The sequence below is a fragment of the Thalassobacillus devorans MSP14 genome, assembly GCF_000496835.1.
GTDB lineage: Bacteria > Bacillota > Bacilli > Bacillales > Halobacillaceae > Thalassobacillus > Thalassobacillus devorans_B.
Genome location: NZ_KI543236.1, coordinates 1,105,932 through 1,221,274, shown reverse-complemented (window position 1 = coordinate 1,221,274; position 115,343 = coordinate 1,105,932). Strand labels below are relative to the sequence as shown.

The following is a 115,343-nucleotide window of genomic DNA, read 5'->3' as shown; positions in this document are numbered from 1 at the left end:
CCATTTCCTTCCTGGTTTTTTCGGACAAAAATGGCGAAGGTGCTTCTTCGACCACTTTTTGATGCCTCCGCTGAATGGAACATTCTCTTTCGAATAAATGGACGGCATTTCCATGTTCATCAGCAAGTACCTGGATCTCGATATGTCGCGGGCGCAGGATTTGCTTCTCTAAAAACATCGTCCCATCACCAAAGAAGGTTTCCGCACGCTTGGAATTACCTTCGAACGCTTTTTCTAACTCCGCATCATTATTGACAGCCTGCATGCCGATGCCACCGCCGCCAGCAGCTGCCTTCAGCATGATCGGATAACCGAATTCATTGGCATATGCCTTTGCTTCTTCCACATCTGAGACCGCCTGGTCGGTACCTGGAACGATTGGAACGCCTGCTTCTTTCATCGCTTGCCTGGCAGCAACTTTATCTCCCATCTTTGCCATTACTTCTTCAGAGGGGCCGATGAACGTAAGTCCGGCTTTCCGGCATCTTCTTGCGAATTCTGCGTTTTCGCTTAACAATCCATATCCTGGATGAATAGCTTCAGATCCTGACTTTTCGGCTGCCTCCAGTATATTGTCGATATTCAAGTAAGATTCATTTACACGTGGTTTGCCTATCAGGTAACTTTCATCTACCTGTTTTACAAAAGGAGCATACTGATCCGCTTCTGAATAGACAGCGACCGTTGCTATATTCATTTTTTTACATGTTCGGATGATTCGGGCAGCTATTTCTCCACGATTAGCAATCAATATTTTTTGGAACATGGACACTCCTCCTTTGATTACGATTTCGATTGTAATTTTTCCAACGCTGTTTCACGAAGTTTGAACTTTTGGATTTTTCCACTGGCGGTCATTGGATATTCATCCGTAAATTCGATATAACGCGGGATTTTATGCTTGGAAATTTTCCCTTCGCAAAATTCACGGATTTCTTTTTCTGAGATGGTTTTACCTTCTTTCGGGATAATCCAGGCCATGATTTCTTCCCCATATTTACTATCTGGTATACCGACCACCTGAACATCAAGGACTTCCGGGTATTGGTATAGGAATTCTTCGATTTCCCGAGGGTAGACATTTTCCCCGCCGCGAATGATCATATCTTTGATACGGCCTGTGATCTCTACATAACCATCTTCATCCATGACCCCAATATCGCCGGTGTGCAGCCACCCTTCTGTATCGATCGCCATTTGAGTTGCTTCATCGTTCTTATAATAGCCTTCCATAACCAGGTATCCACGCGTGCAAAGCTCTCCGGGAACGCCTGGTTCTACTTCCTTGTTGGTACTTGGATCGACAATTTTCACTTCCACATTCGGATGGGCTTTCCCCACTGTGCTGACACGGCGTTCAATCGTATCATCGGTACGTGTCTGAGTGATAACCGGAGAGGATTCTGTCTGTCCATAAGCAATCGTGATTTCTTCTGCTCCCATTTTATTGATGACATCCTTCATCACTTCCATCGGACAGGAGGAACCCGCCATGATACCTGTTCTGAGAGAGGCAGTATTAATACTTTCAAATTTAGGGTGGTTCAGCTCTGCAATGAACATCGTCGGCACTCCATGAAGAGCCGTACACTGTTCACTTTCTACTGCGTTGAGCACCTTTTCAGGATCGAACTGCTCTAAAATTACCATTGTCGCTCCCTGGGTTACACAGGCAATCGTACTCATGACGCAGCCGAAACAGTGGAAAAACGGAACCGGGATACAGAGGCGGTCATCTTTCGTCATTTTCATCGCTTCCGCTACTTGTTTACCGTTATTGACAATGTTGTAATGCGTCAGCATGACACCTTTCGGAAACCCGGTCGTACCAGAAGTGTACTGCATATTAATGACTTCATCATAAGATAACATTGCTTTCCGTTGTTTCAACGCCTCGTCTTCCGTTTCCTTGCCCATATCCATCAGATCCTGCCACTTGTAGCAGCCTTTGTATTCCTTATCACTCAATACGATGACCCGCTTCAGGTTTGGCAGTTTTTCACAATGGATATCCCCTTTTTCTGAGATTTCCAGTTCCGGACATACCTCTTTTAAAATATCGATGTAAGATGCTCCCCGGAAAGTCTCTGCCAAAATCAAAGTCGTGGAATCAGATTGTTTCAGCAGATATTCAAGCTCCTGAGCACGGTAATTCGTATTGACAGTAACCAAAACGGCTCCCATTTTCCCTGTTGCGAATTGGGAAATCAGCCATTCCGGTTTGTTATCTGCCCATATGGCAACATGCTCCCCTTTTTCAATTCCCATCGCCATGAAACCTTTGGCAGCTTCATCCGTTATTTCATCAAGTTCTTTATAGGTTTTTCGAAGGTTCAACTCGGGATAGACGAAAGCTTCATGGTCTGGAAGTGTTTTTGCCTGTTCTTCTAAAATGTCACCAACAGTCTGTTTTAATAAAGTCATACAGTTCCTCCTCGCAATAATTTAGCATCCCAGCTGCCGGGCGATGACCAAACGCTGGATTTCTGACGTTCCTTCTCCGATTTCCAGAAGTTTAGCATCACGAAGGTACCGTTCCACTTCGTATTCACGCATATAGCCGTAACCCCCGTGAATTTGAATTGCCTGGTTGGCAGACCGGAAAGCGGTTTCAGATGCGAACAGTTTCGCATAAGCGGATTCCTTGGTAAACGGCTTGCCCTGGTCTTTCAGCCATGCAGCTTTCAAGGTGATATTCCTTGCCAGTTCCACTTCCATTGCCATATCAGCTAATTTGAATTGAATCGCCTGGAAGTTTGAAATCGACTGGCCGAACTGCTTTCGTTCTTTGGCATAAGCAAGTGCCCGGTCGAGTGAAGCCTGTGCTATTCCGACAGCAAGCGCAGCAATTGATATCCGCCCACCGTCAAGAGTATATAAGAATTGACCAAATCCTTTTTTCGGGTCTCCTAATATATTCTCTTTTGGTACCCGCACATCCTCTAAAATGATTTCAGAAGTATTGGATCCCCGAACCCCCATTTTGTCATAGTTACTATTGATTGTAAGACCAGGAGTGTCGGTCGGGACGATAAATGCAGAGATGATATTTTTACCATCGTCACGTTTTCCAGAGACGGCTGTGACGGTAATGGAGCGGGCATAACCAGCGTTTGTGATCCAGCTCTTTTCTCCATTGATCACATATTCATCACCTTCCAGCACTGCTTTTGTCTGTGTTCCTCCTGCATCCGAACCTGCATTCGGTTCTGTAAGTCCGAATGATGCCAGACCTTCCCCTTTTGCAAGCGGTACAAGATATTCCTGTTTTTGCTCCTCTGTTCCAAAATAATAAATCGGGCTCGAACCGAGTGACACAGCTGCTGCATAGCTAAGTCCGGTTCCACCACAGACCCGGCCGATTTCTTCAACTGCTAGAGCGTATGTGATGGTATCCCCGCCAGCTCCCCCATATTCTTCCGGGAACGGAATACCCAGGAGGCCGAGCTTCCCCATTTCCTTAAATATATCTTCTGGAAACTTTGCATTCACATCGATGTCAATAGCTCTCGGCTGAATAACATCCTGGGCAAAATCCCTTACCATCTTACGGGTCATGTCCTGTTCTTTCGTCAATTCAAAATTCATAGTGCTCCCCCTTTAATGATCCTTTTTTTAGAGACCGACTGGTTGGTCTGTTTTGCTCAAAATATAATGTAAGCGTTTACTTTTCATTAGTAAAAAAAGGACGTTCAAGCATCTGAGACTGGAGGCTTTCTTCATGAACCGAATTGGTTGCCAGCACGGCATGCAGGATAATATCGACATAGACATCGGCGATTTCATCGATCGAATATTTGCCGTCCCGGCTATACCATTTGTAAATCCAGTTGACCATTCCGAGAATTGCCATGCCTGTGATTTCCATGGGCAGTTCTTTTCTGAAGTCACCGGTTTCCTGACCTTCTTCGATCACATGAAAAACCATTTGCTTGAATGCATCACGCTTACGTTTGATTTGTTCTTCATATTCAGGTTTCAGATAATTGCTTTCCTGGTAAAATACTGAGATGTGTGGTTTGTACAAGTCAAAAACTTTAACAAATGCTTTGATGATCGATTGGATTTTCTTGATGGGAGATCTGTGGATTTCATTGGCTGCTTTTGCTTCCTTCAAAACATATGTAATGAAAGTATCGTGAATCACGAATAATAGCTCATCCTTTGATTGGAAGTGATGATAAAATCCACCTTTTGAAGTATTTGAGGCTGCTACGATCTGGTTGACTGTCACTCCATGAAACCCTTTTTGCTCAAATAGTTCAAGCGAGGTTTTAAGGATTGTCTCTCTTAACTCGGCCATACACCATCCCCTTTCCCACTAGACATTTGTCACAATTTTATCACATTTTTCAAAAATCACAAAGACTTTTTGAATATTTACATAGAAAGCCATCCAGGCAGCTCCCTGGATGGCTTGAAGGATCCATTCATCGAGTTAAAACAGTTTCGCTGGCCTTAAAGCTTGTTAGGAACTCTCATTTTCAGTATCGAATGGTTTTTCATATTCATTTTTGACCCAGGAATCAATCACATTCCCGCTTTGGTCGGTGTCCACGATGTAAGAGCCATTGCTATAACGGTCATTAGCTTTATATTGCATGGGATTGACCGTCAATACTTCTCCGTTCTCACTTTTCACTTGCAGTTCCTGACCAGATGCCATCAAGTGCATATTAATGATGCGGTGGGGATTCTTTTTCAGTTCCCTTAGCATGATTACCCCCCGTTTGGCACGGGAGCTCTGTTCAAATTCCTTGAGACGCATCCGTTTCAGTGCTCCCCGGTGAGTCACTATGACAATCGATGGGTCAGATAAATCATCGAAGACCTGGCCGGAGACGACTTGCTCACCTTCTTTTAAGGTGATGGCCTTTACCCCTGCAGCCCGCTGTCCGACTGCTTTCACTTCGCTTTCATGGTACCACAGAGCGTAACCTTTATCAGAAGCAATGAAAATATCTGAATGCCCATTGGTGATATGGACGTTCGTTACTTCATCATCACCTTTCAGGTTGATAGCTACCAGCGGCTTTGAATAACGCTGAGCTTCGTAAAGCGACAGGTCACTCTTCTTTATCATGCCATTTTTCGTAAAGAATAACAGGCAACTTTCTTCTTTGAAGTCCCTAACAGGGTAGGCAGCTACAATTTTTTCATCTTTGTTTATCGGAACCAGATTGGCAATATGCTGCCCAAGATCCTTCCACCGGATATCAGGGATTTCATGGACAGGAAGATATAAGTAGTTGCCCTTATTGGTAAATAACAGCAGCTTGTCAGTCGTATTGATTTCGATCAACCGGAGGAGGTGGTCACCATCCTTGATCGCCAAATCCTCTCCATTGGATGCAGCGTAAGAACGAAGGCTTGTCCGCTTCACGTATCCATCCCTCGTTACTGACAAGATGATATCTTCACTGGCTACCATGACTTCCAGATTGATTTTCAATTCCTCAATTTCTGCCTGAATCTCAGTACGTCGATCATCGTTATATTGTTTTTTCAATTTTTTCAGATCAGCTTTGATTACCTTCAGCAATTTCTTTTCATCAGCAAGAATCTCTTCTAAGTAGGCAATCCGGTCCCTCAGTTCACCGGCTTCTTTTTCTAAAGCTGTGATATCCGTATTCGTCAGCCGGTACAGTTGTAAATTGACAATCGCTTCTGCCTGTTCATCCGTAAAATCATACGCCTGAATCAAACGCTTTTTGGCATCTTGTTTATCTTTTGAAGCACGAATGGTCGCGATTACTTCATCCAATATCGAAATGGCTTTGATCAGGCCTTCTACAATATGGGCGCGTGCTTTTGCTTTCTTTAGGTCATACCTGGATTGTCTGGTCACCACTTCTTTTTGATGAGCAATATAGGAATCCAGAATCTGATGTAAACTCAATAATTGGGGGGTCTTATCCTTGATGGCTACCATATTGAAGTGGTACGTGATCTGTAAATCGGTGTTTTTATAGAAATAATTCAAAACACCTTCACTATTAGCCTCTTTTTTCAGCTCTATGACAATACGAAGCCCCGTCCGATCAGTTTCATCACGGACTTCAGCGATTCCTTCGACTTTACGATCGATACGAAGTTCATCCATCCGTTTGACAAGGGTTGCTTTATTGACTTCAAAAGGAATTTCATCAATTACGATTTGCTGCCTGTTCCCTTTGATATCCTCAATTTTCGCTCTCCCCCGTAAAATGACCTTCCCTTTACCTGTCTCGTAAGCCTTTCGAATGCCGTCTTCTCCCTGTATGATACCTCCCGTTGGAAAGTCAGGTCCCTTCAGTTTTGTCATCAGTTCACTTGTTGTAACCTGCGACTTTTCAATTTTCATGATGACAGCATCAATCACCTCACCAATGTTGTGAGGAGGGATATCGGTAGCGTATCCGGCTGAGATCCCAGTGGAACCGTTAACCAGCAGGTTTGGGAACTTAGCAGGTAAGACGACAGGTTCCTCAATCGTATCATCAAAGTTCGGAATAAAATCGACTGTTTCTTTTTCAATATCCCGAAGCAGTTCGGATGAGATGCTCGATAAACGCGCTTCTGTATAACGCATCGCTGCAGGAGGATCTCCGTCGACACTCCCGTTATTTCCGTGCATTTCAACTAAGTTCTTCCGTACCTTCCAATCCTGGCTGAGCCGCACCATCGCATCATAGACAGAGGTATCACCATGGGGGTGGTAGTTACCAATTACCGTACCGACTGTCTTCGCTGACTTACGAAAAGCTTTGTCATGCGTGTTCTTCTCCTGATGCATCGCATACAGAATCCTCCTCTGAACTGGCTTTAAGCCATCACGGGCATCCGGAAGCGCTCGTTCCTGTATGATGTATTTACTATACCTTCCGAAACGGTCGCCGATGACCTCTTCTAAAGGTAAATCTAAGTAATTCTCCACTTCCGCCAAAAGAATATCCTCCTCTAGTTCTGAATTTTATCGTTTTCAAGAATGTTCACTTCATCTTCCATACCGAAAGCGACGTGAGCTTCTATCCATTTCCTTCTCGGTTCGACTTTATCTCCCATCAACGTCGTCACACGTCTTTCCGCACGGGCAAGGTCATCGATGGTGACCCTGATCAGGGTTCTCGTTTGCGGGTCCATGGTTGTCTCCCAGAGCTGGTCTGCGTTCATTTCTCCAAGACCTTTATACCGCTGGATGATGTAGCCATTTTTAAATTTCTTGACTGCCGCTTCCATACCTTCTTCATCCCATGCGTATTCTATTTGTTCTTTTTTACCTTTTCCTTTAGATATTTTATAAAGCGGCGGTAAAGCAATGAATACTTTTCCTGCTTCTACGAGCGGTCGCATATACCGGTAAAAGAAAGTCAGCAGTAATACCTGGATATGGGCGCCATCGGTATCCGCATCGGTCATGATGACGATTTTATCATAATTGCAATCTTCTAAATCGAAATCTCCACCGACTCCCGCTCCGATTGTATGGATGATTGTTGAAATTTCTTCGTTTTTAAATATATCGGCAATTTTCGCTTTTTCTGTATTGATGACTTTACCCCGAAGTGGGAGGATCGCCTGAAATTTACGGTCCCGGCCCTGCTTGGCTGACCCGCCCGCTGAGTCCCCCTCTACCAGATAAAGTTCATTTTTCTTCGGGTTACGTGACTGAGCTGGTGTCAATTTCCCGCTTAACATCGTTTCTTTCCGTTTCTTTTTCTTTCCCGAACGCGCATCTTCCCGTGCTTTGCGTGCTGCTTCCCGCGCTTCTTTGGCACGAATCGCTTTTTTGATCAATAGACTTGCGATATCCGGGTTTTCCTCCAGGAAATACGATAGTTTGCTGGAAACGATGGCATCCACGGCTGACCTTGCTTCTGAAGTCCCTAACTTACTTTTCGTCTGCCCTTCGAATTGCAGAAGTTCTTCAGGGATGCGGGCAGAGACAATAGCAGTGAACCCTTCGCGAATATCATTGCCTTCTAAATTTTTATCTTTTTCTTTCAAAAGGTTTGTCTTACGGGCATGGTCATTGAAAATACGTGTAATGGCGGTTTTTGCTCCAGATTCATGGGTGCCGCCATCCTTGGTACGTACATTGTTGACAAAGGAAAGCATGCTTTCAGCGAAACCGTCATTGAACTGAAAGGCAAAATCAATTTCTATCCCGTTTTGTTCTCCTTCGAAAGCGACCACAGGGTGGAGTGTATCCTTTTCTTCGTTCAGGTAGCTGACAAAAGCTTTCAATCCTTCGTCATATTGATAACTTTCCTCCACGTCTTTCCGCTGGTCGACCAGCCTGATTTCTACCCCTTTTAATAAAAAGGCAGCTTCACGCAATCGTTCTGACAACGTTTCAAAGTTGTAGGTAGTCGTTGAGAAAACGGAAGGATCGGGTTTGAAAGTGATGATCGTTCCGCTTTTCCTTGTTTTCTTTTTCTTATCCAGTGAAGTAACCGGAACTCCGCCGTTTTCAAAACGCTGTACATATGTCTGCCCGTCACGGTGGATGGTCACTTCCAGCCATTCTGATAAAGCATTTACTACGGAAGCCCCGACACCGTGAAGTCCTCCGCTTGTCTTATATCCTCCCTGGCCGAACTTCCCCCCTGCGTGGAGGACAGTCAGTATTACTTCCGGAGTTGGCTTCCCCATTTTATGCATGCCCGTCGGCATACCTCTTCCTTCATCTTCAACTGAGACACTGCCATCTTTATGTAAGGTGACAGTAATCCGGTCACCAAATCCGGCAAGGGCTTCATCCACCGCATTATCTACAATTTCATAAACTAAGTGATGGAGGCCGCGATGGTCCGTACTGCCGATGTACATGCCCGGCCGCTTCCTCACCGCTTCCAACCCCTCTAACACCTGTATTGAATCATCTGAGTATTGCTGCGATTGTTTAACCAATATGACGACGTCTCCCTTCTTACTTGTCTATCTGTTATAATAATAGAACAAACGTTCGTAAGTGTAAACGGATATACTATCTGCTTGTTCTATTTTAGCCTTTTTGACGAAAGACGCAAGTAACGTTTTCCTTTGACAGTAAAAAATCCCTGTATAGACAGGGATTTTGAACGGTTTCAAGCTGTATTCTACATCAGTACAGCATGAGCGACTTTCAGACACATATCCATCATGACGGTAAAATCATGGTCTTTCAAGTAATGATAGGCTTCATCATCCATGACTCCCTGCTGTGCCCAAAAGATTTTCGCATCAGTCTGGACCGCTTCCTTTGCCAAAGCAGGCAAATGTTCGGAACGTCGGAAGACATTGACCATCTCAAATGGTTCTTCCACATCCAGCAGGGAAGCGTAGGCTTTTTCCCCTAATACGCTATCAACCATGGGATTGACAGGAATGATGCGATAGCCTGCATCCTGCATCTCTTTAGCAATCTGATAAGATGTACGAAACTCTTTATCGGAGAGACCTACAACTGCAATCGTTCTGGTATCCGTAAGGGCCTGCCTGATTGTTTCATTATCCGGGTGCTGGTAAGCCATGATGCTTTCCTCCTTTACAAGATTCCTTCCTTCTCTAAAAACTCGCGGGCTACTTCTTCAGGAGCCATATCTTTTTCTTCCACTTTATAATTCATTTCCCTCATTTGATCACCGGTAATCTTTCCACCCAGCTGGTTCAATATTTCTTTTAGTTCCGGATATTTATCGATCGTTTCCTGTCTTAATAACGGAGCTCCCTGATATGGAGGGAACAGGTTTTTATCATCTTCCAGTACCCGCAAGTTCATACCTGCGATATAGCTTGCGGTTGAATAGGCGTCGATGACATCCACCTCTCCTTTTTTCAATGCTCCCTGTCTTAATCCCGGGTCCATCGTTTTTACTTGTCCGAATTCCAGATTATAGAGTTTCTTAATACCCTGATAACCATCTTCCCGGTCTTTAAATTCCAGTGTGAATCCTGCGGTGATTTGCTCTGCAATCGGCTTTAAGTCACTGATGGCCTTTAAGTTATATTGTTTTGCAAATTCCTCCGTAGTTGCAAGGGCATAGGTGTTATTGAATTGCATCGGTTGGAGATACGCCATATTATATTCCTGCGCCAGCCCTTTGGCAGCTTTCTGATAGACGTCTTTTGAATCATTGCTCTCAGCCTGTTGTTCTAACAGGCTGACTAACGCTGTACCTGTATATTCAGGATAGATATCAATGCTTCCTTCCTGTAGTGCAGAAAAGACGACATCGGTTTTTCCTAAGTTCGGCACAAGTTCGACTTTCAGGTCGGTTTCTTCTTCGATCATCAATTTATACATATTGATCAGTATCGTAGGTTCTGCTCCCAGTTTTGCACCGATTTTGATATCCGGTTTGGCACCTCCCCCGAAGGCAAGTGGTCCGACAGCGATTAAAGCAGCAATCACTAATAGACTGACCAAAGAACGGAAACCTGATTTAGCTGATGTCCGTTCGAACAGGCGTAAAATCAAATCCAATAGGATAGCCAATAGAGCGGCAGGTATTGCACCTAACAAGATTAAGTTTAAATCTCCTCCACGGTCTAAGCCAAGCAGGATGATTTCTCCTAATCCCCCAGCCCCGATCAGTGCCGCAATCGTAGTAGTACCAACGATCAGTACCATTGAAGTACGAATACCGGCCATAATGACCGGCATAGCCAGAGGAAGTTCGACTCGTGATAAGCGGCGGAAAGAACTCATACCCATTCCAGTAGCAGCTTCTTTCAAAGCTGGGTCAACTTCTTTGATCCCGGTATACGTGTTTCGCAAAATAGGTAATAAACCATATGCTGTTAAAGCGATAATGGCAGGTGTCTGGCCTATTCCGAAAAAAGGGATTAAGAATGCCAGTACCGCAAGGCTTGGAATGGTTTGCAATATGGCAGTCAAGCCGATAATCGGTTCAGCAATCTTTTGGTTTCTTGTTAAAATCAGGCCTAAAGGCAAAGAAATTAACGTTGCTATTACCAGTGCGATAATAGATATCTGTAAATGCTCCCAGATGGTTGGCCATAAAACATCCTGACGCTGCTGAAAAACATTGATGAACCCGTTCATGATCGCACCACCCCGTTTTCTGTAGAAACTTTCTCTTTCAGGTGCAGCACGATGTCACGATAAGATAATGTGCCGATTAATTGTTGTCCTTTGACAACAGGTAAAAGCTCTTCTTCGTTCTCTTCAAAAATATCCGCAGCTTTTTTTAACGGCATGTCGTTCATGAGTATAGGCAGCTCGATTTTCTCGGCAAACTTGACAGCCCCGGCGTACTTGCCGGCATCATCTTGTATGATATATGTTTTATTTGACTCGAATTTCCGATTTTCAAAGTCTTTCTGTGAAATCACCCGGCTGCCCGTTTGGTCTGCAATGACATCGACGGCCGTCTGCCATGGAGATTTCCGATTTCCGATGAATTCTTTAACGAATTCATTTTTCGGATGAAGAACCAAATTCTGTGGTGTATCGAGCTGTACGATTTCCCCTTCTTTCATCAGGCATACTCGATCCCCAAGAGCTAAAGCTTCATCCATATCGTGGGTGACAAATACAATCGTTTTTTGTATTTTTTGCTGCAGCTCACGGATGTCCTGCTGTAATTTCTCTCTGCTGATCGGATCGAGTGCACTGAACGGCTCATCCATCAAAATGATATCAGGGTCAGCGGCAAGGGCGCGGATCACACCTACACGTTGCTGTTCTCCCCCTGATAGTTCATCCGGTTTGCGTTTGCGATAGGTGGCCGGATCCAGACCCACCATTTCCATCAGCTCATCAATTCGTGAAGAAATATCTCCCTTTTTCCACTTTTTCATTTCTGGAACGATAGCTATATTCTCTTCGATCGTCATATGCGGAAATAAAGCGATCTGCTGTAACACATAGCCGATATTCCAGCGAAGCTCATGTATGTTGAACTCCTTGATGTCTTTATTATGTATGAAGATAGCACCCTCTGTCGGGCTGATCAATCGGTTGACCATCTTCATCGTAGTCGTTTTACCGCACCCACTTGGCCCGACTACAGTTAACAATTCCCCTTCGCCTACGGAGAATGTCAAACCTTTCAATGCAGTCGTGCCATCGGGATAGGTTTTGGTCACTTCCTTAAACTCAATCATCCTTTTACCCCCATTTGACACATGTTGACATAGTTATACCCATTTATCCGCAGGAGAAAACATCCCTATTTAACCGAAGTCGATTTCAATCCTGATTTGGACCTTTAAGATTGTCGTCAATCACCTTTCCCACTTGATCCACTAAAATCAGTACATCCAGGTGAGTTTAATGAAAGAAAAGGAATTGATAGCTTCTTCCGGTGACGGCTAGCTGCTGCCTGTTCTATTTTTAATGATCCATATACAGCTGGTAATCGACCTTCCCGGATTCTATTTGTTTGTCTGCAGGCATAAGATATAATAAAAGAACCCTTATTATAAGCAGTATAATTGCACTTATGCAGATGAACTTTTCTTATAATTTAATAGCTGTATGTGTAACCCGCTTCTGGCATTCTATTGAATAAAGCTAGAAAGGAAAGCATTATTTTTTGAAAAGATAGTTCTTATGTAGCATCCGGCATGCTAAAATAAAAGTGTATCAGGCAAACAAAGGAGTTTTATAATGGAATACATCATTTTTTCTATCATCGCTTATCTTTTAGGTTCAATTCCTTCTGGTTTGCTAGTAGGAAAACTCGGCTATGGTATTGACATTCGTGAGCATGGAAGTGGCAATCTCGGCGGAACGAATACCTTCCGCGTCCTGGGGAAAAAAGCCGGATTGTTCGTCACTATTGCTGACATTCTCAAAGGGACGCTGGCAACTGTGCTTGCTGTTATTTTCACTCCGGATATCAACCCATTGATTATCGGTATAGCAGCCGTTATCGGGCACATGTACCCTGTATTTGCCGGATTTCGTGGCGGGAAAGCAGTCGCAACTTCGGGAGGAGTCATTCTCGGTGTCAATCCGCTCGTATTCGGTATCATGATCGCAACCTTTTTCGTGATGCTTTACTTAACGAAATATGTGTCATTATCCTCCATGATAACAGGTGTCGTGTCTATGGCAGTCAGCTTTTTCTTAGGGGACATGGGATTATTCATTGTCATTACCCTCCTTACCCTGTTTGTGATATACAGACATCGTGCAAACATCAAGCGCATCTTAAATAAAACTGAACCTAAAATAACCTGGATGTAAAAGAGAAGCAGCTTGCCTGAAAAAGGCTGAAGCTGCTTCTTTTATTATACTTAGTATCCGTATTCCCAATCTATTTCTTCTTCTTTAAATCCGACCAACGAAATCGCATTATGCCGGTCCTCTTTTTGAAAGTCTTCTGCAGGATAAGCATCTGAATTTAAGGTAGACTCAAAATTGCTTCGATCGACATCTTCTAAAACAATATATTTATTTTCATGGTCTAATAATACAGCTGTCCCTGTCACATCAACCACTCCTTTAATGTTTGTCTTAATTATAATATTAAGTTATACAGAAATATATATCTTTGTGAATCAATTCACAGATATGTCAGATTTTCATCAGTAATTATAGAAAAGTATTATAGATAGAATTAAATATGATATGATCGTAAACGTATTATTCCAACTAAACTGATCAACTCAATCACCTTATATCCCACATAGTTCTAAGCAAGTAGTTGTATAATAATTTTCACATCATGTATACTTTGAATTAAAGGAAACACCGCTATGGCCTGAAAGGAGTCAACGTTATGTCTCAAATTAATATCCGGAATAAAAAACTTCTACCTACGAAAAAGGAACGCCATAAATTATTTGGTTCCAGCGACCCTGGACCTAGAACGAAACCTGTTGAAAAAGAACAGATGGCTGATTTGCAGAATTCAAAACAGGACTTCCTGTTTAATATTGATACGGTCGGAATTTCTAATGTAAAACATCCTATACGTATCCCTAGTCAATTGACGCCGGAAATACAAACCACGATAGGGACGTTTACCTTTGGATCTTCCATTTCTCAGGATAGCAAAGGAACAAATATGAGCCGGTTTACTCAACAACTGGATGAATATCACCAGGAAGGTTTTGCCATCGATCTGACGACCCTGAAAAAATTCACTAAAGAATTGGCTGACCGTTTGAAGCAGAAGGATGCGAAAGTGGAAGTCACTTTTCCGTGGTTCTTTGAACGAAGGGGTCCTGCTTCTGACCTGGCAGGGATGAATCACGCCGATGCTTTTATGAAAGTAAGCTATCATCAGGAAACCGGCCATGATATTGAAGTAGGATTAACAGCAACCATTACTACCCTTTGCCCTTGTTCCAAAGAAATCAGTGAATATAGCGCCCATAATCAACGTGGAAATGTATCCATGGCAGTAAAGCTGAAAGAAGACTTCAACGAACAGGAAATCGATTGGAAAGCAGCTTTATTAGAAGCGGCAGAGAGTAATGCCAGTGCAAGAATACACCCCGTGCTGAAGCGGCCTGATGAAAAGATGGTAACAGAGCAGGCCTACGAAAATCCTCGCTTTGTAGAGGATATCGTCCGCCTTGTCGCCGCGGACCTGTATGAATATGACTTTGTAGAGAACTTTAAAGTTTCGTGCCGGAATGAAGAATCGATTCACCTTCATGATGCCATCGCGAGCCTTTCTTATGATAAAAATGATGAAGGCAATTAGGGCGGGAGGAAAATGAAATATATTTTCATTGGTGTGATCCGTTTCTACCAAAAAGTAATCAGTCCCATCAAGCCTCCGACGTGCCGTTTCTACCCTACCTGTTCACAATATGGTTTGGAAGCTTTTCAACGGTTCGGTTTCTTCAAAGGACTGTATTTGACAGTGGTCAGGATTGCCAAATGTCAGCCATTTCATCCCGGAGGATTCGACCCTGTACCAGATAAACAGGAAAAATAAGGAAGCGTATTCCGTCTTTCCTTATTTTTGTACAATGTCTCACCAGAGTCGGAGAAAATTTACAGGATAGGGGTTGAATTTATGAATATTGAAGTAACAGAAGAAGCAGCAAAATGGTATCAAGATGAACTCGATATTGAAAAAGATGCAGCACTACGCTTTTTAGTGCGTTACGGTGGTTCAGGTGGTCTGCAGCCAGGGTTCTCTTTAGCTATTCAACTGGAGGAACCTGCTGAACCGCATACCTCCACAGAAGTTAATGGAATTACCTTCTTTGTCGAAGAGTCAGACGCATGGTATTTTGATGATAAATCATTGAAGGTAGATTACAATTCTACCTGGGAAGAACCTGAATTCCATTATGTCTGAATGCAAGATTATTTTCAGCCTTGTTGCCAGTCTCCCATTAAAAAAGCATTAAATTGCCCTGCAATTTAATGCTTTTTTTCATGTATTCTTCCGTTATTTAATTAATACTTGAAACAGGAAGGAATCTACTGTCTCCTAAATAGACTTGCCTGCTCTCCGTTGGTCCAATACACGAAGAGTGCAGGAACGAATTTATAATACCCGTTTACTCGATGTTGAATCGTTTTAATTGTGCCCAAATACCTTCTGCTTTAAGAATTCTTGCCTGGACATCACCAAACAAATCATAATGAGGGAATCGTTCGTCCTGATGTATCCATTGTGGTTTCAATCCATATTGGAAGCCCCATTGTTCAAGCTTCCCAAGGTCACTGCAACCTACTTTGGTCACCGTGTCACAGCCTGGAAAACGATCATCCAGCCAAAAGTGAGTGAGAAAAGCAATTTCTCCTTTGCTCACCTTTTCCTTCCATTGCCTTACTTCATTTCGATTCACACCGAATGCCATATTCAGCGCTCCAATGCATCCATGTAGGCTTCATGCCATTCCGGGAATGAACGGCGAATCGATACAGGCCGAAAGCTTCCTTCTTTAACTATAACGTGTTTTGTTGTACCAGCTACAGCAAGGTCCTGCTGCTCGTTGAAAATTTTGTAACCGTACGTAATACGCAGACCATCGTACTCCTCCAGCCAGGTTTCAACATAAGCAGATTCCCCATACCTTATCGGTTTTTTAAATTGTATATTGGCATCCACAACGGGGGAAACAACGCCTTGTTTTTCTATCTGATGATATTTGAAACCCAGTGCTTCAATAAAATCTGTTCGTCCAAGTTCGAACCAAACCAGATAATTAGCATGATAAACGACCCCCATCTGGTCTGTTTCCTGGTATCTTACACGGATCGGTGTTTCTGTCTTCTTCATATCAAAATTCCCCCTTAACTGTGTTCCACGCCTGCTCAAAGTCGTTTTTAACTAAAAGATCCATGGAAGATTTGTTATTGTCTTCAATCCGCAGTGCCTGGAACTGAATTGCTTCGTTGATCAGATTATTAACAAACCGGCCATTGCCTTTCACTTCTTCTTCTTGAAAACGTGTAAACAGGAACGCTTCCGCTTCCCTGTCTAAATGATACTGGTAGGAAGATGACTGATACTTGGTCATCGCTAACAGTTCTTCCGGATTATAATCCGGGAAGTGGAAATATTTCTTAAATCTTGTAGTAAGTCCTGGATTACTGTTCACTAATTGTCTCATTTCATTTTGATACCCTGCTAAGATGACCACTAAATTTTCATGATGGCGTGTCATTTCATCAACAAGTGTTTCGATTGCTTCTTTTCCAAAGTCATCCCGGCCGCCGTTATATAGAGAGTAAGCTTCATCAATGAACAGGACACCACCCAGTGCTTCGCGAATCTTCTTCTTAGTCTTCATAGCAGTCTGCCCTACATAACCGGCAACAAGGTCACTTCGTGAGATAACTATCATATGACCGCGTTTTAACAAACCACATTGTTTTAATATATTCGCGTAAATAGCAGCGACTGTCGTCTTCCCCGTTCCAGGATTTCCTGTAAAAACAGAATGCAATTGAATAGGTACGTGAGGCAGGTCTTGATCTTTTCTCTCTTGCTGGATCTTCACAAAAGCAGAGAGCTTTTTCACTTCATCTTTTATGTTCCCTAAACCAATCAATTCCTCCAGCTGTTGGAGAGGTTCTTCTCTATCCGTTTTTTCGTCATCTTCAAGCTGTACATCTTCTTTGGTAAGGCGCATATGGTCAATCCATTCGTGATGGTCTTCCTCTGATAAGTAGGCACTCTTATTAAAAATAATTTTCAATACAAGATTTTTGACGGTTCGAGCATTTCCAAAAGAATCATCGACCCGGTGTCGATCGATAAGAGTTTCTAGTTGTTTTAAACCACTCACGGTAAAAAAGTAGTCGTTTTCAATCGCGCTGATTTCCGCTATTTCGAGAAGTTCGCACATCTGGTAGTCAGGAAGCTCGATATGGTTTTGTTCTGGAAAACGGCTCCTGAGACCAGGATTTGACCATAAAAACTGTCTCATTTCTTCCGGGTAACCTGCCAGGATCACAGCGAACTTTCCACCATATTCTTTACTGGTCATCGCAGACACCAACGTATCAATGACAGCCTGGCCATAATCGTTGCCTGTCTGCCCTTCTCTGCTTAAGCTGTATGCCTCATCGATGAATAAAACACCGCCGATTGCTTGCTTTACATAATTCATGGTGTTTTCTTCACTTTGGCCGATATAGGCCCCTACGAGGTGAGAACGATTGACTTCTACTACTTCTTTGGTATCCAGAATACCTAGTTCATAATAAATATTTGCCAATAATCTGGCCAGGGTGGTTTTTCCCGTTCCCGGGTTGCCTGTCATAATCATATGAAGACCAGGCTCGTCCACCATGCTGAAGCCCAGGTTTTTCCTTTGTTGCTGATATTTCAAATAATGATAATACCGGTGAATATAACTCTTTACATCTTTTAATCCAATCATACTATCCAATTCAACTAACGCATTCTGTTGTTCATCACCTGTCAGAAATACCGGTAGACGCTTGTAAAGCTCATCTCGATAATCATTGATGATCCTGGTTTTTTCATTGATCGCACTTACCGGCAGGCGAATCCTTCTATTCTCGATCGTTTCAATCGCTTCTTCAAGAATCGTTTTCAATTCTGTGAGATGATGATAGCTTTCCTGATATAGTTTTAAACGACCACTGGCCGCATCGACAATGTCTTTCTCCACCAGCTCAGAATCCCAGGCCTCTAAAAGCTGGCTGACTTGTTCATGGATATTATTCGCTTTTTTCGTTTTTGCAGTCTGGTGGTCGGTTTCATGCAACGTCCACTCTTCGAAACGAACTCTGCTAAGTTGATGGTAAACCTTAATCACTTTCTTTGCTTCGCTCAATTGGGTTAATAACGGATGGTGATGTTTCATCGCTTTTGCCTGATCGATGAAATAGTCAGCCAGCCGATCCTCGTGCGGACGTCGTCTGATCCGATGATACGCTAAGACCACGTAAAGGAGGGCTTTAAAATCTTTTTCACTTCCTCCTTCATCATCCATCAGTTTTAAAGCTGCCGTTTCTGATATTGGAGGTTGTTCATCTATTGTGTTCCAGTGCTGCAAATTGGATTTAATCAATGCTGTATCCATAACACCCCTCCTTTTGATTCATTGGTTTATTTTATCATAACTGGACGACTATGTAGACGATCGTGCACTTAACACAAAACGCCCTTTCCGGATGGAAAGGACGTTACTATTTTACTGCTTACTATTACGTGCTTCATCTTTGATTTCGCTGCGCATTGCATTGATGGACTCTTCCCGGCGTTTGTTCTTTGCTTCGATTGCCTGTTTTTCTTGTTCATTTGCCATCGGATAAGCATCATGAGAATCTTCGATATTTTCAATGGTATCCTGCACCATATGCTGTAATTTTTCTAAATTATCACTACGGTCATCTGGATTCGGATGACGATGTTGATGAGACATAAGAATTCCTCCTATTTCTTTCCTTTTGTCTGGATAACTTTAGGTTCTTTATCTGTTTTAACTTCCATTTTCTTACCATTATTAACTTCAGACTCCCGCGGCTGTGTGCCTAAGTGGCTTGGTGTGAAAGCTTGAGCGTGTTTTTTCGGATTGCTCATCACTAGAACCTCCTTCTATCTGTCACGAATAATATTTGCATTCGATCATGCTTTTATGCTGAAAAATAAAAAAAGCAAATCCGATCCTTTTGGATGATTTGCTTTTTTCTTCCTTAGGAAGAACGTAATTTTTGGTTATGTCGTTCATCAATCTTTGTTTCAATTTTCGTAATCAGTTCGTGATCAGATAAAATTTGTTTCCGGTTTTCTTTGACGAGGTCCTGAAAATTAGGTTTACGCCTTTTAGCCATGGGAATCTCTCCTTTTATTAGCAAGGATTCCCTATTGTGAAAATAATATACCTTATTCTAATTTTTCTTTCATCTTTACCATGAAGTCATAGCTCATTGGACCAACCTGCCGTGGTTGCTGGACGACGCCATCCGTTCCTATGAAATAAGTAGTCGGAATGGTTATCGCCTGATAGTCCGAACTGACCTTGTTCTCTTTATCAAGTGGAACCTGGAAAGTATAGCCTTCTTGTTCCAGGTATTTTCTTACATCCTCTGTGCTCGTCTCTGTTGTAGTGGCATTCACCGCAACGATTTCGACTTCATCTCCAAATTTTTCATGAAATTTTTGCATTTCAGGCATTTCTTTTTTACAAGGAGGACACCAAGTGGCCCAAAAATTAAGAAAAACTTTTTTTCCTTGTAAATCAGACAAACGGAGTGTGTCGCCTTCTACGGTTTCCAATTTAAAGTCCGGAGCATGCTCACCCTCTTGTATACCTTTTGGAGTGTTGGGAGGCATTATTCCAGTGCCTTCCTGACTTGTATCTCCTGATACATTATATTCATTTGGCCCGCTTGTTTCTTCATTTGCGTTATCCGTAAAACTGTAGATGGCATAACCGACCAAACCTAATACCAGGATACTTATTCCCAAGCGCTTAACCATGGTGTTCACTTCCTTTATGAATATAACCTTGCTTCCATAATGATGATAAGATTGCAGGCTGCAAAAGTAAAGAAGATTGTTTACGCTTTAAATAATTGTCACTTTCGTTTTCGTAATGGCCCGTTAACTCTCATTGTTACACTTAAGCTCCCTTTTATGGAAGACTCAGTTTCGAGATAGTGGGTCCGTTACCATGAAAGGATGGGATGGTACGGGAAACAACTCGCTTTCCTGCGGGGGACCTGGCAAGCTTCCTCGGGCTAAAGCCCTGCGGGATCTCGCCTAGCCCCTTCTCCCGCGGGAGTCTCGCCGTTTCCCTTCCCATCCAGACAGATTCGTAACAAACGGACCCTAAAAAAAGAGAAAGAATGCATACTAAATCCTTCATGTTGTCGCATTTTTAAAGAATATAGAGGTCCCAAAATCTTCTTTATTATTATTGCTGATTTTCCATAAGGGTGATTTCGAGAGTTTCCTATGGCAAAGGGCGTAGGGAAACGGTGAGACTCCTGTGGGAGCTGAGTGATAGATGAGGCCCCGCAAGGCGGAGCCTGAGGAGACTCAGCACACGCCCACGGAAAGCGAATCGTTTCCCGAAGCCCCTCAACTCCAACAATATCTCGAAATCAAGTCTTCGACTTTTCGTTGAAAAATAAATAATGTTTAACAGAGAGTTGCAATAAAAATCCGCATAGCCAATGGGCTATGCGGATTTTTAATTACTTCAACTTATTGCGGAGTACCATTTGCAGGATACCACCATGGCGGTAGTAATCGATTTCCACTTCACTATCAAAGCGTGCGACAACCTGGAATTCTTTTTTGTTGCCTTCTTCGTCAACTGCAGTCACATCTAGAAGATCATGAGGCTTGACGTTTTCTCCAACTTCGACGTTGAATGTCTCACGGCCGGTTAAACCTAGAGAATCAATTGTGTCGCCATCCTGGAATTGTAATGGCAGTACACCCATCATCACAAGGTTGGAACGATGGATCCGTTCAAAGCTTTCTGCAATGACTGTTTTGATGCCAAGAAGGTCAGTACCTTTGGCAGCCCAGTCACGAGAGCTTCCCATACCATAGTCTTTACCAGCAATGACAAGTAACCCTGTATCATCCTGCTGATATTTCATAGCAGCAGTATAGATCGGCATAACTTCTTCTGTTGGCCAGTAAGTAGTATAGCCGCCTTCTGTACCTGGAGCCAGTTCGTTTCGGATACGGATGTTGGCAAACGTACCACGCATCATGACTTCATGGTTACCACGACGGGAACCATATGAGTTGAAGTTACGTGGTGAAACGCCTTTTTCCTGTAAGTATTCACCGGCAGGCATATCTTTCGGGATCGCACCAGCTGGTGAAATATGGTCAGTCGTTACAGAATCACCGAATTTACCGATAGCTCTGAGATTATTCAATGGCTTAACTGTATCCGGTTCTGCAGACAGTCCTTCGAAGAATGGAGGGTTCTGGATGTAAGTAGACTCACTGTCCCAATCGTACAATGGCTCATCGGTTGTATCGATTTCATTCCATTTTTCGTTGGAGTTAAATACATTTTCGTATTCTTTGCGGAAGATTTCTGGAGTTACAGCACGTGCAACTTCTTTTTTGACTTCTTCCTGGGATGGCCAGATGTCCTGGAAGAATACATCGTTGCCATCCTTATCTTTTCCGATCGGTTCGTTTTTCAGATCGATATCCACAGTACCAGCTAACGCATAAGCGACGACCAATGGTGGTGAAGCAAGATAGTTCGCTTTTACAAGCGGGTGGATACGTCCTTCGAAGTTACGGTTACCGGATAGTACGGAAGAGACAGTCAAGTCGCTGCTTGCAATCGCTTCTTCGATTTCCGGCTTCAATGGACCGGAGTTACCGATACATGTAGTACAACCGTAACCGACCAGGTTGAAACCTAGCTGGTTCAAGTATTCCATCAGGTTTGAATCTTCCAGGTAGCGTGTAACCACTTTAGAACCTGGTGCAAGGGAAGTTTTGACATACTCAGGAACTTCCAAGCCTTTTTCGACCGCTTTTTTAGCTACCAATCCTGCTCCCAGCATGACGTGCGGATTGGAGGTATTGGTACAGGAAGTGATCGCTGCGATAGCCAGCGCACCTGTCTTCATTGTGGTAGTCTTTCCGTTATCCAGGTCGAAAGTAACTTCTTTTTCGATCTCGTCTTTATCTAAGCCGAAGCCTTGAGGGCCAGTCGGAGCTGTCAACGCCTGGTTAAAGGATTCCTTCATTTTAGAAAGTGGAATCAAGTCCTGCGGACGCTTAGGACCAGACAAGTTCGGTTCCAGCTCGGAAAGATCGATTTCAACAAGCTCTGTAAATTCCGGATCTGGAAGTTCTGGAGAATACCATAGATCATTCTCTTTGCAGTATTTTTCTACAAGTTCGATCTGCTCTTCACTGCGTCCTGTCAGGCGCAGGTAATCAAGGGATTCCCCATCTACCGGGAAGAAACCGCAAGTTGCACCATATTCAGGAGCCATGTTAGAAATGGTTGCACGGTCTGCAAGCGGCATTTCCTGAAGACCAGGGCCGAAGAATTCAACAAACTTACCGACAACTTTCTTTTCACGTAACACTTGGGTTACTTTCAAAGCTAAGTCAGTAGCAGTCGTTCCATTCGGGAAGCTTCCTTTCAGCTTGACACCTACAACTTCAGGTGCAGGGAAGTAAGAAGGCTGACCAAGCATTCCTGCTTCCGCTTCGATACCGCCGACACCCCAGCCAAGGATACCTAGACCATTGATCATGGTTGTATGGGAGTCAGTACCGACAAGTGTATCAGGATAAGTATCAGTTTCGCCGTCTTCATTCTCAACAGCGTGTACAACATTAGCCAGGTATTCGAGGTTTACCTGGTGGACGATACCAGTCGCTGGTGGAACCGCACGGTAGTTATCAAAGGCTTTTTGAGCCCAATGAAGGAACTCATAGCGCTCTGCATTCCGTTCAAATTCCAGCTCCATATTTACTTGTAATGCTTTTTCTGTACCATAAGCATCCACCTGGACAGAGTGGTCGATTACAAGGTCGACAGGAACTTCAGGATTGATTTTTTCCGGGCTTCCTCCCATATCAACCATTGCTTTTCGTAATGAAGCAAGGTCAACCACAGCAGGTACCCCTGTAAAGTCCTGCAGGATTACACGAGACGGTTTGAAAGGTACGTCTTCCCCTTTTGCATCTTTCGTACCCCATTTTGCAAGGCTTTCCACATGCTCATCTTTGATGACACGGCCATCATGTTGACGAAGCAATGATTCCAGCAAGATACGGATGGAGAAAGGCAACCGTGAAACTTTGCCTAATCCAGCATCTTCTAATGCTTTCAGTTGGTAGTAGTTGTAGGACTTACCATTGAGTTCAAATTGTTTTTTTGCATTGTAAGCATTATTGTTTGCCAATTTTCCTCTTACCCCCTCAGATGGAATTGAATAGTGCTCAATCAATGGATTACACTATTCGATAAATTCGATTTGTTACTTTTTTCAGAAAAAGTTCACAAATATGCATCTATCATTGTAAATGAAAACGATTTAGAAGTAAATTAAATTGGTCAATTTTTGTCACACTATAGATATGGGAAGGAGGTGGCGACGGTGACAACTAGAAAAGCGAACCATGTACGACCAGGAATGAATGACGCAAAAGCACAAGGTGGCGGTGCAGGATATCAAGAAGAAACCCCGCGTGAACCATTGACCGCGGAAGAAAGAATGTTCAATAAAAAGAAAAAGAAAAACCAGTAAATATTCTTAGACTTAAAAAACAGACGCCGTAAGCGTCTGTTTTTTAAAGCAGTTGATTTCTTATTTTGTCCAGCTGTTCTTTATAGGACTTCAATTGCGTTTCCTGATGCTCACTTGCAACTGTCAATGCTTTTTCAACTTGCTGGTAGGCCTGGTTCACTTCTTCTTTTAAATGAGCCAGCTCTGTGCCGTAATCTGCTTCATGAATGGTCATCATCACATCGTCAGCAGTACGTTCTGCTTCATGGACTTTATTGGATGCATGTTGAAATGCTTCTTGTTTGTTTTGGTAATAACTCACAAAGACACCTCTTTTTTTGAACTTTATTAAAGGAAAACAGCATTATGGAAAACCAAGGCAATAAAAATCAGGGGATAAACCAGGTTGTATTGAATAGCTTGCACCAGCCAAAAGTTTTCCATACATATCCCTATACAAAATTTCAAATCCTAAGTAAGAAAGGAGCGATAACTTTGACACACTCAAGAAAAGACAAACAACCAAACCAACCCTTAAAAGGTTCAAAAAAAGTGAAAAACCGCAACCATTCCCGTCAAAAAAAGCACGCTTCTCATGACATGTAATTGTCCAGCTCTTGCATAGCTTGTTTTAATATCTCGATTTCCGTTTCTCCCACGGTACGGAAATCGAGAAAATAAGCATGATCAACGAAGCGTCCAATAATCGCAGGATGGTACATACGTAAAAACTTTTCAATCTCATGAGCAGCCATTTCAGGCGATGTAACACGGATACCGCAGCTTGGAAGTTCGACTTTCGGCATGGTCCCCCCTCCAACTTTGGAAGGATGTACCTGAGTTTCAACATTCAGTTTTTGTAAAGATCCCAAATCTCTTACAAAGACTTCGGTAATTGTATTTATTTCCTCTGCTGTTTTTATAATATCCCGATAAACGGAATTTCCTTCTGAAAGATCCTCCCGGTCGTATTCCAGCAACGTACTTTCCAGGGCTGCCAGTGTCATTTTATCTACCCGAAGCACTCGTGCCAGCTGATGTTTTTTCAATACGTCGATATATTTCTTTTTTCCCGCTATGATACCAGCCTGCGGTCCTCCTAATAATTTGTCCCCACTGAATGATACGATATCTGCTCCTGTGGCCAGCACATCGCTTACTACTGGTTCTTTGCCAATATGTCTGGACTGATAATCCACAATCGAGCCGCTGCCTAAATCTTCATAAAAAATCAAATGATTTTCTTTTGCTAACGGTACGAGGCTTGAGCTCGGTTGTGATTCCGTAAACCCTTCCATATAAAAGTTACTCGTGTGCACTTTCATGATCATGGCAGCATGTTCATCGATAGCTTCCTCATAATCAAAAAGATGTGTTTTATTGGTAGTTCCGACTTCAGTCAGGACTGCATCACTTTCCTCCATCACTTTCGACACACGAAAGCTTCCGCCTATTTCTACCAGTTCTCCCCGTGATACGATAACTTTCTTTCCTTTAGCCAATGCTCTTAACACAAGGTAGACTGCCCCGGCATTATTATTGACTACCATCGCTGCTTCTGCTCCGGTTATATGTTTTAAACGTTCTTCCAATATCGTATGGCGTGACCCTCGCTTCCCTTTTTCAACATCGTACTCTAAATTGGAATAATTTCCAGCCACTTCTGATACACGGGCAATCGCTTTTTCACTTAATCTCGCTCTGCCGAGATTGGTATGGAGCACAGTCCCTGTAGCATTGATTACTTTATGTAACATAGGCCGTTCCCATAGCTCTGCAGCCTGTTTTACTTTCCTGGTGATGATATCTGTAAATTTGTCCGCTTGTATCTGCTCACCATTTAGTATGTCTTGTCGGACAGAGGCAGCGGCTTGTTGTATCCATTGCGTCCATAATTTTTCCGTCACTTTGTGTTTTTTCCGAATAGCAACTATGGCAGCCTGTTTTTGCAGTTCATGTACGGGAGGTATTTGCCGCAGCAATTCATTCATTTTGTATCCTCCTCTCCCTTATTCAGTTATCAGTATATCCATTTTTAAGCTATAATTAAAATGACCGCTCTTCAATTGTGCAGAGCGGTTCCGAAATGCGCCTGGATTTTCTCTTCTTATCACCGTATATTATACTAGGATTAAGGAGGTGGAATGATGAGTAAAGAAGAAATCATCCGATTGACCACATTATCGACGAAAGCTGGCTGAGGATGCAAAATCGGTCCTGAAGACCTGTCGCACGTGCTGCGACAAATCAACACACCTCAAGCAAATGCAAATGTCTTAGTAGGTTCCGGCACGAATGATGATGCAGGTGTATATAAACTGACAGAAGAGATAGCCATGATTCAATCTGTCGATTATTTTACACCGATCGTTGATGATGCGTACGATTTTGGCCAAATAGCTGCCGCTAATGCTTTGAGTGATATATATGCGATGGGCGGTACAGTCAAAACCGGTCTTAACATCGTCGGTTATCCCATTAAAAAATTAGGTCCGGAAATATTAGCCCGGATTCTGCAGGGAGCCCAGGATAAAATGGCTGAAGCTGGTGGTGACATCATTGGAGGACACTCGATTGATGACCAGGAACCAAAATTCGGCATGGCTGTTACAGGTATTGCCCATCCGGAAAAAATCTTTCAAAATTCTACCGCCAAAGCTGGTGACGTCCTTGTCCTTACCAAGCCCATTGGCGTCGGCATCCACACCACTGCTATAAAGAGGGATCTGCTCGATTCCCACGAAAAGCAGCTTGTAACTGATACGATGGCCGCTTTAAACAAAAAGGCTTCCGAACTTCTGGCTGACTATCAGGTAAATGCAGTGACCGATGTTACCGGCTTCGGCCTTTTAGGTCACGCGTCTGAAATGGCCGAGGGCAGTGGAGTTAGTTTCGATATTTCTTACAGCCAGGTTCCACAACTTGCAAGGACAGTGGAACTGGCGGAAAATGGAGTAGTCCCTGGTGGCTCAAAGGCCAATCACTCCTGGCTTTCAGGGCGTATCAATTACCACGAAGAGCTGACAAAAGCGCAACAGCTCATTTTATGTGATGCTATCACTTCTGGTGGATTATTGATTTCTATGCCGAAAGATGAAGCTCAAGCCTATGTTGATTCATTTAACCGAATAGCTGATACAACCGCTGCTATAATCGGTGACGTAAAAGAACAAGAAACAATAATGATCAGGGTCCATCCATAATAAAGAGGCTGAGCTAAGGGAAAAACTTTTCCTAGTCAGCCTCTTGTTCATGTACGGAATTAAAATACACTTCAGGTTGCTTCAACCATTTTCTGACACTTTCCGCCCTGATGGTCATTCCATAATCATCACTTTTCTCCAATAAAGGAACAAGGTATTTACGCGATACCTGGAAAGACTCTTTGGCTTCTTTTAAAGAAAATTCATCTCCTGTCATCTCGTAAAGCCGCTGGAAATGATCGCGAATCGGGTTTATATGAACAATAAGGTTATCATTTATTTCCCAGGCTGCATTCTGTTGCAAAAAGAACATACGTAATTCTTTCATCCATTCTGCCGGTATACCATGTTCAGCTCCATAATCGCTCCATTCTTTCACTTGAAGTCCATCGGTGATCCAATCACTTTTTAATAAATTCATCCGCTTCGACCATTTTTCCGGTATATATGGTGAAAATTCAGGAAGCGCCACAAATGGTCCTGTTGCTTTTAATTCACCGCTCTCTATCCAGGCATCTAACAACGGACTGCCTACAGATTTTTTTACAGGAAGCTGCGTTACTACCTCAGGTTTATTTTTACCTGCCCTGAGCGGGTACAGCTGATGATACTCTTTCAGACGCTCCATAACGTCCTTAAGCATTCGCTCACTTTCCGAAACGAGTATAAAACCTTTATTAACATTCCTGATCCGTTTCGCGTCTATTTCTGAAGCTAAGAGGTTCTCTAATTGTGCTGTATCCATGGAAGTCTCTTTTAGTAACTGCTGGATATTCATCCATTTGTACGTCTGTAACAGGTTTTCCAATAATTCTGATGGGGTAGTCCTGCTTTTCTCTTTCAGCATTTCGATCGTCTCATGACTGAATTTATGCTTGCCTGCATTTGGGTCGATCACTACGCCCCCTCCGATTGTTTCTACTGGTGTCGGCCTGCGAAGAATGAATCTGTCTCCTCTTTTCGCAACAATCGGTTCATCTAATCGGAGCTGGCAAAATATTTCTTCTGTGTCCTCCGTCACCTCGTTCCGATCGAAAAACACTAATCTTCCAGCAGCTTCCGCAGTACCAATATACACGTTTATTGGGGTTCGCTGTTTGATTGTATAACGGAGTTCATCAACCAATTTCATACGTACATCCAGAGTCCGGGTAACCAGGAAAGCATCATTTTTCACCATAACATCTCCACGCTTAACGTCCTCTTTCCCAATACCGCTAATATTAACGGCCGCACGTTGCCCTGCAAATGCCTGCTCCACTGGTACATGGTGAACTTGGATCTGCCTGATCCTGGCTTTCTTATGTTCGGGAAGTATAGTGATTGGATCGTCAGCCATCAGACTTCCTTCATAAATCGTCCCCCTGACCACCGTTCCCTGTCCCTTGATAGTAAAAGACTGATCGATCGGCATACGGAAGGAACCTGCTGTGTCCCTATACGGCTGGACAGCAACTTTCTTTTCAATCAACTGTTCCAGCTCGGAAATTCCCTTTCCGGAAAGGCTATCGATAAATAGCAACTCCGAATGCTGATAACTTTTCCCATTTATATACGAGCGAATGTCCTCTGCTACTAATTCTTTCATTTGCTTATCAATTAAATCAGCTTTTGTGACAACCAATATTGCCTCTTCCACGCCGAGGAAGGATAAAATATCCATATGCTCCCTGGTCTGCGGCATTATGCCCTCATCCCCGGCTACTACGATGATAACCAAATCAATACCAGCAACCCCTGCTATCATCTGTCTGATGAATTTTTCGTGTCCTGGCACATCTATGATCGATACATTCAGAGCAAGGTTCTGCAATTTCAAAGGGGCAAAACCTGGTTCGATTGAAATATTGCGGCTCTTCTCTTCTTTCAGACGATCGGTATCCACTTCTGTCAAAGCCTTCGTCAACGCTGTTTTCCCGTGATCGATATGTCCGGCCATACCAATCGTATAATAACGCTTCAACATAATATCCCTCTTTTCTTTCACCTGGGTTGCAATCCATAAGAAAAAACACGCTTGCATGGCAAACGTGTCATTCAGCCGGTAATACAAGCCGGAAAGTTGTTCCGATATCAGCATTCGGGTGGATTTCCATGTACCCGTTATGTTTATCCAGGATTTGATTGCTGATCATCAGCCCTAAGCCGGTGCCATTTTTTTTCGTTGTAAAAAATGGCTCGGCTATTTTTTCTCCCAGGTCTTCTGGAATCCCCGGGCCCTCGTCAATGATATCAATATACGCCCGGTTCTCACTACGGCTGACTTTAATCTCCAGAAGTCCGCCTTCCTGCATGGCCTCAATGGCATTTTTAATAATATTGATGAAGACTTGTTTGATTTGTGATCGATCACAAAATATGAAAATTCCTGCTGGTATATCCGTGCTTATCGTTATACTTTGCATTTTGGCCTGTGTATTCATTAAAGTGATTACGTCTTCCAGCATTTCTTTCAGCGATTCACTAGTCCGTTCATCAGTCATTGGTTTTGAAACAAACAGCAATTCAGAAGTGACAGACTCCATTTTTTCGATTTCTTCTAACATGATTTTATAATATTCCTCTTCCTTACTTATCCCTGCCTGCAGCAACTGAAGGAACCCTTTTAATGAAGTCAACGGGTTTCTGATTTCATGGGCTACACTGGCAGCCAACTGTCCGGCCACTGTCATCTTCTCTGATTGCATCATCTGTTCTTCCATCATATTATGGTCCGTTATATGCTGGGCAATGGTCAGTATATAAGAGTTGCCGTCCTCTGGATTGAATCTTCTGGCTATCATTGTTTGCATCAGTAAATATCGGCCCTTTTTATCTTTCACTAATAAATTCGTGTGATGAGTCTGGTCCGGCTTTTGTCCAAGCAGATCCCGTACCTTATGATGATCTTTGATATGAAGATAGTCCCCCGCTTTGGAATGCAGGACTTCATCTACTTCAAACCCTAACCACCGTGTCACCGATTTAGAAATATATTTGATATTACCTTCTAAATCAAAAATCGTCACGAGATCATTTGCATTATGTTCAATCCACGACTGAAAACAATCGGGTAGAGAGGAATAATTAACATATGTATAAGGAGTAAATTCTCCCTGCTGGTCAGATGATCCAAGGTCATGGTTACCCATTCTACCCGCCCCTTCCTTTCTATCTAAATATATAGTATCCTACTTTGAAAAGCTACATCAAGTTGTAGAATGTAATTTAAATGAGAAAAACATACGGAAATGAAAAGCTTGTCATTTGAGCACGCAGCTTTTATAATGTCTTATGTTACCTAAATGGGGCTGGTTGCTATGCTGGTGCAGGCCACAGTCTTCAAAACTGCTTGTGAGGCGCGTGTCGTCTCAGGTGGGTTCGATTCCCACACAGTCCCGCCAAGTATTCCAATTTAATCATACTATAATCTGACAAACAGGTAAAACTTTAGACCTAATTTGTCATGGTTATTCGCGCTAAAAACCTGATTGTTATGAATATATGATGAAATAGGTGGTATTATGTCAGGAGGATTTGCAGCATTCATAATTGGCTGGGTCATCATCATGATTGTCCTGCTGAGTATCGGCGGCTTCTTTATGTTCCGGAAGTTTTTAAAACGGCTTCCAAAAGAAGATGGAAAATCCGATATGGATTGGGAAGAGTATTACTTAGAAAAAACCAAACATATGTGGAGAGAGACTGATAAGCAATTATTAGAAGAACTGGTTTCTCCAGTACCAGAACTATTCCGGGATATCGCACGTCAAAAGATTGCAAGTAAAATCGGGGAAGTAGCCCTGAAAAAAAACCGAAAGAAAATAACACAGGATGTTATAATCGAAGGTTATATTATTGCAACACCGAAGCGGGACCACAAGTTTCTGATCAAAACACTGGAACAAAAGAATATAGATCTGACCCCTTATCAATATTTGTTCCATGAACAAACATAAAGCCTGCCCGGACTACTTAAGTTCTGGACAGGCTTTCTTTGCAGGTTATTTTATTTTCGGACAATGATTTTTCCAGTTGCAAGTAACGGTACAGCATGGCAACCCGCCAGGTGACAATCATCCCGAAGGCTAACAAGAAAAACATACCGCTTGTTTCACCAAAGGATACATGTTGTCCGATTACTAATTTCAATACTATTCTTAGAGCAAGTAAACCGAATAAAATGAACATAAAGGCTTTGGAAGGTTTCAGATAGATCTCCCCTTCTCTTATTTCGAAGTTGGAAGTTTTTATTAAAAACACAGAAAACAAAGCCCCGACACTTACAGCTTCCAAAACCTGTATCCACTCGACACGAAACATAGGAAGAACAAACATGAATGCTCCTGTACTCATAAAGAGCGGTGGTAATATAATCTTTTTAGCACTGGCAGGACGACGGGAAGCCCTCATCCTGACAAAAATCATAGCTGTGGCCATGAACGCTGCTACAAGTGTACTCGCTATCAACCAAAACATATTCAATCCACTCATTTCCATGCATTCGTTTTACAAAAAATACAGCTTTCCCGTATCCGTCATTTAGCCTGGTTTCATTCTGCAGAGGCTATCAGGAAAGTTCCTCGTCTCCATAATCCTGGGCGATTGTTAAAATGATCGTCATTGTAACGCCTATGACTGTCAAATATACCCCCAAGTCAAAAAGCAGTGCTGTTGCAAGTTCTGTCTTTCCGAGAATCGGCAGCTGAAAATAAGCGAATGTCTGGCTTAAAAAAGGCTGGCCGAAAAGGAAAGAGCCTATTCCGGTAGCTATCGCGATCAAAAGTCCTATAGGGATAACGACTCGAAAATTGATCGGAATAATTTTAGATACAGCTTTCATTCCGTATGCCATATACATCAATACAATTGCTGTGGAGGTCATCAATCCGCCTATAAAACCGCCGCCTGGTTTGTTATGTCCGGCAAAAAACAAGTAGATAGAAAATGCGAGCAAAATGAAGGCGATCAAAGTTGTGGCTGTCCTAAGAATTAAATCATTTGTTTTTATCATCATGCAGTAACTCCTTTATGACGTAGATAGTCCTAATTTTAATATAGAATCCTGGCAAAATCCATAGTTTGGTACCAGAGCAACCAGGAACTAGCATACCATACTCTGTGATTTAGCCATCATGCGCTTGTTTATTTTATATGATTTATGCTTAGAATCCTAAGAAATACGAAACTTAAAAATTGAACATTTTGTGAAATTATTCTATAGTTAAAGTAACCACAGGAAGAATTGAAAATAAAAGTTGGGGGTGCGTTATGGTTCGGACAGCTGTTTCCCTGGTGATGAGCTTTGTTTTCTTGATTATTCAAACGTTGGTTATTATGGAAATCAAAGGTTACGAGATGATTTATTTTGACAATTATTCCTTGCTTGCTTCTGTCTTGGCTGTAAACTTCTTTTTAAGTTTCTCCATATTGACTAATATCAAATATTGGCTCAACGGCCGCTACGAAAAGTCCAGCTCTCCTATCGAATAGCAGCCAGGAACAAAAGTGCAAGCGCCTTGCTCATCCCAAAAGCTTAAGACCTCGAGGTGGAGCAGTCGCTGGAGCTGGATGTGACCCACCACTTAAAGTTATCTACTTAAAGAAAACATAAAATTTCCTGGACAGTAAAAAAACCTTCTTTCTCCAGCAGAAAGAAGGTTTTTGATGTTATTTGGTTTGTTGATTATTCATGGAACGCATCATTTGATTGATTTTCTTCTGTGATGGTTTCTGCCCCATTTGCATCATCAACGTACGTAACATTTGTTCATTGATAGGAGGGTTTTTCTTCAAATAGTTCATCATATACTTTCTCGCAATGAAAAACCCAAGGGCTACACCACCGATAAGCGCCAGGATGGCAATGATGATTACCCATACAATACCCAAGCTCATTCTCCGTCTTCCTCCTTCATGTTGTCTCTTATACAGTATAGTAAAATGGACACAAGAATACAATAGCATGTCTCCTGTAAGAAACGTGTGCTATTTTACTTACCTGTCTTTTTTACATACGTACCTATAATAGCATTTCTTTCCTTTGAGGGGAAATCCACCCATATTGCTTAAAATGATATTCTGCAATGAAAAAGCAGCGGTCAATCATACGGAGTTTTTGAAATAGGATCTGTTCCGCTTCCATGAAACTATTACACTGTATAAGACACATTTCTTTTGTTATCTCTATTATACCACGGGTTTCAACCCATTTCGTTACCTTTTCACCTTCTACCAGTTTCCTCTGATTATATTTCGGACTCTTTTTCAATAAACACACCAGGGAGTTTTCGGGAAACGGCTTAGTGATAAAGCTGAATTGCAATTTATATAAATCTTTATGAGATTGATTATGGTATTCCTGAAAAAAACGGAATAATAATTCGGTTTTATAATAATATTCTTTGGAAATTTCCTCTTTGACAGCATAGACATAGTAAAGATGCATCCAGCAATCCCTCCTGTTTGAGGGATATTATATCGGTTGTACACCGATAAATCTGTCAAAAGCTGAAAAAGATTCCATCGAGTTTTGTCGAATGAATAAAAAGGCTGTCTCTAACCGGAGAGACAGCCTTTTGAGCATGTCGACTGCACGCTTATTATTTTATCACTTGAACAGTTTTTCAGTTTCTTTGACTACATTTTCTACGGTAAAACCGTATTCTTTCATAACGGTTTCCCCTGGAGCAGAAGCTCCGAAAGTATCAATACCAAGCACAGAGCCTTCCAGTCCTACATAACGCTCCCAACCGAAAGGAGAAGCCATTTCGATGGCCAGTCGCTTGGTCACCGCTTTAGGAAGCACACTCTCTTTGTATTCATCCGACTGTACGTTGAAACGGTCGAAAGATGGCATGCTGACGACACTCACATCATAGCCTTTTTCCTTCAATTCTTGTTGAGCAGCTACAGCAAGCTGAACTTCAGATCCAGTAGCTAATAACAATGCATCTGGTGTTTCTTTGGCGGATGGACTCAGTACATAAGCACCTTTTTTTACACCTTCATACGCGTTCTCTTCTGTACCTGGTAAAGTAGGCAGACCCTGGCGCGTAAGTACAAGTGCATTTGGAGTTGTATTGGACTCTAAAGCGACACGCCAAGCAGCACTGGATTCATTACCATCGGCTGGACGGATGACAGAAAGGTTCGGCATTGCACGAAGCGAAGCCAGTTGTTCAATTGGTTCATGCGTTGGACCATCTTCACCGACAGCAATCGAATCGTGGGTAAAGACATAGTTTACAGGTAAATTCATCAACGCGGAAAGACGAATAGCCGGACGCATGTAATCGCTGAATACAAAGAATGTACCAGCATATACTTTTAAACCGCCATGTAAAGCCATACCATTCAATGCTGTTGCCATAGCAAATTCACGCACTCCGAACCAGATATTTCTGCCGGCATAGTTGTTCTTGGAAAAATCATCTTCACCTTTTACAGCTGTCTTGTTAGAACCGGCCAAATCGGCACTACCACCAAAGAAATACGGGATGGTTTCCGATAATGCGTTGATTGCTTCTCCTGAAGAAGCACGTGTAGCTAACTTATCTTCTTCTGTATAAGCAGGAAGAAATTTTTCCCATCCTTCCGGTAGCTCACCATTCATCGCCTTCTCAAGTTCGGCAGCTAATTCAGGGTTTGCCTTTTTATATTCATCAAGCAAAGCTTTCCATTCGGACTCTTTTTGTTCCCCGTTCTCTTGGATTTTTTCTTTGAAGTCCTCATATACTTCGTCAGGTACGTGGAATGCCTCTTCATGTTCCCACTTATAATGTTGTTTTGCTGCATTAGCTTCCTCTTCTCCTAATGGTGCACCATGGGAATCAGCTTTACCTGACTTGTTTGGAGAGCCGTAACCGATAACCGTTTTTACTTCAATCATGGTCGGCTGATCGGTGTTAGCCTTGGCTTCTTTAAGTGCTTCACTGATAGCTTTTGTATCATTGCCATCTTCTACACGGATCACTTGCCAGCCATATGCCTTATAACGATCCTCTACACTTTCAGAAAAAGCACGGTTCAAGTCTCCATCAAGAGAAATATCATTGGAATCATATAAAACGATTAGTTTTCCAAGTCCAAGATGACCTGCCAGTGATGCAGATTCCTGGGAAACACCTTCCATCAAGTCTCCATCACTACAGATACAATACGTATAGTGGTCGACTACTTTATGGTCTTCTGTATTATACTTGGCCGCTAGATGAGCTTCAGCCATTGCCATACCAGTTGACATGGAAATGCCTTGCCCTAAAGGACCAGTTGTTGCTTCTACACCATCTGTATGGCCGAACTCTGGATGACCTGGTGTCTTGGATCCCCATTGACGGAAATTCTTCAAGTCCTCAATAGTAACGTTATAACCAGACAGATGAAGCAAGCTGTATATCAACATAGAACCATGACCTGCTGATAAAACAAAACGGTCACGATTGAACCAATTCGAATTCTTAGGGTTGTGGTTCATATACTCTGTCCATAGCGTATAAGCCATTGGAGCTGCACCCATCGGCATACCTGGGTGGCCGGAATTAGCTTTTTCTACGGCATCGATTGTCAATGTCCGTATCGTGTTGATAGATCTCTGTTCGATTGTGTTTGACATGGAATAATCCCCTTTCTCGCTCTCTATTATGTACCATCTATAATCCTATAATGAAAAAAGGATATAGACAAGCATTGTCACCCGATTTTAAGATTTTACTTTTGAAGTTTTCCCTGGAATTGGAAAATTAAACAAAAAAATAGCCGTACATCCAGGTACGGCTTTATGAATAGAATCAATGTTTCTTTTCGTTACGCTGCATCCGCTTTACTTTTTCCGGTGTTACATCGTTACCTTCCGGGTCTACGACCTTCATACTCTTCAGCTGGTTCTTGAAGGACTTACGTACGTTACCCAGATATTCTTTACGAAGTTTTTGCTGTTCATCTTTTTCCGATGCTGTCAATGATTCTTTTTTCGATTTATTGGCTAATTCGTTAATACGATCAAGTTTTTCTTTTGATAACATATTGACACACTCCTTTTATGAGCCCTGAACTAAAAAGACAAGTGGCCTACGACCCTTGTCTTCATTATATATTAACTTTTATCTGCTGTTTTTTCAAGCGAGGTGTATTCACGGTAACGCCTATGGACAGTCGCTTTGGAAACATCATACCCCAGCCCGCGTAACGTAGCGGCGATCTCTTCAAATGTCAGTTTATTATTACGCAGCCGCACAACTTCCTCAATCGGAAACTCAATCCTTTCCCGACCTCTGGCCAAATGCTGATTGGTAAGGTTGTCTCCCGGATTATAACCTCTTTCCATCGCTTTATTCATTCCGCGCTTTATTTTAAGGTTGTGGATTTTCCGCTGGTACTCCTCCACTATCCCGACAATTTGCAGCACCATCGAATCTGACTCTGACAACTGCAATTCACCCCGGTGTGACAAAGACAATACTTGTACGTCCATTTTTTGAAGCTGATGAAATAGGGCAATCTTCGTGTTCCCCCTTCCCAGCCTTGTCTCATCCTGGATCAGTAACCCTTCTGCCTTTCCTTCAGAAAAACGATCGAGCATTTGAAAAACGCCTTCACGCTCAATTTCATACCCGCTCGCTTGTTCTTTAATAATATCGATTATTTCCATGTCTTCCCGTTCTGCCATGGCAAGTAATTCCGACTCCTGCCTCGCCAAGGAAGTAACTTGAGCTTCTTTTTCTGTACTTACTCTGCAATATATTATTACCTTCATGACTGCGACCCTTTCTGCTTGTTAATACGAACAATAAACTACATAGACCATGTCAGCTGCTTATTGACATCGCAGCATATAAAAACACCAGACTCAAAATAAAAAGAATAATGTATGTCATGTCCAATTTAGATAGTTTATCAAACATTTTAACCCCTCCATACAGAACTTTTGTTCGCCTTTGTTAATTTTTATTATATACGAACATTCGTTCTTGTCAAGCGGATATTCGAACGAATGTTTGTATTGTCGAAATCATCATGGTACAATGTGGTTAATAAAAACATATGTACGAGGTGTGCTTATATGAGTAAATTATCGAAACGGCAACAGGAAATATTACAATTTATTAAAGAAGAAGTGCTCGCCAAGGGTTATCCGCCATCCGTCCGTGAGATTGGCCAGGCTGTGGGATTAGCCTCCAGTTCTACTGTCCACGGACACCTTGCAAGGTTGGAAAAAAAGGGGTTCATCCGTCGTGACCCTACAAAACCGAGAGCCATCGAGGTATTAGAGTTAGAGGAAGAACAAAACATTCCAAGGAGCGAAGCGTCTTATGCTCCAGTTATTGGTAAGGTAACTGCTGGTACGCCGATAACCGCTATTGAAAATATAGAAGAATATGTACCCTTACCTCAAAACTTAGCAGGGGAAGAAAACACGTTTGTACTAGTGGTCGAAGGTGAAAGTATGATAGAAGCAGGTATACTGGATGGGGATATGGTTATTGTTAAACAGACACCAACCGCTCAAAATGGAGAAATTGTCGTTGCCATGACAGAAGATGAAGAAGCGACAGTCAAACGATTTTTTAAAGAAAAAAGCCACATACGGCTGCAGCCGGAAAATGCTACCATGGATCCGATCATCCTGCACGATGTTTCGATTCTGGGTAAGGTGGTAGGTTTATATAGAGCTATTCATTGATCCTATCTTTATAGAAATAAGAAGAGCCCAATACTCCCTCCCCGGAATATCGGGCTCTTCTTATTCCCCTTCCTCAAACAGTTTACCAGGCATAACACCAATAAGCTGCTCATCATAGATAACCAAATGATCTACTTTTATTAACTCACCTTCAAAAGTATGAATGATAACTTCCTTTAAATATATAAAGTTGGAAGGTTCACAGCAACATGCCGGCTCACCAGACCAAGGTTTTAAATTGCTGTGGTCATTTTCTTCTAAATCACCCGGTCTGCCCTGGACAAATCCAAAGTTTGTAATATAGGTACGAACACTTTCTCCTCTTCTGCCTTTCATGATCGATTCTAATATTCCTGCAGTTGATATAGAATGGCGAGTAAAACGCATGCATGTCATCTCCTTTCGAAGACAATTTTGACAGGAGAGTCTATTAGTCCTGCATGACAATGACTTCTTTACATTCTTTAACAATGAATTTACAACCATTTAATCCTTCCCTTGTTAAAAACTTAAAATCATATATTAATAAGTATGCAGGCACAATTAACTGAAAAATCTATAAATTCTGAATTATAGGTTGATTTTACCTCAAAACCTTATTATAATAACATTCATATATTTATATAAGTTCTTTGAATCAGAATTTTTAAAGGAGGTATGGGATGAGAAAAGAAGAATTTCAGATGGTGGACATTACGGAAAGTATCAATGGAAAGTTAGAACAAGGGAATATGAATCTCTATCTCTACAAAGAAAAAATTGGGCGGATTCTCATGTCTGGTCAGGAGAATCGCTACGAAATGTCAGAGGGGTTTAAGTATCATAAGGGAAAAATTTATCGCATGCACAAAATAAGTGATATCAAACAATATGTTAGTGATTGCGACCTCGGCTGGTGTTGAATTAAGTTTTATTTCAATCTATAAATAGGAAAAAGGGGCTGTCCCAAAAGCCCCTTTAAAATGAAAAAACCACGAAGAAATTGACTTTTCTTCGTGGTTTTTTTCGTTGTGAGCTTATTTCCCCGGTGAAACAGGCGGTTCCTCTCCGCCTGTTTCAGGAAGTTGTGGGCGATGGCGACCAGCCCAAACTCTATATTCACTTTATCGATGCCCCGGAGAGAAAACTTCCGGAACGACCGATTGCCTTTGATATGACCGAACACACTTTCCACCTCCACTTTTCGTTGGGCGTAAATGCGTGACCAAAGGCTTTCCATTGCTTCCTTCTTTAGTTGTTCATATGCCGGGTTATAGTAAACACGCCGGTTCCCTTTTGCTTTCGTGCATTTTTCTTTTATAGGGCACCCGGTACACGCTTCACATTCATAGACCTTAAATTTTCGCGTATATCCGTACCGGTCGGTACGGTGAGAATGGAATTGAAAAGGAACCTTTCGTCCATTCGGACAAATGTAATAATCTCCATCTGCCTTGTACTCCCAGTTCATAACCTGGCTTGGGTCTTTCTTGAACGAACGAGACTGCTCTTTTCGCATCGTGTTATAGGGAATGAGTGTATCAAACCCTTCCTTCTTTGCGTATTTGTAATTGGTTTCTCCACCATAACCTCCATCAGCGACAATTGTATTGGGGAACGGGAGATCTGCAGTCTGCAGCTTTTGAATATGCGGTTCAAAACAACGTGTGTCCGTAGGACGCTGATGGATTGAGTAGCCAATAATGAATTGGTTTTCTGTTCCTGCCTGCACATTATAACCAGGTTTCAGTTGCCCATTCTTCATATGATCTTCTTTCATTCGCATAAAGGTGGCATCCGTGTCTGTCTTGGAATAACTATTCCGGTCGCCAAAGGTGGCCAACTGGGTTTCATACTTTTTCAAACGAGGAAGGTAGTCCTGACTCAACGTTTTATAGATACGTCGTTTGGCACGGAATACTTCCTTTTTTTCTTTCTTCTTTTCCTTATCATTTTCTTCTTCGACGGCTTTTTCCGCCTGTTCTACCTGAGCCTCTACCTGCTCGACAACTTTTTCGAGTTGCTCCGAAGTTACTCGCTTGGCAAGAGACCCCTCATCAGTAAGTATTTTTTCATCCATCTCAATGGCATTTTCAATATCCGCGAACGTTTGATCCAATTTTTCCTGTAGTTTTTCTTCGTAACGTTGGACGGATTTTTTCCACACAAATGTGTATTTATTGGCATTCGCCTCGATTTTGGTTCCATCAAGGAAGTAGTTGTCCATGGATATGTATTCTTGGTCAATCAGAAGTTTAATCAACTCCGTGAATAAAGGTTCAATGATGGCTTTCATTCGTTCTGAGCGGAACCGATTGATGGTTCGAAAATCCGGCGTCTGTTGGCCGGCCAGCCACATCATCGGGAGATGTTCCCGAAGTGCTTTGGCGATTTCGCGGCAGGAGTAAATTTTCTGCGTGTAGGCGTATAAGATAACTTTGGTCATCATTTTGGGGTGATAGGAGCTCCGACCGCCCCCTTGATATTGGGAGAAAAAGATATCATCGTTGACCTGTTCTACCATGGCATGAATGACACGGACCACATGGTCCTCAGGAATTAAATCACTGAAGTCCATTGGTAGAACCAACTGGCCCATGTTATAATCAATGAAAGTAGCTGAAGAGTTACTCATAAAAAAATCGCCTCACTTTTCGTTTTTTTGTTTGTTTGGTCGCTTACATTATAACGAATGAGGCGATTTTTTTGTATGTAAAAAAGAAGATTTTTGTATTGTTGATTGCCAGTTTGGGCAGGGAAACGATGAGACTCCTGCGGGAGAAGCAAGGCTGACGAGGCCCCGCAGGGCGAAGCCCGAGGAGACTTGTCGTCTGCCCGCGGAAAGGGAATCGTTTCCCAGCCCTACTGTTACGGTATCAACAATAAAAAAAGGGCTGCCCCAATTAGTCTATTACCGACTTTTGGGACAGCCCCTCTTTCATGATTAATATACGGATAGATACTGTTCGCGTTCCCAAGGGTGGACTTGTGTACGGAACATATCCCATTCGATTTCTTTCGCTTCGATAAAGTGCTCAAAACAGTGTTCGCCAAGAGCGTTTACTAAGATTTCATCCTGCTTAAGCAGCTCTAACGCATCATATAGAGTAGCTGGCAGATCTTGTACGCCGTTCTTTTCGCGTTCTGTTTTGTTCATGACATAGATGTTGCGATCGACCGGTTTTGGTGCTTCCATCTTGTTTTCCACACCGTCTAACCCGGCTGCCAACAGTACAGCCATTGCCAGGTAAGGGTTGGCTGCAGGATCGACACTGCGTACTTCGATACGGGTACTTAGGCCGCGGGATGTTGGTACACGAACCAACGGACTGCGGTTTTGTCCGGACCAGGCAACATAACAAGGTGCTTCATACCCAGGTACGAGACGCTTGTATGAGTTTACGGTCGGGTTCGTAATAGCTGTAAAGTTTGTTGCGTGCTTGATGATACCCGCTGTGAACTGGTAAGCCACCTCTGATAGTTCAAGCTCGCCTTCTGTATCGTAAAATGCATTTTGCTTTCCTTTGAACAAGGACATATTGGCGTGCATTCCGGAACCGTTGACACCGAATAATGGTTTAGGCATAAACGTAGCATGCAGGCCGTGCTTACGGGCAATTGTTTTTACAACCAATTTAAACGTTTGGATATCATCACAGTGCTTGACTGCATCTGAATATTTAAAGTCGATTTCGTGCTGTCCTGGTGCTACTTCATGGTGTGATGCTTCAATTTCGAAGCCCATTTCTTCAAGTTCCAGAACGATATCACGACGGCAATTTTCACCTAAGTCAGTTGGGGCAAGGTCAAAATAGCCACCTTTGTCATTCAACTCCATGGATGGTTCACCGCGTTCATCAAGTTTGAATAAGAAGAATTCCGGCTCAGTACCAATATTGAAAGCGGAAAAACCGAGTTCTTCCATCTTTTGCAGGTTCTTTTTCAAAATGTAGCGTGGATCTCCTTCAAAAGGTGTCATATCCGGATTGTAGATATCACAGATAAAACGCGCCACTTTACCTTTTTCGGAAGTCCAAGGGAAGACAACAAATGTCTCAAGGTCAGGAATTAAGTACATATCAGATTCTTCAATTCGTACAAACCCTTCGATTGAGGAGCCATCAAACATCATTTCATTATCCAATGCTTTATCAAGTTGACTCAAAGGAATTTCGACGTTTTTAATTGTTCCAAGCATGTCTGTGAATTGTAGTCGAATGAATTTTACGTTTTCTTCTTCAATTTTTTTGTAAATTTCTTTCCTGGTTAATCCCATTTATAATTTTCCTCCTATTTTTTAATGGAAGAATCGTGATAATTCTCCCTGTCTTAACGATGATTTACCGTGCCTTCCAGCTGTCAGTAATTCTTGCTGGAGCATACGGCGAAGCTCTTTCTCGGAAAGGTCATTATGGATTTCTTCGACTTGCTCTTGATTCATCGGTTCATTTTCAGGTGCTTCCTGCATCGACAGAACCTGTTTGATTCCTGCCAGATTGATGCCTTTTTCAATCAATGCTTTTATTTCAAGCAGACGATCAACATCATTGAAGGAAAATAATCTGCGGTTTCCTTCTGATCTCGCTGGATGGACCAGATCGTGTTCTTCATAATATCGGATCTGCCTGGCTGACAGGTCTGTCAAGGATTTGACTATACTAATCGGGAATAACGGCATCGAACGTCTAATTTCATCACTCATCGATCGCTACCTCCCTTTAATGTGATATCTTAATTATACCAATGAAACAACATGTGTCAAGGGATGTTAAGAAATCTTACATAAAAAATTAAAAAAACTGAGATAACTTCTCCATCTCTGTTTTTACCCTATTTCGATATGATGGAAACCCGCTTCGATAATTTCGTTAAGAGCAAGTTTTACGGCTATCTTTACATGTTCGTATGTAAGGCCGCCTTGTACAAATGCCATATATGGTGGTCGAATAGGTCCATCTGCTGTCAATTCCAGGCTGGCCCCCTGGATGAAAGTACCTGCTGCCATGATGACATCACTTTCGTATCCCGGCATAGCACTTGGGTGTGGAGTGACGTGTGAATTGACTGGTGAGTACCGTTGGATAGCCTGGCAAAACGCTATCATCTGCTCTGCTGTATCGAAAGAAACGGCCTGAATTAAGTCTGAGCGCACTGCATCAAACGCAGGCGTGGTCGTAAATCCTGCATTTTCTAACAAATTGGCAGTGAATACTGCACCTTTTAAGGCTTCACCAACCATGTGAGGTGCCAAAAATATCCCCTGGTACATTTCCTGGAGGCTGTTCAAACTGGCACCGGCTTCCTTACCGAGACCTGGCGCCGTCAGACGATAGCTGCATAATTCAATCAAATCTTTTCGACCGGCTATGTATCCCCCGGTACGGACGATCCCCCCGCCAGGATTTTTAATTAATGATCCTGCAATCAAATCCGCGCCAACATGGGGAGGTTCTTCTGTTTCTACGAACTCTCCGTAGCAATTATCTACAAAAATGATTGCTTCCGGCTGAATAGTTCGGACTTCCCGAATCATTTCGGCGATGTCAGCGATTGAAAAAGACGGTCTGTCCGCGTACCCTTTCGAGCGCTGGATGGCAACCACCTTTGTCTTTTTATGAATCGATGACTTTACCTGTTCCATATCCACTTCGCCATTCTCACTAAGCGGAATGGCTCGGTAGGTTATGTCGTAGTCTTTCAATGAACCTACATCATTTCCGTCAGAACCGCCGACTACCTGCTCAAGTGTGTCGTAGGGCTTTCCGGTGATATATAATAATTCATCCCCGGGTCTCAACACTCCTAACAGAGCCGTTGTAATCGCATGGGTGCCTGAAATGATCTGCGGCCGCACTAATGCATCTTCCCCACCGAATATTTCAGCATAAAGTTCCTCCAGAGTATCTCGTCCATAATCGTCGTAGCCATACCCAGTCGTTGGGTTGAAATGGCTGTCAGATATTCTCAAATGGCGGAACGCCTCCAATACCCTATGTTGATTCGTCTCCACAATGGCTTGTATAGCGTTGTGTAATGGGCCGATTTCCTGTTCTGATTTGGCTGCAAGTTGTTCGATATTCATAGTAGTTGTACTTCCTTTTTATAATAGTTGATGTTTCATTGGATGATCCGGGTGAATGGCACCTGCCAACACATACCCTTCTCTTTCCTCATCAAAATGAAACGAGGAAACGATGCTTTCTTCCTTCAAACGCTGCAGTTGTTTCCCTTCCCCTGCCGGAATGAAAGTATGGTAGTTATCCCATTCTTTTTTTAATGTTTCTTCCATTTTATCCAGGATCCGTTTGATATCAATAGGATCATGAACGCTGACCGTAATCGACGGGAAAGCATTCGGGATGAAATCACCAGATAACAGATCTATTTTATTATACACCGTAAGCATTGGTAAATGGTCTGCTTTTAATTCACCTAACAGCTTCAAGACCGTTTTTTCATGCTGCTCATGATCCGGGTGTGAAGCGTCAACCATATGAAGGATGAAATCGGCTTCGGTAACCTCTTCTAAAGTCGACCGGAAAGCGGCAATCAAGGTTGTCGGCAAGTCCTGGATGAAACCTACAGTGTCCGTCAACAGCACTTGCAATCCAGAAGGCAGCTGCAGCTGACGGGTCAACGGATCCAGCGTAGCGAATAACAGGTTTTCCTCAAAGGACTCACTCTCTGTCGCACGGTTAAAAAAAGTGGATTTACCGGCATTCGTATAACCGACGATCGCGACCTGGAATGCTTTGTTTTCCTTCCGCCTTTTCCGGTACTGTTCCCGCTGTTTCACGACTGCAGACAGGCGCTTCTTGATATCGTCTATCCGGCGTCTGATATGGCGGCGATCACTCTCGAGTTTTGTTTCACCGGGTCCTCTTGTCCCAATTCCGCCACCCAGCCGGGACAATTCAGTCCCCTTACCCGCAAGCCGCGGCAGCAGGTATTGAAGCTGTGCCAATTCCACCTGAAGCTTACCTTCTTTTGTTTTAGCGCGCTGAGCGAAAATATCTAAGATCAGCTGACTGCGGTCAATTACGCGCACTTCCAGTCTATCGGTAATATTTTTCAGCTGACCTGGCGATAACTCTTCATTGAAGATAACCAGATCTATTTCATTATCAGCAGCGTAAGCTTTGATTTCCTGGAGTTTTCCTTCCCCCAGGTACGTGGCAGGATGAACGCGGTCCCGTTTTTGGATGAATGTGTTTTTCACCACACCATCAGCTGTCTCGGTGAGCGATTGCAATTCTTCTAACGAGGAATGGAACCGTTTATCATCCTGACCGGTTTCAGCTCGTGCTACCAGTACTACCTGTTCTTTTTCTGCCATTATTTCTACCTCTTTCCATGGTCGGTATCTCCTACCATCATATCAAAAGATCATTAGCTTGGATAATGATTATCATCCCCAACCTTCTTCAAATATAATATCTTTTGCTTCCAGGGTCATCAATGCTTCTTTATTATGCGAAGAGGAATGGATCATCCGGATCGCATGCTTGCGGATGGCATCCTCGATGATGTTCCTGACATAACGGCCGTTAGAAAAATTATAAGGAGCCCGCTGCAATAACTGTTGAAAATGATGCTTCAATTTCCATTGAGCTTCATTGGAAAGTTTATAATCCTTCATGGTGACCATGTCAACGGCTATCTCCAATAGTTCGCCGGGTGAATAATCCGGAAATTCCAAAGTGATTGGAAATCGGGATTTCAAGCCAGGGTTTAAGGAAAGGAACCGAGCCATCTCCTTAGGGTATCCTGCCAGGATAAGAATAAATTCATTATGATGATCTTCCATACACTTCACGATTGTATCAACCGCTTCTTTTCCGAAGTCTTTTTCTCCACCCCTGGCAAGCGAATAAGCTTCATCGATAAATAAAACGCCGCCCAATGATTTCTTGATCAAGTCTTTCGTCTTCTGAGCTGTGTGTCCGATATATTCACCTACCAAATCACTACGATCGGCCTCAATAAAATGACCTTTCGATAATAGATTCATATCATAAAAAATACTCGCCAATGCACGGGCTACTGTTGTTTTACCAGTACCCGGATTGCCTTTGAACATCATATGGAGCACCTGGCTTTCTGTAGTCAAGCCCGCCTGCTTCCTTTTTTCTTTAATCAAAACCTGGGCATAGATTTCTTTTACTTTTTCCCGCAAGCGAGACATACCGATAAACGAATCCAAATTATCATCAATGATCCGGAAGGGATCCGCTTTCGTTTTAGCAGCCGGCTCTACTGTTGCATTATCAGCGATCTGCTCTTTACGATCTCGCAATATGATATTGATTTGACCTTGCTGATTAGTTATCGATTGGGAACTCATAGGATCACCCCTTATTCTTTAACACTATACGTAAAATCCTATCTATGTGTGACAAACGCCCAGGAAGAAGGTCATATTTTCCCATTAAAAAACGGACGTCAGAAACGTCCGTTTTACTTCCTTTTATTCTTTATCTAAAGCTACGTTTTTAGCGGGTGCAAATGTTGAAATCGCATGCTTGAATATAAGCTGCTGTTTTCCATCTGTCTCCAATAGAACTGTAAAATTATCAAATGCTTTGACACTCCCCCTCAATTGAAAGCCGTTGAGTAGAAAGACGGTTACGTGAACGCGGTCTTTTCTTAGCTGATTTAAAAAGGTGTCTTGAATATTAACGGATTGAGCCATGAATCTTCCTCCTCTTTTCTATCTATAATACATGTAATTCTATGTCTGTTCGATCATTCCTGCTAAATCACTTAAAATTATTTGAAACTTTTCTCCATAATTCTGCACAGACACCGGATACCAGTGTACATCCATCTTATTCCGAAAGTAGGTGTATTGACGTTTGGCGTAGCGCCTCGAGTTCCGTTTCAGCAATTCGACTGCACGTTCTATATCGTATTCCCCCTTGAAAAAAGGGATGAATTCCTTATAGCCGATCGCCTTCATTGATTGTGATCCTTCCAATCCACTTTCGTAAAAGGATCGCACTTCTTCCAGCAAGCCTTCTTCCATCATCATATCCACACGCTGGTTGATTCTTTCATATAACTGTTCACGATCCATTTCGAGACCGACAAGTATCGGCCGGTAGGGGGATTCTTCTGATTGATTTTGTTGATATTCAGACATGGTCATCCCTGTGCTTTCATATATTTCCAAGGCTCTTATCAATCTTCTTTCGTTATTCGGATGGATTTTTTCTGACTGTTCCGGATCAATTTCAGCCAACCGCTGATGCAGTGCTTTTTTCCCTTTTTCCTGAAGTTCAGCTTCCAAACGTTCTGTGATTTCGACACTACGCTTCTTTTCGGAAAAGTTGAAATCATATAGTACGGACTGAATATAAAGCCCGGTTCCCCCGACGATGACCGGCAACTTACCTCGGGAGGATATTTCCTTTATAGCAGCAGCCACTCTTTCCTGGAATTCAGCAACCGAAAAGGACTCATCCGGATTTTTAATATCAATCATATGATGCGGGATGCCATCCATTTCTTCTTGTGATACTTTCGCTGTTCCAATATCCATCCCGCGATAGATTTGCATGGAATCGCCGCTGATTACTTCTCCATTGAAACGCTTCGCTATTTCGACACCTAATTTAGTTTTACCTACCGCTGTCGGTCCAACAACAGACACAACCGTGGTTTTCATTAGTTATCCACCTTTCGTTCACACTGGTACTATACAAACATTATACATAAAAAGCCAGAGTAGCAGAATCCTTGATTTATCAGCCATTCAGTTATCCACTAACGAATTTGGTTAATCATTAACTAACGTATCCCGTTAGGTGTGTGTAATCGTTTTCTTTGTCCACAGCTAACGGAAAGCGTTATTTCAATGGTAACGTTTTCCGTTATAAGTTACAAACAGGTACCTTATCGCCTGCTATCATGATAAAATATAGCGATAGGAGGGATGATTTATGGTTACAGCCGAACGTATTCGTTTTCTTCGTATCCACCACAATTGGACACAAAAAAAACTTTCCGAAAAAGTCGGAGAGTCGTCACAAGTCATCTCGAACTGGGAACGCGGTTATACTACGCCAAGTCTGCAAAACATTCTCGCTTTGGCTGATGCTCTGGATTGTACCACCGATTATCTATTGGGGAGAAGTGATCAGCCTTTTGACATCTTAAAGAAAATCAATGATGTGCTGGCGGATAAAGGGTTTGATGAAACTGACCTTTTCTATGTCTATGTATGGGAGGAATTGACACAGGAAGAAATAAAACAGGTTTTGAACTTTTTCCAGTTCATCCGACAATCAAAATAATCTACAGATAACTTAAATCATCTTATGTCAACAATACCTCCCCCCTCCCCTACTGCTGATGTGCCAGCTTATATTTGAAAAGTACCGATTTAATCAACTGATAAACGATTTGGTGCTGCGCTAACAATTGCGCGCTTATCAGGCGCTCGTAACGAGTCAGCTCCTCCTCTACTGCTTCCAGATCTTCCTCTTTCATTACACCATCAAAACGGACTGTTTCATCCTGTTCAAGCAGCAGTCCAGCCCCGATAAAGGTATGCTTATTATCTATAAAATGATTATATTGAGCGTTTTCGTTTTTAAAATAGTCACTGATGTAGACGACTAATAGTTGAAAAGCAACATCGTTTATAGCATGCAATGTCGGAGTGTCATCCGCTTCGCGTCTTACGATATGGTAAGATTGTTTAATTAAATTCTCCAGCCCAATTCTCCATTCATCCAAATCTTTCACTTCATTTCTTATCGCATCATACGTCTCTTCGTTCCCCTGATAATAGGCATTAGCGGCCTCGAACAATCTGGTTATGTCTGCTCGTCTATTACTTTCATCATATAAATCCTCTGTCTGCCAGGATTGGGCTCTTTCACTTTCTATTTTGAGTTTTAATACCATTTTAATCCCCCTAACCTTTTTTGTTCTCTTAAACGTTGTTGTTAATTTCCACTTATTCCACTAAAGGGCCGAATTGTGGAATACTTTATTTCAAGATAATTTGGGTCCGTCGCGGAGTAAGGAGAAGGGAGGCTGGGAAACGGTTCGCTTTCCTGTGGGGGAACTGGCAAGCCGCCTCAGACTTCGTCTTCCGGGGTCTTGCCCAGATCCTTCTCCCACGGGAGTCTCACCGTTTCCCCGCCACCCTATCCTATTTTAGATAAACGACCCGCTACATAAAGATGAAGGTTTCTTCATGGTCCACTAAAAACCCTTTTAAATCAGCTTTTATTATAGTTGAAGATGGACTAAATACTGATATTTCCGTTACTCTCATTAATGTACGGAGGGTCGGGAAATTGCGAGACTCCTATGGGATGAACATGATCGGTGAGATCCCGCAAGGCGAAGCCTGAGGAAGCTCACCACATGGCCATGGAAAGCGAGTGATTTCCCGGACCTCCAAATTGCTCACCACCATAACGGAAACAGTTTCTCTCGAAACTGAGTCATCAAGTAAAGGGAGCTTTAAGAGAGTTTATTTTTTTAGACACCTTGCTAGTTTAGCATAAGACATGGGTAAACCTTAATGGTATGCCTGCAATAAAAAACTGAAGAACCAGGAGTTCTTCAGTTTGACGTAGTTACATGACTCGCTTGAACATCTTTTCCATTTCATATTCTGAAAAATGGACGATAATGGGCCGCCCATGAGGGCAGGTGAAAGGATCGGTCGATTTTCTCAAATCTTCAAGCAGTCGGAACATATCCTGCTGATTCAAATAATGGTTGGCTTTAATCGATCGCTTGCAGGACATAAGAGTGGCTGCTTCCTCACGAAGCTTTTTGAGATCGATGCGTTCATCCGACATGACCTGCTCGACCATCTCCTCGATGACTTCCACCTCGAACCCTTTTGGGAACCAATTAGGATGCGACCGGATGATAAAACTGTTTTCTCCGAAAGGCTCAAAGAAGATACCTACTTTTTTCAATTCCTCCGCATGCTCCTCAATCCGAAGTGCTTCTTGCTTTGAAAAATCAAAAGTGATCGGTACAAGAAGCTCTTGTACTTCATTTTCGACGATACCTAATTTTTCGGTGAAGAATTCATACTTGATCCGTTCCTGAGCGGCATGCTGGTCAACGATATAAAGACCTTTTTCATTTTGTGCCAATATATACGTGCCGTGCAGCTGACCAATCGGGTACATCGCCGGTACCCTTTCCGAATCGCTTCCATTATCATCTTCTGTAATCACTGGTGACTCTGAAGTCTGCCCAAGATTTTGCATCTCTTTTATGACTTCATTTTGCGTCTCTATAAATACCGCCTGGTCTTTGGTTTGAGCTGGGTTGCTTTCTTCTGGACCGGCAGCAGACTGAAGTAAATGATCGATGGAATTTTCCCTTTGCTGGTGTGCTTCCTGCTCGCGCTCTTCATAAAAGTGAAACGTTGTCTGGGTAGAATGATCTTTTTTTATTGGACGATTTTGCGCCGGTGCTTCTGGTATCAACGTTTCTTTTCGAAAAGCGGATTGAATAGTGGTTCTAATTAATTCGAAAAGTTCCTGTTCTTTACTGAAACGCACTTCAAGCTTTGCTGGATGAACATTGACATCGACGAGAATAGGGTCCATCTCAATAGTCAGAACCACCAACGGATTCCTGCCGATCGGTAGCAGGGTATGGTAGCCTTGCATAACTGCTTTGTTCAACGTCATGTTCCGGATATACCGTCCGTTAATAATGGTAGAAATATAATTACGTGAAGCGCGTGTCACTTCGGGTTTAGCAATGTAGCCGGATATGTGAAAATCTTTAGATGATGATTCGACTGGTATCATCTTTCTGGCTGTCGCCATTCCATAGATTTGGGCGATAACTTGAAGCAAATCCCCACGTCCCGAAGTTTGGAAAAGCTGCTTGCCGTTATGAAAGCAGACGAATTTTACATCGGGGTGGGCCAGCGCCATCCGGTTCAAGACATCGGTGATATGTCCGAGTTCGGTATGGATGGTCTTCATATACTTCAATCTGGCAGGCGTATTGAAGAAAATATCGTTGACGATGATTTCTGTACCTTGGCGGGCATCGCTTTTGGTTTTATTGATCAATTTTCCGCCTTCCAGTTCTAGTCTGGTACCGGCAACTTCTCCTGTAGACGTCTGAATCGATAATCGGCTGACTGCTGCAATACTCGCTAATGCTTCACCGCGGAAACCAAGGGTTTTGACATGGAAAAGGTCATTTTCATCACGGATTTTACTGGTGGCATGCCGAAAAAAAGCGTGTTCGCAATCTTCTTCTGACATTCCGTCCCCATCATCTATCACTTTTATTTGCTCGAGCCCTGCTTCTGTCAATTCTACCTTGATGGATTTACTGTTGGCATCGATGCTGTTTTCGACCAGTTCTTTAATTACGGATGCAGGACGCTCAACAACTTCACCTGCGGCAATCTTATTGGCGAGATGGTCGGGCATGAGTTTGATATTCCCCATGATTCTCCCCCTTCCTTATCGTTTCACTTGCTTTTGAAGTTCATAAAGGTGATTCATCGCTTCCATTGGTGTCATTTCCATTAAATTCATTTTAGTGAGTTGATCAACCAGTCGGCTTTCTTCTGGTTTCGTTTTTTGATGGTTAATCTCACGTACTTCTTCTTTGAAAAAGGTCAGCTGTTCTTCGTCTGCTTGTGGAACAGGGGCTTCTTTTTTTGGTCCAGTTTCAAATTCTTTCAGCAAATCTGACGCTCTTGCTATCAGGGAATCTGGTAATTCGGCAAGCTTGGCTACATGGATTCCGTAGCTTTCATCAGCAGCTCCGTTTTGTATTTGGTGGAGAAAAACAACATTTCCTTGATATTCTTCCGCCCGGACATGGATATTTTTCAAGCGACCCAGACTTTCATCCAATTCCGTCAACTCATGGTAATGGGTAGAAAATAGCGTTTTTGCTTTAATTTCCTCGTGAATATACTCAACAATTGCCTGGGCAAGTGCCATTCCATCGTACGTGCTTGTACCCCGGCCGATTTCATCTAAAAGAATCAAGCTGTTTTCCGTAGCATTAGCAAGGGCATGCCTCGCTTCAAGCATTTCTACCATGAAGGTACTCTGACCGGAAACAAGATCGTCAGCTGCCCCAATTCTAGTAAAGATCTGATCAAAGATTGGAAGATTCGCCTGTTCACATGGTACAAAACAGCCCACTTGGGCCATGATAGCCGTTAAGGCAAGCTGTCTCATATACGTACTCTTACCAGACATATTCGGTCCTGTAATCAACAGAACATCAGCTTCGTCATCCATGTAGACATCATTCGGAACAAAGGAAGCGTCTTTCATTACTTTTTCCACGACCGGATGTCTTCCTTGTTTGATATCAATCAGGCGTTTCTCATTGAAATCAGGTTGTACATAATTATTTTTTTCCGACACGGAAGCAAACCCCTGCAACACATCAATTTTGCTGATCTGTCCGGCGAGCAGCTGCAATTCTTCGATATAATGCTTCACTTTTTCCCGGATGGTTAGAAATAATTCATACTCCAACTCTACGCTTTTTTCCTGTGCTTCTAAAATGAGTGTTTCTTTTTCTTTCAATTCAGGGGTAATATACCTTTCTGCGTTCGTCAGTGTCTGCTTCCGTTCATATTTCCCTTCCGGCAGTAAATGAAGATTGGCTTTCGTCACTTCGATATAATAACCGAACACACGATTGTAGCCCACCTTCAATGACTTTATTTTCGTCTCTTCCCGCTCTTTCCGTTCCAGTTCAGCAATCCATTGTTTTCCGTTTTTAGCTGCATCACGGTAATCATCAAGCTGGTTATTGAAACCATCCTTAATGATTCCTCCTTCCTTAATGGTAAGAGGCGGATCCTCATGGATGCTTTCTTCCAACAACTCTGATAAGGAATGAAGCGGATCAATGGATTGATATAATTTTTTTATACCTGGATGAGAAAATTTTTCAAGGGTTTCCTTAATCACTGGAATTTTCCCTAGTGATTGTTTCAATTGCAGCAAGTCTCTAGCGTTCACGTTGCCAAAAGCAATTCTACCTGAAAGCCGTTCAAGGTCATAGACAGCTTTCAATTGCTCTCTCAATTCTTCCCGTTCAAAAAATTGTTCAAGGAAGCCGGAGACCTGTTCATGCCGATCTTCCATTTCTTTACGGTTCAACAGTGGACGTTCCAGCCATTTTTTCAATAACCGCGCGCCCATGGAAGTGACTGTATCATCTACTACCCATAGCAAACTCCCTTTCTTACCCTGCTTGCGTAATGTTTCCATCAGTTCGAGATTGCGTTTCGAATACATATCCAGTGTCATATACTGTTTCAGTTCTATTTTCTGCACCGGCTGAAGGTGATCCAGTGATCGTTTCTGTGTATGCTGGATATAATTAAGTAATCTGCCGAAACCGATTTTATATTTCTCTTGTTGGAGACCGGAAAGGACAGGGGCAAACCCAGCGTCTGTTTCCGCTTCATCCTGATACGAAATCGTGTAAGCCAGCCGCTCTTTCAAATCATTTTGATGAGATTCCAAAAGATCGGATGCAATGACAACTTCTTTGACGGGGCGGTTATACAGTTCACTTAATACAGCATCCCAGCCGTCCGTAATCAAAGCAATACTGTTTTCTCCGGTAGTCAGGTCATTATAGGCTACAGTATAGCTGCCATCCTCAAAAGAAGTCACGCTTGCCAGGTAATTATTTTCCTTTTCATCCAGCATATTACCTTCCATTACGGTACCAGGTGTAATCAATTGCACAACTTCCCGTTTGACTACGCCTTTTGCCGATTTCGGATCCTCTACTTGTTCGCATATAGCTACTTTATAGCCTTTTTCTATCAATGTTTTTATGTAATTCGCAGCAGAGTGGTAAGGAACGCCGCACATCGGGATTCTTTCATCTCCTCCATCCCTGCTTGTCAATGTGATTTCCAATTCTCTTGATGCTTCTAAAGCATCATCAAAAAACATTTCATAAAAATCGCCGAGCCTGAAAAATAAAAAAGCATCCTTATGCTGTGCTTTGATCGTCAGGTATTGCTCCATCATTGGTGTGTATTGCTTCATTTCATATCCCCCAAAACGTACTTTAGTCACTTTTATTATTATAGCATAGATGGAAACACTCCTTGAACGGTTGTGTTTTCATGACGAAGCATGGTTGTTTTCAAATCCTGTAAACATAAAAAGAAAATCCCCGCTATGGTTAGCAAGGATTATCAATCAGGCCTTATTCTTCTTCTTTTCTTCCGAGAAAATCCGGGTCAATTTCTGAAAAATCATCATCAGATAAGTCACCAAAATCAAAATCATCATCGTGTTTACAGCCCTTCGGATTAACACGGACGCAAAGCTTTGTTTCCCCAATCACATCCACGAAGAATTCCCGCTCTACCTCAACCGAAATTTTCTGCCCATTGCTAGTGATGTTGGCTTCCAGGCAGTTCGGTTGTTGTGTCGCTTTTGCAAAGACTTCTAAATCGTCGTCGATGCAATTTTCATCTTTGATGTACAGCGGCACATGGTCGCAATAGTTGATTCTTTCTGTTACGACGTCCGTTTTCGTATTGTCATTGTACGAAAACCAGACGTTCGCATCAAAATGGCCATGTACTTCCACATGATCTCCTTTTTTCTTGGCGTGATAGACATGGTTGATCACCCAGCAGCCCAAGATACTTGATGGACGGTGGGGGGGTGAAATCAAGTGTGTTGATTGGGTGAATTTCTTCCCTTTACCACAAACAGCCTTCGTGAAGATCTCACGGTATTCTTGGTCAAAGAATGACATCTCACCTAAAACCTCCCTTTATCATACACAACATCCTATGCTTGAATTGGGCGAAATGTGCACATGCCTTTCCCATCAAGAAGGATTTGTATAAGGTTTTAGTTCATTCTATGCAAGAGCCCAGATAATTGTACGAAAAAAATACCATTGAACGAGAATTCTCGTTCAATGGTATTAAAAAACTTAGTGGTTACAGGCGGAATTATCGACCTTTGAGCCCGTTTCCCCTTTCAAAACATCGCCCCCGGTAGAGCGGATCACTTCATTGGTCACTTCGCGGGCTATTGTGCTGGAAACCATTTGCAAGATGTCATTAATAATGGTTTGGGAGCTTTTGAACTCTTCCACAATCGGAATCGCATCCAACTCTGCCTGCAGCCGATCAATTTCTTTTTCTACTTTCTGCTGGGCTTCGGTTTTACCATATGCCTGGAAATTGACTGCTTGCTTTTGTAATGCTTTAATACGTGAAATGTTCTCCTGTATTTTTTTATTCTCATTGATTTTTGCTTCCAGTTGTTTAAAACGATCGATTTCTTCAATATTAGCCATCATCTTTGCTAATTTATGTGCTTCTTCTACTACTTGTTTACGTGTGTATTCGGCCATTTTCAGTTCACCTCTGCTGCTTCTTCGACCATTTCTCCATCAAGAGACCATGTCTTCGTATTATTGATTTTCACTTTTACAATTTCGCCAATAGCTGACTTGGGTCCAATAAAGTTGACCAGTTTATTTCTTTCGGTATAACCAGCCAGCACATCAGGGTTTTTCTTACTTTCCCCTTCCACTAAAACGTCGACAACCTGTCCTTCATATTTTTTCATAGCTTCCGCTGACTGTTTGTTGACCAATTCATTCAAACGCTGCAGACGTTCCTTTTTTACTTCCATCGGTACGTTATCTTTCATACGTGCCGCTGGTGTTCCCTCCCGTGGAGAATAAATGAACGTATAAGCCGCTTCGAATCCTACTTCTTCTACTAAACTCAATGTCTCTTCAAATTGTTCATCAGTTTCATTTGGGAAACCTACGATGATATCAGTAGTCAGCGTAGCATTCGGCATTGCTGTACGGATTTTATCTACCAGTTCCAAATAGCTTTTTCTCGTATACTTCCGCGCCATGATTTTCAAGACATCGGAACTTCCGGATTGTACCGGCAGATGAATATGATCAAGCAAGTTGCCGCCTTGTGCCAGCACTTCAATCAATCGATCATCAAAATCTCTCGGATGCGAAGTCGTGAAACGGACCCTTGGAATGTCGATTTTATGGATTTCATTCATTAAATCGCCTAATCCGTAATCCATATCCAGGTCTTTTCCATAAGCATTTACATTTTGACCAAGCAGGGTGATTTCTTTATATCCTTGAGCGGCCAGATGCCTCACTTCCTGAATAATATCCTCCGGCAGACGGCTCCTCTCTTTCCCTCTTGTATATGGAACAATACAATAGGTACAGAATTTGTCACAGCCGTACATGATATTAACCCATGCTTTGATTTTTCCTTTACGGGAACGAGGAAGGTTTTCGATGATATCTCCTTCCTTCGACCATACTTCAACCACCATTTCTTTGCCGAACATCGCTTCCTTGACGAGATGCGGGAGCCGATGAATATTATGGGTGCCGAAAATCAAATCGACAAACTGGTGTTTTTGTAAAATTCTATTGACGACTGACTCTTCCTGGGACATACAGCCACAAACCCCGATAATCAAGTCAGGATTCTCGGTTTTCAATGGCTTTAAGTGACCGATTTCACCGAATACTTTATTTTCCGCATTTTCTCTGATCGCACAAGTATTCAATAATATGATATCGGCTTCTTTTGTTTCATTTGTAGAAACATAGCCCATTTCCTCTAAAATGCCAGCCATAACTTCCGTGTCATGTTCGTTCATCTGGCATCCATAAGTACGGATCATGAATTTCTTACCATTTCCGAGACCGATCATTTCTTTTGGTATGTTAAAGTCATAATGAACTTCTACATCTTCTTTGCCCCGCTTTTTCGCATCTTTCAAAGAAGGAGGCTGATAACTTGTCTCAAAATATTTGATGAAGTCTTCACTTTTCTTTTCTTTAAGTCGCGAGAGATTATCCTGGTCGGATTTTACGTCCGCTGGATTAGCTTCACGAATTTGACTCATCTGTTTACGCTGTTGTTCATTCATCAACAGTGCTCCTTTCGCCTAACATATCTAACTTTCTTATTATATCAACTTTAACTGTAAATTTTAAGAGCAGTATCCCACAAAATAGTTACGTTCTGCTATAAAGTAAGGCTGATCGCCTTTCAACGACCAGCCTTTTTGAAACTTAGGAGATAATATTCAATTTTTTACCGGCACGTTCGAATGCATCCAACGCTTCCTGCAGTTCTTCTCTGGAATGCTCTGCAGTAACAATCGTACGAACCCGGCCTTTGCCCCGCTGGACAGTCGGGAATACGATTCCCTGAGCAAAGACTCCCTCCTGGAATAATTCATCGGAAAACTTGTGAGTCAAAGAATCATCGCCTACCATCACCGGTGTAACTGGAGTTTCACTGATACCCGTATCGAATCCAAGGGATTTTAAACCATCTTTAAAGAACTTCGTGTTATCCCATAGTTTTTGAATCAATTCCGGCTCTTCCAACAATACGTCGATTGCTGCGTCACAAGCTGCTGTAACAGCTGGCGGGTGAGAAGTGCTGAACAAGAATGGACGACCTTTATGGATAAGGTATTCTTTCAGAGTCTGGCTGCTTGCCACGTAACCACCCAATACACCGATTGCTTTACTTAATGTACCTACCTGGATGTGAACCCGGCCGTCTAAGCCGAAGTGATTGACCGTGCCGCGTCCATTTTCTCCTAATACGCCACTGGCATGGGCGTCATCAACCATCACAAGGGCATCATATTTTTCTGCCAGCTCCACAATTTCCGGAAGCGGAGCAATGTTGCCATCCATGGAAAAGACACCATCGGTAACGACTAAACGCGTCCGGTATTCACTAGATTCTTTTAGCTTTTCTTCCAAAGAATCCATGTCGACATGCTTATAGATTTTACGTCCCGCTTTAGTAAGACGGATGCCATCGATGATGGAAGCATGATTGAGCTCATCGGAAATGACAACATCCTGTTCTGTCAAAATAGAAGATAGTACTCCCTGGTTCGTAGTGAAGCCTGACTGGAAAACAAGAGCAGCTTCCGTATGTTTGAATTTGGCCAGTTTGCGCTCATACTCTTCATGCATTTCAAGAGTCCCTGCGATCGTTCTTACCGAACCAGTTCCTGCTCCATATTCACGTACTGCTTTTTCTGCTGCTTCCTTCATTTTTGGGTGAGAAGTCAGTCCGAGATAGTTATTAGAAGAAAGCTGAATTACTTCCTTGCCCTTGATTTTCACCCGTGAACCCTGTGGTGACTGTAACGGAATCAACTCTCGGAATGTCCCCTCATCTTTCATTTCGTCTAATTCTTTTTGTAAGTATTCAAACCCTTTCATATACACGCCTCCTTGAATAATGGATAAATGTTTCCTTGCATAGTATGTACAAGGGAGGAAGGTATCCCCCATATACAATCAGGTCTCTCCTTATAGTATCCCTTATTTACCGGTTATTTTTCAACAAGCTGCCAATAACCTTCATGGATGTAACACAACTTTCCCGCATTTTCCTTCATTCATAAGCTGGAAGCCCTTTTCAAAGTCTTCCAGTGGCAGGTGATGGGTAATGATTGGTGTCAAATCGACTTGTTTTGAATGTAACAGCCGGGATACCTGCTGCCAGGTTTCGTACATTTTACGCCCTGTTATCCCCTGCACTTCAATTCCTTTAAATACAATGTCATTGGTCACATCAATGGTGACCGGCTTGGTTGGAAGGCTGAGAATTGACATTCTGCCTCCATTAGTAATCATCTTAAAGCCTTGATCCATGGCGACAGGATGCCCGCTCATCTCGCATACGACATCGACACCGTGGCCATCTGTCAAAGTCTTCGCTTTTTCTACCGGATCTTCTTCAGCTGAATTGACTAAAGTCGTTGCCCCCATTTGAGCTGCTAAACCAAGGCGATATTCATTCAAATCAAAAGCCAGTACCTGTGACGCACCGGCAGCTTTTGCAACTCCCACAGCCATTAACCCAATCGGTCCGCAACCGATGATGGCTACGGATTTTCCAGCCACATCACCATTCAATACGGTATGGACTGCATTCCCCATCGGCTCCTGCACAGAAGCGATATCTGTCGGCATATCAGCAGGATTTTTCCACAGATTATCAGCTGGAAGTGCGACATACTCGGCAAAACAGCCTTGCGTGTCTACTCCAATGATTTGTGTATTCTCGCAAATATGGTATTTTCCTGTCAAACATTGCGAACAGTATCCGCAAACTAAATGTGTCTCTGCGCTTACATAGTCGCCTTCCTGAAAGTTGGTTACCTTGTTTCCTAACTCGACTATTTCACCGGCAAATTCATGCCCGAACACATACGGGGGCTTTACCCTGCCGGCAGACCACTCATCCCAATTATAAATATGAACATCTGTACCACAAATCGATGTCGCTTTCACTTTTATAAGTACTTCATTCTCTTTGATTGCAGGAATTTCTACCTCCTGCAGTTCTGCTCCCACTCCACGGTGGTGCTTCACAATAGCCTTCATTGTTCCACCCACTACGAACACTCCCATTCTCATTCAATCTCATGAATCTAGGTATATCACTATTTTATCATTAGTTTAAAATTACGCAAATGATGCTGTTCATATAGAGAGGACAATTGAACACCGTGGATAGGCGTCTGAATAACACAGTTTTTTTCAAGAAGGAATCGAGTATCATAAAAATTATATGAACTATCGTTCCAATCTTTTCATGACAATAAAAAAGCCCGGTCAGGCGTTGCTGACCGAGCTTCTCTTCTTACATGAATTCATTAACCAGGTGATCGAATTTTTCTTTATCAATTTTAAGTTCACTGTCTTTCAATGCATGATCCGCATAACCATGAATTAAATCCTGATAGGATTTTTGCTCTGTATTTTGATAGATCAGCCCTTTTACCAGACTGTTATGTTCCATCAAAGTAGCCATCGCTTTTTTACGATCAGAGCTGTCGTATCCTTCGATATCATCCAAGCTGACAAGATTTTCTTTAAACCAATCATACGTATTGACTTTATTATAAGTGACGCAAGGACTGAATACATTGATTAAAGAAAAACCTTCATGGTTGATGCCTTGTTCAATCAGAGAAGTGAGTTCTTTTAAATCACTGGAAAAGCTCTGTGCGACAAATGTGGCACCAGCGGATAAAGCCATTTCCATGACGTTAACCGCAGACTCGATTGAACCTTCCGGTGTACTTTTCGTTTTAAAACCTTTTTCACTTCGCGGGGAAGTCTGCCCTTTAGTCAACCCATAAATCTGGTTATCCATTACGATATACGTGATGTCAAGATTTCTGCGAATCGCATGAACAGTGTGGCCCATTCCAATCGCAAATCCGTCGCCGTCGCCTCCAGAAGCAATAACTTTCAAGTTTTTGTTAGCCATCTTTACACCCTGGGCAATCGGCAGAACGCGTCCATGAATTCCATGGAAGCCATAAGAATTGATATAACCGGAAATACGGCCGGAACAACCGATACCTGATATTACCGCTAAATCTTCAGGCTCGAGGCCTACATTAGCTGCAGCTCGTTGGATCGATGCCTGGACAGAAAAGTCGCCACATCCAGGACACCAGTTTGGTTTCACCTTATTACGGAACTCTTTGAATGTCGCCATTTATAACAACTCCTTGCTTCGCTGATGAATTTGGCCTGGCAGGAATGGGGTACCATCATATTGAAGAATATTTTCCATTTTTTCCTGACTGCCGACATTCATCTTGATTATATTAGCCAACTGGGCTGTTGCATTATTCTCTACAACGATTACCTTCTTAGCTTTATCAACAAGAGTTTTGACTTCTTCGGTCGGGAATGGATGAATCAGACGGATATGGGCATGGTTCACTTTATATCCTTCTTCTTCCAGCCTTCCTTTCGCCTCTTCGATTGCACCCCGTGTTGAATTGAACCCTACAAAAAGAACATCCGCTTCTTCATGTCTGGCATCTGTCTGGACGGGTACAGGAAAAACTTCCGGAAGCTTTTTCAACTTACGCAGCCGCTTATCCATCTGATTCTTACGGTTGGATGCAAGTTCGCTAGGTTTGCCTGTTTCGTCATGCTCTACACCGGTAACATGAAAAATACCATTTTTAGTGCCTGGCAGGATCCGAGGAGATACACCATCTTCGGTGACTTGATAACGTTTGAAATATTGTCCTTTATCGAGTTCAGAAAGGTCTGGATTCTCATCCAGCTTGCCTCTTCGGACGTCAATATTATCGTATTCCAATGGTTCGACTGTCTGCTTTCCAAGTGAAAGCTGCAAATCAGACAGTAAAATCACTGGCACTTGATACTCTTCCGCTATATTCAACGCTTCCACGGCATCATTGAAAGCTTCCTGTACCGTGCTCGGTGCCATGACGACTTTCGGGATTTCCCCGTGGGTACCGTAAATCATCGCCATTAAATCGGATTGTTCCTGTTTTGTAGGAAGCCCTGTACTTGGTCCTCCACGCTGTGTGTCCACGACGACGAGCGGAGTTTCTGTTATTCCGGCTAAACCGATTGACTCCATCATTAATGACAGACCAGGGCCTGCGGATGCTGTAATCGTACGTACACCTGCATAATTGGCACCGATTGACATCGTTGCAGCTGCAATTTCATCCTCTGTTTGGATGACTGTGCCACCAAATTCCGGCAGTTTCTTAATCATGTATTCCATAATTTCAGAAGCTGGTGTAATCGGGTATGCGGCCATAAAACGGCATCCACCCGCCAAAAACCCCATTGCAATTGCATCGTTTCCAATCATGAACATACGCTTTTTGCCGTCGGCTTTTGCTAATTCCATGCGGTGAAGGTTACCTTTATCCTGATTCCTGACGTACTCAGCACCTTTTATAATCGCTTCCATATTTTTAGCGACTACCTGTTCTCCTTTACGGGAGAAAATTTCTTCCACAACATCCCGGAAAACTTCACATTCAAGGTTCATGATCGCACTTGATGCTCCGACTGCAACCATATTCTTCATAAGTGATGTTCCCAGTTCTGTTGCTATTTCTGTAAAAGGTACCGAATATAAAGTAACGTCTACGCCTTCCGGCAGTTTCGGATTGAACTTAGCGTCTGCCAGTACAATTCCTTTACTATGTAATTCGTGTGCATTCACATCGATCGTTTCCTGATCAAATGCGACAAGGATATCCAAATCATCGGCAATTGATCTCACTTTTTCTGTTGAAACTCTAATCTTATTATTTGTATGCCCACCTTTAATACGTGAGGAAAAATGACGATAGCCATAGAGATAATAACCAAGACGATTCAAAGTAATAGCAAAGATCTCCCCAGTACTTTCAATCCCTTCCCCTTGCTGTCCGCCAACTTTCCAAGAAAGTTGTTCAACCATCTACTACACCCCTTTTAATTTGTCCATGGACCTTCTCCTATAGATACATAGGATAATAGAATACCTTAAAATAAAGTCTTGTGATGCATGGGACCAGCCCGGCAATTGCAGAAAAAACATATAAATTGCCTGCTTTGATGCGAGTGATATTTGTATTTAATCATATCCCTTCAAGTAGCAATTTTCAACCCAATCCGTGAAAATGGACATGCTTCTGCATCAGCTTTGCCGGGGGAATTTATCGACAAAATTCTTACACATTAATTTTTGCATAGTTTCCTTCGTTTGACTGTGACAAAGTTCATTAATAAGAAATTTAAAATCTGTTACCTCCCGCAAACCGGTTACGTAATCATCTGTCCCTTCAAAATCAGAACCGAATCCGATTACATTTTCTCCTCCCATAGCTAATATGTACTGCACATGGGGTACGATTTCCTGCATAAATGCATGATGATTTCCATTAATAAATTCGGGAACAAAGGTAATACCGATCCAGCTGTTACAATCGATCAATGCTTTCAACTGGTTATCATCGAGATTCCGTCTATGAGGAGACAGGTTGTAGACATTCGAATGGGAAGCCATCGGGTAATCGCAAATAGATAAGACATCCCAGAAACCTTGATAAGAAATATGGGATAAGTCAGTCCAAATATGTTCCTTGTTCAAATATTCAACCACTTCGCGACCGAAAGAAGACAGTCCAGCTCCCCGTACCTCTTCAATACCATCGCATACCGCATTGGCCTGGTTCCAGGTCAGGCCGACAATCCTTACGCCAAGGTGGATAAGGGTTTTTAGCTTATTGATATCTGAACCAATCGCGTGACATCCTTCCAATGTCAAAATTGCTCCTTTTTCTTCTGGTTGCAAATTCATTAAATCCTGTCTGCTTGCTACGAAACGTATTTCATCATACGGTTCAATAATTTGTTCGAAAAAGATGGATACCATTTCGAGTGCTACGCTGAATTGTGCTTCTTCTCTTACTTCTTCCGGAACAAAAATAGCAAAACACTGGACCTTTACATCGCTTTCTTTCCACTTCAAATAATTGAATCGTAAAGTGTCACTACCATAAAAATCTACTTTCTTTTCCCATAGCTTCCATAATACATCGCAATGTGCATCTATAATCATCAGTAACCTTCCTTCCATAAACAAAAATTTAAGCCGTGCTTTTACAAGCACGGCTGATCTTGTCCATCATAAGTTTTCATTGGAAGAGCCGGTCGCTTATCTGGGTTCTACGATCAACTTTATCGCAGTGCGCTCTTCGTTATCAATCATAATATCAGTGAATGCTGGAATACAAATAAGATCCACACCACTTGGTGCGACGAAACCTCTGGCAATAGCCACTGCTTTTACGGCCTGGTTCAAGGCACCAGCGCCAATTGCCTGAATCTCCGCTGAGCCACGTTCCCTTAAAACGTTTGCTAGAGCTCCTGCTACTGAATTCGGACTGGATTTAGCTGAGACTTTTAATATTTCCATTACTAGCTCCTCCTTCATAAACTATAGTTATTCCATAACTACTATATTCTTGGAGATGAAGAATATTCCTTTTCATTATGAAGGAATTTTTTGAAAAGTTCAAATAATCAGCCGAAGAAAGGGTGGTCGTCGTTAATCATGATCCGTTGTATTTTCCTGGCCTTTCCGGTATTTTCCTCTACATCCGCCAAGACTGCGCTTAGTTGTTTTCTTCCCTTTTTCGGGACTTCAAAACGCACCGGAAGATTTGTAAGGAAACGTTTGATTACTGCTTCCCGATCCATACCGAGAATTCCATCATACGGGCCGGTCATACCTACATCTGTGATATAGCCAGTTCCCCCTGGAAGTATCCGTTCGTCCGCTGTTTGCACATGGGTATGTGTACCGACATTGATGCTGACTCTTCCATCTACATACCATCCCATAGCCTGCTTCTCACTCGTGGTCTCCGCATGGAAGTCGAGGAAAATGATATTCGTTCGTTTCTTAGCTTCGTTTATCAATTCATCCACCTTGCGAAAAGGATCATCGTTAGGAGACAAAAAAGTTCGTCCCTGCAGATTAAGTACTGCTACCTCACCATGATTGGTCTTTACGAATGTAATCCCTTTTCCCGGAGTCCCTTCCGGATAATTGGCCGGACGGACCATATAAGTGGCATCGTCAATAAAATCAAAGATTTCTTTTTTGTCCCAGGCATGATTGCCTAAAGTTACTGCATTCGCCCCCCATTCCAGGAAACTGCGATATATTTTTTCATTGATCCCTTTGCCTGAAGCTGCATTTTCCCCATTGGTAATGGTTACTGCAGGCTGGTATTTCGCCTTTAATTTCGGCAGGTATTCTTGTACCATGTCTCTTCCAGGTGATCCGACAACATCACCAATAAAAAGTATTTTCATAATCTTATCCTTTCTGCACTATATTCAGATTCAGTTTCACATAAGGGACTGTCCATGTCAAAATGCAAAAAATAAAGTGGCCGGTTAGGGCCACTTTATTTAGCATATTCAACGGATCGCGTTTCCCGAATCACGGTTACTTTGATATGACCAGGATAGTCAAGCTCATCCTCAATCTGTTTACGGATGCTGCGTGCTACTTTTGTAGCTGTAACATCATCGATTTCGTCTGGCTTCACCATAATCCGAACCTCACGTCCTGCCTGGATGGCAAAAGATTTTTCCACTCCTTCATGAGCTTCACAAATCTCTTCCAGTTTTTCCAGACGTTTGATGTAGTTTTCCAAAGTTTCGCTTCTGGCACCTGGGCGTGCTGCGGATAAAGCGTCAGCAGCAGCTACTAGTACTGAAATGATCGATGTCGGTTCTTCATCCCCATGGTGGGAGGCAATAGCATTGATGACAACCTCATTTTCCTTATACTTGACTGCCAGTTCTTTACCGATTTCTACGTGACTTCCTTCAATTTCATGATCGATCGCTTTACCGATATCATGCAGTAGGCCGGCACGTCGGGCTAATGTTTCGTCTTCCCCCAGCTCTGCTGCCAGCAGTCCTGAGAGATACGCTACTTCCATGGAGTGTTTTAAAACATTTTGACCATAGCTTGTACGATATTTTAAACGGCCAAGAATTTTTACCAAGTCAGGATGTAAGCCGTGGACACCTACTTCAAATGTAGTCTGTTCACCAACTTCCCTAATATATTCATCCACTTCACGACGAGATTTGTCGACCATCTCTTCGATACGTGCTGGATGAATTCTTCCATCCTGTACTAATTTCTCTAAAGCTATCCGGGCAGTTTCTCTACGAATCGGATCAAAACCTGATAAAATGACAGCTTCCGGAGTATCATCTATAATCAAGTCGATTCCAGTCAATGTTTCCAAAGTCCGGATATTTCGACCTTCACGACCGATGATCCGTCCTTTCATTTCATCATTTGGAAGGTTTACAACCGATACCGTCGTTTCTGCTACGTGATCAGCGGCACAACGTTGCATGGCAAGTGAAAGAATGCTTTTCGCCTTCTTATCCGCTTCCTCTTTGGCACGATTCTCTGCTTCTTTGATCATGAGAGCAGATTCGTGAGAAACTTCTTGTTCAACACGTTCTAAAATGATCTGTTTAGCCTGGTCTGAAGTTAAGCCGGAAATGCGTTCAAGCTCAGTTTGTTGCTCTTGCAGCATAGCTTTCACTTTGCTTTCCATTTCTTCAATTTGTTGTTGTCTTTCGGCAAGAGTTTCCTCTTTTTTCTCGAGCGTAAGCTCACGCTTATCTTGCGTTTCGCTCTTACGGTCAAGGTTTTCTTCTTTCTGCATTAAACGATTTTCTGACTTTTGTAATTCCATGCGGCGTTCGCGAATTTCGTCTTCTGCTTCCTGGCGAAACTTATGATTTTCATCTTTCGCTTCCAGAAGTGCTTCTTTTTTAGCAGCTTCAGCATTACGACGTCCTTCATCAACAATCTGTTTCGCCAATTCTTCAGCACTTGAAATCTTCGCTTCCGCAATGGATTTCCGAATGAGATAACCAACAACAATACCGACGATCAGGGCAAGCAAAATGAAGATGAGCAGGGATACCAAATTATCCATGATTTCACCTCCTCTTGCTATGAAATTGTACAATTTGTCGGCATGTACATACGTTTCATTTTCAGACAAAATTTGTTTGTTAGGTGTATAAAAAAATGAAAATGATACACGTTAATTTTAAGCTTGTGTAATGGTAATGTCAAGGAATCGTCAAATTTATCTTCCTGATAGATACTGATGCCCCTATGTTTCAACACTTCCTGGAAGAAAATTCCCGGTTTCAGCACTGGTTATGGCTTTTGTACGCATGAGCTGGACACCTTGTAATCATTCCATATAAAAAAGCAGCGCTTATTGGAATGCGCTGCTTTTTCTCACGATTTATACGTCTAAAGATTCCTGACTCGCTTTCTTGGAACCTTCGTCATCCTCTCCTTCATACATACCATAATGCTTACGGATCTGATCATTGATAGCTTGATAGATATCAGGGTTTTCTTTCAGGAACTGCTTCGCATTTTCACGTCCCTGTCCCAAACGCTCGTCGTTATAGGAATACCACGAACCGCTTTTCTGGACAATATCAAGGTCTGAACCGATATCAATCAATTCACCTTCACTTGAAATGCCTTGACCGTACATGATATCGACTTCCGCCTGCTTAAACGGTGGTGCAACTTTGTTCTTGACTACTTTTATCCGTGTCTTATTTCCGACCATGTCATTTCCTTGCTTCAATGTTTCTGCCCTGCGCACTTCCAGACGTACAGAAGAGTAGAACTTCAGTGCCCGGCCGCCTGGTGTAGTTTCCGGGTTACCGAACATGACACCGACTTTTTCACGGATTTGGTTGATGAAAATAGCGGTTGTTTTCGATTTATTGATTGCTCCGGAAAGCTTACGCAATGCCTGAGACATAAGACGAGCCTGCAGACCGACATGGGAGTCTCCCATTTCCCCTTCGATTTCAGCTTTTGGAACCAGGGCTGCTACAGAATCGACTACCACCATATCGACCGCACCACTACGTACAAGTGCTTCTGCAATTTCCAGAGCCTGCTCTCCTGTATCTGGCTGCGATAACAGGAGTTCATCTACATTAACACCGAGATTCCGTGCATACACAGGGTCCAATGCATGCTCGGCATCGATAAATGCCGCTTGTCCGCCATTGCGTTGAGCTTCTGCAATCGCGTGAAGTGCAACAGTTGTTTTACCGGATGATTCCGGACCATATATTTCAACGACACGCCCGCGTGGATATCCGCCAACACCAAGTGCAACATCAAGTGCCAGTGATCCACTAGGCACCGTATTAACTTTCTGTTCGGCTTGTTCACCCAACTTCATAACAGAGCCTTTTCCGAATTGCTTCTCAATTTGTCTAAGCGCCATGTCTAACGCTTGTTTACGATCACTCATAATATTCCCCTTTCAGCTTTGCTATCCTAATGATAACTTGTTTTGAACGATTTGCCAACTAAAAAGCGAATGAATGTTCCCTTTTTTTATGATTTGCACCAGGTGACTTTTGATATTTACCTGGAGGAAACAAGAATTATCGCCCATGGGCAGAGCTCGAAAAACCTTTTTTTAACTTATGAAAAAGTAACTCATACCCTTTCTTCACTGCCCGATTACGTACAGTTTCGCGACCCCCATTAAAATGGAATCTCCTTACCAGTTCCTGATCCTTTTTGATGCGAATGGAAATGAAAACAGTCCCTGGTTCCTTACCTTCGCCTGCATCCGGGCCTGCTACTCCTGTGAAACTGATACCGATATCACTACTGGTCAATCGCTGGGCATTTACAGCCATAGACATGGCACATTCTTCACTGATGGTTCCAAAGGTATTGATGAGATCTCCGGGCACGCCAAGCAGTTTTTCTTTCATGGCAGGTGTGTATGTGACCATGCTTCCTTCACAGACACTGGAAGCGCCGGGGACACTGACCATCTGATCTGTGAACCGCCCGCCTGTTAAGCTTTCGGCGGCTGCTATCGTTAACTGTTCCTTCTTTAAGAGTTCGATAACTTTCTGCTGGATAGTCGTTTCATCCGACCCATAATAATACTGGCCGACTATATCTAAAATGCGCTTTTTCAGGGAAGCAATCATACTTTCCGCTTCTTCTTTTGTTTCCCCTTTCGCAGTCAGTCTTAAGCCTACTTCTCCTTCTGAAGCTAAAGGGGCGATTGTAGGGTTCGTCTGACTGCTGATCATATGCTGAAGCTCGTGCTCCAATTGGGACTCTCCGATCCCGATAAATCGCAGCATCTCAGAAACTATTTCCGTGTTTAAATCATAGTAATCACATAAATAAGGTAGTACGTGCTTTTCCATCAGGTACTTCATTTCAGAAGGGACACCAGGGAGGAATATCCAAAGCACACCCCCATGCTCCACAATCATTCCGGGAGCCATCCCTTCATGGTTCTGCAAGACCTTTGCATGTTCAAACACGAGTGCCTGTTTACGATTGTTCGGAGACATGATCCGATTGTTTTTTTGGTAGAAATGTTCGACGCGCTTCAAACTTTCAGCATCCTCCAGCAACGTCTGTCCAAACAGTTTATTTGCTGCATCCCTCGTCATGTCATCCTCCGTAGGCCCTAAGCCGCCAGTTACAATAACCAGATCGGAACGATTCTGAGCTGATTCGAAAGTTTCGACACAACGGTTGAAATTATCACCGACAACTCCATGGAAATAAACATGGATCCCCTGAGACGCCAACTGTGCGGAAATCCATTGCGCATTTGTATTCGCGATTTGACCCAGCAATAACTCCGTTCCAATTCCAATGATCTCTGCATTTACTGTTTTCATTATTTTGAATCCCTCATCACATGCCAGTTTTTAGAAAAGTAATCATAACCGGAAATCACGGTGATGATCATTGCTGCGTATAAGGTGATGATTCCAAATGGAAAACCAGTGTAAGCAAATGGCCAATTATGAAGCAGTAATGCGGATATAGCAACAATTTGCAAGGTCGTTTTCCACTTACCCATATTACTCGCTGCAAGAACGATACCTTCCCCTGCCGCTACAAGCCGCAATCCAGTAACTGCAAATTCCCTGCTGATAATAATGATGACAATCCAGCCGGGAGCCAGCCCCTGCTCTACTAATAAAATCAAAGCTGCAGAAACAAGCAGTTTATCCGCAAGCGGATCAAGGAATTTACCAAGGTTTGTGACTAAATTATGCTTTCTGGCATAATAGCCATCAACCCAATCCGTTGTTGAAGCGATGATAAAAAGGATTGCAGCTGCCAGGTGGGAAACCGGAAGCTCACGTCCCTCCATAGCGATACTACCCCAATTAAAAGGAACACTCATAAGAATAATGAAAATAGGGATCAACAAAATTCGTGAAATAGTAATTCGATTTGGTATATTCATTGTTAACACACTCCTAAATTGCTTCCTGCATGATGAAAGCTGTTCCAGAAAGAAATGTGACAGGGGTCATCCGTCACCCCTTGCGTTCCTTTGGAACAGCTTCTATAGCATCGTTTATTCTGCTACTTTAAGCAGAAGCTTTTGCTGCATTTTATCTGCCGGGAATTCAATCTTTCTCCCATTGAGTTTTATCGTGGCAGCCGGGACGTAACCGGTTTTGATGTAAACCTGTTTTTCATCACTTATATCGATGGTAATCGGGGAATCATCTTTTCCATATTCTATACTAGGAATGAATGTTTCTCCATCAGGCCCCTTCTTTACTTCTAAATAGCTGGTATCATTCAGTTCTATTGTCAACTCAAGTTCTTCTGATTCAGACACTTCTATGGTATGCTGTGGGAAACTTCCGGAGCCGGTCTCCGTCACTTTCGCCGATACTTCTTTTGCTTCTTCATCGTTCTGGTCGGCATCGTCTCTTTGGGTTTCAGTTTCTTTTGCCTTTTCATCCTTGGAATCGGTGCCTTGTTTATTTTCTCCGCCATTTTTCGTTGAGTTACTTTCTCCACTGGAGTCTTCAACGATGATTTCATCTCCGCTCTTGCTCTCCTGAACCGTTTCATCATTATTTCCTGAATCGAGTTTAGAAAGGAAAAAATAGGCTGCAAAAATAATGATTCCTATTAAAATGATTGTAATTATTGTAGGGAAAATTCTCGAAAAACTCCCATTTGAAGTAGATGCTTCTTCTTTGGAACGCTGCATCCGATTATAGCTTACTGCACTTTCCTCGGGAGACGCAGGGAGCTCATTTTTATGCTCTTCCATAATTTCATCGGGACTTAGTCCGACTGCTGCAGCGTATTCGCGGATGAATGCCCTGGCGTAAAATGTTCCCGGAAGAACACTATGATCTCCTTTTTCTATAGCTTGAAGATAACGTTTTTGTATTTTAGTGACTTGCTGGATATCTTCTAACGACAAGTCTTTTGACTCTCGCGCTTCTCGCAGGCGAGTACCGAGCTCCATGTATAACACCATCCATTACTATTAAAAATCAAACATGGAAAAACCATCGTTTGGTGAAAGTTCTGGCTTTTCTACTGTCTCATAAGTTATTTCTTCATCTTCTGTATTTCTTAATTCAATAATATAGTCGAAATCCTCCATTTTATATTCGGACTCCTGTACGAAAATATCAGGGTGCTCAACAACCTTCGTGGCCGGCAGTCTCATAATTTCACGTACTAATTGCCAATGCTTTTCATTCGCTCGTCGAGTCGAAACGATTCCATCTATGATATATAGTGTATCTTCGCTATACTCATCCTCAATCAACTGGCTTCGGATCGTTTGTTTCAGAAGCGTACTGGATACGAACAGCCAGCGCTTATTGGCACATACGCTGGAAGCGACGATAGATTCTGTTTTGCCGACCCGGGGCATTCCTCTGATTCCAACGAGTTTATGACCGTCTTTCATAAATAGCTCTGCCAGAAAATCAACCAGTAATCCCAAGTCCTCACGAATAAACCGGAATGTTTTCCGGTCGTCAACATCACTATGGATATAACGGCCATGACGCACCGCCAATGTATCACGAAGTTTAGGACGTCTCAATTTCGTGATTTTGATGGTGTCCATGGTTTTTACAATCGATTTTAATCGGTCAATCTGCTCTTCATTTTTACACAGCAACAGCATGCCGCGGTGTGAATTTTCGACACCGTTGATCGTAATGATATTAATCGCCAGCATCCCTAATAAAGAAGAGATATCACCTAATAAACCTGGTCGATTATATTGGATTTCATATTCCAGATACCATTCTTTTTTCTCCATATTACAACTCCTCTGGAATCAAATGTTATGTACCAGTCAATCCACACAGCTTCAACCCTACTTTTATAATAAATGATTTTCATATATTAGAAAAGGAGTGTTTATATATTTTGGATAGTTCCACAATTAGTCCTATTGCAAGCCATGCTAACAGGAAAAACGAACACAATCAGACAAAAGCCGCGCTGGTGCATCAGCGCGACTTTCGATGTAAGTTCCTTATTTAGCGTTGGGTACCCTGATCTTGAACTAGTTTCACCATTATGTTTGCGATGGCGTGCTGTTCTTCTTTATCAGCCACATTCCATAGATCACGCAGGATAGCCTCCTGGTCATTTTTTGCATCGACCTGCTTTGCCAGATATCCGCCAATTTCATATGCAAGCTCCGATACGGCGTTTTGATTCATCCCTTTTCCTTCCGCCTGGTGCAAACGATCACCTAAGAAATCTTTCCATGAATCAAAGTTGTCAAGTACAGACATACTGTTTCCTCCTTTGTTTAAAATACACCCTTAGTTTAAGAAAAATGGGAAATATTATACGCGAAAGAAGGAATAGGAGGAAAAATTTTATAATTGCGTCAGCTCCAGGCTCCATTGACCTTGATGATCTCTCCGTTGATATAGCTGGCATCCTCGCTTAATAAAAAACCAACTACTTTAGCCACTTCTTCCGGTCTTCCTGCCCGACCGGAAGGAATTTCTTCTAATAAGGAAGCCCGCTCCTCATCATTGAATCCCCCATTCATTTTTGTATCGATGAACCCGGGACTGACCCCATTCACGGCAATGCCGCTTCTGGCAGTTTCTTTTGCCAAGGCTTTCACGAAACTATTTTGAGCACCTTTGACGGAACTGTATAACACTTCCATGCTCGCTCCGATATCTCCCCAAATGGAAGACAGAAGGATAATTCGCCCATACCTCTGCCTTACCATACTGGGAAGAAGGTGCCGGGTAACCAGCCAGGGCGTTTTGACATGGAGGTGGAAGAGTTGATCCATATCCATTTCTGTCATATCCTGAAACAACCCTGTCAAAGCACTGCCACCCGCAAACACTACCCCATCGATATGAATCGGAAGGTTCTCCAGAAAATCATGGATACCGGCTGAAGTCTCCAAATTTGCTTTTACAGCGCCCAGCCACTGCTCTTTCGGAATGGAATTCTCCAGTTGTGTGATTGAATTTTCGTTCGAGTGGTACTGCAGAAACACATGTTGATCCCGCTCCGCCAGGACTCGGGTAATAGCACTGCCAATATCCCCACTTGCGCCCATTATTAAAATGTTATGACTCATCTTTTCTCTCAGCCAGCTTGCTGTGGGATTACCTGGAAAACGGCGATTCGTTCTTCATTGATCCAGTCTTTCAAAAATTCATTTGCATCCTTTGTGGTCAGGGACTCAATTTCAGGCAGCACCTCAAACAAATCAATACCAAGCAGGTGATAATGGGAGAACTGGTTGGCAATGAACTCCATCGAATTCATCGCCCGTAAGAACTGACCGATTTTTTTCTTTTTCATGCGGTCGAAATCTTCTGCGGCTATTTCACGTTCTTTCAATTGATGAAGCATTTCTTTTACCCGTTCTGCCAGTTCATCAGGCTTCCTGGAATCTCCGCCTAAAATTGTAAAACCGAATTGGCGATCAAGATCTGTTTCGTAATGGAAACTGTCATCAATCAAATCGTTTTCATACAACTCTTCGTAAAACTCCCCACTCTTTGAAAAATAGTGGCTTAAAATCATGCTGGATAAAAGTTCTGCCTTCAAAAGTTCTTTTCCGGATAATCCTGCGACTTTTTCTTTGATACCGATCATGCATTTCGACGTAGTAACAGGCATTTCTATTTTTTCATAAGATTTTGCAACTGTCTCCGGCTCTTCAGGATAAGAACGCTGGATAGATGGTGTATTTGCGAATTCTTTCGAGTTCTGGTTATCCTTGATCTGCTTCATCATATCTTCCGGGTTGAAATTCCCTGCTATGAATAAAGTCATATTGGAAGGATGATAAAACGTTTCGTAACATGTATAAAGATCTTCTTTCGTAATCTCTTCGATTGACTCGACAGTACCGGCAATATCCACGCGGACAGGGTGGTCGTGGAAAAGACTTTGGATCGTACCGAAGAATGCACGCCAATCCGGCTGATCATCATACATTTTAATTTCCTGAGCTATGATGCCTTTTTCTTTTTCTACGGATTGATCAGAAAAGAAAGGATCTTGCACAAAGTCTAATAACGTTTCCAGATTCTTTTCAATATTGCTTGTAGCCGAGAAAAGGTATGCTGTTTTTGTAAATGATGTAAATGCATTCGCGGATGCACCTTGCCTGGTGAAATCCTGAAAAACGTCCCTGTCTTCTTTTTCGAATAGTTTATGCTCTAAAAAATGAGCAATGCCTTCAGGAACAGTGACTGTTTCACTTTTACCGATTGGAGTGAATGTTTGATCGATTGATCCGTAATCCGTCGCAAAGATGCCGAATGTTTTTACCATATCGGGTTTACTTAATAAAAAGACCTTCAACCCGTTATCTAAAGTCTCTGTATATATTTTTTCTTTTAGCTGATTGTAGACGAGTTCTTTCATTATTGTTCTCCCCCTTTGCTGGTCAAGAAGTAAATGGTATCCAATTCGATTTTAGCGGCCATATCGACAACGTTCTGCTTTGTGACGTAGCGAATATTATTAACAAGCTCTTCGGCTTCAATCATATGACCGGATAATACTTGGTGGTAAAGGATTTCAATCAAACCTTGTGCGCTGTCCATCGTTTCCAGCAATTGATTGATCACCAATTCTTTTGTCTGTTCCACTTCTTCTTCGCTGAACTCACCTTTTCGCATGGCTTCCACTTGCTCAAGAATGATTGTTTTTGCCTGATCGTAATCAGTAGGGGCGATACCACTGAATACAAGCAGCAAACCTTTATGACTTTCAAATCTCGATGCAGCATAGTAAGCAAGACTATGCTTTTCCCTTACGTTCATAAACAACTTGGAGCTCGGGAACCCGCCGAAAAGTCCATTAAAAATCTGCAAAGCATAGTAGTCATTATCGCCAAATGTCGTATGCGTACGGAAGCCCATGTGGAGTTTACCCTGGTTCAGTTCATCTTCTTCAATGATTTCTTGTGATTCCTCAACCTTTGGAACAGTTGAACTATTGCTTATAGTTGTATCGTTACTTGACTCTCTTGTAAAATACTTATCCATCAAACGTTCTGTTCCACTCTCATCAAAATCCCCAATTACATATACATCCAGCAGGTCGTTTTTGATGAATGATTGATAATATTCATATAAGTCAGCAGCGGTCAATTTATTCAAGTCTTCCGGATAACCATGGACATGATAAGAATAAGGCTCCTCCTTGCACATGTTATCGATCAGACGCATGTTCGCATAACTCATTTTGTCATCTTTAATGGAGGTGATTTTTTGCTCTAATGTCTGTTTTTCACGGTTGAATATTTTCTCATCAAAGGCTCCATTTTCGATTTTCGGGTTGAAGAGGACATCATGGAAAATACGAAGAGCTTCTTCCAGTAAAGGTGTCTGATCATTTAAATAAGCTTCGTTGGCAACTTCCATTCGGAAACTGATGACATGGTTTTCGCCTTTTTTGGTCCCATCACTGCTCAAAATTGTTCCATATAGATTTTCTAATGCGGATTGCAGCTGGCGCGGTCCGGGATGGTTTTGGGTCGCCTTCTGCAGCACCATTGGCAGCAATGCCCGCTTTGTCATCCACTCTTTCTTCAAGTCGGATTTGAATTTTGCTACTATGTTAATCGTTTTGTATTTTTTACTGGGAAGGATATGTAACCGATACCCTTTCTTTTCTAACATTTTTTCTTTATTTATCTTCATCATCCAGTCCTCCTCATTCAATCTGCTTCTCTTATTTTTACTATTCAACCTATATTTATCCATTCAAAAAAATTCATTCCATTTATTATCCTACGTGATAACCTTTGAAATGTAAAAAAATTCACCCGGGTTTTTATGCCCGGGTGAATTTCTTGTTTAGCGGCTTCCTTTGATGTATGGCGTACCAATCGCTTTAGGCGATTCGGCACGGCCGATGACGCCAGCCAGCGCTAAGATCGTCAGGACATAAGGTGCTATCAATAAGAAGACCTGCGGTACATCCTGTAATAATGGAACACCTGAGCTGATTATACTCAGACTTTGGGCAAAACCGAAGAACAACGCCGCTCCCATGGCTCCAAGCGGATGCCACTTACCGAAGATGACTGCAGCTAAAGACATAAACCCTTGTCCTACAATTGTAGAATGAGAAAAGTTAAGCGCAATCGTAAGTGCGAAAACCGAACCGCCGAGACCTGCCATCGCACCTGACACCATGACAGCGATGTAACGCATCTTTGAAACATTGATACCATTCGTATCAGCAGCCATCGGATGCTCTCCCACTGAACGAAGCCGCAGACCGAATGGAGTTTTATATAATACATACCAGCCCAGGATCGCGACTGCGATTGCTAGATAAGAAGTCAAGTACATCCCTGAGAAAAACAGTTCTCCAATAATCGGGATTTCAGCCAGGAATGGTACATCTGTGGTATAAAAAGGCCTGTCAACCATATCTGTCTGCCCTTTGCCATACCATTGTTTTGTCAAAAATAACCCTAGACCCAAGGCTAAAAAGTTGATGGCTACCCCGCTGACTACCTGATCAGCACGGAAAGTAACGGATGCCACAGCATGGATGATAGCGAAGATTGCTGACACAATCATCGCTACAAAAATGGAAACCCAGGGTGTCCAGGAACCGAGCGTGTCTATGAAAGTAAGGTTGAAAACTATGCCGACAAAGGCTCCCATAACCATTAGTCCTTCTAGCCCGATATTTACAACACCGGACCTTTCACTAAACACACCACCTATGGCGGTGAAAATCAGAGGGGCTGAGAAGAAGATAGCCGGGCCGATGATTGACTGCAGAATATCCAGGAATCCCATATTATTTCCCCTCCTTTTTAACTTTTAATAGGAACCAGCGAATCATATAACTGGATGCGACAAAGAAAATAATCATCGCAATGACAATATCCACCAGCTCAGTCGGAACCCCTGCACCTGTCGGCATGTTCAATGCTCCGATTTTCAAAGTACCGAATAAGAATGCAGCAAGCACGACACCGATTGCAACATTACCACCGAGCAAGGCAACGGCGATACCATCAAATCCGATGTTGGTAAAACCGCCCTTTACAGATTGGTAGCCGAAAGTACCGATACCTTCCATGGCTCCTGCGAGCCCGGCAAAAGCACCTGAGATGACCATGGATAAAATAATATTGCGTCCGACATTCATGCCCGCATATCTGGAGGCATCCTGGTTGAAACCGACTGCACGAAGCTCATAGCCCCTTGCAGTCTTATTCAGTAGAAACCACATGATTGCAGCTGCAAATAAAGCAATCAATAGACCGTAATGCAACCTGGAATATTGCGTAAGTGATGCCAGCCATTCCGAAGTCAGTGATGCCGTTTCAGGAACTCGTTCTGTACGGTCTTTTCCATCACTTATAACATTACGGACCAAAGAGTTGGAAGTATATAGCGCGATGTAGTTCATCATAATCGTAACAATAACCTCATGGACACCAAGTTTCGCTTTTAATAGACCTGGTAAAAAACCCCACGCCGCACCAGCCAAAGCTGCTGCCAATACCGCCAGCGGCAAATGGATGATCATCGGTGCATCAATTGCCAGACCAACCCATACGGAGGCCAGCCATCCCACAATGACCTGACCTTCTACACCGATGTTGAATAAACCTGTCCGGAACGCAAAAGCCACAGCCAAGCCGGATAGAATATATGGGGTCACCTGTCTCAGGGTTTCTCCAAAAAAGTAGGAATCCCCAAAAGCTCCGTTCCATAGGGCCAGGTAGCCAAGGAATGGGTTATAACCAAAGCCAAGCATGATGAATGCGCCAACTAAAAGACCGAGAAAGACGGATACAATAGGAATCAGTATATTAACTAAGCGATTTGAAAACATTACTGCCCACCAGCTTTCTGCTGTTTACTGCCAGCCATCAGCAAACCGAGTTCTTGTTCTGTCGTTTCTTCAGGGTTCACTTCTGATACGATTTTCCCATCAAACATTACTGCAATCCGATCACTCAAGTTCATAATTTCATCCAGTTCGAAGGATAAAAGCAGTACAGCCCGTCCTTTATCCCGCTCTTCGATTAGTTTCTTATGAATGAACTCGATGGCCCCTACGTCCAGTCCCCTCGTTGGTTGAGCGGCAATGATCAAATCAGGAGAACGGTCCACTTCCCTGCCTATGATCGCTTTCTGCTGGTTCCCTCCTGACAGCGCTCTGGCTTTCGTATAGACAGAAGGCGTACGCACATCGTACTCTTCAATCAAAGATTCTGCTTTTTTATAGATTTCTTTGTAATTGAGGATACCTTTTTTGGAAAATGGTTTTTTATTGTACGTTTGCAGGACCATGTTCTCTCCAACTGGAAAATCCAGCACCAAACCGAATCGGTGCCGGTCCTGGGGGATATGTGAGATACCTGCTTCTGTAACTTTCCGTGGTGTCAAATTGGTAATTGGCTTTCCATTTAAATGGATTGAGCCGCTCGCTGATTTTCGTAAACCCGTAATCGCCTCAATCAATTCCGATTGCCCGTTGCCATCCACCCCGGCAAGCCCTACAATTTCTCCAGATTTGACATCAAGATTCAGGTCTTTAACCATCTCTACATGCCTGGTATCTTTTACAGATAACCCTTTGATAGATAGTGTTACATCTTTTGGGTTGGCAGGTGTTTTTTCCGTGGAGAAAGTGACTTCACGACCCACCATAAGGGAAGCCAGTTCTGTTGGATTAGTGGTAGAAACATCAACGGTACCTATGCCTTTTCCTTTTCGGATAACTGTGCATCGATCACAGACCTGCATGATTTCTTTCAGCTTATGAGTTATGAGAATGATAGATTTACCTTCTCTTATCAGAGCACGCATGATTTCAATAAGTTCTTTTATCTCCTGTGGTGTCAATACGGCTGTCGGCTCATCAAAAATCAAAATTTCCGCACCACGGTATAAGGTTTTTAAAATCTCGACACGCTGCTGCATCCCTACAGAAATATCACGGATTTTTGCTCTAGGGTCGACTTTCAAACCGTAAAGTTCAGACAGCCGCTCCACTTCTTTTTCCGCTTTCTTCAGGTCAACGGTACCTTTCTTTTTAGGTTCGCTTCCTAAAATGATGTTTTCTGTGACCGTAAATTTGTCGACTAACATGAAGTGCTGGTGGACCATTCCGATACCTAGTCGATTGGCTACATTGGGGTCACTGATTTTCACATTTTCCCCGCGTACTTTGATTTCACCTTTTTCAGGTTGATACAGACCGAATAAAACATTCATCAATGTAGATTTTCCCGCACCATTTTCACCTAACAAGGCATGGATTTCACCTTTTTGCACTTGAAGTGTAATATTATCATTTGCGACGATCCCAGGAAATTCTTTTCGGATGTTTAACATTTCAATAACATAATCCATGGTTTCCCCCACTTTCTTTATCGAACGTAAACCATTGTTTAATAGATAGATAAGTAAATAGATTATTTACTTTAAAAACACCAAATGAAAAGGGCTTCCTGCTTTTCATTTGATGTTTTTTTATGTAAGAGAAGGAAAGGCTGGTGCCCCAACCTTTCCATGAAAACTTATAGGGAATCTATAAATGATTTTGCTTCCTCTTGTGTACTTGGTACTTCTACTTCACCATCGACGATCTTTTGTTTCCAATCTTCAACAGCAGTTTTGATTTCCTCGGTCATCGCCTCTTCATTTGTCGTTGCGACACTGATTGCGTCATCTTCAAGTCCGTATTCTACCACTTCACCACCAGGGAATTCGCCGTTCATCGCTTTTGTGGAGATATCCTGGACTGCGATATCTACACGTTTGACCATAGAAGTCAAAGTAACGTTCATGTCACCGATTTGACCTTCTTCATGCTGGTCACGGTCCACACCGATCACCCATATATTACGCTCTGGATCATTTTGCTTAAGGTCTTTTGCCTGTGCAAACACACCGTTACCTGTACCGCCAGAAGCGTGATAAATTACATCTACACCTTGAGAATACATGTTAGAAGCGATAGCTTTACCATCATCCGGCGCATCGAATGCACCAGCATATTGAACTTTCACTTCAATGGCAGGATTGACAGATTTGACACCAGCACGGAAGCCTGCTTCGAACTTGTTAATCAAATCACTATCTACACCACCGATAAAGCCTACCTGATCAGATTCTGTCTTCATGGCAGCTGCTACACCAACAAGGAAAGACCCTTGATGCTCTTTAAATACGATGCTCGCCACGTTGTCTTTTTCAACTACGGAGTCAACAATACTGAACTTGGTTTCTGGATTTTGATCTGCTACCTCTTCAATTGCTGGAGCAAGTAAGAAGCCGATTCCAAAAATCAGATCGTAGTCACTGCGCACCAAACGATTCAAGTTCGTGTTATAGTCAGCATCACTTGCAGATTGGGCATAATCGATGCCTTGTCCCTTTTCCATGCCATTTTCTTTTCCAAAAGCCTGTAAACCTTCCCATGCGGACTGGTTGAATGATTTATCATCGATGCCCCCAACGTCCGTAACCATTGCAACTGAGAAATCATCCTTAGAACCTTCTTCACTATTTCCATTCCCGCCATTGCTGCCATCAGATTCATTGGAACCGCCTTCAGAAGATCCACAAGCTCCCAAAATCATACCGAGCGCCAGTAATAATGAAAAAACTAATAGAAAACGACGACTTTTCAAAATAATTACCCCCTAATAGTAATAAAATTGGCAAAAATCCATTTAAACCGCTTTCATAAGTTTTTATTCGCCGCTCATCACCTCCTAAAATATCTGTTGCACACATCATTACTCGTGAAATCGCTTACACCCTTTTTCGTAGAACATGGAAACTGAACTTGTCTGCCCGGAAGTAGTTTGATGAATAGAGCACAGGCTCATCCGTTTCTGTGTAATGCATCTGTTTCAGTAGAAGCAGTGATTGTTCAGGTTCACATTCTAAAACAGGAGAAATCCGATCATGATATCCGATTGGCTCTATATAAGTAACAGCGTAACTTACGCGTTTGCTAGCATATTCTTCCAGACTGTCAAAAATGGAATCTCTCTCTAATACATCTTTAACAGGAATAAGACCATCAGGAATTTTATCGATACAGTAAACCACTGGCTGAGAATCAGCCGTCCGCACCCGCTCGATTTGTGCTAGACTATGTATAATGGTGGGTTCAAAGCGTGATTTGTCTTCATCTGTAGGTTCAATGAAATCTGTAGATAGAAATTGAGTCCCAGGAGTCATACCAGATTTCTGAATCATCGCTGTTACACTGATCAATTCTTCGATACCTGATGAAAACACGGGTTTAGGGTTGACAAAGGTACCTACCCCATGTCGACGTGTCACTATGTTTTCTTCTTCCAGTATTCTTAAAGCTTCACGCAATGTTGCCCGGGAAACCCCCAGCTTTTTGGAGAGTTGAAATTCAGATGGCAGTTTTTCTTTTTCTTTATAGATACCATTTTCAATATCCCGTTTCACCTGTTCGATTACCTGTAAATACAAATGACGGGTGTCCTGTCTTATTGACATAGATTTCCCTCCAATTTTCCTAACGTATGAGATCTGACATCTGACGTTCGACACATCTTGTCAGAAAATAATATACCACTAAACTAGTCATAAATAAATAGTGTTTTCGTATTTTTACTAAATAAGACACAACTTTTTGGATTAGTGTGATTAATTAGGTCTATTTTCACCCTGGACATATTTATTGTAAAAAAATCCTATGCCCGGTTTTAAACAGGCATAGGATTTTGTTTTGTAATTAAGCAAAACGAGTATAAATCGTTTACGAACTTTGCTGTTCTTCACTGGTTTGTGATACAAGTACAGTCCTCGGCTTACTGCCTTCATATGGGCCAACTATTCCGTTGTCTTCCATGGCATCAATCAATCTCGCCGCTCTCGTATAACCGACCCGGAATCGCCTTTGAAGCATTGAGACGCTTGCGCTTTGCATTTCAATCACTAATTGAACCGCTTCCGGATAAAGATCATCATCCACTTCCTGCTTTACTTCGCTTTCTTCTTCAGGGATCATTTCCTCCTGGTATTGCGCCCGCTGCTGTTCGACGCAGAAATTGACAATTCGTTCAACCTCTTCATCAGATAGGAAAGCACCCTGTACCCGAGTCGGTTTCGAAGCGCCTACCGGCATGAACAACATATCCCCTCTGCCAAGAAGCTTTTCAGCACCACCTGAATCAAGGATTGTCCGGGAATCTGTTTGTGAAGATACGCTGAACGCAATTCTTGATGGAATATTGGCTTTAATAATCCCGGTAATGACGTCAACCGAAGGACGCTGGGTAGCAATAATCAAGTGGATGCCGGCTGCACGTGCCATTTGCGCAAGCCGGGTGATGGCATCCTCCACGTCATTCGAAGCAACCATCATCAGGTCGGCCAGTTCATCAACCAGGACGACGATATACGGCAGCTGCGGCTGTGTATCCTCCGTGTCCTGGTTCTGCTTTTTGATATATTCGTTATAGCCTTCAATATTTCTTGTCCCTGTATCTGAAAATAAATCATAACGGCGTTCCATTTCAGCCACTACTTTTTTCAAGGCCCTTGCCGCTTTTTTTGGATCTGTCACAACCGGAGAAAGCAAATGCGGGATGCCATTGTAGACATTTAATTCCACTTTTTTCGGGTCAATCATCATCATTTTTACTTCATGCGGTTTCGCGCGCATCAATATACTGGTAATAATACCATTGATACATACACTTTTCCCGCTTCCTGTAGCACCCGCTACCAGGAGGTGGGGCATTTTATTCAGTTCCCCTATTACAGCATCACCCGAAATGTCACGTCCGAGTGCAAATCCAAGTTTCTGACCCTGCTTGGCATAATTGGATTCTAAAACCTCCCGCAAGGAAACCATCGCTACTTCTGTGTTAGGTACTTCGATTCCGACGGCAGATTTTCCTGGAATCGGAGCTTCAATACGGATATCTTTTGCTGCCAGCGCTAAGGCAAGATCATCATGTAAGTTGACGATTTTACTTACTTTTACCCCCACATCAGGATATACTTCATATTTTGTAACAGCCGGACCGACATGGACTTTGGTAACTTTGGCTTTTACTCCAAAACTATGGAACGTCTTTTCCAGTTTCTTTACCGTGGCCTGGATTTGAGAGCGTTCCTGCGACTGAGAGTTATGCGTGGGCTCTGCTAACAAGTCCATACTAGGCAATTGATAATCTTTGTTCTCTACTTCCGTCATAGGTAATGACTGGGTCAATTGATCCTCCTCTTTTTCCTCTGCTTCTATTTTTGCAGCTGGCTCTCCCTGTTCCTGCTGCTGTGTCATTTCAGAAGAATAAGCGATATCGGTAAAATCCTGGATGATCGGCTCTTCGCTATCTGTGATTCCTGCTACTTCCGGTTCTGTTTCATCCGGGAATTCCTCGTTATCGGCTATTTGTTTCTTCTTTTTGTCTTTTTTCTTCGGTGCTTTTTCTTTTGTCACCCTGCTGGTTTTGACAGCCTCCCATTGATTCCGGACAAATGCAAGGAACCTGCTGAACATACTTTCCAACCAGCTTCCAAGTGACCATTCAGTAAGAAAAATTATCCCGATGATAATCCCAAACACTGATAAAATTTTAGCCCCTGCTGCTGAAAAGAGGAAATAAGTAAGGGCAAATAACACGGCTCCAGTCATTCCGCCGCCAATAATGGAAAACGGCAGACTACCGTCCAAATAAGAAAAATAATGCTCCCACGTTGTTTTCAAAATCGATGGCTGTACAGAATCTGCAAGAATACTTTCAAACGACTGGATGTGCGTGAAAAGAATCGTGGAAAGGAAGATGATATAAAATCCCACCATTCGCTTATGTAAAAATGCCGGCCACTTTCTTTTGATCATCAAAAATAATCCCAGCACAAGGAGAAAAACCGATGCTACAAAATACCATACACCGAAGAAGAATTGAAAAAGATGCTCCAGCCCACCGGGTATGGCTCCATCACTGATTATGCTGGCACCGCTTCCGAACACCGCGAGTAATATGAATAAGAGACCAAGTAATTCGACTTTCAATTGTTTTTTCAACTTGGCCTGTTTCTTTGTCTTTCGCTTTTTTGCCATGCTGTCACCTCTAACTTCCATAATGAAAAGACAAGGATGCCGGCGCAAATGAATAATCCATTGTGTGCGACATCCCTGTTCGTTTAAAGTTATTTTCATTATAGCACAGGCAAGCATGTGTTTGGTGTCTGTTTAAGCGTTAAATTGCATTCCCGGCTGATAATCGGGATGTAAGTAGATAGAAGGATCCGTCGATAACACCTGGACAATCTGGTAGCTTCCGTTTTCCAGTTTGAAGGCTTTTACGGGTGTTTGATTATAAGTGGTGATGACCGTACTATCATACGCTGTTTGATCGGCTGGAAAAATGTCTACTTCACTTAAAGGTGTATAAAGCACCATTACTGTATCACCTGCTCATCTTCGTCAGGTTTTCTTTTGTCAATCTCTTCGTTCAGTTTTTCCATTGCTTCTTTCACACCACCAACAGCATCGATAAGTCCGTAATCAACAGCGTCCTGCCCTACTACGTTTGTCCCTATATCCCTGGTAAGGTTACCTTTTGCAAACATCAATTCCTTAAATTTATCCTCATCGATATTGGAATGCTGAGTCACAAAATTAACCACACGATCCTGCATCTTATCCATATATTCAAAGGTCTGGGGTACTCCGATTACAAGGCCGGTCATCCGGATCGGATGAATGGTCATCGTTGCAGTCTCTGTGATAAATGAATGGTTCGTAGAAACAGCAATCGGTACACCGATGGAGTGCCCACCTCCGAGTACGATCGATGCAGTCGGTTTGGAAAGCGAAGCAATCATTTCGGATATAGCAAGGCCTGCTTCCACATCTCCGCCTACTGTGTTCAATAAAACAATCAAGCCTTCGATTTTAGGATTCTGTTCGATGGCGACCAGTTGCGGAATCAAGTGTTCATATTTGGTTGTTTTATTTTGAGGAGGAAGCTGCATGTGGCCTTCCACTTGTCCAATGATAGGCAGAACATGTATATTAGAATCAGGAGCCTGGGCAACATTTGATTGTCCCAGCTGTTGTATTTTTTCAACCAGTTCTGACTTTTTCGGCTGATCTCCAGGCTGTTCTTTCTGAGGTTGTTGCGGTTGATTATTTAAATCTGTCATGATCATACCCCTTTCTTTATGATTAGTATGAACCAGACATAATCATCCAATACAATCTAAAAAAGCTTTCTGAAATGTTGTAGTGGAATTTATATGGCAGCAAATAAATTTTGTTAAATATTAATAACCAAATTAACCTTATTAAGTTCAGACAATGGGAGAATGAATAAAGAGGGATAGCGCTGCTATATTGGAGGTTATTTTGAACAAAAGAAAAAAGTCTGATTCTAATTAGGGAAAACGAAAAGCAGCATCTACCGTGATGGTAAAAATGCTGCTTTTCTGTTATTCGTAATAAAATTTTGTTAAACGGAAACCTGGAGCACATTCACTAGGCGTTCCCGTTCTTCAGGAGTCAATGGTACAAGAGGAAGCCGGACTCCGCCGACATCCATTCCTTTAATTTGCAATGCTGTTTTCACAGGTACTGGGGAAGGTGCTTTGAATAATTCACTCATGATCGGAATAAGCTTACGGTGTACCTCAGCTGCACCTTCCACATCACCCTGGTCGAATTTTTCAAGCATCTCCTGCATTTCTTTTCCAATAACATGAGAGGCAACAGAGACGATGCCTGAAGCACCGACAGATCGGATCGGCAAGGTAAGACTGTCCTCTCCCCCATATACGGTGAAATTCTCAGGTGTCCGCTCAATCATTTCTGAAATTGCTTCAAAATCTTTACTTGCATCTTTTAAAGAGACGATATTCGGAATTTTTGAGAGCGTGATAACAGTTTCCGCTGCTATCGGTACAATGGAGCGACCTGGAACATTATATAACATTACAGGGAGTTTCGTTTCATGGGCAATACTCTTAAAGTGTTGATAAAGCCCATGCTGGTTCGGCTTATTGTAATATGGAGTCACTAGCATGACAGCATCTACACCGGCATTTTCCGCTTTCCTGGTCAACTCAATGGAAGCATGTGTATTATTGCTGCCACTGCCAGCAATTACAGGCACACGTTTATTAACGACCTCCACCGTATGCTTCCATAGTGCTGCTTTTTCTTCTGATGTCAGGGTTGGAGACTCGCCTGTAGTTCCTGCAACGACCAGCCCATCTGATCCATTATTGATTAAATAATTGACGAGTTTCGTCGTCTTTTCGAAATCAATATTCCCTTTGTTATCAAATGGGGTGACCATTGCTGTCAATAATCTGCCGAAATTCATCTTGCACTTTCTCCCTTCTCACTCACTGTTATTCAGTGTCAAGTTCAAAAACATTGTGCAAGGCATTGACAGCCGTAACTAAATCATCCTGCGGGATCAATACCCATATCGTCGTATGGGAGTCGGCAGACTGCAATATCTGTACTCCCGCTTCTGTCAAAGTATGAACGATTTTCGCAGTTACACCAGGAACACCGGTCATACCCGCACCTACTGTCGATACTTTCGCACAATTACGGATCACCTCAGGCGTATAACCCAGGTTTTCCAGGATTTCCACAGCTCGGTTCGTGTATAAATCTTCTATCGTATAAACGACTCCGCTTGGAGAAATGTTAATGAAATCTACCGATATCCCAGCTTCTGCCATTGATTTGAATACTTCGGATTGCAGCTGGTATGGTTCTTCTTTTGCAAGTACTCTGATTTGAGTGATACCTGAAATGTGAGCAATACCTGTTACTAAGCGATCTGGGATATCTTTGCCTGCTTCCGATTCCCTGGAGGAGGTGACGAGTGTACCTTCATCATGGGAATAAGTTGAGCGTACACGGATCGGTACTTCTGCCTGCATGGCAATTTCAACTGCTCTTGGATGAATGACTTTCGCCCCCTGATAAGCGAGATTACAAATATCATTATAAGTAACTTTATTAAGGGCGCGTGCGGAATCCACAATTCGAGGATCCGCCGTCATAATACCTTCCACGTCTGTAAAAATATCTACAAAATCGGCTTGAAGTGCCGCTCCCAATGCTGCAGCTGTCGTATCACTGCCCCCGCGGCCAATCGTAGTGATTTCATTCTCTTCCGATCTCCCCTGGAAACCGGCTACCACTACTACATCATGAGAATTCAATTCGTCTTCCACACGTGTGGCATCCATTTTAGTAATCTTAGCTTTTGTAAAATCTCCATTTGTTATGAATCCAGCCTGACCGCCAGTCAAGGCGATCGCATGGATGCCTGCCCGTTTCAATTCATTGGAAAAAACTACAGATGAAATTGTTTCTCCGCATGACATCAATAAATCACGTTCACGGGAAGAAATATTTGAGGCGGGAAAATCCACGAGGTCAAGCAACGTATCGGTGGCGTAAGGGTCACCTTTCCTGCCCATTGCAGAAACGGTGACCACCACCTTATAACCTTGCTCAATTGCTATCTGGATATGTTCAATTGCTTTTTTTCTACCTGCTGTATCTCTTACAGATGTTCCACCAAATTTTTGTACAACTACTTTCATGTTGACACCCCATCAACTAAGAAATTACAACCAATCATTAGCAACCAGTTGTTCTGCGATTTGTACAGAATTCCAAGCCGCTCCCTTTAATAGATTATCAGAGACTACCCAAAGATGGAACCCATTTGGTTGGTTCAGGTCTTTCCGGACCCTTCCTACAAACACTTCCCGTTTATCGGCAGCGCTTAAAGGAGTTGGATATGTTTGGGTTGCCGGATCGTCTTCCAATACAATACCTGGAGCATTTGTAAGGGATTGATGAAGGTCCTCGACTGACAAATCATCTTTCTCTGTTTCAATATATACACTTTCTGCATGAGATGTGAAAATCGGCAGCCTTACACAAGTTGCCGCCACAGGCAACTCTTCTGCATGCATGATTTTCTTTGTTTCATTGATCATTTTCATTTCTTCAAACGTGTATCCATTTTCCTCGAAAGTATCAATTTGTGGTAAAGCATTGAATGCGATAGGAAAATGCTTTTCGTCTCCTTTTACAGGCAGGATTTCAGCTTTCATTTCTTCTCCATCAAGGAAAGACTGGGATTGCTCGCGTAATTCATCAATGGCTTCTGTCCCGGAACCTGATACAGCCTGATAAGTGGAAACGATGATACGCTTCAGTCCGTAAGCCTTTTTAATCGGCTCAAGCGCGGCTACCATTTGGATAGTCGAGCAATTCGGGTTGGCAATGATCCCTTTATGTTCCTTGATGTCTTCTTTATTTACCTCAGGCACAACCAGCGGTACCTCTGGATCCATACGGTATGCACTTGTGTTATCAACAACGACGGCCCCACGTTTTACTGCTTCAGGAGCGAACTTTTTAGAAATGGAACCACCGGCAGAAAATAAAGCGATATCGATGCCTTCAAAACTTTCAGGCTTTGCTTCTTCTACTGTGATTTCTTCACCTTTATAGGAAATTTTCTTACCCGCAGAGCGCGAGGAAGAAAGCAGTTTCAGACTTTTGATTGGAAAGTCACGATCTGCCAATGTTTCAATCATCTTTTGCCCCACAGCACCTGTGGCACCTACTACTGCTACATTATATTGTTTAGTTTGACTCATATCTGTGTCCCCTTTCTCGTTTGAATAATTGAAAATTCTCTGAAATAGAGTCACTATTCTTGTATTCTATCATATTAAGGGGAGACAATGTTAATCATATCTAAGCTTCTTCGAAATGACGCTGAATGATGACAGGCTGTTTCTGCCTGCCAGCGATGGCTGCTTCCACCGTTTCCGGCAGTTTAGTCATATCAGCGACAAGGGAATTCGGTTTTTTATATGGGTTATCCTGGCCATATGGAATAAAGTAGATATTTTTTGTAGCCATCAGTCTCATCAGGTTAACTCCGTTCAAACCAAGTGCATCATTCGTTGAGATTCCAAGAACCACGGGACCGCCATTACGCAAGGTGGCTTTCGCCGCCATCAATACAGGGGAATCAGTCAAGGCGTTAGCCATTTTGCTCATCGAGTTGCCCGTCAAGGGAGCTATTACCATACAATCAAGCGGTCGTTTTGGTCCTAGTGGTTCAGCATCCGGAATTGTCATAATCAGCTCTTCTCCGGTCAGCTCTTTCAGCTTTTTCAGATGGTCTTCGGCATCTCCAAACCTCGTATCCGTTTTTTGTACGGTATAAGAAAGAATTGGTACTACTTTGGCTTTCATATCAATCAGGCGTTTAATTTCAGGAAATACAGCGTCATACGTACAATGAGATCCAGTCAATCCGAAACCAATCGTTTTACCAGCTAAGCTCATTTGGTTTCTCCTTCCTTTCTCTTTCGATCCTTTAAAATCTGTAAAACAGTGTTCGCCAAAATCCGGCCAGCAGTTTTCGGTGCAACAATGCCAGGAAGACTTGGAGCAATCAGGGCCTTGATGCCGCGTTTTTCTGCATAACGGAAGTCAGTACCTCCAGGTTTGGAGGCAAGATCCAAAATGAACGTATGACTAGGCATTTTTCTAATTACCGAGGCATTTATTATCGGTGCAGGGATGGTATTGATCATGATATCAGTGTTTTCTGAAACTTCATCGAGGTTATTCAAATAAAACGGCTCGAGCCCCATTTCCTTCACCCTGGCATAATGAGCAGGTTTTCTTACACCTACAAATACCTTTGCCCCCAGGCCATGGAACGCCCTGGCGACACTCATACCGACCCTTCCAAGGCCAAGGACGTGAACCCTTGATGAGTGGATGGTAAAATCAGTATTTTGAATGACCATCATAATCGCGCCTTCTACGGTAGGGACTGAATTGTAAATTGCTACATCATCCCTGGAGAGCAATGGAATCATCAAGCGATTAGAGCTTTCAAGCAAGTTGGTTAAATAACTATTTGCTATCCCTGTCAATAATATACAATCTTCTTTCGTACGTTCTACCCATTTTTCATCCAACACCATGTCTTGATTGGAAAAAATGCTATCAATATTGCCGTTTTCATCTGTCCCGGCTACAGGCAGAATGACGACGTCAAATTTTTCTACTTCATCATCATCCATATCGATATGATTTGCTCCGGTAAAACCATAATCCAATTGATCGAATCCTACTAAGTGAAGCGAAGCATCCCATTCACTCAGCTTGCGTATCATTTCGATCTGTCTGGCATCACCGCCGAGGATTGCCACATTCCATCCGGTCAGCATACCGGACACCTCCTTTTGCATGGGTGCTTTATGTTCTCCCTCTATCCTATGTGGGAGCGTAATGTTCGTTCCTTGTATCATCTCCAGGTCGTTTAATTATGTAAAACAAAAAAGCTCAGCGTTTAAACTGAGCGACTTAAGCGTAAATATTTATTTTATTAGCTGCCTTTAAATCTGTAGGATAGATCTTAAAGTAAAGCTCCCAATAGCTGAAGACTCAGTTTCGAGAAAAACTGTTTCCGTTATAGTGATGAGCGTTTAGAGGGCCGGGAAATCACTCGCTTTCCGTGGGCGGACGGTGAGCTTCCTCAGGCTTCGCCTTGCGGGATCTCACCTATCATGTTCATCCCACAGGAGTCTCGCAATTTCCCGGCCCTCCTTACGTTTATGAGAAAAACGGAAACTCCTGCAAGCAGAATCAACATTATAACAGTTACAAAGAGGGCTTATTTCCTGAATCACTAGGCCTTTTCATGCAGAAAATGTGGAAGATATTTTCTTACAACGTAGGGTTCGTTCGTCAAAATATGGATAAGGTGGCGGGGAAACGGTGAGACTCCCGTGGGAGAAGGGGCTAGGCGAGACCCCACAGGTCGTGAAACGGCCGAGGAGGCTTGCCAGCTCCCCCACAGGAAAGCGAATCGTTTCCCAGCCACCCTTTCGCCTGTCCCGGTAACGAACGCAAATTACCTTGAAACTGAGTCTTCCACAATTCGGCCCTATTGGTGAATAAGTCTCTTATCAAAAAAAAGCGAGGCACGAACCGATGGACGATTCATGCCTCTATTCTTTTTTAGGCTGAATTAAAATCATATCTTCCCCGACCCGAATGATTTCATTCCAGGTAATCCGATGACCCTCGTTCCCTGACTTCACACCGAACCATTTATATTCAGGAATGACGAATGATTTGATTTGCCCGGTGTTTTCATCTATCTCTAAATCGGTCTGACCTAATATGCCGAGTTTGGTGCCACTGGCTACATCCACGATTTCTTTTCCGCTAAGGCTTCTGAATCGCATGATCTGCCTCCTTTTACCTCGATTCACTCATCAAGGACTCAATATCATTTATTTTCAACCCTTTTTCACTTATTTGCTCGATCATTTCCCCGAGACTCTGAGCTGTTACTGCTGTTGGATGCATTAACACCATCGCTCCGGGGTGAATTTTTGAAATCACCCGCTGGACCATCACCTGCTTTGTCGGTTTCTTCCAATCTATCGTATCGACCGTCCAGAGCACAGTCTCCATCTCTAAAGCTGCTGCAGTTTCAATAACAGCATCATTATAGCTGCCTGAAGGTGGAGCAAACCATTTTGGGGTTTCATCTGTCAATGATGCTAATATTTGGTTGGTACGTTCTATTTGTTCCTGAATTTCCCCGCTGTTCATTCTACTCATATCGGGATGATTATATGCATGGTTTCCTATTATATGTCCCTCTTCCTTGATCATTTTTACCAAATCGGGATTATTCTCCGCGAACTTTCCATCAATGAAAAAATTAGCTTTTACCTTATTATCCTTCAACGTTTTTAACATGGAAGGAACGTGCTCGGCTCCCCAGGACACGTTGATTAGGAAGGTGACCATCTTTTTATCGGGGTGACCTCGATAAATAGGAGAAGGGGGAAGGTCTTCCAGTGATGTTTTAGGACGAACAGGATCATACACCAGTTTTTTCTCATTAAAGCCCCCCTCTTTTTTCATATTGTCGAAGGATTTTTTAAGATTAACCTTTTGCCCATTTAAACCGGGGGTTTTTTTCCAAACTTGATCAATATACGCATCTTGCGGAGCTATTTCGAATTCTGCACTTCTTTCTTTGATTTCTTGATAGAGGGGCGTTGTTTCTATGGAGGCTGTAAGCGGAAGATAAACGTTTGAAGTAAGTCCATACATACTGTTAATGGTAAAAAAGCCAATAGCAATCGTTAAAATAGCTAATGCAGCAGCCCATATGTAACCTGGTTTCATATGTATCCCCCCTCTATTGTTAACTTATGGACGAAAAGGACGAGGTAGAACTCCCACATGTATTTAAGGCATTAGAAAAACTTGGGTTATCGCCAAGTCTTTATGGCGAAAGCCTAAGTATTTCTTATAATTTAACCCTTTAACAAAGATAAACTTTCATAAAATATAAAAAAAGAAACTGGCTGCCCAGCTTCTTTTTCTTTATGCTTCGTTATTGTTAGCGGCTTCTTGCTTTTTCTTTTCATCAAGCAATACGGCTTTTCGTGAAAGGTTGACCCTGCCTTGGTTATCGATTTCTTTAACCTTGACCTTCAGGATATCGCCGATTTTTGCGACATCTTCCACTTTTCCGATCCGTTCTTCTGCCATTTCAGAAATATGGACCAGTCCGTCTTTGCCTTTAAAGAGTTCCACAAAAGCACCGAATTTCTCGATACGTTTCACTTTGCCTTCGTAAACTTCGCCAACTTCTACTTCACGGACGATGTCCTCGATGATCTGCTTCGCTTTCAAGTTCATCTCTGAATCTGTGGAAGAGATGAAGACTTTACCATCCTGCTCGATATCGATTTTAACACCGGTATCTTCGATGATTTTGTTAATCTGTTTTCCGCTTGGTCCAATGACATCACGGATTTTGTCTGGTTTGATCTGCATTGTCAATATCTTCGGTGCATATTGGGATAGTTCCTGACGAGACTCAGGAATCGTTGCAAGCATGCTTTCTAAAATGTGCATACGGCCTTTCTTCGCCTGGGTCAATGCTTCTTTCAGAATTTCACGGGAAAGTCCTTCAATTTTGATATCCATTTGCAATGCGGTAACACCTTCAGCAGTACCAGCTACTTTGAAGTCCATATCCCCAAGAAAGTCTTCCATCCCCTGGATATCACTCAGAATTGTGTAATCTTCGCCGGATTTAACCAGCCCCATCGCGATACCTGCCACAGGAGCCTTGATCGGTACACCTGCATCCATCATCGCTAACGTACTCGCGCAAATACTTGCCTGGGACGTCGAACCATTGCTCTCCAGTACTTCTGAGACAAGACGAATCGTATACGGGAAATCCTTCTCAGATGGTATAACCACTTCAAGAGCGCGTTCACCTAATGCCCCGTGACCAATTTCACGACGTCCTGGCCCACGAATAGGTCCAGTTTCGCCGACGGAGAAATGCGGGAAGTTATAGTGATGCATAAAACGCTTCGATTCCTCCAGATCCAGTCCATCGAGTATTTGAACGTCACCAAGTGGTCCAAGGGTACAAATACTAAGTGCCTGTGTTTGTCCACGAGTGAACAATCCTGACCCATGCGTACGAGGCAATACACCGACACGGGAAGAAAGTGGACGGATTTCTTCTGGACTACGGCCGTCTGGACGTACTTTTTCTTTCGTGATCAATCGGCGTACTTCTTCTTTTACCATATCATCCAATATAGCTTTTACATTTTTAAGGGTCTCTTCATCTGCTTCTTGTTCTTCGTAGCTGGCAATGATTTCTTTTTTAGCGTTATCGATCGCTTCTTCACGTTTTTTCTTATCATAAGTCTGAATTGCATTGACCATGATATCTTTCGCTTCAGCTTCTAACCGCTGTTTCAGTTCCTGATCAAGATCTATCAAGGTCACTTCCATCTTTTCTTTGCCGACTGTTTCAATGACTTCTTCCTGAAATGCCACCAGGCGTTTGATTTCTTCATGCCCAAACATGATCGCTTCCAGCATATCTTCTTCAGGAACTTCCAAAGCTCCCGCTTCTACCATGTTGACAGCATCTTTTGTTCCCGCAACAGTCAGGTTGATATCACTTTTATCCTGCTGCTCTGTTGTCGGGTTGATTACGAACTCACCATCGATACGTCCTACAATCACTCCGGCAATCGGCCCTGCAAATGGAATGTCTGAAATACCCAACGATAATGAGGAACCAAGCATGGCTGCCATTTCTGAGGAACAATCCTGATCCACACTCATGACGGTGCTGATAACTTGTACATCATTACGAAATCCGTCTGGAAACATTGGACGGATAGGACGGTCAATAAGACGGGAAGCAAGCACCGCTTTATCACTTGGGCGTCCTTCCCTTTTAATGAACCCGCCAGGGATTTTACCGACAGCATACAGGCGTTCTTCATAATTGACAGTCAATGGGAAGAAAGGAAGGTCTTTCGGTTCCTTTGATCCAGTCGCAGTGGACAATACAGAGGTATCTCCATAACGTACCATGCAAGCTCCATTGGCCTGCTTAGCTAATTCTCCTACCTCGATGGAGAAGGTCCGACCGCCGATTTCGATCGAAAAAATTTGTTTTTCATCTGCCATAAATTTCTATACTCCTCTCAATACTCACTGATAAAGTGAAAACAATCTCTCCTTATAAATCTTGCTCAACAGTTGATGCAAAGGCTGAAGAGATATGCGTTTATAAAAGTATGCAGCCAAAGGCTGCATCTTTATGTATTCAAACATACAGAAAAAGCGGGATTAAACTCCCGCTTTTTGTCTTTACCATTAACGACGCAAGCCAAGACTCTTGATCAACTCGCGGTAACGTGTAACGTCATTATTACGTAGGTAGTTCAATAGGTTACGACGCTTACCTACCATTTTCAACAAACCACGGCGAGAATGATGGTCTTTCTTATGCGTGCGCAAATGTTCATTCAAGCTGGTGATCTGCTCAGTAAGTACAGCAACTTGTACTTCTGGAGATCCTGTGTCGTTGTCATGAGTCTTATACTCATTAATGATTTCGTTTTTACGTTCTTGTGTGATGGCCATAAGGCTCCACCTCCTGTATTTCTATAAAAATTCCCTTTCCCCTAGCAAGCGTTGGAGGAACGCATTGCCAAGCGAAGGTTCCGTATTTAAGGGTACAACTTTTGCATAAAAAATGCAAGGATTAGTTCTGATGATGGGAGAAAAAACGACGGATTTCTAATTCATCCTGCTTCAGCTGCTCAATCAGAGCGTCTACCCCGTTGAACTTTTCTTCGTCCCGGATGAAAGTGTGCCAAGAAACCTCAAGCCAATCATTATAGATATCTCCAGAAAAGTCAAAAATATACACTTCCAGGTTCGGTTTTTCAGCATCATTTTGAAAAGTCGGCTTATAGCCAAGATTAGCCATCCCGGTATAAATCTGTCCCTTATGCTTAACACTGACGGCATATACTCCTACCCGTGGCAATAAATAATCGTCATGTAACTCGATATTAGCGGTAGGAAATCCAATCGTCCTTCCACGTTGATCGCCTTCCACTACTCTTCCATAAGTAGAAAAAGGGCGATCAAGCAGCCGGGACACCTCTTGCATATTCCCCTTTTTCAATTCATCGCGAATACGGGTCGAACTTATTTTTTCGTCATGATCTTCTACTTTTTCAATAACAGTCTGGTTAAATTTCCCCCGTGAATGGAACGGCAGTGTCTCCATGTTGCCTCTCCCCATCCTTCCATAACTATAATCAAACCCCGCTACGACATGACGGACGTTTAACTGGATGAGGAAATGGTCGACAAATTCCTGCGGAAGCAGATCTGCTAACCGTTCATCGAAATTGACGATGAACAGCTGATCCACCCCAAGACGCTCCAACATCTGTTGTTTCTCGCGCATCGGTGTAATGTATTTAGCATGCTGCTCCTGTTTTTTCAATACAACAGATGGATGAGGATAAAAAGTCATTACAGCACTTTGCAGATTATCCTCTCTTGCTTTAGCCACTGCGGTATGAATCAGCTTCTGATGGCCTTTATGGACACCATCAAAAAAACCGATAGCGAGTGCGGAGGGCGGGAAATCATCAATATCAAATTCATGAGGATACTTCAATTCGGTAATTTTCACCGTGTTCACCTACTTTTACTACAGATAAAGCATCCATCAGAAAACTCTTACCGGTTTCACTTTCCCATGTTTTTCCGAATGGAATTGGTAGATTGCCAGAACTTTATCTTGAAATTTGACACAAAAAACATCACTTGCAAAGGTTTGAGGTGGTGCAGGCAGTACCTGTCCGTGTTTGATTCTTTCGCTTGTCTCCTCATCTACATGCCAGGCATCCAAATGATTTAAACCTCTTTCAAGCGGCAGCAATAGTTTGTCATAGGCTTCATGGTCAGCAAGCGTTTGGATCTCTTCTAATGTGAAACAATCTTCTTTGCTGATATCACCTGTACGCGTACGTTTCAAAAAGGACATATGAGCAGGATAGCCAAGTTGCCTTCCAATGTCTACGCATAAAGTCCGAATATAGGTGCCTTTTGAACAAATAACTTGAAATGGAAAACTTGCTTTTCCATCCTCATATCGCATGGAGCCGAGCTTTTCTATATTATGAATATAAACCTCACGGACAGGACGTTCAACTATTTTCCCTTCTCTGGCATATTCATAAAGTTTTTTTCCTTTTACTTTAACCGCCGAGTACATCGGAGGGGTTTGTTTAATCTTCCCTTGAAAGGAGTACAAAATTTCCCTTACCGTTTTTTCATCGAACGACTCGGTCACTTCCCGTGTTTCCACTACTTCCCCCGAGCTGTCCTCTGTATCCGTGGCTTCTCCAAGAGTTACAACAGCTTCATACACTTTCACTGTATCTGTCAAAAATGGCACGATCTTGGTAGCACGTCCGATACATAAAGGAAGTACGCCTTCCACATCCGGGTCAAGCGTACCTGTATGACCGACTTTCCTGGTATGCAGGATTTTCCTCACCTTCATCACACAATCATGGGAAGTCCAGCCTTTAGGCTTCCAGACAGGCAGTATACCATCCAAACTCTACACCCCCTATTCAACAGAAAAGACCGTCTTCTTGATAGCCTCTCCTTGCCCTTTTAAATACAGTCATGAATTCGTAAGCTGTATTTACCGGGCAAAAGAGCAGGCAAAAAGAGAACAGTCTTCTTCTGGATTAATTGCTATTCGTATCATTCAAATCACGGAGAATTTCTTCGATACGATTGCCTCGTTCAATCGCTTCATCGAATTCGAAAGATATTTCAGGTGTTTTGCGCAGACGGATTCTTTTTCCTATCTCAGAACGGATGAATCCTTTTGCCTTGGCCAAACCGAGCAATGTATCCTGCTGTTGTTTATCGTCACCTAAAACGGAGATATAAACTTTCGCTTGTTGAAGGTCCCCGGTAACACTTACATCTGTGACCGTCACAAACCCTACACGAGGGTCTTTGATCTTCTTGCTGATAATATCTCCAAGCTCTTTCTTCATTTGTTCTGCTACGCGATTGGCACGTAAATCACTCATGTCATCCACCTCTTCTATGCTAAGGCAGGTTAACACCAATCCAATGTCGTCTCTGCCCTTTCAATTTCAGGAAATGAGTCAATGAAGGCTAACGCTTGCTGGATCAGACGTTCTGCCTGAACCCGGTCGCTTGAAATCGTCACGATGCCGATTACAGTACGCTGCCATAAGTCCTGGTGATCCAGTTCACTTACAGCAACGTTGTATTCGTTATGCAGCCGGGTAGTAATCCTTTTAATGACAGAACGTTTCTCCTTCAATGATTGAGCGTCATAGATGAAGCATTCCAGTTCCGCACTAAGAATCATGTACGTTCGACTTCCTCCATGACAAATGCTTCGATGATGTCGCCTTCCTTGATATCATTATAATTTTTGATCGTAATCCCACACTCATAGTTTTGTGCCACTTCTTTTACGTCGTCTTTGTAACGCTTCAAGGTGTCAATTTCGCCTTCGAATATAACAACACCATCACGGACGATCCGTACACCGGAGTTTCTTGTTATTTTACCATCTGTAACATAACCACCGGCAATCGTACCGATTTTGGAAACTTTGAACGTTTCACGGACTTCAACTTGACCAATGATTTTTTCTTCATATTCAGGGTCAAGCATCCCTTTCATAGCCGCTTCAATTTCTTCCATTACTTTATAGATTACGCGGTGCAGGCGGATTTCGACATCTTCAGATTCCGCTGCTTTTTTAGCGTTGGCGTCAGGACGGACATTGAACCCGATCACAATGCCATTAGATGCAGAGGCTAAGTTGATATCTGATTCATTGATGGCACCGACCCCAGTGTGAATAATGTTGACTTTGACACCTTCGACCTCAATTTTTTCCAGGGAAGAAGCAAGAGCTTCAACTGAACCCTGAACGTCAGCTTTCAAAATCAGATTGATATCTTTAATATCCCCTTGTTTGATTTGTTCAAACAAGTCATCAAGGCTTACTTTCGTTCTATCACTACGCTGTGCTTCAATTTGCTTCTGCTGACGGGCCTCTCCAATTGCACGGGCTTTCTTCTCATCTTCAAAGGCAAGGAAACGATCTCCCGCTTGCGGAACTTCATTTAAACCTGTGATTTCTACTGGAGTAGAAGGGCCTGCTGACTTCACTCGACGGCCAAGATCATTAACCATTGCACGGACTCTGCCAAACGTATTTCCAACCACGAGCGCATCACCGACACGCAATGTACCATTTTGCACAAGCAAGGTAGCTACGGAGCCGCGGCCTTTATCAAGTTCTGCTTCAATGACTGTACCATACGCAGGACGATCAGGGTTGGCTTTCAATTCTTCCATTTCTGATACAAGTACGATCATTTCTAACAGATCGTCGATGCCTTCGTGCTTCACTGCTGACATCTTAACAAATATAGTCTCGCCACCGAAATCTTCGGAAATCAATTCATATTCCATCAGTTCCTGCATGACACGGTCAGGGTTTGCCCCTTCTTTATCCATTTTATTGACAGCTACGATGATCGGTACCCCGGCAGCTTTTGCATGGTTGATCGCTTCTACTGTCTGTGGCATAACACCGTCATCTGCCGCTACAACTAAAATGGCAATATCTGTCACCTGTGCCCCGCGGGATCGCATGCTGGTAAAAGCAGCGTGACCTGGTGTATCAAGGAAAGTGATTTTCTTGCCATTTTCCTCTACCTGGTAAGCACCTATATGCTGAGTGATACCGCCTGCTTCCCCTTCTGTCACTTTAGTATCACGGATTGAGTCAAGCAATGTTGTTTTACCATGGTCGACGTGCCCCATGATAGTGACCACAGCAGGACGTTCTTCTAAATCTTCTGCAGCATCTTCGAACTGGTAGTTTTCTATATCGGTTTCATCGACTTGTACCTCTTCTTCGACTTCTACCCCATATTCGGAACAGATCAATTCGATCGCATCTCCATCAAGATCCTGGTTTTTCGTTGCCATGACGCCTAACATCATCAATTTTTTGATGATCTCAGAAGTGTCTTTGTTCAGTTTCTCAGCCAACTCAGCTACTGTTAACGTACCTGAGAATAAAATCTTCTCCGGCGTAGCTTTTTTAGCTGGCTTTTGGTTTGTTGACTGATTACGCTCTTGTTTTTTGTTTTTCTTCTGGTTGTTACTTTTCTTTTTATTCTGATTGGACTTTTTCTTGTTGTTTTCTTGCTTATTGGATTGATTATTCATATTATTTTGTTTTTGAGCACCCTTTTTATTGGAATCGTTCTTTGGTTGTTCTGCAGATTTTTCTTCCTTTTTCACAAAACCGAACTCCTGATCCAGCTTTGATTTCGTTTCATCTGAAATTGTTGACATATGGTTAGATACCTCAATATTCAAGGTTTCCAATTTATTGATTACTTTCTTACTTGTCATTTCATTCTTTTTCGCATATTCATATACTCGCATCTTACTCATACGTTCACCCCCGAATAGATTCATCGAGCAGCGATTGCAACTTTTTCGCAAATCCTTGGTCAAGAACTGCGATCGCGACTCTCCCCTCCTTACCAATAGCCCGGGAAAGTGTATCCCTGTCGGCTGCAAGATAGTAGGGTATGTTATAAAAGCTGCATTTGTCTATCAGCTTCTTTTTTGTCTGATAGCCTGTATCCTCAGCTATCCATACAAGTTTGGCTCTTTTTTTCTGGATCTCCCTGGTAATCAATTCTTCACCAAGTGTACACTTGCCTGCTCGATAGGCAAGTCCCAGCAGGTTCAATGCTTTTTGCATTTCATCATTCTCCAGCAATTTCTTTCAGTTCTTCGTAAATGGAATCATCGACTTTAGTATTCAACTGCCGGCTGAGGACATCCTGATCCTGGGCTGTTTCGATCACTTTTGTGTCTTTCGAAACATAAGCACCCCGGCCGTTTTTCTTTCCGGTCGGATCAACAAATACTTCTCCTTCTTTGTTGCGTACGACACGGATCAGCTGTTGTTTTGGTTTCATTTCTTTCGTTACTATGCATTTACGTAATGGTACTTTTCTCGAAGCAGCCATCACTACCACTCCTTATTCAAAGCGTTCATCGTCTGTTTCTGAAAAGGCTTCTAACGCATCGGTTTCTTCTACATTATCATCCAAAAGGCCTTCTTCTTCAGCCTCTGATTCGCTTTTGATATCGATCTTCCAGCCAGTCAATTTAGCAGCAAGACGTGCATTCTGACCACGTTTGCCGATCGCTAAGGACAGCTGGTAATCGGGTACGATGACGGTGGTTGCTTTCTCTTCCTCATTAACAAGCACTTTCACGACTTTGGAAGGACTCAATGCGTTGGATACATAGGTAACCGGGTCTTCCGACCATTGGACGATATCTATTTTCTCGCCTTTTAATTCATTGACAATAGCCTGCACACGCTGACCTCGCTGGCCAACACAGGAACCTACCGGATCGATTTCCGGGTCTTCCGCATAAACAGAGATCTTAGAACGGTCTCCTGCTTCCCGCGCTACGGATTTCACTTCTACGGTTCCATCAAAAATTTCTGGCACTTCCATTTCAAACAAGCGTTTCAAAAGGCCCGGATGGGTGCGTGATACATAGATCTGCGGTCCTTTGTTGGTGTTTTCCACTTTGGTGACCAACACTTTCAGTCGGTCGTGGATTTCATATGTTTCTGTCGGCATTTGTTCTGCTTCAGGAAGGCGTGCTTCGATTTTTCCAAGGTTCACGTAAATGAAACGCGGATCTTTCCGTTGGATAATTCCCGTCATGACATCTTCTTCACGGTCGCTGTATTCACCATAGATAATACCGCGTTCCGCTTCCCTGACACGTTGGGTAACCACTTGTTTTGCTGCCTGGGCTGCAATACGTCCGAAGTCCTTCGGTGTAACTTCCACTTCGATGACATCTTCCAGCTCATAATTCGGATTGATTTCTTTTGCTTCTTCCGTTGAAACCTCCTGCTGAGGGTCCATTACTTCCTCAACTACTGTCTTTCTTGCGTATACACGCATGGATCCTTCCTGTTCGTTCAAATCCACGCGTACGTTAGTAGCTGAGTTGAAATTTTTCTTGTAAGCAGAAATCAACGCAGCTTCCAGGGCATCAATCAATACATCTTTATCAATGCCTTTTTCCTTCTCTAGATAATGGATTGCTTCAAAAAGTTCGTTGCTCAACTATCTTCTCCCCCTTTAATTGAAACTCACTGCCAGACGGGCTTTAGCGATTTTATCATAAGGAATTTCAACTGTTTTTGTTTTCGTTTTAATTCGGAATTCAATTTCAGCGACATCATTATCAAAGGATTTCAAGTCACCTTCGTATTCTTTGTCACCATCTATCGGTTCATATAGCTTCACATGAACGCGGCGGCCGACATGCTTTTGAAGTGCTTGCTTATTTTTCAACGGTCGTTCCGCTCCTGGCGAGGCCACTTCGAGAAAATAAGGGAATTCAATCGGATCCACGTCATCCAGCTTTTCACTAAGCTGTTCAGAGACATACCCGCATTCCTCGATATCTACGCCATCTTCTTTATCTACAAACACACGAAGGAACCAGTTCTTCCCTTCTTTCTTGAATTCAACATCGACGAGCTCCAGGTTCATGTCTTCCAATACCGGCTGAACCAGCTCTTCTGTCAAGCGTATAACATTTTCACCCATGTCGTTCCCTCCTTCTTCTAACCCTTAGTTTCTAATATAACCATTCCTATCATGCATAATTGGCGGGTTTTCTTCATTCTATTGAATTCTGTAGTTGTCGGGTAATGTATCTCTACAAAAATACGGCACTACAGCATATGTAGTGCGTAGCAGGTACTAAGCCAATTCGACACAGAAAAATAACCGTAAAGATAAACGAAAGAGCGGGTTGCCCCACTCTTTCGCGTCCTTCGTATCACTTTTCTAACCAATAAAAATATACCATACGTTGCTATTTATTGCAAGAAAGGCCATTCCTAACCATCAGAATAAAGATAGTTGATTTTCTTCCGGCATTCCTTCTAAACAGCCCTGCTGGTCTAGATATTCAAGCACTGTCTTGGAGATCCGGCTTCTTTCCCGCAAGTCCTGTTTGGATAAAAACTCGCCGTCTTCCCGCGCTTTCACGATATTGATGGCTGCATTCGTTCCAAGGCCGTCAATGGCATTGAAAGGTGGAATCAATGTATTGCCATCGACGAGAAATTCAGATGCACTTGATTTGTAAAGGTCGACTGTCTGGAAGGAATAGCCACGCTGGCACATCTCCAGAGATAGTTCCAGCACCGTCAGCAAACTTTTCTCTTTCGGAGAAGCATCATTTCCCTTAGCCAGAATCTCTTCAATACGTTTCTTGATCGCATCTGCACCTTTCACCATGGTTTCCAGCTCGTAATCGCTCGCTCTCACGGTAAAGTAAGCAGCATAGAAATAGATCGGATAATGTACTTTGAAGTAAGCGATCCGGACCGCCATTAATACGTAGGCAGCCGCGTGAGCTTTCGGGAACATATATTTGATTTTCTTACAGGAATCAATATACCAGTCAGGGACCCCGTGCTTCTTCATTTCTTCTATCCATTCGTCCTGAAGGCCTCGGCCCTTACGGACAAATTCCATGATCTTAAAGGCAAGAGAAGGTTCAAGTCCTTTATGCATCAAATATACCATGATATCGTCACGGCAGCCGATTACATCCGGTAGTGTACAGATGCCGTCATTAATCAGCTCCTGCGCATTGCCAAGCCATACATCCGTACCATGTGACAGACCGGAAATGATGACGAGCTCTGCAAATGTCTTCGGCCTGGTGTCTTCAAGCATCTGACGGACAAAGCGTGTACCGAATTCCGGGACTCCCAGTGTACCCGTCTTACAAAGAATTTGATCAGCTGTGACGCCAAGCGCTTCCGGTCCACTGAAAATTTTCATCACTTCCGGATCATCGACAGGGATTTCTTTTTGGTCGATACCACTCAGATCCTGCAGCATACGGATGACGGTCGGGTCATCGTGACCGAGTATATCAAGTTTAAGCAGGTTGTCGTGAATGGAATGGAAGTCAAAGTGAGTCGTACGCCACTCTGATTTCGTATCGTCCGCCGGGTATTGTATCGGGGTAAAATCGTAAATTTCCATATCATCCGGAACAACGATGATACCGCCCGGGTGCTGTCCTGAGGTTCGCTTCACCCCGGTGCATCCGTGGACGAGGCGATCAACTTCGGCATTTTTAATTTGTAATTGATGATCTCCTGCATATCCTTTTACGTAGCCGTAAGCCGTTTTTTCTGCAATCGTACCAATTGTTCCGGCACGATACACTTTTTCTTCGCCGAACAGTACTTTTGTATAATTATGAGCCTGCGGCTGATATTCTCCAGAGAAGTTCAAGTCGATATCAGGGACCTTATCTCCTTTGAAACCAAGGAAAGTTTCAAACGGAATGTCCTGCCCATCTTTATTCATTGGTTCTCCACACTTCGGACAATCCTTCTCCGGGAGGTCAAATCCACTTCCGACGGAACCGTCTGTGAAAAATTCCGGTTCCCGGCAATGGGCACAGACATAATGTGGAGGGAGTGGGTTCACCTCGGTAATCCCGGTCATCGTCGCTACGAATGAAGATCCGACAGAACCACGCGAACCGACAAGGTATCCATCGTCCAGCGATTTTTTTACCAGCTTTTGAGAAATCAAATATATGACAGCAAATCCGTGTCCGATAATACTGTCTAATTCTTTTTCCAACCGTTTCTCAACCAATTCAGGCAGCGCATCGCCATAAAGACTTTTCGCTTTGTTGTAAGACATTTCACGAATTTCCTTATCAGCACCTTCGATATTCGGTGTGAACAGTTCATCTTTTACCGGTGAAATTTCTTCTATCTCATTGGCGATTGCCTGTGTATTGGTGACTACTACTTCTTTAGCAGTATCTTCTCCAAGAAAAGTGAATTCTTTTAAAAGTTCATTCGTTGTCTTGAAGTGGACTTCCGGCAGTGTCTGGCGATTCAATGGATTACCGTTTTGGGAAGAAATAAGAATCTGCCGGTACATTTTTTCATGGGGATCGATGTAATGGGTATTCCCTGTTACCACTGCTTTTTTACCCAGACGATCTGCCATCGCAATCAGCTTTTTTAAAATATCGTATATCTGTGCTTCATTCTGCACCAGTTCTTTTTCTATCAAATGATAGTAGTTTCCAGGAGGCTGGATCTCAATATAATCATAAAATTCAGCTGTCTTTTCCGCTTCCTCTTCAGACTTTTGCATCATTGTTTCAAAAACTTCACCTTTATCGCAACCGGACCCGATGAGAATCCCTTCCCGCAGCTTTGTCAGCTTAGAACGAGGTATTCTGGGCACCCGGTAAAAATAATCGACATGTGCATGGGAAACGAGGCGATAGATATTTTTCAGACCTGTAAGATTGGTCGCCAGCAATGTGCAATGGAAAGGGCGCGAACGCTGGTAGGCATTACCTTCTCCCATATAATCATTCAGGTTCTTATGGTTGGTGATTCCTCTTTCTAAAGCTTTTTTTATTAATTTCCACAGCAAATATCCTGTTGCTTCCGCATCATAAATGGCCCGGTGATGCTGGGTAAGTTCAATATCAAAAAACTTACACAATGTGTTTAAACGGTGATTTTTCAATTCTGGAACGAGCAGACGAGCCAGCTCGAGCGTATCGATGACAGGCAATCTTGATTTCCCGAGTCCTATATTTTTATAACCGGCATTTAAAAAGCCCATGTCAAAGCTGGCGTTATGAGCAACTAAAATGGTATCCCCTGTCCATTCATGGAAGTCCTTTAACACATCCTCGATTTCAGGAGCATCTTTCACCATATCATCGGTGATTCCCGTCAGGTCCGTAGTGGTTTGGGATAACGGGTGATGCGGGTTTGCAAAAGATTCAAACCGATCAATAATATCTCCGTCTTTTACTTTGACAGCTGCAAGTTCAATGATTTTATCGTAGACAGCTGATAAACCGGTTGTCTCGACGTCAAACACTACATAAGTGTCCCCGGCAAGATCACGATCCTGCTCTTCATAAGCGATAGGTACCCCATCATCGACCAGGTTCGCTTCCACACCATAAATGATTTTGATGCCATGTTTGCTTCCTGCTGAATGTGCTTCTGGGTAGGCTTGTACAACTGCATGGTCTGTAATGGCAATTGCTTCGTGCCCCCATCTTGCTGCAGTTTCAATAAGACGGCCGGGAGCAACAGGAGCATCCATTTGACTCATGGTAGTGTGAGCATGCAACTCTACCCGCTTTTCACCCTCTGGTGCTTCATCGACGCGTTGCATAGGTTTTACTTCATTGATATCATTGGCCATCATTGTCAGTTCAGAAGTAAAATTGTCTGTTTGGATACTTCCGCGTGCTTTGATCCACATCCCTTTTTTGATAGCCTTGAATTGTTCGGCATGATCATCACCGCGAGAGAACATTTTAATCGAGAACGAATCTGTGTAATCCGTGACTTTCAGTAAAAGCAAATGTCGTCCAGAGCGTAATTCTTTCACTTCGGCATCGAACACATGACCTTGTACAATTTTTCTCCGTTCTTCTTCCAGAATATCGCACATTTTATCCGGGTCTTCCTGGATATTATAACCAATCATGACAGGACCTTCATGCTCTTTTTCCTCTTGCTGTTTAGCACGCTCTTCTTTGTCTTTGACGGCCTGCTGGACTAACAGCTGATCTTCTTTTTGTCGTGCTTCCTGAAATTTTTTGATTTCTTCTTCCTGGCTTTTCACTTGCGTTGTGACCGTACATGGAGTAATTCCAACCTTTTTGCAAAAAGAAAGCAGTGGTTCATGCAGGCGTTTCTGAACAGCGTGACTCTCTGCTTCGTTACGGCAAGTTAACATAAGTTTATTCCCGTTTATTTCAGGCTCCTGTTCTAATACTAAATCTTTATAGGCTGGAGATAACTGCGGCACTGTTTGTACGAAACACTTCCAATAATCCATCAAATCACTTTCCTGGATGGTTTGCTGCTGTGTATGGAACGTCCAATCTACCACAGGAGCTATATGCCTGAAGCCTTCCTGCAATTTGGTTATGAACAATTGATAGACGGATGGAGGCATCGGAGACTCCAGTTCAAAATGAAAATGCCACGTTTTCGTTTGTTTATATACTTCCAATTTCTTCAAAGAACTTTCACTCAGGTGCTGTTCTGCTATTTCTTCGGGAAACTGAATTTGCTTTAACAACAGCTCCATCTTTTCTCTACTTGAAACTCCCACGATGATTCCTCCCAATAAATCGTAGCCCTTATGGCTGAATAGACAGCCTTCGAATCTTACAGACCGATAACGACTTCATCCAAACAATAAAATATACCCTCGCATAATAAATGTAGCAAGGGTATATCAATTGAATCAAGATAAAATTGAAGCGTTTATTTGTTCAAAAACTCTTTCACTTGCTTGATTACTTGATTTGCTTCCAGCTCGACCTGCTCCTTTGTTGCCCGGTCCTTGAACTCGACGATGCCTTCTCCGGCACGTTTACCGATCGTTACACGCAACGGAATACCGATCAGGTCACTATCAGCAAATTTCACACCCGCCCGCTCTTTTCGATCATCATATAAAACTTCAATCCCTTCAGCTAAAAGCTTCTGGTACAACTCTTCCCCAAGTACTGCCTGCTCTTCTTTTTTAGAGTTCAGAGTCAATACATGTACCTGGAAAGGTGCTACATTAGCAGGCCATGTAATCCCGTCTTCATCATGATATTGCTCGACGATCGACGCTAGTGTTCGTGAAACACCGATTCCGTAGCACCCCATGATCATCGTATTGGATTTGCCCTGGTCATTCAGATAAGAAGCGTCCATTTTTTCCGCATAGAATTTGCCTAATTTGAATACGTGGCCTACTTCTATACCTCTGGCAAATTTAATAGTACCTTCCCCATCTGGTGATGGGTCACCCTCTTTAATAAAACGGAGATCTGCATATTTATCTACGCTGAAATCTTTTCCTGGTGTAACATTTTTATAATGATAACCTTCTTCATTTGCTCCACAGGTAGTATTGACCATCGCCTCGACAGCCAGATCAGCGATAACTTCTACCTGGGCTGGTACACCGACAGGTCCAAGTGAACCAAAACCGGCACCGATTATTTCCCTTGTTTCTTCTTCAGAAGCGAGATCAATCATGCTGGCATCATATAGATTTTTAAGCTTTACATCATTTACTTCATGATCGCCTCGTGTAATAACCATGACAAACTGGTCATCTACTTTGAACATGATCGATTTCAAACCTTCTTCAAGGGAATGGCCAAGGTAATCAGCAACCTGCTGCATGGTCTTCTGATCAGGAGTTTCCACCTTTTCCATTTCCTTCGGCTCTTCTTCAGATTTCGTATATTCTGTAATGACAGGTGCCATTTCAATATTAGCAGCATAACGGGATGTATCAGAATAAGCGATTGTATCTTCTCCCACTTCGGATAGTACCATGAATTCATGGGTATCTTTACCACCCATGGCTCCTGAATCTGCGATCACAGCGCGAAAATTCAACCCGCACCGCCTGAAGATATTAGAATAGGCATCAAAAATCCTTTGGTATGTACCATCCAGGCTTTCAAAAGAATCGTGGAAGGAATAAGCGTCCTTCATTAAAAATTCCCGGCCGCGCAGTAGTCCAAAACGCGGACGTTTTTCATCCCTGAATTTATTTTGAATCTGATAGACAGTCAACGGCAATTTTTTGTAACTTTTCACTTCATCTCTTACGATGCTTGTAATCACTTCTTCATGGGTCGCGCCGAGAGCGAATTCCCGTTCATGACGGTCATGCAGGCGCATCAGTTCAGGGCCAAAAGTATCCCAGCGTCCTGTTTCTTTCCATAACTCCGCTGGCTGCAAGGCTGCCATCAGCATTTCATGAGCTCCAGCCTTTTCCATTTCATCTCTTACAATTTCTTCCACTTTCCGTAACACTCTGCGGCCAATCGGCAGGAAACTGTAGACTCCGGAAGCTATCTGGCGGATATAACCCGCTCTTACCAATAGCTGGTGACTTTTAATTTCTGCATCTGCAGGAGTTTCACGCAAGGTTGGCAATAACATTTCACTTTGTCTCATCTTCGACACCTCTATTCCTTACTACTGATAGGAAAACTGGAAGTAATTGTTGTAGCCTTACTTCCAGTTTTCCTTTTATATAAACAATGAATTATCTTTAATTATAACTTGCCTGATTATCATAGGAAAAGACGCTGGATATCATTCCAGGTAACTACCAGCATCAACAGCATAAGCAATGCGAAGCCGATAAAATGAACAACGCCTTCTTTTTGTGGATCGATCGGCTTACCTCTGACAGCTTCAATGGCTACGAACAACAGCCTTCCACCATCCAGTGCAGGTAATGGCAGGAGATTGACAATACCAAGGTTGATACTCAAAATCGCAGACCACATCAGATAATTGATGAAACCTGTCTGCACCACTTTATCTGTAGCATCATAGATACCCACTGGACCCGAAAGCATATCTAAGGAGAACTGCCCCGTCACCAGTTTCCCTAAGTTGATCAGGATAAGCTTTGTCCAATCGTAGGTCTGGGTAAAACCAAATTGGATCGTTTTCACAAATGAATCATCAAAAGCACGTTCCACTCCGATTTGACCGATTTTCACATCCTGTTGTTCTATCGACGCAGGTGTTACAGAAATTTCCTGTTCCTGTCCGTTTCTCACAACTGTAAAGTCTAATTCTTCCTCCGGATTATTACGTACAATTTCCGTAAACTCGTCCCAAGTAGAAACTTGCTGTCCATCGATGGCGACAATTTCATCCCCGGTTTGGAGACCGGATTGTTCAGCAGGTGTATCCTCCACCACGTTCCCGATTTGGGCTTCATCAACAGGCACACCCTGTATGAACCCAAGAATGAAGAAGATGATGATTGCCAACACGAAGTTCATCATTGGCCCCGCAAACAGTTGCATTGCCCTCTGCCCTATTGTTTTAGAAGCAAACTGACGATCATACGGAGCAATTTGTGTTTCTTTCTCATCCATAACGAAGTAGGCTTTGGGGTCCACTTCGAATATCAGCTTCTCATCTTCATCGATTTCATAACCTTCAATGACAAGACGATGATCGAGATCAGCTCTCTCCACTTCAACCACACGTGCGTTAGGGTGTTTGGACTTGTTGTTGACAATAATTTTGTTGACCTTGCCTTGCTCATTGAACTCCAGCCCAACATGATGTCCTGCTTTCAATTCGATTATTTCCGGGTCTTCACCGGCAACTCTTACATAACCACCTACAGGAAGCAGACGGATCGTGTAAAGCGTTTCATTCTTTGTGAAGGCAAAGATTTTCGGACCAAAACCGATCGCGAATTCTCTTGCTAGCATCCCTGCCCTCTTGGCAAAGATCAGATGCCCCCACTCATGTACAAATACCAAGACACCGAACATGAGTATAAAAGCAATAACAGTCGTCAAAAGAAGCACCTTCCTTTATATTAAATACGAGCGTACCTGCTTCCGGGTTTCCTGATCAATAGAGAGAATTGTCTCCAGATCAGGTTTTCGGATCGTTTGATGACGCTCTAAAGCTTGTTCTATCAATGTTTCTATGTCTAAAAATGCTATTTCCCCATTAAGGAACAACTCAACAGCCTGCTCATTAGCGGCGTTAAGGACAGTGGTCATGGAACCACCTTCCTTACCTGCCTGAAATGCTAACTTCAAACAGCGGAATCGGTCATAATCCATCGGTTGAAAGTGTAAAGTCGCAATTTCTTCTAAGTTTAACCGTTTTGTCATCGTTAAATCAAGACGGTCAGGATAAGTGAGCGCATACTGTATCGGAACTTTCATATCAGGAGTCCCTAATTGGGCGATGACACTTTTGTCTTTATATTCAACCATGGAGTGTATGACACTCTCTCTATGAAGTATAACATCTATTTGCTCATAAGGGATATCAAAGAGCCAGTGCGCCTCAATCACTTCTAAACCTTTGTTCATCATGGAGGCTGAATCTATCGTAATTTTAGCACCCATGCTCCAATTCGGATGGTTCAAAGCATCCTCAACCGTGACACCTGCAAGGTCTTCCCTTGTTTTATCGCGGAAACTTCCACCGGAAGCTGTCAGAATCAATCGTTCGACCGATTCGTTTTTCTCTCCATTCATACTTTGAAAAATAGCGGAATGTTCGCTATCCACCGGCAATAAGTCTACCTGATACTTTCTTGCTGCTTCCATGACAAGATGACCAGCCGTAACAAGCGTTTCTTTGTTGGCGATGGCAACCAGTTTACGTGCTTCAATCGCTGCCAGGGTTGCCGGCAATCCTACACTCCCCATTACTGCATTGACAAGTACATCAACTTTTTCCGCCGTGCTGGCAGCAATCATTCCCTCTGTTCCCTGCAATACCCTGATAGCAGGAAACTCACTTTCTACCTGTTGTTTGATTGTCTTATCCTGTACCACCACAATTTCCGGTTCAAATTCCTTTATCAAAGGTAAGGCTTTTTCGATATTTTTCCCAAAGGCAAGGGCATAGACGGAAAAATGATCAGGATGCAGACGGATGATATCAAGTGTCTGGATCCCAATCGACCCGGTTGCTCCCAACAGTGTGATTTGCTTCATAAGATAAATCTCTCCCACTTCTATTGAATGCTATGAAATGAAATTTATGAAATGTAATACAGGTAAAATGAAAATCAGGCTGTCAAACCGGTCGAGCACACCACCATGTCCCGGAAGAATATTTCCAGAATCCTTCACTGCATAGTGACGTTTAAATGCAGACTCGACCAGGTCACCGATCTGACCAAAGAATGATACGACTATCGTAACGATCACTACCATGATGGTGGACGGGTGTACAGGGTAGAAGATTTGAAAAACCAGGGCCACGATACATGCCAGGGCAATTCCCCCTACCGCCCCTTCGATGGTCTTTTTCGGACTGATTTTCGGCCAGAGTTTATGCTTGCCGAACGCCCGTCCAAACAAATAGGCTCCTGTGTCTGTTGCCCATATTACAAACAGCGCATAAAAAACATAATGTAACCCGCTGTCGCGTGTCTCAATTAAATAATGAAAGCCCATTCCAACATATATGGCAGAGATTAAAAGAAAACCTGCATCATCAAAAGTAAAACGATTTTTCACCAGCACTGTATAACTTAGCAGGATCAATACTGCCAGCAATGTCAATTCAGATTTAGTGACTTCCACCTCTTCCATTCCGAAAACTTCTCCGTAGGGGAACATTAGGGCCCATAACAAAAGAAGGGTGATGATAGATGGAAAAGAATAACGGGATATCTTCTTCATGCGTATTAATTCCAATATTCCTATACTGGCAATCAGGTAAACGAATATTTTAAAAGGCCATTCCCCGAGTACAATCAAAGGAAGGAAGATAAGTGCTCCCACAATTGCTGTAATGGTTCTTTGTTTCATGCTACTTCAACACCTTATACTCCGCCATATCGACGTTTTCTGTTTTGATAATCGTACAGCGCTTTTTCAAAATATGCTTCATCAAAATCCGGCCAGTATACATCGGTGAACCAAAATTCACTATAGGCCAGCTGCCAAAGCAGGAAATTACTAAGGCGCTGTTCACCGCTTGTACGAATCAATAAATCCGGTTCTTTTAAATCAGCTGTATACAAATGTCTGGAGATACAACCTTCATCTATTTTATCAACATCCAGATTTCCTTGTTTCACTTCCTCAGCTACTATCTTGACAGCTTCTACCATTTCATACCGGCTTCCGTAATTCAATGCAAAATTCAGTATGAGTCCAGTATTGTCTTTGGTGCGGTCTTTCGCCTCCTGGACGGCCGTTTTTGTGTGTTCAGGCAATCTCTCGAAATCACCGATTGTTTCCACGCGTACGTTCTTTTCAATCAGTTCCGGGAGATATGTATTTAAAAACTCCATGGGTAATTTCATCAGGAATTCCACTTCAGTTTTCGGGCGCTTCCAATTTTCTGTAGAGAAAGCATAAAGAGTCAGCACTTCAATCCCCAAATTTGAGGCATGCCTGACTATTTTTTTGACGACATTCATGCCCTCTTTATGGCCAGCGATTCTAGGAAGTCCTTTATTTTTTGCCCATCTTCCATTTCCATCCATGATAATAGCTACATGTTGTGGCAATTGCTTATAATCCAACCCAGGAGATTGGGGATCAGGTTTTGGTTTTGATTTAGTAAATGGAAATTTGATTGGCATTGCAACATCCTCCAATAAGGATACTTATCTTATTTATTATACTATAATCCTACACCATGCATATCATGACATAAAGCAAAACACGAAAAAGATTCTTGACAAGATCGCTAAAAATAGAAAGCCGCGCCAGTTGCAGCGCGGCTTTTTCAATTTACAATTGAGAGGAAGCAGCTCATTCCGCGTCCCATTGGTACATTTCTAAAGCGGACACTTGCGCTTCTATTATACTTCCATGATTTCTGCTTCTTTGTTTTTGGAAAGTTCATCGACTTTCGCAACATGATTATCCGTGGCTTTTTGCACATCGTCCTGGAATCCGCGTAATTCATCTTCGGTAAGTTCTCCGTCTTTTTCAAGCTTTTTCAATTTGTCATTGCTGTCACGACGGATATTACGGATTTGTACTTTTGCTTCTTCCGCATACTTCCCTACTACTTTTACAAGATCTTTACGACGTTCTTCTGTTAAAGCGGGAATATTGATACGAATGATGTTTCCATCACTTGAAGGAGATAAGCCAAGATCAGCTTTCTGGATTCCTTTTTCAATATCCGCGATCGCAGACTTATCATAAGGTGTGATGACCAGCAATCTCGCTTCTGGTGCAGAAACTTGAGCCAGTTGGTTCAAAGGGGTAGAGGCGCCATAGTAGTCAACATGGACACTATCTAATAGATTAGGGTTCGCGCGACCCGCACGTACTGTTGCCAACTGACGGGAATAGGCTTGCACAGCTTGTTCCATTTTCGTATTCGTTTCTTTGATCACTTCATTGGACATGTTTATTTCCCCCTTACAATCGTTCCGATATTTTCACCTAGAACTGCTTTTTTGATATTACCCTCTTCAGTAATCGAGAATACCAGTAAAGCAATATCATTGTCCATACATAAAGATGATGCCGTTGAATCCATAACGCCTAATCCCTCATTTAAAACATCCATATAAGAAAGCTGATCGTACTTTTCAGCATCTTTATCTAATTTAGGGTCTGCATTATAGACACCATCAACATTATTCTTAGCCATAAGAATCACATCTGCTTCTACTTCTGCAGCACGAAGCGCCGCAGTGGTATCCGTGGAGAAATAAGGGTTACCCGTACCTGCCGCAAAAATGACGACTCGTTTTTTCTCTAGATGACGGATTGCTTTTCTACGGATGTAAGGTTCAGCCACCTGGCGCATTTCAATCGAAGTTTGGACACGGGTAGGAATGCCGTTATTTTCCAGGCTGTCTTGCAATGCAAGGGAGTTCATGACAGTGGCAAGCATCCCCATATAATCAGCATTCGCCCTGTCCATGCCCATCTCACTTCCGACTTTTCCTCGCCAAATGTTACCGCCACCTACTACCACGGCGATTTCTACTCCTAGTTCGGCAACTTCTTTGATTTGTTTAGCTACAGATTGGATAATAGCAGGGTCAATGCCATATCCTTGCTTTCCACTTAAGGCTTCACCACTTAGTTTCAATACGATTCGACGGTAACGAGCTGCAGTCATAGTAACCTCCATATACCTATTTTATCTGATTGTTTATCATACGTTCTTAAAAAGAAGCTGGTTTAAAAATATGTAGCATGTTCGAAAATAGGGAACACCATGTGTGTCCCCTATTTTTCAGGCATGCTTATTTTTTAACTTGGCTCATAACTTCTTCAGCAAAATTGTCTTCGCGCTTTTCCATGCCTTCGCCTACTGCATAGCGTACGAAACCTTTTACAGAACCGCCTGTAGATTCTACGAATTTTTTAACTTTTTGATCTGGATCTTTTACGAAGCTTTGTTCAAGCAGGCAAATTTCTTCGAAGAATTTTCCTAAACGTCCTTCTACCATTTTTTCAACGATATGCTCAGGCTTGCCTTCATTCAAAGCTTGAGTCTTAAGCATTTCACGTTCTTTGTTTACTTCTTCTTCAGAAACCTCATCACGGGATACATAACGAGGGTTGACGGCAGCGATGTGCATTGCTACATCTTTAGCTGCAGCTTCGTCAGTCGTACCCTCTAGAAGAGTTAGGACGCCGATGTTTCCACCCATGTGAATATAAGCACCGAAAGCGTCGTTATCTGTTTTGTCAAGAATGGTGAAACGGCGAAGAGAAATTTTCTCACCGATTTTAGCGATAGTGGAATTGATATATTCGTTTACAGTATCGCCTTCGCCATGAAGCTTTTGCTCCAATGCTTCTTCTGCTGTAGCAGGCTTTTGAGAAAGCAGGTGTTTCCCGAGCTCTTGAAGAAGAGCTTTGAATTGATCGTTCTTTGTTACGAAGTCAGTTTCGCAGTTGACTTCCAGCAATACAGCGGTGTTTCCGTCAACTTCAACGTGTGCAGAACCTTCCGCTGCGATACGATCCGCTTTCTTTTGTGCTTTAGAGATACCTTTTTCGCGTAGCCATTCCATCGCTTTGTCCATATCTCCATCTGTTTCAGTTAGTGCTTTTTTACAATCCATCATACCTGCGCCTGTCTTTTCACGCAGTTCTTTTACCATTTTTGCAGTTACAGCCATGTTATTTCCTCCTTTAGAAATTTAGCATTTACGTATGCTTTATTAGTTAAATTCAAACAAAGAAGAAAAGGAAGTCCGGCTTCGGGTGGAAGCTAGATTGCATACACTTGCGTCCTAAGGCCTCTGACCATCCTCTTTAAAAAAGGTGATAAAAGGTTCTCCCTCTTATCACCTTTGAAACCTTTGTTACTCGGTTGCAGCCTCTGCTTCTTCAGCTGGAGCAGACTCTTCTGCAACTTCAGTTTCTTCTCCCTGCTTCGCTTCAAGAACAGCGTCAGCCATTTTGGAAGTAAGCAATTTAACAGCACGAATCGCATCGTCATTTGCTGGAATGACATAATCGATTTCGTCCGGGTCACAGTTTGTATCTACAATTCCGACAATAGGAATGTTCAATTTATGAGCTTCAGCAATAGCAATGCGCTCTTTACGTGGATCAATAACGAACATCGCATCCGGAAGACTCTTCATTTCTTTGATACCGCCCAAGAACTTGACAAGACGATCTTTTTCTTTAAGAAGACCGACTACTTCTTTCTTAGGAAGTACTTCGAAAGTTCCGTCTTCTTCCATACGCTCGATATCTTTCAAACGATTGATACGCTTGCGGATTGTTTGGAAGTTTGTCAATGTACCACCCAACCAGCGCTGGTTGATGTAATACATACCACAACGTGTTGCTTCATCACGTACTGTTTCTTGTGCTTGTTTCTTTGTACCGACGAATAGGATGTTTCCACCGTCAGCAGCTACGTCTTTGACATAGTTGAAAGCTTCATCTACTTTTTTGACCGTCTTCTGAAGGTCGATGATGTAGATGCCGTTACGCTCAGTG

The 115,343-nt window shown here is 42.7% G+C and carries 109 protein-coding genes and 1 tRNA gene (2 of these 110 cut by a window edge); 13 read left to right on the top strand and 97 right to left on the bottom strand.

Annotated features, from left to right (window positions below; translation table 11 throughout):
• The 9 genes from P855_RS0107055 to P855_RS0107015 all read right to left on the bottom strand — a co-directional run.
• Nucleotides 1-766, bottom strand: partial view of an acetyl-CoA carboxylase biotin carboxylase subunit gene (locus P855_RS0107055; RefSeq protein ID WP_028782909.1) — the 5' portion only. Its footprint begins 590 nt before the window's first position; the window shows 766 of its 1,356 coding nt (coding positions 1-766); the start codon lies at nucleotides 764-766; its stop codon lies beyond the left edge, outside the window.
• A gap of 17 nt (nucleotides 767-783) precedes the next feature.
• A complete protein-coding gene (locus P855_RS0107050) occupies nucleotides 784-2,424 on the bottom strand; it encodes an AMP-binding protein (protein WP_028782908.1) in 1,641 nt (546 codons plus the stop codon).
• 21 nt (nucleotides 2,425-2,445) lie between these two features.
• Nucleotides 2,446-3,588: an acyl-CoA dehydrogenase gene (locus P855_RS0107045; RefSeq protein ID WP_028782907.1), complete on the bottom strand. Its 1,143-nt coding sequence runs from the start codon at nucleotides 3,586-3,588 to the stop codon at nucleotides 2,446-2,448.
• 76 nt (nucleotides 3,589-3,664) lie between these two features.
• The gene (locus P855_RS0107040; protein ID WP_028782906.1) at nucleotides 3,665-4,303 is read right to left on the bottom strand and encodes a TetR/AcrR family transcriptional regulator; all 639 of its coding nucleotides are present in this window, start codon (nucleotides 4,301-4,303) and stop codon (nucleotides 3,665-3,667) included.
• A gap of 165 nt (nucleotides 4,304-4,468) precedes the next feature.
• The gene (gene parC / locus P855_RS0107035; RefSeq protein ID WP_028782905.1) at nucleotides 4,469-6,925 is read right to left on the bottom strand and encodes a DNA topoisomerase IV subunit A; all 2,457 of its coding nucleotides are present in this window, start codon (nucleotides 6,923-6,925) and stop codon (nucleotides 4,469-4,471) included.
• Nucleotides 6,926-6,939: 14 nt separating this feature from the next.
• Nucleotides 6,940-8,892 (bottom strand): DNA topoisomerase IV subunit B, encoded by a 1,953-nt coding sequence (parE, locus tag P855_RS0107030; protein ID WP_028782904.1) that lies wholly within the window; start codon nucleotides 8,890-8,892, stop codon nucleotides 6,940-6,942.
• 188 nt (nucleotides 8,893-9,080) lie between these two features.
• Nucleotides 9,081-9,494 carry a CoA-binding protein gene (locus P855_RS0107025; RefSeq protein ID WP_028782903.1) on the bottom strand — a complete coding sequence of 138 codons (414 nt, stop codon included), beginning with the start codon at nucleotides 9,492-9,494 and terminating at the stop codon, nucleotides 9,081-9,083.
• 14 nt (nucleotides 9,495-9,508) lie between these two features.
• Nucleotides 9,509-11,029, bottom strand: coding sequence for an ABC transporter permease/substrate-binding protein (locus P855_RS0107020; protein ID WP_028782902.1), 1,521 nt, complete (start codon nucleotides 11,027-11,029; stop codon nucleotides 9,509-9,511).
• Nucleotides 11,026-12,093, bottom strand: a complete 1,068-nt coding sequence (locus P855_RS0107015; RefSeq protein ID WP_028782901.1) for an ABC transporter ATP-binding protein — start codon at nucleotides 12,091-12,093, stop codon at nucleotides 11,026-11,028. The genes P855_RS0107020 and P855_RS0107015 overlap by 4 nt, the downstream gene beginning before the upstream one ends.
• Nucleotides 12,094-12,598: 505 nt before the next feature.
• Between P855_RS0107015 and plsY the strand changes: the two genes are divergently transcribed.
• Nucleotides 12,599-13,180, top strand: a complete 582-nt coding sequence (gene plsY, locus P855_RS0107010) for a glycerol-3-phosphate 1-O-acyltransferase PlsY (RefSeq protein ID WP_028782900.1) — start codon at nucleotides 12,599-12,601, stop codon at nucleotides 13,178-13,180.
• A gap of 50 nt (nucleotides 13,181-13,230) precedes the next feature.
• Here plsY and P855_RS0107005 read toward each other — a convergent pair whose 3' ends face one another.
• Nucleotides 13,231-13,425, bottom strand: a complete 195-nt coding sequence (locus P855_RS0107005) for a hypothetical protein (RefSeq protein WP_028782899.1) — start codon at nucleotides 13,423-13,425, stop codon at nucleotides 13,231-13,233.
• A gap of 290 nt (nucleotides 13,426-13,715) precedes the next feature.
• Between P855_RS0107005 and folE2 the strand changes: the two genes are divergently transcribed.
• The 3 genes from folE2 (at nucleotide 13,716) to P855_RS0106990 (ending at nucleotide 15,254) form a co-directional block, all read left to right on the top strand.
• Entirely contained in the window at nucleotides 13,716-14,648 is a 933-nt protein-coding gene (gene folE2, locus P855_RS0107000) for a GTP cyclohydrolase FolE2 (RefSeq protein WP_028782898.1), read from the top strand.
• Between the two features lie 12 nt (nucleotides 14,649-14,660).
• On the top strand, nucleotides 14,661-14,885 hold the full coding sequence (gene yidD, locus P855_RS0106995; protein WP_028782897.1) for a membrane protein insertion efficiency factor YidD: 225 nt from the start codon (nucleotides 14,661-14,663) through the stop codon (nucleotides 14,883-14,885).
• 81 nt (nucleotides 14,886-14,966) lie between these two features.
• Nucleotides 14,967-15,254, top strand: coding sequence for a HesB/YadR/YfhF family protein (locus P855_RS0106990; RefSeq protein ID WP_028782896.1), 288 nt, complete (start codon nucleotides 14,967-14,969; stop codon nucleotides 15,252-15,254).
• 205 nt (nucleotides 15,255-15,459) lie between these two features.
• On the opposite strand, the gene P855_RS0106985 is transcribed toward P855_RS0106990, so the two are convergent.
• The 8 genes from P855_RS0106985 to acnA all read right to left on the bottom strand — a co-directional run bounded on the left by P855_RS0106985 (nucleotide 15,460) and on the right by acnA (nucleotide 23,290).
• Nucleotides 15,460-15,762 carry a hypothetical protein gene (locus P855_RS0106985; RefSeq protein ID WP_028782895.1) on the bottom strand — a complete coding sequence of 101 codons (303 nt, stop codon included), beginning with the start codon at nucleotides 15,760-15,762 and terminating at the stop codon, nucleotides 15,460-15,462.
• 2 nt (nucleotides 15,763-15,764) lie between these two features.
• The gene (locus tag P855_RS0106980; RefSeq protein ID WP_028782894.1) at nucleotides 15,765-16,184 is read right to left on the bottom strand and encodes an acyl-CoA thioesterase; all 420 of its coding nucleotides are present in this window, start codon (nucleotides 16,182-16,184) and stop codon (nucleotides 15,765-15,767) included.
• 1 nt (nucleotide 16,185) lies between these two features.
• Complete coding sequence (locus P855_RS0106975; protein ID WP_028782893.1) at nucleotides 16,186-18,462, bottom strand: AAA family ATPase; 2,277 nt, start codon at nucleotides 18,460-18,462, stop codon at nucleotides 16,186-16,188.
• Nucleotides 18,463-18,573: 111 nt separating this feature from the next.
• The gene (gene tlp / locus P855_RS0106970) at nucleotides 18,574-18,804 is read right to left on the bottom strand and encodes a small acid-soluble spore protein Tlp (RefSeq protein WP_028782892.1); all 231 of its coding nucleotides are present in this window, start codon (nucleotides 18,802-18,804) and stop codon (nucleotides 18,574-18,576) included.
• 11 nt (nucleotides 18,805-18,815) lie between these two features.
• On the bottom strand, nucleotides 18,816-18,962 hold the full coding sequence (locus tag P855_RS21750; protein ID WP_062446020.1) for an acid-soluble spore protein N: 147 nt from the start codon (nucleotides 18,960-18,962) through the stop codon (nucleotides 18,816-18,818).
• A 113-nt stretch (nucleotides 18,963-19,075) separates the two neighbouring features.
• Entirely contained in the window at nucleotides 19,076-19,213 is a 138-nt protein-coding gene (locus P855_RS21745; protein ID WP_084315637.1) for an FbpB family small basic protein, read from the bottom strand.
• A 52-nt stretch (nucleotides 19,214-19,265) separates the two neighbouring features.
• Nucleotides 19,266-19,862 (bottom strand): redoxin domain-containing protein, encoded by a 597-nt coding sequence (locus tag P855_RS0106955; protein WP_028782891.1) that lies wholly within the window; start codon nucleotides 19,860-19,862, stop codon nucleotides 19,266-19,268.
• A 719-nt stretch (nucleotides 19,863-20,581) separates the two neighbouring features.
• Complete coding sequence (acnA, locus tag P855_RS0106950) at nucleotides 20,582-23,290, bottom strand: aconitate hydratase AcnA (RefSeq protein WP_028782890.1); 2,709 nt, start codon at nucleotides 23,288-23,290, stop codon at nucleotides 20,582-20,584.
• Nucleotides 23,291-23,485: 195 nt separating this feature from the next.
• Here acnA and sspO point away from each other — a divergent pair, with 195 nt between their 5' ends.
• Nucleotides 23,486-23,635 (top strand): small acid-soluble spore protein O, encoded by a 150-nt coding sequence (gene sspO, locus P855_RS0106945; RefSeq protein WP_028782889.1) that lies wholly within the window; start codon nucleotides 23,486-23,488, stop codon nucleotides 23,633-23,635.
• A gap of 43 nt (nucleotides 23,636-23,678) precedes the next feature.
• Here the strand turns inward: sspO and P855_RS0106940 are convergent, their stop codons facing one another.
• A complete protein-coding gene (locus P855_RS0106940; protein ID WP_028782888.1) occupies nucleotides 23,679-23,936 on the bottom strand; it encodes a hypothetical protein in 258 nt (85 codons plus the stop codon).
• A gap of 173 nt (nucleotides 23,937-24,109) precedes the next feature.
• Here P855_RS0106940 and P855_RS22490 point away from each other — a divergent pair, with 173 nt between their 5' ends.
• Entirely contained in the window at nucleotides 24,110-24,220 is a 111-nt protein-coding gene (locus P855_RS22490) for a small acid-soluble spore protein P (protein WP_235062617.1), read from the top strand.
• Here the strand turns inward: P855_RS22490 and selA are convergent.
• Entirely contained in the window at nucleotides 24,208-25,605 is a 1,398-nt protein-coding gene (selA, locus tag P855_RS0106930) for an L-seryl-tRNA(Sec) selenium transferase (protein WP_028782886.1), read from the bottom strand. The genes P855_RS22490 and selA overlap by 13 nt on opposite strands.
• A 156-nt stretch (nucleotides 25,606-25,761) precedes the next feature.
• On the opposite strand from selA, the gene selD reads away from it, so the two are divergent.
• Nucleotides 25,762-26,817, top strand: coding sequence for a selenide, water dikinase SelD (gene selD / locus P855_RS0106925; RefSeq protein WP_084315636.1), 1,056 nt, complete (start codon nucleotides 25,762-25,764; stop codon nucleotides 26,815-26,817).
• Nucleotides 26,818-26,848: 31 nt separating this feature from the next.
• On the opposite strand, the gene selB is transcribed toward selD, so the two are convergent.
• Both selB and P855_RS0106915 read right to left on the bottom strand, forming a co-directional pair.
• Nucleotides 26,849-28,897: a selenocysteine-specific translation elongation factor gene (gene selB, locus P855_RS20630; protein ID WP_051353109.1), complete on the bottom strand. Its 2,049-nt coding sequence runs from the start codon at nucleotides 28,895-28,897 to the stop codon at nucleotides 26,849-26,851.
• Nucleotides 28,851-29,948 carry an ATP-binding protein gene (locus tag P855_RS0106915; protein WP_028782884.1) on the bottom strand — a complete coding sequence of 366 codons (1,098 nt, stop codon included), beginning with the start codon at nucleotides 29,946-29,948 and terminating at the stop codon, nucleotides 28,851-28,853. The genes selB and P855_RS0106915 overlap by 47 nt, the downstream gene beginning before the upstream one ends.
• Before the next feature lie 155 nt (nucleotides 29,949-30,103).
• Between P855_RS0106915 and P855_RS22040 the strand changes: the two genes are divergently transcribed.
• Together P855_RS22040 and P855_RS0106910 are read left to right on the top strand one after the other, a co-directional pair.
• A tRNA-Sec gene (locus tag P855_RS22040) sits at nucleotides 30,104-30,200 on the top strand.
• A 117-nt stretch (nucleotides 30,201-30,317) separates the two neighbouring features.
• A complete protein-coding gene (locus tag P855_RS0106910; protein ID WP_028782883.1) occupies nucleotides 30,318-30,755 on the top strand; it encodes a DUF2621 domain-containing protein in 438 nt (145 codons plus the stop codon).
• Between the two features lie 16 nt (nucleotides 30,756-30,771).
• Here P855_RS0106910 and P855_RS20625 read toward each other — a convergent pair whose 3' ends face one another.
• Together P855_RS20625 and P855_RS0106900 are read right to left on the bottom strand one after the other, a co-directional pair.
• A complete protein-coding gene (locus tag P855_RS20625; protein ID WP_037985694.1) occupies nucleotides 30,772-31,275 on the bottom strand; it encodes a CcdC family protein in 504 nt (167 codons plus the stop codon).
• Between the two features lie 91 nt (nucleotides 31,276-31,366).
• Nucleotides 31,367-31,810 carry a Na(+)/H(+) antiporter subunit B gene (locus tag P855_RS0106900; RefSeq protein ID WP_037985926.1) on the bottom strand — a complete coding sequence of 148 codons (444 nt, stop codon included), beginning with the start codon at nucleotides 31,808-31,810 and terminating at the stop codon, nucleotides 31,367-31,369.
• Between the two features lie 257 nt (nucleotides 31,811-32,067).
• On the opposite strand from P855_RS0106900, the gene P855_RS20620 reads away from it, so the two are divergent.
• Entirely contained in the window at nucleotides 32,068-32,289 is a 222-nt protein-coding gene (locus tag P855_RS20620; protein WP_051353108.1) for a hypothetical protein, read from the top strand.
• Between the two features lie 177 nt (nucleotides 32,290-32,466).
• Here P855_RS20620 and P855_RS0106890 read toward each other — a convergent pair whose 3' ends face one another.
• The 5 genes from P855_RS0106890 to P855_RS0106870 form a co-directional block, all read right to left on the bottom strand.
• Nucleotides 32,467-32,694 carry a YneF family protein gene (locus tag P855_RS0106890; protein ID WP_028782881.1) on the bottom strand — a complete coding sequence of 76 codons (228 nt, stop codon included), beginning with the start codon at nucleotides 32,692-32,694 and terminating at the stop codon, nucleotides 32,467-32,469.
• Between the two features lie 124 nt (nucleotides 32,695-32,818).
• Entirely contained in the window at nucleotides 32,819-33,244 is a 426-nt protein-coding gene (gene sirA / locus P855_RS0106885; protein ID WP_028782880.1) for a sporulation inhibitor of replication protein SirA, read from the bottom strand.
• A 162-nt stretch (nucleotides 33,245-33,406) separates the two neighbouring features.
• On the bottom strand, nucleotides 33,407-35,410 hold the full coding sequence (tkt, locus tag P855_RS0106880; RefSeq protein ID WP_028782879.1) for a transketolase: 2,004 nt from the start codon (nucleotides 35,408-35,410) through the stop codon (nucleotides 33,407-33,409).
• Nucleotides 35,411-35,585: 175 nt separating this feature from the next.
• Complete coding sequence (locus P855_RS0106875; RefSeq protein WP_028782878.1) at nucleotides 35,586-35,819, bottom strand: DUF896 domain-containing protein; 234 nt, start codon at nucleotides 35,817-35,819, stop codon at nucleotides 35,586-35,588.
• 71 nt (nucleotides 35,820-35,890) lie between these two features.
• On the bottom strand, nucleotides 35,891-36,550 hold the full coding sequence (locus P855_RS0106870) for a YneB family resolvase-like protein (protein ID WP_028782877.1): 660 nt from the start codon (nucleotides 36,548-36,550) through the stop codon (nucleotides 35,891-35,893).
• Nucleotides 36,551-36,856: 306 nt separating this feature from the next.
• Here P855_RS0106870 and lexA point away from each other — a divergent pair, with 306 nt between their 5' ends.
• A complete protein-coding gene (gene lexA / locus P855_RS0106860) occupies nucleotides 36,857-37,477 on the top strand; it encodes a transcriptional repressor LexA (protein ID WP_028782876.1) in 621 nt (206 codons plus the stop codon).
• A 60-nt stretch (nucleotides 37,478-37,537) separates the two neighbouring features.
• Here lexA and P855_RS0106855 read toward each other — a convergent pair whose 3' ends face one another.
• The gene (locus P855_RS0106855) at nucleotides 37,538-37,864 is read right to left on the bottom strand and encodes a hypothetical protein (protein ID WP_028782875.1); all 327 of its coding nucleotides are present in this window, start codon (nucleotides 37,862-37,864) and stop codon (nucleotides 37,538-37,540) included.
• Nucleotides 37,865-38,139: 275 nt separating this feature from the next.
• Between P855_RS0106855 and P855_RS0106850 the strand changes: the two genes are divergently transcribed.
• Nucleotides 38,140-38,379 (top strand): DUF2553 family protein, encoded by a 240-nt coding sequence (locus P855_RS0106850; RefSeq protein WP_028782874.1) that lies wholly within the window; start codon nucleotides 38,140-38,142, stop codon nucleotides 38,377-38,379.
• A gap of 8 nt (nucleotides 38,380-38,387) precedes the next feature.
• On the opposite strand, the gene P855_RS20615 is transcribed toward P855_RS0106850, so the two are convergent.
• The 8 genes from P855_RS20615 to miaA all read right to left on the bottom strand — a co-directional run bounded on the left by P855_RS20615 (nucleotide 38,388) and on the right by miaA (nucleotide 47,123).
• A complete protein-coding gene (locus P855_RS20615) occupies nucleotides 38,388-40,091 on the bottom strand; it encodes an IS1182 family transposase (protein WP_037985692.1) in 1,704 nt (567 codons plus the stop codon).
• 309 nt (nucleotides 40,092-40,400) lie between these two features.
• Nucleotides 40,401-41,732, bottom strand: coding sequence for a type I glutamate--ammonia ligase (gene glnA / locus P855_RS0106840; protein WP_028782873.1), 1,332 nt, complete (start codon nucleotides 41,730-41,732; stop codon nucleotides 40,401-40,403).
• A gap of 21 nt (nucleotides 41,733-41,753) precedes the next feature.
• Nucleotides 41,754-42,158 carry a MerR family transcriptional regulator gene (locus P855_RS0106835; protein ID WP_028782872.1) on the bottom strand — a complete coding sequence of 135 codons (405 nt, stop codon included), beginning with the start codon at nucleotides 42,156-42,158 and terminating at the stop codon, nucleotides 41,754-41,756.
• Nucleotides 42,159-42,281: 123 nt separating this feature from the next.
• Nucleotides 42,282-43,538 (bottom strand): aminotransferase class I/II-fold pyridoxal phosphate-dependent enzyme, encoded by a 1,257-nt coding sequence (locus tag P855_RS0106830; RefSeq protein ID WP_028782871.1) that lies wholly within the window; start codon nucleotides 43,536-43,538, stop codon nucleotides 42,282-42,284.
• Nucleotides 43,539-43,556: 18 nt separating this feature from the next.
• Nucleotides 43,557-44,792, bottom strand: a complete 1,236-nt coding sequence (gene hflX / locus P855_RS0106825) for a GTPase HflX (RefSeq protein ID WP_028782870.1) — start codon at nucleotides 44,790-44,792, stop codon at nucleotides 43,557-43,559.
• 72 nt (nucleotides 44,793-44,864) lie between these two features.
• Nucleotides 44,865-45,800, bottom strand: coding sequence for an AAA family ATPase (locus P855_RS0106820; protein WP_028782869.1), 936 nt, complete (start codon nucleotides 45,798-45,800; stop codon nucleotides 44,865-44,867).
• A gap of 123 nt (nucleotides 45,801-45,923) precedes the next feature.
• Nucleotides 45,924-46,148, bottom strand: a complete 225-nt coding sequence (gene hfq, locus P855_RS0106815) for an RNA chaperone Hfq (RefSeq protein ID WP_028782868.1) — start codon at nucleotides 46,146-46,148, stop codon at nucleotides 45,924-45,926.
• Nucleotides 46,149-46,187: 39 nt separating this feature from the next.
• A complete protein-coding gene (gene miaA / locus P855_RS0106810) occupies nucleotides 46,188-47,123 on the bottom strand; it encodes a tRNA (adenosine(37)-N6)-dimethylallyltransferase MiaA (RefSeq protein WP_028782867.1) in 936 nt (311 codons plus the stop codon).
• A 274-nt stretch (nucleotides 47,124-47,397) separates the two neighbouring features.
• Here miaA and P855_RS0106805 point away from each other — a divergent pair, with 274 nt between their 5' ends.
• Nucleotides 47,398-47,751: a helix-turn-helix domain-containing protein gene (locus P855_RS0106805; RefSeq protein ID WP_028782866.1), complete on the top strand. Its 354-nt coding sequence runs from the start codon at nucleotides 47,398-47,400 to the stop codon at nucleotides 47,749-47,751.
• Nucleotides 47,752-47,800: 49 nt separating this feature from the next.
• Here P855_RS0106805 and P855_RS0106800 read toward each other — a convergent pair whose 3' ends face one another.
• The 59 genes from P855_RS0106800 to rpsB all read right to left on the bottom strand — a co-directional run.
• Nucleotides 47,801-48,367, bottom strand: coding sequence for a hypothetical protein (locus P855_RS0106800; RefSeq protein ID WP_028782865.1), 567 nt, complete (start codon nucleotides 48,365-48,367; stop codon nucleotides 47,801-47,803).
• Between the two features lie 683 nt (nucleotides 48,368-49,050).
• Entirely contained in the window at nucleotides 49,051-50,910 is a 1,860-nt protein-coding gene (gene mutL / locus P855_RS0106795; protein WP_028782864.1) for a DNA mismatch repair endonuclease MutL, read from the bottom strand.
• Nucleotides 50,911-50,925: 15 nt separating this feature from the next.
• Nucleotides 50,926-53,502 carry a DNA mismatch repair protein MutS gene (gene mutS / locus P855_RS0106790; RefSeq protein WP_028782863.1) on the bottom strand — a complete coding sequence of 859 codons (2,577 nt, stop codon included), beginning with the start codon at nucleotides 53,500-53,502 and terminating at the stop codon, nucleotides 50,926-50,928.
• 163 nt (nucleotides 53,503-53,665) lie between these two features.
• Nucleotides 53,666-54,226, bottom strand: a complete 561-nt coding sequence (locus tag P855_RS0106785) for an outer spore coat protein CotE (protein WP_028782862.1) — start codon at nucleotides 54,224-54,226, stop codon at nucleotides 53,666-53,668.
• Between the two features lie 183 nt (nucleotides 54,227-54,409).
• Nucleotides 54,410-54,835, bottom strand: a complete 426-nt coding sequence (locus P855_RS0106780; RefSeq protein ID WP_028782861.1) for a RicAFT regulatory complex protein RicA family protein — start codon at nucleotides 54,833-54,835, stop codon at nucleotides 54,410-54,412.
• A gap of 2 nt (nucleotides 54,836-54,837) precedes the next feature.
• A complete protein-coding gene (gene miaB, locus P855_RS0106775; protein WP_028782860.1) occupies nucleotides 54,838-56,409 on the bottom strand; it encodes a tRNA (N6-isopentenyl adenosine(37)-C2)-methylthiotransferase MiaB in 1,572 nt (523 codons plus the stop codon).
• Between the two features lie 145 nt (nucleotides 56,410-56,554).
• Nucleotides 56,555-57,733, bottom strand: a complete 1,179-nt coding sequence (locus P855_RS0106770) for a glycine C-acetyltransferase (protein WP_028782859.1) — start codon at nucleotides 57,731-57,733, stop codon at nucleotides 56,555-56,557.
• Nucleotides 57,734-57,874: 141 nt separating this feature from the next.
• Nucleotides 57,875-58,930 (bottom strand): L-threonine 3-dehydrogenase, encoded by a 1,056-nt coding sequence (gene tdh, locus P855_RS0106765; protein ID WP_200865941.1) that lies wholly within the window; start codon nucleotides 58,928-58,930, stop codon nucleotides 57,875-57,877.
• 232 nt (nucleotides 58,931-59,162) lie between these two features.
• Nucleotides 59,163-60,029: a 2-oxoacid:ferredoxin oxidoreductase subunit beta gene (locus tag P855_RS0106760; RefSeq protein WP_028782857.1), complete on the bottom strand. Its 867-nt coding sequence runs from the start codon at nucleotides 60,027-60,029 to the stop codon at nucleotides 59,163-59,165.
• Nucleotides 60,030-61,775, bottom strand: coding sequence for a 2-oxoacid:acceptor oxidoreductase subunit alpha (locus P855_RS0106755; protein ID WP_028782856.1), 1,746 nt, complete (start codon nucleotides 61,773-61,775; stop codon nucleotides 60,030-60,032).
• A gap of 219 nt (nucleotides 61,776-61,994) precedes the next feature.
• A complete protein-coding gene (locus P855_RS0106750) occupies nucleotides 61,995-62,918 on the bottom strand; it encodes a dipeptidase (RefSeq protein ID WP_028782855.1) in 924 nt (307 codons plus the stop codon).
• A 96-nt stretch (nucleotides 62,919-63,014) separates the two neighbouring features.
• On the bottom strand, nucleotides 63,015-63,275 hold the full coding sequence (spoVS, locus tag P855_RS0106745) for a stage V sporulation protein SpoVS (RefSeq protein ID WP_028782854.1): 261 nt from the start codon (nucleotides 63,273-63,275) through the stop codon (nucleotides 63,015-63,017).
• A gap of 107 nt (nucleotides 63,276-63,382) precedes the next feature.
• The gene (locus P855_RS0106740; protein ID WP_028782853.1) at nucleotides 63,383-64,180 is read right to left on the bottom strand and encodes a TIGR00282 family metallophosphoesterase; all 798 of its coding nucleotides are present in this window, start codon (nucleotides 64,178-64,180) and stop codon (nucleotides 63,383-63,385) included.
• A 95-nt stretch (nucleotides 64,181-64,275) separates the two neighbouring features.
• On the bottom strand, nucleotides 64,276-65,841 hold the full coding sequence (gene rny, locus P855_RS0106735) for a ribonuclease Y (protein WP_028782852.1): 1,566 nt from the start codon (nucleotides 65,839-65,841) through the stop codon (nucleotides 64,276-64,278).
• 321 nt (nucleotides 65,842-66,162) lie between these two features.
• Nucleotides 66,163-67,203, bottom strand: coding sequence for a recombinase RecA (gene recA, locus P855_RS0106730; RefSeq protein ID WP_028782851.1), 1,041 nt, complete (start codon nucleotides 67,201-67,203; stop codon nucleotides 66,163-66,165).
• 136 nt (nucleotides 67,204-67,339) lie between these two features.
• Entirely contained in the window at nucleotides 67,340-68,614 is a 1,275-nt protein-coding gene (locus P855_RS0106725) for a competence/damage-inducible protein A (RefSeq protein ID WP_028782850.1), read from the bottom strand.
• On the bottom strand, nucleotides 68,614-69,192 hold the full coding sequence (gene pgsA / locus P855_RS0106720) for a CDP-diacylglycerol--glycerol-3-phosphate 3-phosphatidyltransferase (RefSeq protein WP_028782849.1): 579 nt from the start codon (nucleotides 69,190-69,192) through the stop codon (nucleotides 68,614-68,616). Before pgsA ends, P855_RS0106725 begins: the two co-directional genes overlap by 1 nt.
• 114 nt (nucleotides 69,193-69,306) lie before the next feature.
• Complete coding sequence (locus tag P855_RS0106715; protein ID WP_028782848.1) at nucleotides 69,307-70,221, bottom strand: helix-turn-helix domain-containing protein; 915 nt, start codon at nucleotides 70,219-70,221, stop codon at nucleotides 69,307-69,309.
• A gap of 21 nt (nucleotides 70,222-70,242) precedes the next feature.
• The gene (locus tag P855_RS0106710; RefSeq protein WP_028782847.1) at nucleotides 70,243-71,034 is read right to left on the bottom strand and encodes a DUF3388 domain-containing protein; all 792 of its coding nucleotides are present in this window, start codon (nucleotides 71,032-71,034) and stop codon (nucleotides 70,243-70,245) included.
• A gap of 223 nt (nucleotides 71,035-71,257) precedes the next feature.
• Nucleotides 71,258-71,518: a DUF3243 domain-containing protein gene (locus P855_RS0106705; RefSeq protein ID WP_028782846.1), complete on the bottom strand. Its 261-nt coding sequence runs from the start codon at nucleotides 71,516-71,518 to the stop codon at nucleotides 71,258-71,260.
• A gap of 98 nt (nucleotides 71,519-71,616) precedes the next feature.
• On the bottom strand, nucleotides 71,617-72,336 hold the full coding sequence (ymfI, locus tag P855_RS0106700; protein ID WP_028782845.1) for an elongation factor P 5-aminopentanone reductase: 720 nt from the start codon (nucleotides 72,334-72,336) through the stop codon (nucleotides 71,617-71,619).
• Between the two features lie 8 nt (nucleotides 72,337-72,344).
• Complete coding sequence (gene yfmH, locus P855_RS0106695) at nucleotides 72,345-73,637, bottom strand: EF-P 5-aminopentanol modification-associated protein YfmH (RefSeq protein WP_028782844.1); 1,293 nt, start codon at nucleotides 73,635-73,637, stop codon at nucleotides 72,345-72,347.
• The gene (gene yfmF / locus P855_RS0106690; protein ID WP_028782843.1) at nucleotides 73,637-74,920 is read right to left on the bottom strand and encodes an EF-P 5-aminopentanol modification-associated protein YfmF; all 1,284 of its coding nucleotides are present in this window, start codon (nucleotides 74,918-74,920) and stop codon (nucleotides 73,637-73,639) included. Before yfmF ends, yfmH begins: the two co-directional genes overlap by 1 nt.
• A gap of 156 nt (nucleotides 74,921-75,076) precedes the next feature.
• Complete coding sequence (locus tag P855_RS0106685; protein WP_028782842.1) at nucleotides 75,077-76,036, bottom strand: ABC transporter permease; 960 nt, start codon at nucleotides 76,034-76,036, stop codon at nucleotides 75,077-75,079.
• Nucleotide 76,037: 1 nt separating this feature from the next.
• A complete protein-coding gene (locus P855_RS0106680) occupies nucleotides 76,038-77,084 on the bottom strand; it encodes an ABC transporter permease (protein ID WP_028782841.1) in 1,047 nt (348 codons plus the stop codon).
• Nucleotides 77,084-78,610, bottom strand: coding sequence for an ABC transporter ATP-binding protein (locus P855_RS0106675; RefSeq protein WP_028782840.1), 1,527 nt, complete (start codon nucleotides 78,608-78,610; stop codon nucleotides 77,084-77,086). The genes P855_RS0106680 and P855_RS0106675 overlap by 1 nt, the downstream gene beginning before the upstream one ends.
• Before the next feature lie 167 nt (nucleotides 78,611-78,777).
• Nucleotides 78,778-79,893 (bottom strand): BMP family lipoprotein, encoded by a 1,116-nt coding sequence (locus P855_RS0106670; protein ID WP_028782839.1) that lies wholly within the window; start codon nucleotides 79,891-79,893, stop codon nucleotides 78,778-78,780.
• Nucleotides 79,894-80,017: 124 nt separating this feature from the next.
• Complete coding sequence (locus tag P855_RS0106665) at nucleotides 80,018-80,743, bottom strand: GntR family transcriptional regulator (RefSeq protein ID WP_028782838.1); 726 nt, start codon at nucleotides 80,741-80,743, stop codon at nucleotides 80,018-80,020.
• 262 nt (nucleotides 80,744-81,005) lie between these two features.
• Nucleotides 81,006-83,321: a DNA translocase FtsK gene (locus P855_RS0106660; protein WP_028782837.1), complete on the bottom strand. Its 2,316-nt coding sequence runs from the start codon at nucleotides 83,319-83,321 to the stop codon at nucleotides 81,006-81,008.
• A gap of 132 nt (nucleotides 83,322-83,453) precedes the next feature.
• The gene (locus P855_RS0106655; RefSeq protein WP_028782836.1) at nucleotides 83,454-83,663 is read right to left on the bottom strand and encodes a YlzJ-like family protein; all 210 of its coding nucleotides are present in this window, start codon (nucleotides 83,661-83,663) and stop codon (nucleotides 83,454-83,456) included.
• Nucleotides 83,663-84,409 (bottom strand): ClpP family protease, encoded by a 747-nt coding sequence (locus tag P855_RS0106650; protein WP_028782835.1) that lies wholly within the window; start codon nucleotides 84,407-84,409, stop codon nucleotides 83,663-83,665. Before P855_RS0106650 ends, P855_RS0106655 begins: the two co-directional genes overlap by 1 nt.
• A gap of 305 nt (nucleotides 84,410-84,714) precedes the next feature.
• A complete protein-coding gene (gene dapA / locus P855_RS0106645) occupies nucleotides 84,715-85,587 on the bottom strand; it encodes a 4-hydroxy-tetrahydrodipicolinate synthase (RefSeq protein ID WP_028782834.1) in 873 nt (290 codons plus the stop codon).
• A 28-nt stretch (nucleotides 85,588-85,615) separates the two neighbouring features.
• Nucleotides 85,616-86,833, bottom strand: coding sequence for an aspartate kinase (dapG, locus tag P855_RS0106640; RefSeq protein WP_028782833.1), 1,218 nt, complete (start codon nucleotides 86,831-86,833; stop codon nucleotides 85,616-85,618).
• 24 nt (nucleotides 86,834-86,857) lie between these two features.
• Nucleotides 86,858-87,904, bottom strand: a complete 1,047-nt coding sequence (asd, locus tag P855_RS0106635; protein ID WP_028782832.1) for an aspartate-semialdehyde dehydrogenase — start codon at nucleotides 87,902-87,904, stop codon at nucleotides 86,858-86,860.
• Nucleotides 87,905-88,004: 100 nt separating this feature from the next.
• Nucleotides 88,005-88,604, bottom strand: a complete 600-nt coding sequence (locus P855_RS0106630) for a dipicolinate synthase subunit B (RefSeq protein WP_028782831.1) — start codon at nucleotides 88,602-88,604, stop codon at nucleotides 88,005-88,007.
• A complete protein-coding gene (dpaA, locus tag P855_RS0106625; RefSeq protein ID WP_028782830.1) occupies nucleotides 88,601-89,500 on the bottom strand; it encodes a dipicolinic acid synthetase subunit A in 900 nt (299 codons plus the stop codon). Before dpaA ends, P855_RS0106630 begins: the two co-directional genes overlap by 4 nt.
• 783 nt (nucleotides 89,501-90,283) lie before the next feature.
• On the bottom strand, nucleotides 90,284-90,523 hold the full coding sequence (locus P855_RS0106620; RefSeq protein ID WP_028782829.1) for a YlmC/YmxH family sporulation protein: 240 nt from the start codon (nucleotides 90,521-90,523) through the stop codon (nucleotides 90,284-90,286).
• Nucleotides 90,524-90,536: 13 nt separating this feature from the next.
• Nucleotides 90,537-91,481, bottom strand: coding sequence for a polysaccharide deacetylase family protein (locus P855_RS0106615; RefSeq protein WP_084315634.1), 945 nt, complete (start codon nucleotides 91,479-91,481; stop codon nucleotides 90,537-90,539).
• Nucleotides 91,482-91,682: 201 nt separating this feature from the next.
• A complete protein-coding gene (gene pnp / locus P855_RS0106610; protein ID WP_028782827.1) occupies nucleotides 91,683-93,812 on the bottom strand; it encodes a polyribonucleotide nucleotidyltransferase in 2,130 nt (709 codons plus the stop codon).
• Between the two features lie 189 nt (nucleotides 93,813-94,001).
• A complete protein-coding gene (gene rpsO, locus P855_RS0106605; RefSeq protein WP_028782826.1) occupies nucleotides 94,002-94,271 on the bottom strand; it encodes a 30S ribosomal protein S15 in 270 nt (89 codons plus the stop codon).
• 121 nt (nucleotides 94,272-94,392) lie between these two features.
• A complete protein-coding gene (locus P855_RS0106600) occupies nucleotides 94,393-95,340 on the bottom strand; it encodes a bifunctional riboflavin kinase/FAD synthetase (RefSeq protein ID WP_028782825.1) in 948 nt (315 codons plus the stop codon).
• Nucleotides 95,341-95,376: 36 nt separating this feature from the next.
• On the bottom strand, nucleotides 95,377-96,273 hold the full coding sequence (gene truB, locus P855_RS0106595) for a tRNA pseudouridine(55) synthase TruB (protein ID WP_028782824.1): 897 nt from the start codon (nucleotides 96,271-96,273) through the stop codon (nucleotides 95,377-95,379).
• 136 nt (nucleotides 96,274-96,409) lie between these two features.
• A complete protein-coding gene (gene rbfA, locus P855_RS0106590) occupies nucleotides 96,410-96,763 on the bottom strand; it encodes a 30S ribosome-binding factor RbfA (RefSeq protein ID WP_028782823.1) in 354 nt (117 codons plus the stop codon).
• 29 nt (nucleotides 96,764-96,792) lie between these two features.
• Entirely contained in the window at nucleotides 96,793-97,071 is a 279-nt protein-coding gene (locus P855_RS0106585) for a DUF503 domain-containing protein (RefSeq protein ID WP_028782822.1), read from the bottom strand.
• The gene (gene infB / locus P855_RS0106580; RefSeq protein ID WP_028782821.1) at nucleotides 97,068-99,188 is read right to left on the bottom strand and encodes a translation initiation factor IF-2; all 2,121 of its coding nucleotides are present in this window, start codon (nucleotides 99,186-99,188) and stop codon (nucleotides 97,068-97,070) included. Before infB ends, P855_RS0106585 begins: the two co-directional genes overlap by 4 nt.
• Before the next feature lie 4 nt (nucleotides 99,189-99,192).
• Nucleotides 99,193-99,504 (bottom strand): YlxQ family RNA-binding protein, encoded by a 312-nt coding sequence (locus P855_RS0106575; RefSeq protein ID WP_028782820.1) that lies wholly within the window; start codon nucleotides 99,502-99,504, stop codon nucleotides 99,193-99,195.
• A 4-nt stretch (nucleotides 99,505-99,508) separates the two neighbouring features.
• A complete protein-coding gene (gene rnpM / locus P855_RS0106570; protein ID WP_028782819.1) occupies nucleotides 99,509-99,775 on the bottom strand; it encodes an RNase P modulator RnpM in 267 nt (88 codons plus the stop codon).
• Nucleotides 99,776-99,787: 12 nt separating this feature from the next.
• Nucleotides 99,788-100,903: a transcription termination factor NusA gene (nusA, locus tag P855_RS0106565; protein ID WP_028782818.1), complete on the bottom strand. Its 1,116-nt coding sequence runs from the start codon at nucleotides 100,901-100,903 to the stop codon at nucleotides 99,788-99,790.
• 15 nt (nucleotides 100,904-100,918) lie between these two features.
• Nucleotides 100,919-101,392 carry a ribosome maturation factor RimP gene (gene rimP, locus P855_RS0106560; RefSeq protein WP_028782817.1) on the bottom strand — a complete coding sequence of 158 codons (474 nt, stop codon included), beginning with the start codon at nucleotides 101,390-101,392 and terminating at the stop codon, nucleotides 100,919-100,921.
• A 303-nt stretch (nucleotides 101,393-101,695) separates the two neighbouring features.
• The gene (locus P855_RS0106555; RefSeq protein ID WP_028782816.1) at nucleotides 101,696-105,991 is read right to left on the bottom strand and encodes a PolC-type DNA polymerase III; all 4,296 of its coding nucleotides are present in this window, start codon (nucleotides 105,989-105,991) and stop codon (nucleotides 101,696-101,698) included.
• Nucleotides 105,992-106,146: 155 nt separating this feature from the next.
• Entirely contained in the window at nucleotides 106,147-107,850 is a 1,704-nt protein-coding gene (locus tag P855_RS0106550; protein ID WP_028782815.1) for a proline--tRNA ligase, read from the bottom strand.
• Between the two features lie 119 nt (nucleotides 107,851-107,969).
• Nucleotides 107,970-109,226: an RIP metalloprotease RseP gene (rseP, locus tag P855_RS0106545; protein WP_028782814.1), complete on the bottom strand. Its 1,257-nt coding sequence runs from the start codon at nucleotides 109,224-109,226 to the stop codon at nucleotides 107,970-107,972.
• A 15-nt stretch (nucleotides 109,227-109,241) separates the two neighbouring features.
• Entirely contained in the window at nucleotides 109,242-110,387 is a 1,146-nt protein-coding gene (dxr, locus tag P855_RS0106540) for a 1-deoxy-D-xylulose-5-phosphate reductoisomerase (protein WP_028782813.1), read from the bottom strand.
• Between the two features lie 30 nt (nucleotides 110,388-110,417).
• Nucleotides 110,418-111,209, bottom strand: a complete 792-nt coding sequence (locus P855_RS0106535) for a phosphatidate cytidylyltransferase (protein WP_028782812.1) — start codon at nucleotides 111,207-111,209, stop codon at nucleotides 110,418-110,420.
• Between the two features lie 14 nt (nucleotides 111,210-111,223).
• On the bottom strand, nucleotides 111,224-111,991 hold the full coding sequence (locus P855_RS0106530; protein WP_028782811.1) for an isoprenyl transferase: 768 nt from the start codon (nucleotides 111,989-111,991) through the stop codon (nucleotides 111,224-111,226).
• A 222-nt stretch (nucleotides 111,992-112,213) separates the two neighbouring features.
• Nucleotides 112,214-112,771 (bottom strand): ribosome recycling factor, encoded by a 558-nt coding sequence (gene frr, locus P855_RS0106525; protein ID WP_028782810.1) that lies wholly within the window; start codon nucleotides 112,769-112,771, stop codon nucleotides 112,214-112,216.
• 2 nt (nucleotides 112,772-112,773) lie between these two features.
• Complete coding sequence (gene pyrH / locus P855_RS0106520) at nucleotides 112,774-113,496, bottom strand: UMP kinase (protein ID WP_028782809.1); 723 nt, start codon at nucleotides 113,494-113,496, stop codon at nucleotides 112,774-112,776.
• A gap of 127 nt (nucleotides 113,497-113,623) precedes the next feature.
• Complete coding sequence (tsf, locus tag P855_RS0106515; RefSeq protein ID WP_028782808.1) at nucleotides 113,624-114,508, bottom strand: translation elongation factor Ts; 885 nt, start codon at nucleotides 114,506-114,508, stop codon at nucleotides 113,624-113,626.
• 186 nt (nucleotides 114,509-114,694) lie between these two features.
• A protein-coding gene (gene rpsB / locus P855_RS0106510; protein ID WP_028782807.1) for a 30S ribosomal protein S2 crosses the window boundary here: on the bottom strand, nucleotides 114,695-115,343 show its 3' portion. It continues 95 nt past the right edge of the window; the window shows 649 of its 744 coding nt (coding positions 96-744); the start codon falls outside the window, past its right edge — the gene reads right to left on this strand; it ends in the stop codon at nucleotides 114,695-114,697.

What these genes read in the sequence shown, in the direction of transcription:
- P855_RS0107050 (WP_028782908.1), bottom strand. Translation starts at nt 2,424, where the DNA reads ATGACTTTATTAAAACAGACTGTTGGTGACATTTTAGAAGAACAGGCA.
- P855_RS0107045 (WP_028782907.1), bottom strand. Translation starts at nt 3,588, where the DNA reads ATGAATTTTGAATTGACGAAAGAACAGGACATGACCCGTAAGATGGTA.
- P855_RS0107040 (WP_028782906.1), bottom strand. Translation starts at nt 4,303, where the DNA reads ATGGCCGAGTTAAGAGAGACAATCCTTAAAACCTCGCTTGAACTATTT.
- P855_RS0107025 (WP_028782903.1), bottom strand. Translation starts at nt 9,494, where the DNA reads ATGGCTTACCAGCACCCGGATAATGAAACAATCAGGCAGGCCCTTACG.
- P855_RS0107020 (WP_028782902.1), bottom strand. Translation starts at nt 11,029, where the DNA reads ATGAACGGGTTCATCAATGTTTTTCAGCAGCGTCAGGATGTTTTATGG.
- P855_RS0107015 (WP_028782901.1), bottom strand. Translation starts at nt 12,093, where the DNA reads ATGATTGAGTTTAAGGAAGTGACCAAAACCTATCCCGATGGCACGACT.
- plsY (WP_028782900.1), top strand. Translation starts at nt 12,599, where the DNA reads ATGGAATACATCATTTTTTCTATCATCGCTTATCTTTTAGGTTCAATT.
- folE2 (WP_028782898.1), top strand. Translation starts at nt 13,716, where the DNA reads ATGTCTCAAATTAATATCCGGAATAAAAAACTTCTACCTACGAAAAAG.
- yidD (WP_028782897.1), top strand. Translation starts at nt 14,661, where the DNA reads ATGAAATATATTTTCATTGGTGTGATCCGTTTCTACCAAAAAGTAATC.
- P855_RS0106990 (WP_028782896.1), top strand. Translation starts at nt 14,967, where the DNA reads ATGAATATTGAAGTAACAGAAGAAGCAGCAAAATGGTATCAAGATGAA.
- P855_RS0106985 (WP_028782895.1), bottom strand. Translation starts at nt 15,762, where the DNA reads ATGGCATTCGGTGTGAATCGAAATGAAGTAAGGCAATGGAAGGAAAAG.
- P855_RS0106980 (WP_028782894.1), bottom strand. Translation starts at nt 16,184, where the DNA reads ATGAAGAAGACAGAAACACCGATCCGTGTAAGATACCAGGAAACAGAC.
- P855_RS0106975 (WP_028782893.1), bottom strand. Translation starts at nt 18,462, where the DNA reads ATGGATACAGCATTGATTAAATCCAATTTGCAGCACTGGAACACAATA.
- tlp (WP_028782892.1), bottom strand. Translation starts at nt 18,804, where the DNA reads ATGTCTCATCAACATCGTCATCCGAATCCAGATGACCGTAGTGATAAT.
- P855_RS21750 (WP_062446020.1), bottom strand. Translation starts at nt 18,962, where the DNA reads ATGAGCAATCCGAAAAAACACGCTCAAGCTTTCACACCAAGCCACTTA.
- P855_RS21745 (WP_084315637.1), bottom strand. Translation starts at nt 19,213, where the DNA reads ATGGCTAAAAGGCGTAAACCTAATTTTCAGGACCTCGTCAAAGAAAAC.
- P855_RS0106955 (WP_028782891.1), bottom strand. Translation starts at nt 19,862, where the DNA reads ATGGTTAAGCGCTTGGGAATAAGTATCCTGGTATTAGGTTTGGTCGGT.
- selA (WP_028782886.1), bottom strand. Translation starts at nt 25,605, where the DNA reads ATGAATGAATTGCTGCGGCAAATACCTCCCGTACATGAACTGCAAAAA.
- selB (WP_051353109.1), bottom strand. Translation starts at nt 28,897, where the DNA reads ATGCTGATATCGGAACAACTTTCCGGCTTGTATTACCGGCTGAATGAC.
- P855_RS0106915 (WP_028782884.1), bottom strand. Translation starts at nt 29,948, where the DNA reads ATGGGTAACCATGACCTTGGATCATCTGACCAGCAGGGAGAATTTACT.
- P855_RS20625 (WP_037985694.1), bottom strand. Translation starts at nt 31,275, where the DNA reads ATGTTTTGGTTGATAGCGAGTACACTTGTAGCAGCGTTCATGGCCACA.
- P855_RS0106900 (WP_037985926.1), bottom strand. Translation starts at nt 31,810, where the DNA reads ATGATAAAAACAAATGATTTAATTCTTAGGACAGCCACAACTTTGATC.
- P855_RS20620 (WP_051353108.1), top strand. Translation starts at nt 32,068, where the DNA reads ATGGTTCGGACAGCTGTTTCCCTGGTGATGAGCTTTGTTTTCTTGATT.
- P855_RS0106890 (WP_028782881.1), bottom strand. Translation starts at nt 32,694, where the DNA reads ATGAGCTTGGGTATTGTATGGGTAATCATCATTGCCATCCTGGCGCTT.
- sirA (WP_028782880.1), bottom strand. Translation starts at nt 33,244, where the DNA reads ATGCATCTTTACTATGTCTATGCTGTCAAAGAGGAAATTTCCAAAGAA.
- tkt (WP_028782879.1), bottom strand. Translation starts at nt 35,410, where the DNA reads ATGTCAAACACAATCGAACAGAGATCTATCAACACGATACGGACATTG.
- P855_RS0106875 (WP_028782878.1), bottom strand. Translation starts at nt 35,819, where the DNA reads ATGTTATCAAAAGAAAAACTTGATCGTATTAACGAATTAGCCAATAAA.
- P855_RS0106870 (WP_028782877.1), bottom strand. Translation starts at nt 36,550, where the DNA reads ATGAAGGTAATAATATATTGCAGAGTAAGTACAGAAAAAGAAGCTCAA.
- lexA (WP_028782876.1), top strand. Translation starts at nt 36,857, where the DNA reads ATGAGTAAATTATCGAAACGGCAACAGGAAATATTACAATTTATTAAA.
- P855_RS0106855 (WP_028782875.1), bottom strand. Translation starts at nt 37,864, where the DNA reads ATGCGTTTTACTCGCCATTCTATATCAACTGCAGGAATATTAGAATCG.
- P855_RS0106850 (WP_028782874.1), top strand. Translation starts at nt 38,140, where the DNA reads ATGAGAAAAGAAGAATTTCAGATGGTGGACATTACGGAAAGTATCAAT.
- P855_RS20615 (WP_037985692.1), bottom strand. Translation starts at nt 40,091, where the DNA reads ATGAGTAACTCTTCAGCTACTTTCATTGATTATAACATGGGCCAGTTG.
- glnA (WP_028782873.1), bottom strand. Translation starts at nt 41,732, where the DNA reads ATGGGATTAACCAGGAAAGAAATTTACAAAAAAATTGAAGAAGAAAAC.
- P855_RS0106835 (WP_028782872.1), bottom strand. Translation starts at nt 42,158, where the DNA reads ATGAGTGATGAAATTAGACGTTCGATGCCGTTATTCCCGATTAGTATA.
- P855_RS0106830 (WP_028782871.1), bottom strand. Translation starts at nt 43,538, where the DNA reads ATGAATATCGAACAACTTGCAGCCAAATCAGAACAGGAAATCGGCCCA.
- hflX (WP_028782870.1), bottom strand. Translation starts at nt 44,792, where the DNA reads ATGGCAGAAAAAGAACAGGTAGTACTGGTAGCACGAGCTGAAACCGGT.
- P855_RS0106820 (WP_028782869.1), bottom strand. Translation starts at nt 45,800, where the DNA reads ATGAGTTCCCAATCGATAACTAATCAGCAAGGTCAAATCAATATCATA.
- hfq (WP_028782868.1), bottom strand. Translation starts at nt 46,148, where the DNA reads ATGGCTCAATCCGTTAATATTCAAGACACCTTTTTAAATCAGCTAAGA.
- miaA (WP_028782867.1), bottom strand. Translation starts at nt 47,123, where the DNA reads ATGAAAACCACGGTTGTGTCTGTTGTTGGACCGACAGCGGTAGGTAAA.
- P855_RS0106805 (WP_028782866.1), top strand. Translation starts at nt 47,398, where the DNA reads ATGGTTACAGCCGAACGTATTCGTTTTCTTCGTATCCACCACAATTGG.
- P855_RS0106800 (WP_028782865.1), bottom strand. Translation starts at nt 48,367, where the DNA reads ATGGTATTAAAACTCAAAATAGAAAGTGAAAGAGCCCAATCCTGGCAG.
- mutL (WP_028782864.1), bottom strand. Translation starts at nt 50,910, where the DNA reads ATGGGGAATATCAAACTCATGCCCGACCATCTCGCCAATAAGATTGCC.
- mutS (WP_028782863.1), bottom strand. Translation starts at nt 53,502, where the DNA reads ATGAAGCAATACACACCAATGATGGAGCAATACCTGACGATCAAAGCA.
- P855_RS0106785 (WP_028782862.1), bottom strand. Translation starts at nt 54,226, where the DNA reads ATGTCATTCTTTGACCAAGAATACCGTGAGATCTTCACGAAGGCTGTT.
- P855_RS0106780 (WP_028782861.1), bottom strand. Translation starts at nt 54,835, where the DNA reads ATGGCCGAATACACACGTAAACAAGTAGTAGAAGAAGCACATAAATTA.
- miaB (WP_028782860.1), bottom strand. Translation starts at nt 56,409, where the DNA reads ATGAATGAACAACAGCGTAAACAGATGAGTCAAATTCGTGAAGCTAAT.
- P855_RS0106770 (WP_028782859.1), bottom strand. Translation starts at nt 57,733, where the DNA reads ATGAAAGGGTTTGAATACTTACAAAAAGAATTAGACGAAATGAAAGAT.
- tdh (WP_200865941.1), bottom strand. Translation starts at nt 58,930, where the DNA reads ATGGGAGTGTTCGTAGTGGGTGGAACAATGAAGGCTATTGTGAAGCAC.
- P855_RS0106760 (WP_028782857.1), bottom strand. Translation starts at nt 60,029, where the DNA reads ATGGCGACATTCAAAGAGTTCCGTAATAAGGTGAAACCAAACTGGTGT.
- P855_RS0106755 (WP_028782856.1), bottom strand. Translation starts at nt 61,775, where the DNA reads ATGGTTGAACAACTTTCTTGGAAAGTTGGCGGACAGCAAGGGGAAGGG.
- P855_RS0106750 (WP_028782855.1), bottom strand. Translation starts at nt 62,918, where the DNA reads ATGATTATAGATGCACATTGCGATGTATTATGGAAGCTATGGGAAAAG.
- spoVS (WP_028782854.1), bottom strand. Translation starts at nt 63,275, where the DNA reads ATGGAAATATTAAAAGTCTCAGCTAAATCCAGTCCGAATTCAGTAGCA.
- P855_RS0106740 (WP_028782853.1), bottom strand. Translation starts at nt 64,180, where the DNA reads ATGAAAATACTTTTTATTGGTGATGTTGTCGGATCACCTGGAAGAGAC.
- rny (WP_028782852.1), bottom strand. Translation starts at nt 65,841, where the DNA reads ATGGATAATTTGGTATCCCTGCTCATCTTCATTTTGCTTGCCCTGATC.
- recA (WP_028782851.1), bottom strand. Translation starts at nt 67,203, where the DNA reads ATGAGTGATCGTAAACAAGCGTTAGACATGGCGCTTAGACAAATTGAG.
- P855_RS0106725 (WP_028782850.1), bottom strand. Translation starts at nt 68,614, where the DNA reads ATGAAAACAGTAAATGCAGAGATCATTGGAATTGGAACGGAGTTATTG.
- pgsA (WP_028782849.1), bottom strand. Translation starts at nt 69,192, where the DNA reads ATGAATATACCAAATCGAATTACTATTTCACGAATTTTGTTGATCCCT.
- P855_RS0106715 (WP_028782848.1), bottom strand. Translation starts at nt 70,221, where the DNA reads ATGGAGCTCGGTACTCGCCTGCGAGAAGCGCGAGAGTCAAAAGACTTG.
- P855_RS0106710 (WP_028782847.1), bottom strand. Translation starts at nt 71,034, where the DNA reads ATGGAGAAAAAAGAATGGTATCTGGAATATGAAATCCAATATAATCGA.
- P855_RS0106705 (WP_028782846.1), bottom strand. Translation starts at nt 71,518, where the DNA reads ATGTCTGTACTTGACAACTTTGATTCATGGAAAGATTTCTTAGGTGAT.
- ymfI (WP_028782845.1), bottom strand. Translation starts at nt 72,336, where the DNA reads ATGAGTCATAACATTTTAATAATGGGCGCAAGTGGGGATATTGGCAGT.
- yfmH (WP_028782844.1), bottom strand. Translation starts at nt 73,637, where the DNA reads ATGAAAGAACTCGTCTACAATCAGCTAAAAGAAAAAATATATACAGAG.
- yfmF (WP_028782843.1), bottom strand. Translation starts at nt 74,920, where the DNA reads ATGAAGATAAATAAAGAAAAAATGTTAGAAAAGAAAGGGTATCGGTTA.
- P855_RS0106685 (WP_028782842.1), bottom strand. Translation starts at nt 76,036, where the DNA reads ATGGGATTCCTGGATATTCTGCAGTCAATCATCGGCCCGGCTATCTTC.
- P855_RS0106680 (WP_028782841.1), bottom strand. Translation starts at nt 77,084, where the DNA reads ATGTTTTCAAATCGCTTAGTTAATATACTGATTCCTATTGTATCCGTC.
- P855_RS0106675 (WP_028782840.1), bottom strand. Translation starts at nt 78,610, where the DNA reads ATGGATTATGTTATTGAAATGTTAAACATCCGAAAAGAATTTCCTGGG.
- P855_RS0106665 (WP_028782838.1), bottom strand. Translation starts at nt 80,743, where the DNA reads ATGTCAATAAGACAGGACACCCGTCATTTGTATTTACAGGTAATCGAA.
- P855_RS0106660 (WP_028782837.1), bottom strand. Translation starts at nt 83,321, where the DNA reads ATGGCAAAAAAGCGAAAGACAAAGAAACAGGCCAAGTTGAAAAAACAA.
- P855_RS0106655 (WP_028782836.1), bottom strand. Translation starts at nt 83,663, where the DNA reads ATGGTGCTTTATACACCTTTAAGTGAAGTAGACATTTTTCCAGCCGAT.
- P855_RS0106650 (WP_028782835.1), bottom strand. Translation starts at nt 84,409, where the DNA reads ATGACAGATTTAAATAATCAACCGCAACAACCTCAGAAAGAACAGCCT.
- dapA (WP_028782834.1), bottom strand. Translation starts at nt 85,587, where the DNA reads ATGAATTTCGGCAGATTATTGACAGCAATGGTCACCCCATTTGATAAC.
- dapG (WP_028782833.1), bottom strand. Translation starts at nt 86,833, where the DNA reads ATGAAAGTAGTTGTACAAAAATTTGGTGGAACATCTGTAAGAGATACA.
- asd (WP_028782832.1), bottom strand. Translation starts at nt 87,904, where the DNA reads ATGAGTCAAACTAAACAATATAATGTAGCAGTAGTAGGTGCCACAGGT.
- P855_RS0106630 (WP_028782831.1), bottom strand. Translation starts at nt 88,604, where the DNA reads ATGAGCTTAGCTGGTAAAACGATTGGTTTCGGATTGACTGGATCTCAT.
- dpaA (WP_028782830.1), bottom strand. Translation starts at nt 89,500, where the DNA reads ATGCTGACCGGATGGAATGTGGCAATCCTCGGCGGTGATGCCAGACAG.
- P855_RS0106620 (WP_028782829.1), bottom strand. Translation starts at nt 90,523, where the DNA reads ATGCGATTCAGAAGCCTTAGCGGAAAAGAAATCGTGGATGTAGCCAGT.
- P855_RS0106615 (WP_084315634.1), bottom strand. Translation starts at nt 91,481, where the DNA reads ATGAAACCAGGTTACATATGGGCTGCTGCATTAGCTATTTTAACGATT.
- pnp (WP_028782827.1), bottom strand. Translation starts at nt 93,812, where the DNA reads ATGGCAGATGAAAAACAAATTTTTTCGATCGAAATCGGCGGTCGGACC.
- rpsO (WP_028782826.1), bottom strand. Translation starts at nt 94,271, where the DNA reads ATGGCCATCACACAAGAACGTAAAAACGAAATCATTAATGAGTATAAG.
- rbfA (WP_028782823.1), bottom strand. Translation starts at nt 96,763, where the DNA reads ATGAGTGATTTACGTGCCAATCGCGTAGCAGAACAAATGAAGAAAGAG.
- P855_RS0106585 (WP_028782822.1), bottom strand. Translation starts at nt 97,071, where the DNA reads ATGATTCTTAGTGCGGAACTGGAATGCTTCATCTATGACGCTCAATCA.
- infB (WP_028782821.1), bottom strand. Translation starts at nt 99,188, where the DNA reads ATGAGTAAGATGCGAGTATATGAATATGCGAAAAAGAATGAAATGACA.
- P855_RS0106575 (WP_028782820.1), bottom strand. Translation starts at nt 99,504, where the DNA reads ATGCAAAAAGCATTGAACCTGCTGGGACTTGCCTATCGAGCAGGCAAG.
- rnpM (WP_028782819.1), bottom strand. Translation starts at nt 99,775, where the DNA reads ATGGCTGCTTCGAGAAAAGTACCATTACGTAAATGCATAGTAACGAAA.
- rimP (WP_028782817.1), bottom strand. Translation starts at nt 101,392, where the DNA reads ATGGGTGAAAATGTTATACGCTTGACAGAAGAGCTGGTTCAGCCGGTA.
- P855_RS0106550 (WP_028782815.1), bottom strand. Translation starts at nt 107,850, where the DNA reads ATGAGACAAAGTGAAATGTTATTGCCAACCTTGCGTGAAACTCCTGCA.
- dxr (WP_028782813.1), bottom strand. Translation starts at nt 110,387, where the DNA reads ATGAAGCAAATCACACTGTTGGGAGCAACCGGGTCGATTGGGATCCAG.
- P855_RS0106535 (WP_028782812.1), bottom strand. Translation starts at nt 111,209, where the DNA reads ATGAAACAAAGAACCATTACAGCAATTGTGGGAGCACTTATCTTCCTT.
- P855_RS0106530 (WP_028782811.1), bottom strand. Translation starts at nt 111,991, where the DNA reads ATGCCAATCAAATTTCCATTTACTAAATCAAAACCAAAACCTGATCCC.
- frr (WP_028782810.1), bottom strand. Translation starts at nt 112,771, where the DNA reads ATGTCCAATGAAGTGATCAAAGAAACGAATACGAAAATGGAACAAGCT.
- pyrH (WP_028782809.1), bottom strand. Translation starts at nt 113,496, where the DNA reads ATGACTGCAGCTCGTTACCGTCGAATCGTATTGAAACTAAGTGGTGAA.
- tsf (WP_028782808.1), bottom strand. Translation starts at nt 114,508, where the DNA reads ATGGCTGTAACTGCAAAAATGGTAAAAGAACTGCGTGAAAAGACAGGC.